Annotated in this window: 83 protein-coding genes, 1 other RNA gene, 2 pseudogenes and 1 other annotated feature (1 of these 87 running past the window's edge); of the genes and pseudogenes, 31 read left to right on the forward strand and 55 right to left on the reverse strand. The window is 42.5% G+C overall.

The genetic code is table 11. The annotated features are described in order from the left end of the window. Positions 1-74: 74 nt before the first annotated feature. The 16 genes from ACT3S4_RS03690 to ACT3S4_RS03765 all read right to left on the reverse strand — a co-directional run bounded on the left by ACT3S4_RS03690 (position 75) and on the right by ACT3S4_RS03765 (position 22,362). On the reverse strand, positions 75-1,379 hold the full coding sequence (locus tag ACT3S4_RS03690; protein WP_444760472.1) for a hypothetical protein: 1,305 nt from the start codon (positions 1,377-1,379) through the stop codon (positions 75-77). A gap of 50 nt (positions 1,380-1,429) precedes the next feature. Further along, the gene (locus tag ACT3S4_RS03695) at positions 1,430-2,491 is read right to left on the reverse strand and encodes a hypothetical protein (protein WP_444760473.1); all 1,062 of its coding nucleotides are present in this window, start codon (positions 2,489-2,491) and stop codon (positions 1,430-1,432) included. A 30-nt stretch (positions 2,492-2,521) separates the two neighbouring features. After that, positions 2,522-3,586, reverse strand: coding sequence for a DUF6708 domain-containing protein (locus ACT3S4_RS03700; RefSeq protein ID WP_444760474.1), 1,065 nt, complete (start codon positions 3,584-3,586; stop codon positions 2,522-2,524). A gap of 10 nt (positions 3,587-3,596) precedes the next feature. After that, complete coding sequence (locus ACT3S4_RS03705) at positions 3,597-7,013, reverse strand: toxin VasX (RefSeq protein WP_444760475.1); 3,417 nt, start codon at positions 7,011-7,013, stop codon at positions 3,597-3,599. Further along, positions 7,010-7,882 (reverse strand): hypothetical protein, encoded by an 873-nt coding sequence (locus ACT3S4_RS03710; RefSeq protein WP_444760476.1) that lies wholly within the window; start codon positions 7,880-7,882, stop codon positions 7,010-7,012. Before ACT3S4_RS03710 ends, ACT3S4_RS03705 begins: the two co-directional genes overlap by 4 nt. 2 nt (positions 7,883-7,884) lie before the next feature. Continuing rightward, positions 7,885-10,587, reverse strand: coding sequence for a contractile injection system protein, VgrG/Pvc8 family (locus ACT3S4_RS03715; RefSeq protein ID WP_444760477.1), 2,703 nt, complete (start codon positions 10,585-10,587; stop codon positions 7,885-7,887). A 106-nt stretch (positions 10,588-10,693) separates the two neighbouring features. Further along, positions 10,694-11,851 carry a type VI secretion system protein TssA gene (tssA, locus tag ACT3S4_RS03720; protein WP_444760478.1) on the reverse strand — a complete coding sequence of 386 codons (1,158 nt, stop codon included), beginning with the start codon at positions 11,849-11,851 and terminating at the stop codon, positions 10,694-10,696. Beyond that, complete coding sequence (gene tssH, locus ACT3S4_RS03725) at positions 11,851-14,814, reverse strand: type VI secretion system ATPase TssH (RefSeq protein WP_444760479.1); 2,964 nt, start codon at positions 14,812-14,814, stop codon at positions 11,851-11,853. The genes tssA and tssH overlap by 1 nt, the downstream gene beginning before the upstream one ends. A 222-nt stretch (positions 14,815-15,036) precedes the next feature. Then, the gene (gene tssG, locus ACT3S4_RS03730) at positions 15,037-16,077 is read right to left on the reverse strand and encodes a type VI secretion system baseplate subunit TssG (protein ID WP_444760480.1); all 1,041 of its coding nucleotides are present in this window, start codon (positions 16,075-16,077) and stop codon (positions 15,037-15,039) included. After that, positions 16,041-17,864, reverse strand: coding sequence for a type VI secretion system baseplate subunit TssF (gene tssF, locus ACT3S4_RS03735; RefSeq protein ID WP_444760481.1), 1,824 nt, complete (start codon positions 17,862-17,864; stop codon positions 16,041-16,043). The genes tssG and tssF overlap by 37 nt, the downstream gene beginning before the upstream one ends. A gap of 77 nt (positions 17,865-17,941) precedes the next feature. Beyond that, positions 17,942-18,433 (reverse strand): type VI secretion system baseplate subunit TssE, encoded by a 492-nt coding sequence (gene tssE / locus ACT3S4_RS03740; RefSeq protein WP_045451932.1) that lies wholly within the window; start codon positions 18,431-18,433, stop codon positions 17,942-17,944. 100 nt (positions 18,434-18,533) lie between these two features. Further along, positions 18,534-19,037, reverse strand: coding sequence for an Hcp family type VI secretion system effector (locus tag ACT3S4_RS03745; RefSeq protein WP_025651832.1), 504 nt, complete (start codon positions 19,035-19,037; stop codon positions 18,534-18,536). A gap of 51 nt (positions 19,038-19,088) precedes the next feature. Continuing rightward, positions 19,089-20,579, reverse strand: a complete 1,491-nt coding sequence (tssC, locus tag ACT3S4_RS03750; protein WP_444760482.1) for a type VI secretion system contractile sheath large subunit — start codon at positions 20,577-20,579, stop codon at positions 19,089-19,091. Positions 20,580-20,582: 3 nt separating this feature from the next. Continuing rightward, positions 20,583-21,095 (reverse strand): type VI secretion system contractile sheath small subunit, encoded by a 513-nt coding sequence (tssB, locus tag ACT3S4_RS03755; RefSeq protein ID WP_045448203.1) that lies wholly within the window; start codon positions 21,093-21,095, stop codon positions 20,583-20,585. Between the two features lie 21 nt (positions 21,096-21,116). Next, positions 21,117-21,854, reverse strand: coding sequence for a hypothetical protein (locus ACT3S4_RS03760; protein ID WP_444760483.1), 738 nt, complete (start codon positions 21,852-21,854; stop codon positions 21,117-21,119). Between the two features lie 61 nt (positions 21,855-21,915). Then, complete coding sequence (locus ACT3S4_RS03765) at positions 21,916-22,362, reverse strand: hypothetical protein (RefSeq protein WP_444760484.1); 447 nt, start codon at positions 22,360-22,362, stop codon at positions 21,916-21,918. A gap of 215 nt (positions 22,363-22,577) precedes the next feature. On the opposite strand from ACT3S4_RS03765, the gene ACT3S4_RS03770 reads away from it, so the two are divergent. Genes ACT3S4_RS03770 through ACT3S4_RS03780 form a run of 3 tightly spaced genes read left to right on the forward strand, consistent with a single transcriptional unit; the run spans position 22,578 to position 29,225 of the window. Beyond that, on the forward strand, positions 22,578-25,598 hold the full coding sequence (locus ACT3S4_RS03770) for a DUF2345 domain-containing protein (RefSeq protein ID WP_444760485.1): 3,021 nt from the start codon (positions 22,578-22,580) through the stop codon (positions 25,596-25,598). Next, complete coding sequence (locus ACT3S4_RS03775) at positions 25,598-27,910, forward strand: LysM peptidoglycan-binding domain-containing protein (protein ID WP_444760486.1); 2,313 nt, start codon at positions 25,598-25,600, stop codon at positions 27,908-27,910. The genes ACT3S4_RS03770 and ACT3S4_RS03775 overlap by 1 nt, the downstream gene beginning before the upstream one ends. Positions 27,911-27,965: 55 nt before the next feature. Next, complete coding sequence (locus tag ACT3S4_RS03780; RefSeq protein WP_444760487.1) at positions 27,966-29,225, forward strand: hypothetical protein; 1,260 nt, start codon at positions 27,966-27,968, stop codon at positions 29,223-29,225. Positions 29,226-29,369: 144 nt separating this feature from the next. On the opposite strand, the gene ACT3S4_RS03785 is transcribed toward ACT3S4_RS03780, so the two are convergent. Together ACT3S4_RS03785 and ACT3S4_RS03790 are read right to left on the reverse strand one after the other, a co-directional pair. Further along, complete coding sequence (locus tag ACT3S4_RS03785) at positions 29,370-29,891, reverse strand: IS630 family transposase (protein WP_444760488.1); 522 nt, start codon at positions 29,889-29,891, stop codon at positions 29,370-29,372. After that, the gene (locus ACT3S4_RS03790) at positions 29,875-30,159 is read right to left on the reverse strand and encodes an IS630 transposase-related protein (protein ID WP_444760489.1); all 285 of its coding nucleotides are present in this window, start codon (positions 30,157-30,159) and stop codon (positions 29,875-29,877) included. Before ACT3S4_RS03790 ends, ACT3S4_RS03785 begins: the two co-directional genes overlap by 17 nt. A 77-nt stretch (positions 30,160-30,236) precedes the next feature. Between ACT3S4_RS03790 and ACT3S4_RS03795 the strand changes: the two genes are divergently transcribed. Then, a protein-coding gene (locus ACT3S4_RS03795; RefSeq protein WP_444760490.1) for an IS3 family transposase occupies positions 30,237-31,459 on the forward strand; the annotation gives its coding sequence in 2 pieces (ribosomal slippage) (positions 30,237-30,513 and positions 30,513-31,459; 1,224 coding nt in all). Then, positions 30,512-30,628, forward strand: a sequence feature (AL1L pseudoknot). Its footprint overlaps the gene before it by 117 nt. On the opposite strand, the pseudogene ACT3S4_RS03800 reads toward ACT3S4_RS03795, so the two are convergent. Beyond that, positions 31,423-32,606: pseudogene (locus ACT3S4_RS03800) on the reverse strand (IS3 family transposase). The gene ACT3S4_RS03795 and the pseudogene ACT3S4_RS03800 overlap by 37 nt on opposite strands. A 372-nt stretch (positions 32,607-32,978) precedes the next feature. On the opposite strand from ACT3S4_RS03800, the gene ACT3S4_RS03805 reads away from it, so the two are divergent. Continuing rightward, complete coding sequence (locus tag ACT3S4_RS03805; RefSeq protein WP_444760491.1) at positions 32,979-33,941, forward strand: hypothetical protein; 963 nt, start codon at positions 32,979-32,981, stop codon at positions 33,939-33,941. Between the two features lie 77 nt (positions 33,942-34,018). Here the strand turns inward: ACT3S4_RS03805 and ssrA are convergent. Together ssrA and ACT3S4_RS03815 are read right to left on the reverse strand one after the other, a co-directional pair. Beyond that, positions 34,019-34,396: a transfer-messenger RNA gene (gene ssrA / locus ACT3S4_RS03810) on the reverse strand. A gap of 85 nt (positions 34,397-34,481) precedes the next feature. Then, a complete protein-coding gene (locus tag ACT3S4_RS03815) occupies positions 34,482-35,153 on the reverse strand; it encodes an alpha/beta hydrolase (protein ID WP_426138142.1) in 672 nt (223 codons plus the stop codon). 363 nt (positions 35,154-35,516) lie between these two features. Between ACT3S4_RS03815 and ACT3S4_RS03820 the strand changes: the two genes are divergently transcribed. The 3 genes from ACT3S4_RS03820 (at position 35,517) to ACT3S4_RS03830 (ending at position 38,497) form a co-directional block, all read left to right on the forward strand. Further along, positions 35,517-36,311 carry a response regulator gene (locus tag ACT3S4_RS03820; RefSeq protein WP_427546812.1) on the forward strand — a complete coding sequence of 265 codons (795 nt, stop codon included), beginning with the start codon at positions 35,517-35,519 and terminating at the stop codon, positions 36,309-36,311. 69 nt (positions 36,312-36,380) lie between these two features. Continuing rightward, on the forward strand, positions 36,381-38,180 hold the full coding sequence (gene creC / locus ACT3S4_RS03825) for a two-component system sensor histidine kinase CreC (RefSeq protein WP_444760492.1): 1,800 nt from the start codon (positions 36,381-36,383) through the stop codon (positions 38,178-38,180). A 116-nt stretch (positions 38,181-38,296) separates the two neighbouring features. Continuing rightward, positions 38,297-38,497, forward strand: coding sequence for a hypothetical protein (locus ACT3S4_RS03830; RefSeq protein ID WP_201538879.1), 201 nt, complete (start codon positions 38,297-38,299; stop codon positions 38,495-38,497). Positions 38,498-38,636: 139 nt separating this feature from the next. Here the strand turns inward: ACT3S4_RS03830 and aroC are convergent, their stop codons facing one another. Both aroC and prmB read right to left on the reverse strand, forming a co-directional pair. Next, positions 38,637-39,740 (reverse strand): chorismate synthase, encoded by a 1,104-nt coding sequence (gene aroC, locus ACT3S4_RS03835; RefSeq protein WP_444760493.1) that lies wholly within the window; start codon positions 39,738-39,740, stop codon positions 38,637-38,639. A gap of 104 nt (positions 39,741-39,844) precedes the next feature. After that, entirely contained in the window at positions 39,845-41,011 is a 1,167-nt protein-coding gene (prmB, locus tag ACT3S4_RS03840; RefSeq protein ID WP_045451878.1) for a 50S ribosomal protein L3 N(5)-glutamine methyltransferase, read from the reverse strand. Positions 41,012-41,301: 290 nt separating this feature from the next. On the opposite strand from prmB, the gene ACT3S4_RS03845 reads away from it, so the two are divergent. Beyond that, positions 41,302-42,741 carry a L,D-transpeptidase family protein gene (locus tag ACT3S4_RS03845; protein ID WP_201604720.1) on the forward strand — a complete coding sequence of 480 codons (1,440 nt, stop codon included), beginning with the start codon at positions 41,302-41,304 and terminating at the stop codon, positions 42,739-42,741. Positions 42,742-42,857: 116 nt separating this feature from the next. On the opposite strand, the gene ACT3S4_RS03850 is transcribed toward ACT3S4_RS03845, so the two are convergent. Further along, a complete protein-coding gene (locus ACT3S4_RS03850) occupies positions 42,858-43,070 on the reverse strand; it encodes a hypothetical protein (RefSeq protein ID WP_087814154.1) in 213 nt (70 codons plus the stop codon). A gap of 290 nt (positions 43,071-43,360) precedes the next feature. On the opposite strand from ACT3S4_RS03850, the gene ACT3S4_RS03855 reads away from it, so the two are divergent. From ACT3S4_RS03855 to ACT3S4_RS03875, 5 genes and pseudogenes are all read left to right on the forward strand, one after another. Beyond that, positions 43,361-45,142, forward strand: a complete 1,782-nt coding sequence (locus ACT3S4_RS03855) for a DUF389 domain-containing protein (protein WP_227685531.1) — start codon at positions 43,361-43,363, stop codon at positions 45,140-45,142. A gap of 162 nt (positions 45,143-45,304) precedes the next feature. Continuing rightward, positions 45,305-47,977 (forward strand): alanine--tRNA ligase, encoded by a 2,673-nt coding sequence (gene alaS, locus ACT3S4_RS03860; RefSeq protein ID WP_444760494.1) that lies wholly within the window; start codon positions 45,305-45,307, stop codon positions 47,975-47,977. 325 nt (positions 47,978-48,302) lie between these two features. After that, positions 48,303-49,589 carry an aspartate kinase gene (locus ACT3S4_RS03865; protein WP_087814157.1) on the forward strand — a complete coding sequence of 429 codons (1,287 nt, stop codon included), beginning with the start codon at positions 48,303-48,305 and terminating at the stop codon, positions 49,587-49,589. A gap of 369 nt (positions 49,590-49,958) precedes the next feature. Beyond that, positions 49,959-50,126: pseudogene (gene csrA, locus ACT3S4_RS03870) on the forward strand (carbon storage regulator CsrA); the annotation flags it as partial. A 123-nt stretch (positions 50,127-50,249) separates the two neighbouring features. Next, positions 50,250-50,624: a HopJ type III effector protein gene (locus ACT3S4_RS03875; protein WP_045445094.1), complete on the forward strand. Its 375-nt coding sequence runs from the start codon at positions 50,250-50,252 to the stop codon at positions 50,622-50,624. A gap of 87 nt (positions 50,625-50,711) precedes the next feature. On the opposite strand, the gene ACT3S4_RS03880 is transcribed toward ACT3S4_RS03875, so the two are convergent. Together ACT3S4_RS03880 and ACT3S4_RS03885 are read right to left on the reverse strand one after the other, a co-directional pair. Further along, complete coding sequence (locus tag ACT3S4_RS03880) at positions 50,712-51,023, reverse strand: YeaC family protein (protein ID WP_201604723.1); 312 nt, start codon at positions 51,021-51,023, stop codon at positions 50,712-50,714. 68 nt (positions 51,024-51,091) lie between these two features. Further along, complete coding sequence (locus tag ACT3S4_RS03885) at positions 51,092-52,096, reverse strand: NAD(+) kinase (protein ID WP_444760495.1); 1,005 nt, start codon at positions 52,094-52,096, stop codon at positions 51,092-51,094. Positions 52,097-52,395: 299 nt separating this feature from the next. Here ACT3S4_RS03885 and ACT3S4_RS03890 point away from each other — a divergent pair, with 299 nt between their 5' ends. Further along, on the forward strand, positions 52,396-53,118 hold the full coding sequence (locus ACT3S4_RS03890) for a Bax inhibitor-1/YccA family protein (protein ID WP_045445091.1): 723 nt from the start codon (positions 52,396-52,398) through the stop codon (positions 53,116-53,118). A gap of 219 nt (positions 53,119-53,337) precedes the next feature. Here the strand turns inward: ACT3S4_RS03890 and ACT3S4_RS03895 are convergent, their stop codons facing one another. Next, positions 53,338-56,118 (reverse strand): heavy metal translocating P-type ATPase, encoded by a 2,781-nt coding sequence (locus ACT3S4_RS03895; RefSeq protein ID WP_444760496.1) that lies wholly within the window; start codon positions 56,116-56,118, stop codon positions 53,338-53,340. Between the two features lie 480 nt (positions 56,119-56,598). Here ACT3S4_RS03895 and mrcB point away from each other — a divergent pair, with 480 nt between their 5' ends. From mrcB to purH, 6 genes are all read left to right on the forward strand, one after another. Continuing rightward, positions 56,599-59,076, forward strand: coding sequence for a penicillin-binding protein 1B (gene mrcB / locus ACT3S4_RS03900; protein ID WP_109590361.1), 2,478 nt, complete (start codon positions 56,599-56,601; stop codon positions 59,074-59,076). Between the two features lie 35 nt (positions 59,077-59,111). Then, the gene (locus ACT3S4_RS03905; protein WP_250162169.1) at positions 59,112-59,915 is read left to right on the forward strand and encodes a tetratricopeptide repeat protein; all 804 of its coding nucleotides are present in this window, start codon (positions 59,112-59,114) and stop codon (positions 59,913-59,915) included. Between the two features lie 122 nt (positions 59,916-60,037). Beyond that, positions 60,038-60,964 carry a 50S ribosomal protein L11 methyltransferase gene (gene prmA / locus ACT3S4_RS03910; RefSeq protein WP_201501574.1) on the forward strand — a complete coding sequence of 309 codons (927 nt, stop codon included), beginning with the start codon at positions 60,038-60,040 and terminating at the stop codon, positions 60,962-60,964. 196 nt (positions 60,965-61,160) lie between these two features. Then, positions 61,161-62,453 carry a DUF3426 domain-containing protein gene (locus ACT3S4_RS03915; protein WP_201559841.1) on the forward strand — a complete coding sequence of 431 codons (1,293 nt, stop codon included), beginning with the start codon at positions 61,161-61,163 and terminating at the stop codon, positions 62,451-62,453. Positions 62,454-62,728: 275 nt separating this feature from the next. Beyond that, the gene (gene fis / locus ACT3S4_RS03920; RefSeq protein WP_087816165.1) at positions 62,729-63,088 is read left to right on the forward strand and encodes a DNA-binding transcriptional regulator Fis; all 360 of its coding nucleotides are present in this window, start codon (positions 62,729-62,731) and stop codon (positions 63,086-63,088) included. Between the two features lie 152 nt (positions 63,089-63,240). After that, positions 63,241-64,821 carry a bifunctional phosphoribosylaminoimidazolecarboxamide formyltransferase/IMP cyclohydrolase gene (purH, locus tag ACT3S4_RS03925; protein WP_201501576.1) on the forward strand — a complete coding sequence of 527 codons (1,581 nt, stop codon included), beginning with the start codon at positions 63,241-63,243 and terminating at the stop codon, positions 64,819-64,821. Between the two features lie 202 nt (positions 64,822-65,023). On the opposite strand, the gene ACT3S4_RS03930 is transcribed toward purH, so the two are convergent. Next, a complete protein-coding gene (locus ACT3S4_RS03930) occupies positions 65,024-66,898 on the reverse strand; it encodes a SurA N-terminal domain-containing protein (protein ID WP_201559842.1) in 1,875 nt (624 codons plus the stop codon). A gap of 383 nt (positions 66,899-67,281) precedes the next feature. Beyond that, positions 67,282-67,554: an HU family DNA-binding protein gene (locus tag ACT3S4_RS03935; RefSeq protein WP_045445077.1), complete on the reverse strand. Its 273-nt coding sequence runs from the start codon at positions 67,552-67,554 to the stop codon at positions 67,282-67,284. 519 nt (positions 67,555-68,073) lie between these two features. On the opposite strand from ACT3S4_RS03935, the gene ACT3S4_RS03940 reads away from it, so the two are divergent. The 8 genes from ACT3S4_RS03940 to fdx all read left to right on the forward strand — a co-directional run bounded on the left by ACT3S4_RS03940 (position 68,074) and on the right by fdx (position 75,428). After that, positions 68,074-68,718 (forward strand): hypothetical protein, encoded by a 645-nt coding sequence (locus ACT3S4_RS03940; protein ID WP_201559843.1) that lies wholly within the window; start codon positions 68,074-68,076, stop codon positions 68,716-68,718. A gap of 514 nt (positions 68,719-69,232) precedes the next feature. Further along, positions 69,233-69,742, forward strand: a complete 510-nt coding sequence (locus ACT3S4_RS03945; RefSeq protein WP_045451863.1) for an Rrf2 family transcriptional regulator — start codon at positions 69,233-69,235, stop codon at positions 69,740-69,742. After that, on the forward strand, positions 69,739-70,965 hold the full coding sequence (locus tag ACT3S4_RS03950; RefSeq protein WP_045451862.1) for an IscS subfamily cysteine desulfurase: 1,227 nt from the start codon (positions 69,739-69,741) through the stop codon (positions 70,963-70,965). The genes ACT3S4_RS03945 and ACT3S4_RS03950 overlap by 4 nt, the downstream gene beginning before the upstream one ends. Before the next feature lie 198 nt (positions 70,966-71,163). After that, positions 71,164-71,574 carry a Fe-S cluster assembly scaffold IscU gene (gene iscU, locus ACT3S4_RS03955; RefSeq protein WP_055124404.1) on the forward strand — a complete coding sequence of 137 codons (411 nt, stop codon included), beginning with the start codon at positions 71,164-71,166 and terminating at the stop codon, positions 71,572-71,574. Between the two features lie 248 nt (positions 71,575-71,822). Further along, positions 71,823-72,143: an iron-sulfur cluster assembly protein IscA gene (iscA, locus tag ACT3S4_RS03960; RefSeq protein ID WP_045445072.1), complete on the forward strand. Its 321-nt coding sequence runs from the start codon at positions 71,823-71,825 to the stop codon at positions 72,141-72,143. A 119-nt stretch (positions 72,144-72,262) separates the two neighbouring features. Further along, entirely contained in the window at positions 72,263-72,844 is a 582-nt protein-coding gene (gene hscB, locus ACT3S4_RS03965) for a Fe-S protein assembly co-chaperone HscB (RefSeq protein WP_201559844.1), read from the forward strand. A 273-nt stretch (positions 72,845-73,117) separates the two neighbouring features. After that, a complete protein-coding gene (hscA, locus tag ACT3S4_RS03970) occupies positions 73,118-74,998 on the forward strand; it encodes a Fe-S protein assembly chaperone HscA (RefSeq protein ID WP_201559845.1) in 1,881 nt (626 codons plus the stop codon). 91 nt (positions 74,999-75,089) lie between these two features. Then, on the forward strand, positions 75,090-75,428 hold the full coding sequence (gene fdx / locus ACT3S4_RS03975) for an ISC system 2Fe-2S type ferredoxin (protein ID WP_045445066.1): 339 nt from the start codon (positions 75,090-75,092) through the stop codon (positions 75,426-75,428). 120 nt (positions 75,429-75,548) lie between these two features. On the opposite strand, the gene ACT3S4_RS03980 is transcribed toward fdx, so the two are convergent. The 5 genes from ACT3S4_RS03980 to ACT3S4_RS04000 form a co-directional block, all read right to left on the reverse strand. After that, positions 75,549-76,964 carry an adenylate/guanylate cyclase domain-containing protein gene (locus tag ACT3S4_RS03980; RefSeq protein ID WP_201501582.1) on the reverse strand — a complete coding sequence of 472 codons (1,416 nt, stop codon included), beginning with the start codon at positions 76,962-76,964 and terminating at the stop codon, positions 75,549-75,551. A gap of 506 nt (positions 76,965-77,470) precedes the next feature. After that, a complete protein-coding gene (locus tag ACT3S4_RS03985) occupies positions 77,471-77,902 on the reverse strand; it encodes an HIT domain-containing protein (RefSeq protein ID WP_045445060.1) in 432 nt (143 codons plus the stop codon). A gap of 249 nt (positions 77,903-78,151) precedes the next feature. Continuing rightward, positions 78,152-81,907: a transcription-repair coupling factor gene (gene mfd / locus ACT3S4_RS03990; protein ID WP_444760497.1), complete on the reverse strand. Its 3,756-nt coding sequence runs from the start codon at positions 81,905-81,907 to the stop codon at positions 78,152-78,154. A 238-nt stretch (positions 81,908-82,145) separates the two neighbouring features. Next, the gene (gene rraA / locus ACT3S4_RS03995; RefSeq protein ID WP_045445213.1) at positions 82,146-82,679 is read right to left on the reverse strand and encodes a ribonuclease E activity regulator RraA; all 534 of its coding nucleotides are present in this window, start codon (positions 82,677-82,679) and stop codon (positions 82,146-82,148) included. A gap of 103 nt (positions 82,680-82,782) precedes the next feature. Then, positions 82,783-83,484 carry an NAD-dependent epimerase/dehydratase family protein gene (locus tag ACT3S4_RS04000; protein ID WP_045451854.1) on the reverse strand — a complete coding sequence of 234 codons (702 nt, stop codon included), beginning with the start codon at positions 83,482-83,484 and terminating at the stop codon, positions 82,783-82,785. Positions 83,485-84,215: 731 nt separating this feature from the next. Between ACT3S4_RS04000 and rpsT the strand changes: the two genes are divergently transcribed. After that, the gene (rpsT, locus tag ACT3S4_RS04005) at positions 84,216-84,482 is read left to right on the forward strand and encodes a 30S ribosomal protein S20 (RefSeq protein WP_010200097.1); all 267 of its coding nucleotides are present in this window, start codon (positions 84,216-84,218) and stop codon (positions 84,480-84,482) included. A gap of 145 nt (positions 84,483-84,627) precedes the next feature. On the opposite strand, the gene ACT3S4_RS04010 is transcribed toward rpsT, so the two are convergent. From ACT3S4_RS04010 to ACT3S4_RS04100, 19 genes are all read right to left on the reverse strand, one after another. Further along, the gene (locus ACT3S4_RS04010) at positions 84,628-85,464 is read right to left on the reverse strand and encodes a histidine phosphatase family protein (protein WP_444760498.1); all 837 of its coding nucleotides are present in this window, start codon (positions 85,462-85,464) and stop codon (positions 84,628-84,630) included. Positions 85,465-85,647: 183 nt separating this feature from the next. After that, positions 85,648-86,445 carry a metallophosphoesterase gene (locus tag ACT3S4_RS04015; RefSeq protein ID WP_444760499.1) on the reverse strand — a complete coding sequence of 266 codons (798 nt, stop codon included), beginning with the start codon at positions 86,443-86,445 and terminating at the stop codon, positions 85,648-85,650. A gap of 155 nt (positions 86,446-86,600) precedes the next feature. Continuing rightward, positions 86,601-87,299 carry an orotidine-5'-phosphate decarboxylase gene (gene pyrF / locus ACT3S4_RS04020; RefSeq protein ID WP_444760500.1) on the reverse strand — a complete coding sequence of 233 codons (699 nt, stop codon included), beginning with the start codon at positions 87,297-87,299 and terminating at the stop codon, positions 86,601-86,603. Positions 87,300-87,373: 74 nt separating this feature from the next. Continuing rightward, positions 87,374-87,787 (reverse strand): lipopolysaccharide assembly protein LapA domain-containing protein, encoded by a 414-nt coding sequence (locus ACT3S4_RS04025; protein ID WP_444760501.1) that lies wholly within the window; start codon positions 87,785-87,787, stop codon positions 87,374-87,376. 172 nt (positions 87,788-87,959) lie between these two features. Next, a complete protein-coding gene (locus ACT3S4_RS04030; RefSeq protein WP_045445047.1) occupies positions 87,960-88,265 on the reverse strand; it encodes an integration host factor subunit beta in 306 nt (101 codons plus the stop codon). Between the two features lie 365 nt (positions 88,266-88,630). Beyond that, positions 88,631-90,322 carry a 30S ribosomal protein S1 gene (gene rpsA / locus ACT3S4_RS04035; protein ID WP_444760502.1) on the reverse strand — a complete coding sequence of 564 codons (1,692 nt, stop codon included), beginning with the start codon at positions 90,320-90,322 and terminating at the stop codon, positions 88,631-88,633. A gap of 316 nt (positions 90,323-90,638) precedes the next feature. After that, positions 90,639-91,421, reverse strand: coding sequence for a (d)CMP kinase (cmk, locus tag ACT3S4_RS04040; protein WP_444760503.1), 783 nt, complete (start codon positions 91,419-91,421; stop codon positions 90,639-90,641). 171 nt (positions 91,422-91,592) lie between these two features. Then, positions 91,593-92,168, reverse strand: a complete 576-nt coding sequence (gene tadA / locus ACT3S4_RS04045) for a tRNA adenosine(34) deaminase TadA (RefSeq protein ID WP_444760504.1) — start codon at positions 92,166-92,168, stop codon at positions 91,593-91,595. Positions 92,169-92,180: 12 nt separating this feature from the next. Then, a complete protein-coding gene (locus ACT3S4_RS04050) occupies positions 92,181-92,918 on the reverse strand; it encodes a uracil-DNA glycosylase (protein ID WP_270894545.1) in 738 nt (245 codons plus the stop codon). A 180-nt stretch (positions 92,919-93,098) separates the two neighbouring features. After that, positions 93,099-95,672, reverse strand: coding sequence for an ATP-dependent Clp protease ATP-binding subunit ClpA (gene clpA / locus ACT3S4_RS04055; protein ID WP_444760505.1), 2,574 nt, complete (start codon positions 95,670-95,672; stop codon positions 93,099-93,101). A gap of 722 nt (positions 95,673-96,394) precedes the next feature. Next, positions 96,395-96,802, reverse strand: a complete 408-nt coding sequence (locus ACT3S4_RS04060) for an ATP-dependent Clp protease adaptor ClpS (RefSeq protein ID WP_087814601.1) — start codon at positions 96,800-96,802, stop codon at positions 96,395-96,397. 102 nt (positions 96,803-96,904) lie between these two features. Further along, a complete protein-coding gene (locus tag ACT3S4_RS04065) occupies positions 96,905-97,771 on the reverse strand; it encodes a hypothetical protein (RefSeq protein WP_444760506.1) in 867 nt (288 codons plus the stop codon). A 101-nt stretch (positions 97,772-97,872) separates the two neighbouring features. Continuing rightward, positions 97,873-98,940 carry an N-acetyl-gamma-glutamyl-phosphate reductase gene (gene argC / locus ACT3S4_RS04070; RefSeq protein ID WP_055124420.1) on the reverse strand — a complete coding sequence of 356 codons (1,068 nt, stop codon included), beginning with the start codon at positions 98,938-98,940 and terminating at the stop codon, positions 97,873-97,875. A 110-nt stretch (positions 98,941-99,050) separates the two neighbouring features. Further along, positions 99,051-100,187, reverse strand: coding sequence for a uroporphyrinogen decarboxylase (gene hemE / locus ACT3S4_RS04075; RefSeq protein WP_444760507.1), 1,137 nt, complete (start codon positions 100,185-100,187; stop codon positions 99,051-99,053). A gap of 293 nt (positions 100,188-100,480) precedes the next feature. Next, positions 100,481-101,653 carry a glutamate 5-kinase gene (gene proB, locus ACT3S4_RS04080; protein ID WP_045445028.1) on the reverse strand — a complete coding sequence of 391 codons (1,173 nt, stop codon included), beginning with the start codon at positions 101,651-101,653 and terminating at the stop codon, positions 100,481-100,483. A 79-nt stretch (positions 101,654-101,732) separates the two neighbouring features. Continuing rightward, the gene (cgtA, locus tag ACT3S4_RS04085) at positions 101,733-102,950 is read right to left on the reverse strand and encodes an Obg family GTPase CgtA (RefSeq protein WP_444760508.1); all 1,218 of its coding nucleotides are present in this window, start codon (positions 102,948-102,950) and stop codon (positions 101,733-101,735) included. Positions 102,951-103,235: 285 nt separating this feature from the next. Next, entirely contained in the window at positions 103,236-104,681 is a 1,446-nt protein-coding gene (locus ACT3S4_RS04090) for a glyceraldehyde-3-phosphate dehydrogenase (RefSeq protein ID WP_201559855.1), read from the reverse strand. A 339-nt stretch (positions 104,682-105,020) separates the two neighbouring features. Continuing rightward, positions 105,021-106,199, reverse strand: a complete 1,179-nt coding sequence (locus tag ACT3S4_RS04095) for a lipocalin family protein (protein WP_250163911.1) — start codon at positions 106,197-106,199, stop codon at positions 105,021-105,023. Positions 106,200-106,639: 440 nt separating this feature from the next. Continuing rightward, positions 106,640-107,743, reverse strand: coding sequence for an NUDIX domain-containing protein (locus ACT3S4_RS04100; RefSeq protein WP_444760509.1), 1,104 nt, complete (start codon positions 107,741-107,743; stop codon positions 106,640-106,642). A 296-nt stretch (positions 107,744-108,039) separates the two neighbouring features. On the opposite strand from ACT3S4_RS04100, the gene hemP reads away from it, so the two are divergent. Continuing rightward, complete coding sequence (gene hemP, locus ACT3S4_RS04105; RefSeq protein ID WP_227672156.1) at positions 108,040-108,198, forward strand: hemin uptake protein HemP; 159 nt, start codon at positions 108,040-108,042, stop codon at positions 108,196-108,198. 259 nt (positions 108,199-108,457) lie between these two features. Here the strand turns inward: hemP and ACT3S4_RS04110 are convergent, their stop codons facing one another. Together ACT3S4_RS04110 and ACT3S4_RS04115 are read right to left on the reverse strand one after the other, a co-directional pair. Further along, positions 108,458-113,452 (reverse strand): translocation/assembly module TamB domain-containing protein, encoded by a 4,995-nt coding sequence (locus tag ACT3S4_RS04110; RefSeq protein WP_250163909.1) that lies wholly within the window; start codon positions 113,450-113,452, stop codon positions 108,458-108,460. Positions 113,453-113,617: 165 nt separating this feature from the next. Then, positions 113,618-115,343 carry the final stretch of an autotransporter assembly complex protein TamA gene (locus tag ACT3S4_RS04115; RefSeq protein WP_444760510.1) on the reverse strand. Its footprint extends 1,859 nt past the window's final position, so the window shows 1,726 of its 3,585 coding nt (coding positions 1,860-3,585); its start codon lies beyond the right edge, outside the window — the gene reads right to left on this strand; the stop codon is at positions 113,618-113,620.

Raw genomic sequence — 115,343 nt, forward strand, 5'->3', positions numbered from 1 at the left:
CCTGCTAGCTTTACTGTTAAACGTCCTTCTCACGTTTAGGGTAATAAGCTATATCAATTGTATATAATCAATAGTTAGCCACATCCTGTTATCCCATTCTGAAAAGGCAAACCTTGTGTCGTAATAAAAAATAGATAGAACGATCCTAACATGATAAAAAAAGCAGCCACTTTCATAGTACTTAACGGCCTATTGGTGACACTAGCCAGCGCAAGCATTAATTTGGAATCCGTGAGCATAAATAAACACAGCGCCTGCATAAAGATAGTCTTTAATAACTGCTCATAGATAATTGCTCCACAGATTTGTTCCACAAACAATAGAATTGATATATCTACGATGACTGTAGTAAAAAAAGTATATTTAACATAGTTATTTAAATACGCATTTCCATTGTGTCGTTGGTAAACTTTGGGTCGCCTGGCTCTTTTCCTTTTTATATAACTCGTGGTAGGTTGAATAGTCATCGGGTTGGTTGCGTTAAAATACCAAATGGTTTCCCACCTTCCTTTAGTCATGTCTGGCATGATGTCTTCTGCTTGAAAATGTTGCAACTCCTGACTGGCAGGTGACCACCAATATCCTGTCTGCGGACAAGGCTGATCTGCTTCACAACGTGAAGATTCCGATACTACACTACTACTGCCACCACCACTATCCGCGATACGCTCAACGAGCATCCAAGTAACAGGAGCTCTACCGACAGCATGTGTCGTATCAGGTTCATAACCGACATTAGCTTCATTCGCTAACATGCCATCTAATAGCACTTGAGCACTGGCATCTGCTCGATTTGGTACATAAATGCCAGCGACAGGGACGACCTCATCTACCTTAACGCTATATTGTTGATTGAGACTATAGATAGGCCATGATTCAGGCGCATTAAGCGCTCCTCTTGATTCAATGCTATAATTTTCTATTAAGTCGTATAAACACCAACCAAAATAACTGGTTATTCCCATGTTAAAAGCGCGTAAGCTTGCCTCTCTTTCCCATTTCTCATAATTCAGCTGTTGCTGCTCTGGCATCCAGTCGATATCGTAATCCATACTGATGGCGCGAAAATCACTTTTTACATTGCCGCCATAGCCTATTGCTGCTAAGTCGCCATTTAACAGCTCTTGATAGCCAATATTAAGACTATCTAAAGTATCACGTAAGTTCGGTAATACGCGCTCGCCCCAAACGATATCAGGTTGTTGGTTTAAGGGGCGCGTACGGTAATCAAAGGGTAAATCGTTGACAAATAGCTCCAATGCATATTCAGCAGCTTCCAACGTATGCGCAAAAGCATCGCGCATCTCTTTAAAGTAAGCTGGTGAACTGTAACGTTCTAATAAATAGATTGCTTGAGGTCTGATGATGTAGTTGTTCATTTTTAGCGGTTCTCGTACTGTTTAATAGAGGTTGGCTAATCAGTTTTTATCTAAGCAATTACCAACATCACATACAATATCGATCCAATAAACCACGTCGCATTCACTGCTATGCCTGAGTACCACTTTAGTTTGACCTTTGTGTTTTTATTATCAAAGGCTGCTTGGCGCTCTGCTGTAACAGGCAGAATATTATACGGATTGTTTTGCCCATCCCACATGAGCCGACGCTGAACTTCCGGATGCAATGCAGGATTAGCGCTCGACTGGTATATATTACCCTCGGCTAAATCTAAGTAGCTAACCGTACAAGCGCGCAACCAACCCATAAAAGTCACCTCGTGGCGTAGTCCTGTTAAGCCTTTGTTTTTCTTCTCTTGAGCAATATCAGCACAAGCAAAGAGTGAGGTACTGATGTCTGTCGGACAGGCATGAGCATATCGTGGGTCAAGCGGTAACTCGTCAGCGGGACGTTCCATATAGGTACGGATAAACGTCCACTGATCATAAGAGTTTAGTTGCATGTCTTCACAGTTAATAGATAAGCTTGGTTCTCCTGTTGATTCATCGATGACATGCAGATTCAGTACTTCATACACCAAACCTTCATTACGCCTTATGGAGGCTGTGATATCTTTATAATTAATCAGATGAAAGATAGGGGCTTGCTTACGGTTATGTTCGTAGTAAGCAATCTGCTGGGTATTTTTTAGTAGTAGAATTTTATGGTATCGAGATTGTTTGACTTTAAGTTGTTTTAGAGTAAAAAATGCACCGAATGATAAGATTGATATCAGTATAATCAGCATTACTATTAATGAGAGACCAACAATATCGAAAGGACTTAAAAAAATGTAATCATATATAACCGCCAACAAGAAAAATATATTCTGCCCACCTAACCATGCACCACAATATGACGCTAAAAGCCATACATTTTGGATAGAGTTAATACTGGGGTGTAATAGCAGATAATCTGGATTCACATCATGGATAAGTGTACTTATTCTATCAATACTGACATTTTTTTCTTTAAAATTAGGAATACCTCCCTCATAAGGGCGACTGATTATTTTACCGACAGGAGGTACGGGAGGAATTGGTAAGATCATAGTTATACAATATGTAGTTAGCAATTTTCGCTAGCTATTATAAGCCACCACTGCCCATGAAAAAAAACTTATGTTAATTATTATCGCCACTATCCATCTGATATTAACCTCCCAATTTCTACCGTCAAAGGCTAATTTGGCTTCATCAGTTATGGGCTGTATCGGATAAGGATTGTCTTGACCGTCCCATGTGAGTAGCTTCTGAACTTCTGGATGTAGGATGGCTCGCTTGGTACATTGGTAATGATTAGCCTGAAATAGATTACCTAAAGCTATTATTGAGCCTATTATAAAGACCATAATCTGACCACCGCCAGAATGATCGCTAGGCAGTATGCCGTTTTTGCGATAGATAATATCAGCGCAAGCAAAAAGTGATTTACTGGTATCCGCAGGGTATGCTTGGCAGAGTTCGCTGTCTATTGGCAGCTCATCCGCTGGACGTTCCATATAGGTACGAATAAATGCCCATTGCACTCGTGGGTTGACTCTATAATCCTCAAGCTTTAAATGATGGGTAATGTCCCCTGTCTCAGGATCAGCGACGTAGAGATTGAGCGGTGTATACGCTTGATTATATTTGTCTAGATGTAAGTCTGGGCGTACGTCTTTATAGTCGACTACTTTAAGCTCGTAAGGCTGTCTAAACTTCATCAGTGGACGATAGTAATAGGTGATTTTCTGTTCTTTTTTTAAAAAATAATACTGGGTGCGAAATGGTTTCTTTGCAATGAATTGATAGAGGATTAGGATTAGGGGTGTGCAAAATATTATAAACATAAGTATGCCTACTAATACAAACCATACTGTGAAACCAGATAAAACAAAATCAAGATTTACGATAAACAATAAAATAAAAATAACAGAGAACATATAAGAAAAGAAATAAACCCAACCAATAGCAAAATAAAACATCCAAAAATATGCTGGTAAGAACGTCAAATAGTCAGGATTGATGTTTTGAATCTCTTTGTTAAGATGTTTAACATCTTCAGTATTCTTTAATAGGCTTTTGTCTATACTGGCGGTATAAGGACGGTCAATAGGATTATGAAGCTCACTAATGTGCTTAGCAAAATCGTCGCGTAATTGCATTGTATTGTTCCTAATTACTTTTTACCGTGTTGCTCAACTCATACATAGGGTATGTGCTCGCATTTAGTCGAAAGTCTATAATTACCTCTAATCGCTCCATTTCGTCAAATGTTAAGTAGTTTGACTCTTGTACTTCTTTTTTTGATGAAATATCGATCAGGCTCTTACTATCAAACCCCCAATAAGATTGGTTTACAGAAATATTACGCTTTCTTATTTGAGGCAGTTTCTGAGTAACAACTAAATAATTACCTTCCTGTTTGGCCTCTCCTGATTCAATTAAATAAGTAATTCTAGATGATTTATTAGCATTATTGTTAAGTGTAATAATATCTCCACTATTATTTACGATATATCCAGTTATACCAAGCCAACTATCCTCCTGCCATTGATTAATACTTATGGTTATAGTACCTGTCAAGATACTTGCATTGCCGCTTATGCTAGTGTCAAATTTGGGAGTTACGGTGAACTCTGTTATAGCTAAGGCATAAGCGTGTAAGTCTTCTTGAATATTTTGCATCGGTTTGTCTTTAAAGGGGTTGTTCGGATAGTTATTGACATCAATCATTTCTTTATTACCAAAAATACCAGCATCTAGCCAATAGTGGATGGGTAGTATGTAACTTTTATCATAAGTAAAAGCGACCCATTGAGCGATTAAGCTTACAGCCCACGCCACAGCCATAATGCCAATCACCCATGGCATGACAAAACCAAGTCCAATAGCTAGACCTGCTATACCTGCTGCGCCCGCTGAAATCATTGCAACGCCAGTCCCTATAGCACTAGCCTGGCTTCTACTCTCTATCTGTCTCTCCAATGAAATAGACAAACTATACACCTCAAACCCAGCCCCAACAGCACCAAGGACACCAACACTGAGGCTGAGTCTTGCTATTGCAGTAGTGCTGGCACCTCGTATCTGCATACCAGCGGCAGCGACATCAAGCGCCGCCCCCGTCAGTGCTAGGGAAGTACTGGCATAGCTGGTCATAAACTCGCGCGCTATGAGATCTCCGCGAGCTGCCATAGCGTTCAAGTTACTTTTCCCCATCCATACACTACGTAACTGAAATAAGCCAATCCCTGCAGATATCAGTGCGGCCTTACCTGCACTGCTACGCTCCAACTGTCGCTGTGCTCCGCTATGGCTATCGAAATATTTATTTAAATCCGCTTGCGCATCGGCAAGCGATTGATTGACTGACGCCGCAGCTTGAGCAGTCGCTTTGTCTGTATATAGCGTCACCGTCATTTGGGCATTCTTATCACCTGCCGCCGCCTTGTTATAAATATCTAATACTTGTTGATCTGCGGCTAGGGAGTGCATAAAGTCTACCGCAAAAGGTACACTACTACCTGAACCCTGCTTGACCGCCCCAATATCGATACTTGCAGGTATGAGTGTCTTATGTGGCTTTGCTTTATCGATTCGATTATTTAAAAATTCCCCTAGCACTTTGGTCGCCTTGTCGGGACTATATTTCAAGATTTTTTGTGCCAAACGAAGCCCTGTAGATTGATTGACTGAAGCCTGTGTCCACAAGTCCATCTTGTACAACCAGCGGTTATTTCCCTTAATATGGCTCATGTTATTACTCATCGTCTGTACGACTTGAGCTTTATAACTTGCCAACTCATTAAGGTATTGAATTTTTTGGGCAGTCTTGGCATCTATAGCTTTTTGTTTGGTTTCATTTTTAAATGTATTGAGCCAGTTTGTTGCTGTACCAATAAAGTCACTCGCGCGCGCGAAGTTTTCATATGCTGGCGCATCTTGCATTTTTTGATTATCTTCAGAATTCAGACCAATTAACGCTTTAGCTAGCCAGTTATCTTCAATGGGCTGCTCACCTGAGATACAAGGTAGGAGTGTTTGATCAAACTCTTGCTTGGCGGTCATACCTGCTGTTTGATATGGTACGTAGTCTGCCCATATGGCATCTGGTATGCCAATGTTACTTTCATCAATACCGATACCTTGAATCGCTTCAGCGATAATTTGAGCATATCCTAAATGACTTTCTTCATCATTTTCGGGAAAGTCTTCACGCATAACAAAAGCAAATTCAGGACGTGTAATAGCGTCTATAAATATTTGACGAGCTATTGCGATAGCTTCTTTATCTTGACGGCTTTTTTTCGCACTCGCTAAAACTGCTTTGAATTTTGTTTCATTAATATAATTATAGATGTTTCGTCCAACTGCTGATTCTTCCTTATGATTACGATTAAGTCCCGCTCTTGAATAACCATGTTGTTCATGAACTGATGATTGATTAGCAGCTTCTATGCTACTTTTAATATTATCAATAATAATGGCATTGACTTGCTCTCGGATTTTACCTTTATCTTTTTGAGCATCATCAAGATTTTTGAGTAGATAATTTCGCTTCTCCGCTGCTGCCATGACCTCCCCTACTGGATCAGGTAGGGCAACCATCATAGGTTTTACTTTTTTAAAAAAATTTAATTCATCTTCATCAGCTTTAGTACCATTTCCATTACCAATAATTTCTTCAGTATCTTCTATTATTTCACTGACACTTCTTTGCATACTTTGATACAGTGATAACGCTGCTCTGGTACTTCCTGATATATCGTCTCTTCCTTTTTTCTCTTTTACATCAATCTTATTAGTAATATCTCCGCCTTGAGCAAGCTGTTTACGTTGAAAAAAACTTTTTATATAGCTAATCTCACTATTACTCATATTGACGGTGTTTTTATTACCAATTAATTCATCAACCATAAACTTTTGCATACGTCTATTACGTAGCGTTTCATCCTCAATATACTTTTTTAGTGTCGCTTTACTCAGTTTTGCATGACTAATCATAAACCATGCAACATCACCTTGATACAAAGTAATGTATTTACTATCTAAGGTGCTATGATTGTCCTTTGTACAGTTAAACGGCTGAGCATCTTGGTCGAAATAATTGTTGTCAGACTCGTCTATATTTTGCACATCTATTTGTCCAGACTGAGTAGCCCTTTCTTCAAAATCTTCTCCTATATATGATTGAATACATTTCAAGGCACCATCTGAACCTGTGTAATACTCATCAAAAGAATACCATTCACTATTTTCTATATAACAATATAGATAGGCATGAGTTGGCAGGCTGGCAACAGCAGTATGGCTGGATGGTATAGAGGTAACCTCATGGAAAAAGTATCGCTCATCCTGTGGCGATACCTTATAATCTATCTTACTCAACACCACAGGTAGTATCGGTATACCAACTTTTCCACATTTATAAGCACATCTTCTAGGAGCTGTTACTGTCAAATCTATAACCATAGGCTCAGTAGGAATTTCATATTCTAGCTCTAATACTACAAGACCAGATTCTTCCTTGTTTTGAGTATCTTTATGATTTTTTGTCAACCTATCCATAAAGCTTAAATCATTACTCATCCTGCTACTCCTTGACTTCTAGGCTGTTCCAAATCCTTAACAATATTCCTAACGGCTTGCTGTTGCGTAATTTGAAGCTGAGCAATCAATAGTGCTTGACTCATCACAGTCTCATAAGATTGAGCGTTAATCACTATTTGATCTTTTAGCTGCCTTACTACCATATTCATCCATTCTGTCTGCTCAAGTAAGTGCCACTGCTGTTGACTAAACCTAAAGGGTAATGACTTAAGTTGCTCTAATGCTGCTTCAGTATCGGATAAATACACTTCATTAGGTGTCGGTAGCGTTAGTACGTTCATTTCATTATTCCAATCAACATAATAAATGTGAAATAAGCCCAACTGATATATTTGCAGCTTTTGCTGTTCGGTCCACAGGTGTATTAATAGCGCTAATACTCTAGGATCCCAATAGCGTAAATAGCGCTTTTTATTTGTTCCTAGCCCGTAGGCTTGACCTATTAAATAGACACTAAGTTTTAGCTTCTGAGTGATGGGCTGATCAAATAGCCATAAGCAGATACTACGCGCATGAGGATAACCAGATATATCATAGGTGTTTTCATATAGTGCCAATGCCAGTAGCTGCTCCAGTAAGCGTTGACCTTTACTACTATCTAGTGGAATGTCGATGAGTGCTAAATCATCTTTAAAGGTATGATGAATACGCTTGATGCGCTCATACGCTAAATCAGTACCGCTGTCGAGTACGTCAAAGACGGCTGTACCATAAATATTTAGATCGATAAGGACTGTCAGCGTTTGATATTGATTGTCAGAGACTGTTAGATATAAAGCCTTAAGTTGCTTTTGATAACTATCGGTCGCTTGAATATTATCGAGAAACTCTACTTTTGGTATTAGCATACCTAAACCGCTCCACCTTTATTGCCAGCACTACCGGTCTTGGCAGCACAGTCAGCAAGCTCATCTTGAGGCATCGTAATCGTTGGACTATTACCACCCCCACTGCCCCAATCCACCTTACTCGCCTTATAGCCCACTTGGCTTGGCGTGATAAACGTCACATTACCCCCTGATATCTCAATGCCACTGCCCGCTGCTTTCAGCATCAGCGTATCAGGCGCGATGATATTAATACTATCTCGACTATAGAGTCGCAGGACTTGCTCACTATCGAGGCGCATCTCATTCTGATGGGCTTGTATGGTCACATCACCATGCGCGGCGGTATGGGTTTGGGCTTTGTTACTGTAATAATGAATATCCCCTGCTACCAGCTGATTCATCTGCGTTTGACTGTGATGATATGTATTGTCTGTCGCATGGCTATGCGTGCTTTGAGTACTGGTCTGCTGGCTGTGTTGTCCACTTAAGATGGCAAGATGACGCTGAGAGTCGATCAGTAGATGAGGTTGTTGCCATTGTCCGGACTCGCTAAGCGTACTATCGTTAGTATCTTTGTTAAACTGATCAAAAGGGGTTTGGCTATCGCCTTTACTATTGCTCTTATTGTTGCTGCTGCCCTCTAGTCCCACTGGCTGATGGGTGTCAGCCAGCTGAACGTAAGCTTGTTGGTGTTGGTCAGCGGTTTGTAGTTTGCTGTGGCTGTTATGGCTCATGTGAGGATTTGATGTGGGGTTTGATGCTTGGCTACTGATATGTAAGCCTGTACCGCCTTGCACATTGGCGGCGGCTTGGGTCTCGATACTGATACCTTGTCCACGGGCTTGTCCTCGGGTGTGGTCGGTATGCTGATACAGATGACCAATGGTTAGGCTGCTTTGATAGCTACTGCTATAGACATTAATCTGCGGACTGTCAGGATGAGCGTCAAACATGAGCTGGTTGTAGCGGTTAATAAGGCTGTCTTTGGTGGCCTCGCCTGTTCGGCTGCTATCGATACTTTGAGTCTTGATACCGTCTATGGAATAAGCATGGCTTTGATTGATAAACCATGCGGGGCTAGTGGCGTCTATGTGGTCCGAATCGCTAGTCAGACTATTATGCTGAGCATCAGAATTGCCTTGTCCGTTATGGGTACTGCCAATGATGATGGGATGGGTGATGTCGCCACCGATGAAGTCGATAAGGACATGTTGTCCATGACGCAAAGGATGGGTTTGTCCCATGTGGTCAGCGACGAGGTGACTAGCAATGGGTATCCAGTGCGCGCTGTCGTCACCTTCGCTTTGCCAGTGATATCTGATATGGGCACGATGATTACGATCATGAGTGATGGCGCTACTATCGGTATCAATAATACTGGCACTCATCAGACCTGTGAGACTCGGATGCGGTTGTCCAAGTTTGTCCAGCTGTTCCCCATAGGGAATATGGTGATGGTGCGGAAATGGCAGGTAGCAGGCATTGATATGATGGACGTTGTCGTCATTGTCGTCATCATTATTATGGTTGGTATTGGACTGTAAGGTAATGGGATCAAAGGGTGCTGCCCCCAACCAATCCGTAGGAATATGATTATTAATATGCTGATGAAGAGACACCAGACTGATCGGATCGGTCAAATAAGGGTTGCCATCGATATAGTGGCTACTTGGCAAACTCAGATGACGGATGTTACCGGTTAGGCTGCCTAGATTGGCACGCTGCTGTGCGTTCTGCTGGTAGCGAGTAGCAAGCTTATCGAGACTGTCATCATCAAAACGGCTATGACTGTGTAAAAAGCGCTGATGCGTGCTGTTTGATGAATCGATCGGTTGCTCGCTACTGCTACTGCCAGTATAGATACTCATCAAGCGACTGTCATAACGATGTAGGTCGCTTTGCTGAGTATGCTGAGCAATACGAGGACGAATGGCAGTAACGCGGTCTTGTCTATCAGCAAGGTTGGCAGGGTTTTGACTGAGGATGCTTTGGATATCATTGACATCAGGACGCAATTCTTCGCCATCACTAGGTAGTAGGACTAGAGTGTGTTTGTCGCTCTCATGACGGTAATAGCCTGTGATGCCATAGAGAGCAAGGTATTGGGTTAGATAAGCCAGATCGGTTTGGTTGTATTGGACGCTATGCTGTATATGATAGTTGCTGTCATCACTGAGGCGCTCGTCAATCTCAACGTTCATATCGTATGGACTGATGATCTGGGTAATGAGTTCACTGAGACTGAGATGATGATGACGGCGATTATGACTGTTCAGGCGTAATTGACCTAAGTTAGGTTCACAGATGATGCGGTAGGCGGCCATACCACTGTTACTACCTAGAGCAACGACTTCGGTAATGATACCGTGGCGGGTTTGGTTTGGTAATAGCGTGTCTCCCGTATGCCAATGTATCGAGAGACTTTGCCCTAGCCATTGCTTTATATCCAGTCCTGCTCGTGGATGCAGTAGAGTAATGCCAATACGGTAGCCGCAATAGAGGGCTAGTTGGCGCTCTTGATAAGACTGCGCTCGTTGGTCGTGATGATAAGGGCTTGGATAAGCGTCAGGCGTTGGCATAAGAGCGGGCTTACTCCAAATGCTGTCGGGCAAAGGCATGCCAAGTAAGCTTTCAATCAAGTCAGCCTGTTGAATCAGACTGGTGGCAATATCAGGATGGGCACTACTCAGTTGCACATGCCGCTTTGTTTGAGTCCATACCATGATAAGCCCTTTTTTATCAGTCCAAAGTTGGAAAATTTAATATTGCAAGATTATAATTTGTGCACAGATTGCCTGTTAACCAAGTATGCATTTGTCGTTGATTCAATTAATAACCATCGTCAGATGAATCACGTTTGGGTTTAATCCCAATTATGTCAGATAGCGTCGCCAGCTGGTCTTCGTTTTTGATGATATGAGTCAACCATTGGTCGAGCGGCATATCTGCCCAATCAATAGCACGGCCTAGCAAAAACGTCACCGGGCTGTGCGGCTCATTGGTCGCAAAATAATCTTGGATTTGACTCAATAATTTAAGTGCTTGCTGACGATTGCTTTGATGATCACGGTTGCTAGGATTAAAACTGGTTGAGCTAATATTTTTTGTGCTAACTGATTGCCCACTACTATCTGATATCGTACTTTCATTGTCAGTGATACCGACCATAGTATCGGCAACGCTTTCTTGAGCAGAAACACTACTAGTGGTATCGGAATATTCTGGTATCAACGGTCGCAAATGTTGGGTCAGGGCAACCAATAAATCCGTGACTGGTGCGAAGACTGGCGCATCCATACCCATCAAATCATTTAACTGATCAGTCAGCGCCTGCCACTGCTCAGTAACTTTTTTAAGATTGCTCATCAGTGCTTGTTGCCAAGTCTCACTACTGGTTTTTATAGCGTGGTTATAATCACTTAGTGTTAATTGGTTAGATGATTCGTTATCGGGATTTTGCTGACGCTGCTTATCATGATCACGCGCGGTTAGATAGTAATTGTAGTTATATTTTTCTGTCTTTGTATCAGAAAGTGATAGCTGCTTAATATCATCAGTGAGCGCCTTGACGAACCATGACAGCAGCCCTGCCCTGATATCCATACTGTCTTCTTCACCATCTAGCGGCGGATACATAGTGAGCCAATACTCGTCATTGAGTGCCTGCAATAGACTCAAACCCTGACTGATACCTGATAAATGATCGGTATGACTTAACGCATCAACATACCAAAGTGCCAGCTTCATATCTTTACTGGTATGGCTGAGCAAATCGGCACATTGGTTTTTGACAAAATCCCAGTCAGCCACTTTTAGCTCAGTGACCCAATTGCCTTGTGCGAGTAATGGGTCATCTTCTTGACGAGCGGCCACGATGGCATCGATACGTGGATCAAATATCAGGTCTTCGCCGACCCCATGACGACTGCCATTAATTGGCGCGATAAGGGTGTCAATATTGATTGCTAAAGAGTTATCAGTGTTCATTATAGTGACTCCTCTTTCATAGGTTTTTTAGTAGGTTTTTTGCTGGCGACTTTTTTCACTGTCGACTTTTTAACATCAGGCTTTTTAATGGCAGACTTTTTAGCTGAAAGGGGTTTGCTTGGTGGTTCCTTAACTTGATCCTCAACTTGATTTTCAGTTTCACCTTCGCTGTATTGCGCCATCTGATTGAGCGCCACAACGGCATCAGTATCCAGACGGTAGGCAAAATTATCGTCCGCATCGACGAATACGGTAATTTTCTTTAACACACTTTGACTGTCATCATGAGCCAGTAGCTGACCTGCCAGCTGCGGCAGCAAGGTATGGCTGATAATCGCATCGGCGTTACGCGCACCAGAATCAACCTCATGACAACGCGATAAAATCAGCTCAATCACCTCGTCATCAATGACACAAGGCACATCATAATTATCACGGATACGACCTGTAATTTTGTCCAATTTCAGGCGAATAATTTCTGCGAGCGCGTCATCTGTTAACGGATAATAAGGAATGACCGTTAGACGACCCAAAAAGGCAGGCTTGAATGATTTGTATAAATGCGGATTAATGACCTGCTTTAGACTGTCACTGTCGGGCAAGCTAAAATCAGTAACGGCCGGATCTGTATTGATACATGCCTGCATAATTGCAGATGAACCAACATTACTGGTCAATAAAATAAGCGTGTTTTTGAAATCAATCAAACGCCCTTCACTGTCTTCCATCACCCCTTTATCAAAGACCTGATAAAACAAATCCAATACGTCTGGATGGGCTTTTTCGACTTCATCAAGTAACAGCACGCTATAAGGACGGCGGCGGATAGCCTCTGTTAACACGCCACCTTCACCATAACCAACATAACCTGGTGGCGAACCTTTTAAAGAAGCCACACTATGGGCTTCTTGATATTCTGATAGATTAATCGTAATAAGATTACGCTCACCACCGTACAACACCTCTGATAGCGCCAACGCGGTTTCTGTCTTGCCCACACCACTTGGCCCGACTAGCAGAAACACGCCTTGCGGACGATTGGGATCATCTAAGCGCGCTTTTGCGGTATGAATACGCTTAACGATAGCGGTCACAGAATGGTCTTGGCCGATGACACGTGCTTGCAAGGTATTAGCCAAACCCAAGATATGGTCTTTTTCATTACCTGCCATGTCGGTAAGTGGAATCCCTGTCCAATCTGAGATAATCTGCTTAATAACCTGTCGATCTAATACCGCATGGATCAAGCGCTGCGTCTCTTGCACCTGTCTTAGCGATTGCTCAATACTCTGATACTCAGCTTGTTTGTCTAAGCGCTCTTTTGCACTAAGCGCATCAGCGCCATCTGCTTTGCCGTTCAATTGTTGATTGAGCGCGTCAAGCTGGTCGTTAAGCTGACGCTGTTCATGCCAGCGACTGGTCATATCAGCAATGCTTTGCTGATTGGCTTGGCGCTGCTCATCAAGCACGGCAATTTTTTGACTGACTTTTTCTTTTTCGTCGACGCTGCCGATACGCTCGAGCTGTTTACTGAGATTGTTGATATGCTGCTCTAATTGCACCCCTTTGGCGTTTAATCTGTCAAGTTGATTGGGTATGGCGGTCTTAGACAAGCTCACCCGTGCTGCCGCCGTGTCTAATACACTGACCGCTTTATCAGGCAGCTGCCTATCGCTGATATAACGTGCGGATAACTCAACCGCTGCTTGTAGCGCATCGTCATCGATTAATATACCAAAATGACTCTGCATCTTGGCACTTAGACCACGAATCATCGCTACTGCTGTCTCGATATCAGGCTCATCGACTTTGACCACTTGAAAGCGACGTGACAATGCTGCGTCTTTTTCAAAGTATTTTTTGTACTCTGACCACGTCGTCGCCGCAATGGTTCTAAGCTCACCACGAGCGAGCGCAGGCTTTAATAAATTAGCCGCATCATTTTGACCCGCTTGCCCACCAGCACCAATCAAAGTATGCGCTTCATCAATGAATAAGATAATTGGCTGTAGCGAGGCTTGTACTTCTTCGATGACTTGCTTGAGACGGTTTTCAAACTCCCCTTTAACGCTTGCTCCTGCCTGTAATAGCCCCATGTCGAGACTACGTATCGTCACGTCTTTTAGCTGATCAGGCACTTGACCGGCGACTATCTTTTGCGCCAATCCTTCTACCACTGCTGTTTTACCTACCCCTGCCTCACCCGTCAAAATAGGGTTATTTTGGCGGCGACGAATCAAAATATCGATCAACTGATGAATTTCAAACTCACGGCCAATGACTGGATCTATTTGCTCAGCGCTGGCTTTGGCAGTCAAATCATAAGTATATTTATCCAACGCAGGGGTTGGCTTAGCTTCAGTTTGCTTAGTGTCTAAAGATTCTTGATTGTTAGTATCATTGTCTGCACTATCACCACCCTTATTAACGCCTTTATTATTGGTAATTTTATTACTGCTTGATCCACTGCCCTCAGTACTACCGAGACATTGACGCTCATAATCATCTTTTAAGGTAAAACGATCAATATATTGTAGTGGCTCAGGTAGGGTGTTGAGTAGCGACTGATAACGCTCATAAGCCAATAGCACGAGCAGTATATGTCCAGAACGAATTTCTAGCGGGCTATTTTTATCATCGCTTTGACTATGCTGGCTGCTAGCAAGCTCCCACGCATCGTCTAACAATGCCATCAGACTTTGACTAAACACTGGCGTTGAACCTGTAGCCTGACCGAAGGTATTTAGCAAATCAGTTATATCGGCTAGTAATGCCTGCTGATTGATCTTATTAAATTTAAGTATTTGAGCCACATCATTGTGCGGCGTGGCAATCAGTTCATGCAACAGATGGACGGTATCGACTTCACGATGCCCATTATTGATACAAAGCCTAGCTGCCTGCTGCAAACACTGTCGGCAACTTGGACTCAAGCGGGTAATTACAGCTTTTAACTGGCTCATAAATCTTTTCCTTTAGCATTCTTATTAGACTTAATACCAAACTCAAAAAGCAAGATTAGCTGTGTCAAACTCGCTTAGCCTACAAGACGTAGTACTTTCACTCGTTTTCCTTGCCACTCTAATTTCTATGAATGGTATAAAATTATTTTTATTAAACGGCGATATAAAACTGATGCATGGCTCTTCATAATAGGTAAAATCTCTCTATTAACCATGAAATACTTATTGAATCGGCAGCGCATAGCGAGTGTCATCATGATGCTGCGTCGCAGGCTGCGATATCAAAAACCCACCCTGACCCAAACCACCAAAATTACTTTCTGATAATGACAACGGGGTGATGTACTGCTTGTCCAACTCAAGTTGCATCTCGACCGCCAAGCAAACACCGCACCATTTACGGATAAAATCAATAATGACTCGATACATATCCCCTGCTGGTAACAGTCTTAAATAACGCTTCGCGTCCAACTGATGAAACACAATTCTAATTTTGCTATCAAACTGTACGACGCGCGCACCGCAAAATGCGGACAACCCAAGGGCAGCATGCTGACCACCAAGTGCTGTCTGTTCACTAGCTGGTAGATCAAACCACTCCGGTACGAATTGCTCGACACTGACGGTGCTATCTAAAAAATGCGACAGTACATGTGACAACTGATCGGCTGTCAGGCGTCCTGGGGCGATCATGCCAGCATAAGCAATCAAGCTATCGATGGCGGTTAGCTTCTTCGGCTGACGCGCCAATGCCCGCAAGCTCAGTAGATAGTTGTCTTTTTTATTATTTATCTCATACTGTAATGGCAAGTTATAAAACCAACTCGCTTGCACGTACAAATCCGTCAATCGATGGTTAAATAAGTCCAAAAAAGCGGGCGCCGCTTTATCTTTTGCATGATTGACTCGCGAGGCTAGATGGTCGGTATACATCGCTGGCAAGGCTGACAACGGGCCAGTCAATCCGATAACTGCAGGGCAAACCTCTATCCGCCTCATTTTTAATGAATTAGCCTTTACTTGACCATCCTTTAATGAGCTGCCACTGTCTTCCATATTGTCCTGAGCAATGAGCGCCATCGACTCAATTTCAGCTTGCGGATACGCCAGTGATAACGAAGCACGGTAACGCACCTCAATGGGCGCGTATCCCATACTGACTTCATGACGAACCAAGCGGAGCGCTTGCAATAGCTCATAAGATTGCGGCGCCGCCATTAAATCCGTTAAATAAGAGGACTGAGACCGCTGCGTGGCTGACATCTGTATATCTCCTCTTTAGTAATGGCATCACTAATGGACACTTCAACAAAGCTATTTAAGCTGGCGTGATAGCCAAACACATGCGCCAATAAATGGGCAAACTGGCGGATGCTCACTCCAGCAAAATTCTTTTGGTTGATTTGAATATTGATCAGCGTGCCACGCACAAACCCAGGCTGTGGCAAGCGCTGAATACGTCGAGCTTCGATACTGGTTTCGACAGACACAATACCTTCGACCAACAGTTTGTTAGAAGCAGACTGGGTAATATCATATAGCGATAAATACTCTTTCATCAGCTCAGCATCTTGGGCGGCAAGCGATAAAAAATTCAGACTAATCAGCGATATCAAGCGCCAACGCTCTTCACCGGTATAGTCAAACCTTGCAGTCCGAGTTGGCTGCTTTAATAAAGACAAACTGCTAAAGCCAGTCATCCCTTCGCTAAACAAATCGCCACGGCTTTGACCGAATACCACTTGAGCCGGCAAATCTCTATTGGTGCACAATAAAGACGCACTCATACTCACCGCGCCGGCTAAATCTTCGCGATTTTTTTCTACAAACATAATCTGATATTCAAAACCCTGCTTGAACTCAGCCATATCCTTATCACGTTTAATGTGATAATAACGACCTTCATCTTGCTGCTCATAGTGATTGAGCGCATAAAATGGATGATATTCACGTTGTATCAAACGATTGTCGCTTTGCTTGGACTCTATGACTTTATTGACCTCATAGATTTCATGTTGAAACAGCGCACGAGTATCAGGCACCAAATCGTAATAGATCGAACGATGGGTAACTTGAATAGGCTTAGCAGCCGCCTTGAATAAATTGACAACGGGCGTACAAAACAGCTTGATACTGCTGGCACTGAGCTGCTGCAAGTTTTTTAGGCGGATGGTATTTTTTTTATCAAATCTAAAGTAACAGCGAATCTCAAAGCCATTGCTATCGATCTTTAAATTTGGACAAACCTTACCAAGATTAAGGCGTAAGAAATTGAATTTTTCAGGGAAATAGAAGTATTCTTTTAATAAGGCAGAAGCAGCATTACTCACTCGATGGCTCGGAAGAATTTGCTGCTCAGGATCGAAGCCTATAATCTCAAACGGACTGCCCGTTATCTTATTGACCTGACTACCATGCAGATGCGTTTGCTTGATATCACAGCCGAGCAAATCCCACAGACTGGTACCCTGACTGGCGTCTTCATCTATATACAAGTCTAACGAATGATTTAATAATGTCTGATAATCAAAGCTTGGATTAAGACCTTTGAGCTTAATACTAATGCAGCCATTCAGTAGTCCATGCTGATTGTCATACACCTCTTGACGAGTTTCAAAGTCGACGCTATCTATCTGTAGCGGCAGCAAGGTCACATCTTGGGTTGACTGAAACTGGCAAGGCGTGCCATTTATTTTTTGGCTGGCGAACGCACTATTTTTAGGGACTAAGACTGCCTCGCTCATCGCATTGCCCTGTACGCCTAGATTGAACTGGGCAATAGATACTGAAGGGAAAGGTTTGAGATAATCGGGATAAACGACTTCTAGTAGCGATTCGGTAAAATCAGCGTATGAGTCGTCTAATTTTTTATTGATGCGCGCACTGATCAGCGAAAAAGCCTGTATCAACCGCTCTATATGCGGATCATCGACGGTATCGTGCCCCATCAACAACCGATTGGCTATTTTGGGATATTTTTTGGCAAATTCTTTTGACTGTTTATTAAACAGGCTAAGCTCATGCTCAAAGTAAGGAAGTAGACTGTCCATGACGCCTCAATATATTGATCGCTGCTAACTGTATAAATTGAGCGGTAGTAGTGGTTATTTCATTAATGGGATAATGATTATTTTATTAAGTAACGCTGAGAGCTTGGCTCAAAGAATGCATCGAAACTGACCAGCTCTTGTGCTGGATAAACCTTTAATAACGCTTCAATAGAAAAACACAGTTGATTGACATCAACAGCGCCAATATCTAACGAGACGCGAACATTTTTTAGTCGGGTATCTTGTTGCTCGACTGTTTGGGCGATTTGGCGACAGATATAATCACAGTCAGTAGGATTGGCACTGCTGAGTCCCACAAAATCCAATATGCCAAAATTCAATATTGATGAGCGCACATGCTGATACTTTTGCAATCTACTAGAAACCACACAGCGCGTATTTAATAAAGCTTCAAGGTCTCGTGCGACCGAAGACTTTAGCTCATCGATATTAAGACGACGAACCACGAGCTCATGCGACAAATGACGAGGCTGATCATCAAATAACTGTTCAAACAAATTTGGGCGAAAGCCAATTTCTTTGTTAGAGGCGTTAGTAGCGTAATTCATTGATATAATCATTCCTATTTAACAAACAAAAAAGAAAGGCCTAGATATAAACCTTTCTTTTTCGGTACGACACAATAGATGACACCTGATACAACCTAAATTAGGCGGTATAAGTAGCAGTGTTGTTGGCTAGTGACCATTTTTTAGTCACAGCGCCTTTAGCAGTACCATCGATATCTTGCTGGGTGTAAGTCCACTCAACAGCAGCATATTTGATACCGACTTTTTCGATTGGTACGCCTTCAGAACGTACCGTTGGCTCGACACTTGCGATCAGCGCATGCTTAAGTTTTACTTCAAGATATTTAACGCGTTTGTCACCGTTAGCACGATAAAAATCAATTTGGATCTCATCAAAAGTATAACCAGCAGAACACGCTTCCCATAGTTTAGGGCTGGTCGAGTCCAAATCTTTCATAAACGTCATGTCAGCATGCTCACAACGCTCAGAAGTATGGCCACCAACGCTACTTGCTGTCGCTGATTTTGGCTGACGGATCAAGTGATCCCAAGTATTTACTTCAAGCCAACCTTTATGCTCGCTATCACGAGACTCGCCATCAATTTTATATTTACCGCGGAACTGAATATAAATATCTTTCATATCACATACCTTTTTTTAAAATTTAAATTTCACGTTAGTTTTAATAAACGATCAGCTGTTGCTAGATTGCGGCAGTTGAGTGACCAGACGCAAAGAAACAGACAATTCGTCAAGTTGAAAGTGTGGTCTCAAAAAGACCACGGACTTGTAGACACCAGGCTTACCCGGCACTTCTACAACTTGTACAGAAGCTTCGCGCAGTGGGTACTGGGCTTTTGCTTCTTGTGAGGCGCCGTCATCTAGCAAGACATAACGAGAAATCCAGTCATTTAAAAACGACTCAACATTACCAGGTGCTAAGAAGCTACCTACCTTATCGCGCATCATTGCTTTTAGGTAATGGGCAATACGTGACACCGCCATAATGTATTGGATCTGCGTCGATAGCGCAGCATTGGCATTAGCATCATCGTTTTGATAAGTTTTGGCTTTTTGCACCGACTGCGCCCCAAAAAAAGCAGCATAATTGGTATTTTTGCAATGGACTAACGGGATAAATCCTAAGTCGCTCAACTCTTTTTCTCGGCGATCGGTGATAGAGATTTCCGTTGGACATTTAAGCGCCAAATCCCCTTCATCCGTCTTAAAGGTATGAACAGGTAACCCCTCAACCAAGCCACCACCCTCAACGCCGCGAATGGCAGCACACCAACGATAGTCAGAGAAAGCAGCCGTCAAGCGTGAAGCAAAGGCATAAGCCGCGTTCACCCATAGATAATCGTCATGATTATTACCAGAGACCTCTTCCGTAAAGTTAAATCCTTCGACTACTGTGCCATCTTTAGGATCGTAAGGCAGACGACCTAAAAAGCTAGGCACGGTTAACGCAACATATCGCGCATCTTCCGACTGTCTGAACGAGCGCCAGCGTATATATTCAGCGGTTTCAAATATCTTTGATAAATCTCGCGGGCGACCAATGTCGGTAAAGGAGTCGAGACCAAACATTTCAGCGGAAGCCGCCGACACAAAAGGTGCATGAGAAGCGGCCGCAACATGAGACAATTGCTCAAGAAGATACATGTCTGAGTTTTGGCGAGTAAATTCAAAGTCACCAACGATAGCGGCATAAGGTTCACCACCGAAGCTACCGAACTCTTCTTCGTATATTTTCTTAAACAGTGTGCTTTGATCAAAATCAATTGACGATTGAAAATCTTTAGTCAGTTCGCGCTTCGTAGTATTCATCATACGAATCTTTAGCATGGATTCCGACGGAGTCTGGCTACATAAATAATGCAAGCCGCGCCAGCTGGACTCTAGCTTTTGAAACTCGGGCGCGTGCATGACGGTGGTCAGCTGCTTGGAGATCAACGCGTCAATTTGGGCAATACGCGCGTCAATCGATGCAGCCAAATTATCTGACAACGTTACGGTGCCTTGCATAACTTCATTGGCAAGCTCCGCAATTTGCGACTTGGCACGATTTTTTTCGTCATCAGACTTGGCAACGTTACTTTTATTGACGATTTCTTCGAGTAAGTCGTAACTGTCATTATTTAACGCATCAGGTGCTAGATTTTGCTGGGCTTGGGCACTCATCGTTTAATCCTCACCATCGGTTTGATTTTGTTCCGCCATTTTTTTGACTTGCTCAGTGTTCTTAAGCACGTCATCTAATAGGTCTTCAAGTTTTTCGTTGGCTGATATTTTGTTGCGTAAATCTGCTAAGCGATCTCGTGCTTGTACCAATTGCTTTAGTGGCTCAATTTGATCAGCAACCGCTTCAGGACGAAAATCGTTGATACTATTGAATGCCAAATCAACCGCGAATTCGCCGCCTTTATCACTCAAGTCATTGCTTACTCGAAAGGTCGCACGCGGTGCTAGACCTGACATCACCTCATCGAAGGTATCTAAATCTACTTCGACAAATTTTTTGTCCTTAAAGCGCGGTTGTTCAAGGGTGGAATCTCCTGAAAACTCTCCCAAAACGCCAACGACAAAAGGAATTTCCTTGGTTTCGATCGCATCGCCTACTTCAACGTCATAAGTCAGATGCACCCGAGGCGCACGTACTTTTGCGAGTTTCTTTTGTACACTGTCTTGCTTTGCCATAATAAGTTACCTCAGCAATGTCTAGTTTGAACGCAATATACTGAATGGATCAGTCGATTTGGCGTTACTTTTTTTGGTAGGTGAAGGTTTAGTAACAGGCTTAACTTTTGGTGGTCGTGGCGGTTTTTTTACGGCTGGTTTTTTCATAGGCTTCGATGCTTTTTTTACAGACACCTGGGGCTGAGGTTTTGATTTAGTGCCTGATTTACCGCTTCTAGGCTTGACGACTGGCGCTGGTGGTTTCGGCAAAGACTCATCGTAATTGAAAACATAGATATCACCATATATTTTACTTAAAGCGTACTGATACTCCTTCAAAAACGCTGCGTCCACTTCATCAGTGAGATAATCTGACTGCAGTTGGCTTTGGGAGACGATAGCGCTGCTATTGAGTAGTATCTTTTTTAGCTTAGCAGTGCTTTGACCCAGATCAATGGCTTCACTGGCTGCGTAAACAACATAAGCATGATAGCCATTGTTAGAATAAATCTGCGCCAAAATCTCCCATGCTAGCGAGTCATTAGGATTACGAGATACTCTTTGATTCAAATCCGCGACCAGTTGATGCAGTTGCGGTGATTTTGCATCAGCATTTTTGAGTGCCGAAAATTGATTTATGATGCTAGAACCGGGGTCTTTCTCTTGTATGACAAGCTCACTATGGGCGGTAGTCATTGCTGAACCCATAATAAACAGACCTGCCAAAAACGCTTTGGATAGCGTAAAACTGACTCTAATATTGCTTCTGATACTGGTCATTGTAAGTCGGTGCTCGCCATTATTAGTGTGAGATAAATACATGTGCCTGCTCAACATTATTTTAATTAGACGCGTTAACTAAAGTGGTGATATTGGTGAGCGTTTCATTCAGTGTCGCCTTATCACCACTATTCATCAAACTATTATCGTGATAAGCATCAATATTACTTTCCATTACTTTAACTGCTGAGAGCATGGCAAGCTGACGTGCGTCAAGTCTTTCATTATCAACGCTTAGAGCTTCATTAGCTGCTCTCAATGCCCGTGCATAGCGTTTTTTTTCATAGTTATTTTTGGCAATAGTCATCCACGCTTCGCTGCTAAGTTGATTGCCGTTTGACAAATAGGCAAGCGAAGGCTCACTCAACTGCTTCACTATTGGTTTGCTGACCGTGGTTTGTACATTTTTCTGAGCAGTGGTGCCACAACCCGCTGTCAATAAAGACGCGCTAAGTAAGACTGATAGCAGACCTGCGGTGGCAAGTTTAGTACGATAAATAGGATTCATAACAACAGTATCATCACTAAAAATATAAAAGGATAGATTTTTAAAAGAAATAAATATAACTAAAGTTCATTAATCATAAAAAATCAATGAGGTTGATTATACATATACTTGACAATATTTCAATAAACTCTATACTTTTCTTAATAAATAATTTAGTAAGCCACCCATTCAAGCCATTCTCTTGGTATAAAATACGCAGTAACGGTACCCTTCTTATGCCTTCTAAGACCAATCGTCTACATAATATTACCGTTCATACTGATAATTCAACGATAAACACCTTTTACCCTGTTGCGTTTTGCGGTGCAAGCGGTATTAATCGATCCGACAATATTGACATACTAGTGTTTGGTTATGATTTTATAGAATCGAACGCTTGTTTATCATTAATCAATGCTCCGATATGCTTAACCACGTTTTCCGCTGATCGTACCGCTAGCTGTCGTACTGGGCTGATACGAAGTATCCGTTATCAGCAATCTGATGGCGCAATGCACTTTTATACTTTAGAAGTTGTTAGCCCCGATTGTCAGTTGGCACAGTCGATACATACCCGCAGTTTTATCAATCAATCGACGCTCGATATTATTACCCTCATCCTTAGTGATTACGATTTAAATTGGCAAATATCTGAGTCTCTTTTGTCATCAGATGATGAATCATCCGCACGTTTATCGGCACCTTTATACATGCGCACCCAGTCGGATGCCAGTGACTATGAATTTGTTACTGGACTGCTTGCTGATATTGGTATATCGACTTCATGGGTATCAGGGAATTCCGTCGATGAGCTTGGCACGTGGTGGTTAGTTGATGGCTTAGACACAGGCGAGCTCATACCGCTGACCTATAGTTATGCCCAATCATCCGTACAATCAGGTCAAGATAGTGTCCATACGCTACAAATGAGGTCGCAGCAACTTGGCAGTGATAGGGTAATAGTACGAGCAGATGGCTTAGCGGCTGATACGATTTATGAAGGTCAAGCGGTAGATGAGTCGCCACTTGCGATAGATGACACGACGGTATTAATTGGTGCGCCGTCTCGCGTGCACAGCGATGATGCCGCTACTTATATAGCAGAGCAATGGATATCTGCGAATCGCTGTCAGCGCGAAACTTATCAAGCGACGGGTGCCCTGCGTGGTCTGAGCGTCAGTAGTCCAGTGAGTATCAATAACCTACCCTCTATTGGTAGCTTATCAACCCATTGTATCGCGGTTACCTTAATCGGTATTGAGCCTGACAATGATAGCGTTTCATACCATCATCAAGTATTTATCAAGCAGTGGTTACAGCGCACTGCTCAGCATATGCACTGTCGTGCAATGAATCACAATCACTTTTCAATACCCGATCATGGCTTTGACATCGCCCGCGATACTGGGGTTTGGGTATCAGCGACGTTACTTGACGCTGCTATTCCTTATTGCCCTTGCCCCAGTTCTTTATCCTTTGCCAGTAGCACTTACACGGGTCTCGCCCAAGCGCGCACTGGTGACACCAGTTTATCAGCCTCGCCCAGCTATGACTCAAGTGTCAGCACTGACAATCTACAGCAAACCATCACCACGCCTGTCTGGTCAGGTATCAGCCCTCATGATGATGGCACTACCCCGCCCCTGCGCGCATTGCAACTGTCATCCGGTAGCACGCATGGTTGGCAGTTTGCGCCAAGGCTTGGGCAGTCGGTTCTCCTTAATCATTGGTACGGTGATATAGACAGTCCTGTGATTAGCAGGTCGCTTTATGACGGTATCGGTATGGGCGATGTCGATGACAAAGACATCACCACTCGTGATGCAGGCTTATCTAATCGACATAACTTACAAGGCGGATCTTCTCCTAGGTGGCATGGTGGTGGTTTGGGTCATTCGCAAATTAATGAAGATGATACTCACAGTGGATGGATCTCTGGTATCGCTCAATATGGGCTGACTTCTGAGTCTGAAGTGACCCTAAGCTTTGATGATACGCCCAACCAGACAGGAATGCAGTGGTCGGTGAATACAGAATCACGTGCCAATGCTGAGACACCAACCATCACTTCTAGCGCCACCTTTGCCCCTGATGAGCACGTGCTTGAGCTTGGCGTACTGCGTCATCGTTATAGCAATCATCAATCATCAACCAGTGGTCAAGGTATTAATCTAGCAACCGACCATGGACTACAGATCAGTGGTGATACCGGTGTACTGCTATCCACCTTTGATATCAGACATAGTCAAAGCGAGCACGAGTCTGCTTGGGTCAATGATGCAGGACAGCGGCAATTAGGCTTAGGAGCTGAGCTCAGTGAGACATTAAAAGAAGCCAAACAAGCACACTTGCAATCCACGGCAGCCATGCAGACCGCCAATCAATCGATAGAAGCGTTTAAAATCAGCGCACAAATCATCGATGAGACGCTAAATACGGAAGTGTTAGGCGCAGCCGATGTCATGTTAGTCAGCAAAGACAGTATCTTAGCGTCAGCAAATAATACGCTGTGGACGGCTAAGACTATCGTCAGGCAATCAGGCGCTACTCAGTCGGATGTGGTGGCAGGGAATTATACGCTGACGGCAAATACGATTGACTCACTCTCAGGCGTCGGTGGTCAAGTCGATCTATCAGGCTTACATATCAGCGCCAATAGAGAGCCACTTGGTATTCAGGCACAGGGCGGTGAGTTGCAATTGCACAGTCAACAAGGTATGACGATTGGTAGTGAGTCGGGACAGGTTAACATAAGTAGTCCTAAGCGCATTAAGCTGCAAACCTCAGCTGGTGCTTCGATTACCATCGATGACAGCGGGATTAAGCTGATATGTCCGGGGACGATTAAAGTGCAGGCGGTGAAGAAAGAGCTGGTGAGTGGGGCAAGAGCTAATTATTCATTACCGATGATGCCTGAGACTGTTCCGTTGTTTAGTAATAAGCTTGATGTTTATGATTTGTTTTATCATGCCAATTTTAGTGAAGTTGACTATGTGGCAACGCTAGATGATGGCCAAATCGTTGAAGGAACGTTAGATGAGCATGGACGTACTGGTCGACTGATATCTATGGAATCTAAAAAGGCAGATGTTTTGGTTGGATACCTAGATAATTGGACATTAGAATATGATATTGAAGATGAAGAAGATTATGAACATAGTAACCAATTAGAAGAAGTTGAATTTGAATATTCTGATGAAGAATGCAATTGTCAAGCGCCAGCAGAAGATATTAATCTTTTAGAGGATGAAGAATAGTGTCAAACAGTCAAAAGCAAATTACGGCAGGATTCATATTGCTTGATTTCAATAGCAAACTTTTAAAAAATATTGAGTATAAAGTTACCATAGTTAAAAACTATAAAGAAAGCCACTTAGTTAAAGGTAAAACTAATAGTAAAGGTGAAACTTACGAATTTGTTAAACCAATAAATACTAATGTCTGTCTGTATGTAAAAATAGGAACAAAAGACTTTCAAAAGATTGCCTGCTTACCGTTGCCTTCAACTGAGAAAAGCAAACTTAAAATAAGAGCGAGAGTTAGTGCTATTCTAATTGACTCACAGCTTAGAAAACATGGTGACAGTGCTGGTAGTATTAAGCGTAAAGATTACCAAGTGGTTGCAGGGGATACCTTAGAAGGTATTGCCAAAAGGCACAATACCAGTGTAGTAGAATTAAAGAATCTCAATCCAAAAATAAATAACATTAATAAGATATATGCGGGAAAATGGATTAAAGTTCCTTTCAATGGCGGAGACAAGGAAAGATCAGTAGATGAGAATACTGAGGCCAATAAAATAACGACTATTACTTACAAAGTAAAATCAGGAGATACATTAAGTAAAATTGCTGAACGAAGTGGTGAGTCTGTTTCTGATCTAGAAAAAATAAATAACATTAGTAATCGCCATGAAATTCGTGAAGGACAAGTTTTAAAAATTAATTCTAAAGCTCAATCAAGTTCAGAAAAAAATGATAAAGACTGGAAAGATAAAATAAATGATGGTTTAGACAGTCTCAAAGATTCTGTAAAAGATACCGTAGACAATATAAAAGATAAACTAGGTGATCTTGATAATGACACTCTTGGCAATAATAACCCACCTGCGTCTAAACCATCAATACCAACTCCGACTCCTACAAAGCCAAAAGTAGATATACCCGATGTAGAACTGAACAAGAATTCGGGTAACAATCAAAAGGGCAATCCTGCCGAACAAATTACTTATGATAGCAAGACGACCGTTTATCATATCTATTATGATGGTCGTATTGAACGTGCTAATGGGCAAGCAGTTGGCTACGCTGCGTTTATTTATTATGATGAAGCAGGAAATAAGCATTACTTAGGAAAGACAAAATACATAAAGAAAGGTAGCAGTTCTGTTCATCTAGTCAATATCGGTGGAGATAAAACAAGTGATGGTGTCGATGATAATAATATATCAGTAGCAGATAAAGAAAAAAGATTATCTAAATATAGGAAAGGGAATGTTGGCTATAATATATTTATGAATTCTGCAGAGTATCAACGCTATTATTTATCTGGGGTTGTGATGGCTGCATTTTTAGGCGCTCTGTGCAAGTTGGGATACGATGATATCTCTTTTAATGGAGCTAGTAAAATTGATGGAAGCCCTGGCCCTAGCAGTAGCCATATTAACGGTGTATGTGTTGATATGAGATACCTCAGAAAAGATAAAAAAGCTTTAGATATGATATTAGGCAATCGTGATTACAACTCTCAATACGATCACGATAGAAATGTAAAACTTGTTAATACCATGCATGATTTTGGGTGGGGCAAAAGAAAAAGAACTAAAGGCTCAATAGTAAAAATGCTTAGTGTATATTTTACTAATACTAAAGCAGGTATAGATAAAAGATATATTTTGCCTCACTGTGGACCTTATGAAGGACATGACAATCACCTTCACCTTCAAGGACTAGTTGCAAATATAAAAGATATCGATGTTATCCATAAAAGACCTGAAAACGAGAATGCTCAACCCACAAATGATTGTACAAAGAAATTCCATAAGATTTCTAAAATTATTCTTCGTCACGAAGGTGGTTATGTTGATGATCCAACTGACAAAGGTGGTAAGACAAATATGGGTATTGCGTGGAAAACATGGTTGACATACGCTAAATCTGATTTAGGTCTTGAACCCACTACAAGTAACTTAAAAAATATAACGTCTGAACAAGCTGAAATTATTTATCGTAAAAGGTATTGGGAGCCTAAAGGGTTCTGTAAAGTTGTAAACGACAAGGTTGGTTTAATGATATATGACTGGACAATTACTTCTGGTGGAGCTGGAAAAGAGGTTCAAAAATTACTTACTAGTGAATTCAAACAAGACATTGGTATTATTGATGGCGCTATCGGATCCAAAACCATACAAGCTGTAAACAATATCGAAAACCAAAAATTATTACTTGAAAGAATAGCGGCCATTCGAAGAGAATATTACCATATGCTTGTAAAAAACAGACCTAAAAATAGTAAGTACATTAAAGGTTGGCTCAATAGAGTTGAAAGTTGTTTAAATGCTAATATTTAAAATTTAATTCATATAACTAGACATAATTTATCGCAAAAGATATAAGGAATTAACTATGACCGTTTTTAAGAAAATACTCGTATTTTCATTTTTGATATTAATTCAATCTAGTTGTAGTTCAGAAACGGTTAATCACCAGCAAGATAACGTCTTACCTACCTCTAATCAATCAAGCAACCATAAATACTTACAGTATCTCGGTAAATGGAGTGTTGATACTTACGACTCTAACAAAGAGCCCATTTCATCTTTATCTATAGATATAAATGAAATATCTACGTCAAATATTGAAGGTAAATATTGTTACATTAGTAAGTATGGCAAGAAAGTTGACTGCCTCAATGACTTTCAAGGTGTTTCTATAAATGATAAGCAATATTTAATAACATTTGATAGCTCATTCAATAACATACAAGGCAAAGCAACTTTAAATTTAGAAAAAGACAAAGTGATTTGGACGCTTAAAGAATTTCCTGCTGACTTAGGTGTTTCTGCTCGCAAACATGCAGTACTACTTAAAGATATCAATCAACAGATATCTACCTCTACATCAAATATAATTCCTGAATTACAAACTACAGAATATACTGTAAATGTAAAAAAGGCTTTTATCTATAAACAACCCGATCTTAACAGTAAAACTTCTTCATACTTCATAGCAGGTGATGAAATTGAGGTACTATCTACTAAGGATAGCTGGATAGAAACTTCTTACCTGAAAGGTTCAAAAACAGGTTGGTTACGTCTTAAAGATCTTGAAGAAAAGAACTATTCCAACTTACCATCTAAGGAAACAACTAGTAGTAAAATAAAGGATACATCAGAAGATATTCAGCTGATTAAACCTGCACAAAAAAAATATGTTTTAAATAAAGATGGTATTGGTAATATTTCTCTAGGACAAAAGTTTAAACCGAATGAATTTATTGAATTTGAGAGTCAGTTAGAAGGTATTGATAACTGTTTCCTCGCAAACTCTAATCTGTATCCAGATCATCAGTACTCACTATCTTTTCAGTTTTTTGATGACATGTTAACTGGTGTCGGTGTCTCTAAAAGTGGTACTACTAATTTTGATAGTTTTACGTCATATACAGGTGTCAAAATTGGAGATACTGTTGAAACTGTTATGAATCTACATAACAAGCAGCCTGACGAAACACTGGATAGTCCGCATACTGACGGCCCTATATTCATCTATTGGACTGATAGCTCTAAAAAAATAGGTATTCGTTACGATATTTCTACTGGAAAAGTTTTAAGCATGAGCCTTAATTTTAACCCTCACATCCGTTATTTTGAAGGCTGTGGTTAATAGTAAATAAAACAGATATATCTACCATATTATTAATTCTTCCTATTGCGCTCATTTTATTACTAACCTCATGTTCTGAAAAAATAACTATTAATCATTCTAAAACGATGTAACCAGAAAGTCAGGTGGAACATAATAGGATGGTCAATCCACAATAAAACTGGAACAGCCCATATCATAAAATAGTTCAGGTAGATTATTCTCCATCCACCCTTGTCGTAGGAACTTAGCTTGTGCCCATTTTTTCTTAATGGGATTTAGATCAGGACTGTAGGGTGGCAGCCATAAAATACGATGGCCGTGCCTGTTCAGTAGTTTTTGAATACGCGTGCTCTTATGAAAGCGGGCATTATCCATAACGATCACGCATTTGGTCTTGAGACTTGGAATTAGCGTGAACTTGCACCAGTCATAAAATATATGGCTGTTGATATTTTGTTCAAAGTAATCAAGCGCAAACAGCATCTTTTTATACAAAGCACCGATGACATTAGTACGCTTTTTTGCTTGCCAATTGTAGCTGTCGATGCAGGGTTTGCCTATCGGTGAGTATCCGTAAGGTCTGATAGTTTCAGCTTCAAAACCGCTTTCATCCATATAAACGATGGGATAGCCTTGAGTCATATAATCATTTAAATGATTGAGATACTTAGCTCTTTTTATCAAGCAGGCTTTTGGATGTTCTAAGGTCTTTTTTTTGACTGATACCTAGCCGTTTTAATGCGGCTTCTATACCTGATTTACTACAGCCTAAACGCCGTGCTCGCTCGTACATATAATCGTCTGGATGCTGCTCAACATCTTTCAATAAGGCTTGATTTGATATTTTAGTCGGTGCTTTATTTCTGGTGGTTTTAGGAACTAAGCTCTGCTGCCAGCTGTGAATCGAGCTTGTGCTAAGCTGATAAAAGTTAGCTGCTTCTCTAATGGTCATGCCATCTTTAATGCTTCGTAACACTTGTGAACCGCCCCGGGATTGTCGGAGACTTAATATTCTGAGAGAATACGACAATGAAAAGACAAACCTACACTCCTGAGATTAAAGAACGCGCCGTTCGTATGCTGATCGAAGCAGCAAACGACTATCCCTCCACATGGTCAGCCATTCAAGCCATTGCCGCTAAGATTGGCTGTACACCTGAAACCCTGCGATCATGGCATAAAAAGCACATAGACCAAACCATTCCCGCCTCAGTGCAAGCGCAAAGCGACAAAGAACGCATCAAAGAGCTTGAACGCGAGAATAAAGAGCTCAAGCAAGCCAATGAGATTATACGTAAGGCTGCTGCTTTTTTCGCCCAGGCGGAGCTCGGCCGCCCACACAAGTAATGGTTCAGTTTATTGATGACTATAGAGGTAGTTATGGGGTCGAGCTGATCTGTAGAGTGCTACCGATAGCCCCGTCAACTTATCACCGTGCTAAAGACCTAGAAAACAGTCCTGAAAAGCGTTCACTGCGCAGACAGCATGACGACTATTATCTCAGCGAGATTAAACGCATCTGGCAGGACAGTAAATGCCGTTATGGTGTGCGTAAAGTATGGCAGCAGATGAAAGCTGATGGGTTAAAGATTGCTCGGTGTACCATAATAGAGCGATTAATGAGACAGCATGGCTTACAAGGTATCTCGCGTGGTAAGGGCAAGATTACCACCAACAGCCGTGACGACCAGCAGCGCGCTGATGACTTGGTCAATCGCAACTTCAAGGCGCATCGTCCTAACCAGCTTTGGGTAGCGGACTTCACCTACATCAAGACAACAAGCGGCTGGGTATATACTGCTTTTGTTATTGATGTGTTTGCTCGCGCTATTGTGGGCTGGAAAGTTTCTAATCGCATGAACACCGATATGGTAATGGCAGCATTGAACCAAGCAATAGCAGACAGAAACAATTCCAAAGACGTGATTCATCATAGTGATCGAGGCGTTCAGTATTTATCCATTCGCTACACTGAGAGGATGACAGACTGTGGCATGATTGCTTCGGTCGGTACTACAGGCGATTCATACGACAATGCCTTGGCTGAAACGGTCAATGGGCTGTACAAGGCTGAGGTGATTCATTATTTAAAGCAGAACTGGACTGGCGTCAACGATGTTGAACTGGCAACCCTTGAGTGGGTAGATTGGTTCAATATAACACGTTTACATAGCACGATTGGTTATGTCTCGCCTTTTGAGTTTGAAAAGTGGTATTATGATAACTTAACCCTGTCAGGTATTGCTGCCTGACTCAAGTAAATCACTCTCCGATATACTCGGGGCGGTTCAGTCGCTGTAAACCTTGTTTTATGCTCTTGATGGTATACAAGCTCATTCTTTAATGTATCCCAGAAGCTTTCTATCGGAACATTGTCAAAGCAATTACCTTTACCACTCATTGAGCCTTTAAAATGATGCTGCTCGATGATCTTGTGATACGCATGGCTACAGTACTGACTGCCTCTATCAGAATGCACAATCAGCCCTTGGCTTGGACGTTTGTTCTTAATGGCCATATTAAGCGCACGGCATACTAAGTCTGCTGTCATGCGCTTATTAATAGCGTAGCCGACAAACTCTTTGGTGTAGAGATCTTTAACACCTGCTAAATACAGCCACCCCTCATTGGTCCAAATATAGGTGATATCACTGACCCAAGACTCATTAGGACGCTTAGCGTCAAACTGCTGATTCAACACGTTTGGATAAACCATTTTATTATGGTTTGAATCCGTAGTTACTTTAAAGCGTTTGTGGCGACGGCATTTGATGCCATGTTCTTCTTTGATACGTCTGACCATGTACAAGCTAATATCATGCCTTGCTCTATGAGCTTTGCATGCAGTCGCTCAACACCATATCGCTCACAGTGAAACTCGTGAGCGGCCCTAACCAGTAGCTCAGACTGGTTACGATGTATCTGTTGGTCGCTGATATCGCGATTTATCCAGTCGTAATAACTTGATGGCTTAACACTTAGCACGCGGCACATAGTGGTGATGCTAAAGAAGTGCGGGTTATCTTTGATAAAGGCGTACCTGACTAACTATAACTGCGGGCATAGCCCTACGTCTTGCATCACTAAAACAGTCTCCCAGACTGTTTCTTAACGTTCCTCATTTGCAAAGTAAGCCGTGGCCTTTTTTAGGATCTCTCGTTCCTCTTCAGCAACTTTGAGCTGTCGTTTAAGACGCTTGTTTTCTTCGATCACCGCTATGAGTTCAGGATCATATCGAGCTGTTCCTGCAAGTTTGGCTTTATTGTGCCAATTAGATAAGGTCTGCATGGCGATACCAAGCTGCTTCGCAGTCGCTGAAATATTCCCATCGTTGTCCGCTATCTTCTTGACGCCTTCTGCTTTGAATTCCGTACTATAGGTTCTAATTTTCTTGGTCATGGTAAACTCCTGTGAATATGCTTAGTTTACCAAGTTTATCTCTACGGTTTCTTCAGCATAGCTCAGTAATTCAACTGCTATAGGCATTGAAGTATCTGGATTATATTATGAGAATAAAGAGAAATGGGAGGAGCTAACTGAAAAGCATGCTAAGTCCGTCGCCTGTTTGCTAGTTGGACTAATGAAGCATTTCAACTTGACTTATGATCAAGTCCATTTTCATGAAGACTTGTGTAGTAAGACAGATTACGAAGGTAGATTTGTTTGGATCTCAATGAAAAAATATTTACCTAACCCTCCGCCACCACCTAAACCAGCGCCTTACCGTAAACCAAAGCTTGTATTTCATTCAAAATTTCCTAAGGAACAATGATGTTTCTCTATATAAAAAAAATATTTATCACAACAGTTATATTATTAATAACTGGCTGCAGCAATCCAGCAAATTCAGAAGCATCTATCAATCGAGAATCCAATAGTGTTCAATATAATATTACCTTAAACTGTGATGATTTCGAACTTAATAATGATCAACTCTTATTATGTGACTACTGGAAGAATTTTAATGAGTTTGACAGTATCATAAACTTAAAAAACCTTAAAGAATATAACGGCACTATTAATAATATTCGTGATTTGTCTCCTATTGATTTTGCATTTACAGCTTCCACTAAAATTACATACAAAGATAAGGTATATGAAGCGAATATCTATCCTAATTCTAGAATTGAATTAATTGATAAAAATCATAATAATTTAAACTTGATATGTCAAAGTGATGCTTGTTCATCCTATTTTCTATGGCCGTTCGTGGATGAATATATAGCTGCTACAGAACCTCATCTTGCTAATGAACCTGATACTCTCATCGAAAAAATATATACCAAAAACTATAAAAGCTATCTTAATAAAATGAGCAAGCAGTCAATTAAAGATAAACTAGCGGTCAAAGTATACTTTATAAACCCAAATATAGATGACTATGTCTATGTTATTCGACATGTAGATAAAGATTCACCACTAAAGAACACTATTCAAGAATACTTGAACGGTTTAACACCAGAAGAGAAAAAACTAGGGTTTGAGTCTAGTAATTTCGGCAATGAAAATTTTACAGTGAAAATTGAGAACCACATCGCTAAGATTCATTTTACTGCTAATGACTTAACTAAAGATTTGAGATCGCCACAGCAAGTGATAGATTTTACAATGGCTATCATTTTAACAGCCGAGCAATTTGATGCTGTTAATGATGCACAGATTTGCGTCAATAATACTTATAATTACGAAATAACTTTTTTTGCTAATGAAGAATCAGTTGATTGTCCCTTTTAACTTTTATTTCAACTATCTACATTTAAAATTAAACCAAAAAAAATCCGACCACATTAAGTGGTCGGATTTTTAATATTTGGTGGAGATGGCGGGAGTTGAACCCGCGTCCGCCAGCATTACGCTCATGAATCTACATGTTTAGTTTCTGTCTTTAGATTTAATCCGCACCGATCCGACAGTCAGGATGGATTGGACGATTCTCTACTTTTGAACCCAAGCGATTGAGACAATCTCTTGTGGCGAGCCTACATGCGGACGCTTCAACTTAGTTGACTAACTGTAGGTGATCAGCAACTAAGTAAACAGGTTTAAACCATGTAAACAGGATTTAAGCTGCTAGAGCGTAATTTTCGTCGTTTGCGACTATAACAATATATGTTTGATTAACGAGAGGACATATACTCTCGACATGCATCATTGAGTTTCATTACCAGCGTCGAAGCCAGAACATCCCCAATAAGGTCATCTATTATATAGGACTTATAGGTCGACTTTCAACATATATAATATCTATATTACATTACGTTACAGCTGAACTCTCTAAGCCAGTACTTTATTTAGCCATTTACCAATATTTTGAATCTGCGGCATGCAAACTTGATGTGCCATCGGATAAGTATGATAAGCAACATTATAGCCTTTAGCGGATAATAACTGCTGCGCCTGCTCGCCCAAAATTACAGGAACAACTGGATCATGCGTACCATGCTCAATCAATACTGGCATGTCTTTATTAGCAGCGCTATAGCTAATATTATCATTAGTCGCTAGATAAGTAGAGAGTGTCATCAAGCCAGCTAAACGCTGCGGGTAGCCAAGTGCCACATGATATGCCACTGCTCCACCTTGCGAAAATCCTGCGATTACAATGTGTTCAGGCTTAACACCACGCTCTATCTCACGGCTGATCAAATCACGGATTTGCTGCGCAGACTCTTCAATCTGAGCGACATCGACTTTACGCTCTAGGCTCATCTCTAAGATGTCGTACCATGCTGGCATTACCATACCACCATTCACCGTCACTGGGCGCTTTGGTGCATGCGGGAAAATAAAACGCACTGCCATATTATCCGCTAAACCGAGCTGTGGTACCACTGGCTCAAAATCATGACCACTCGCGCCTAAACCATGTAGCCAAATAACGGCTCTATCTATCTTTTTTTGCGTTGGATTATGCTCAACGATGACCGCATCTAAATAGTCACTCATATTTTTAAATTCCTTTAAATAAAAATGGTAGGTACATCAAACTTATTTTTAGTAAAACTGACATTCGCACTATATTTCAATATTTTTTATAATAATACTGATTATTTTACAGCCTTTCATCAAAACCGCTAGTCAAAAAAATCTTCGCTAATAATGCCAATTTCCATCAACTTTTCACATCTTTTAAGGCCTGATAGCAAAAGCGAGTGCGACTTTTGTGCTACGATAAATTTATCAACCTAGATAACACTCTAGCTACTACTGTATGATGCCCTACACTCATTTTTCAATGTTCGTATCTCATTAGATATTAATAACCCCTTCATCTTAAATAGTTTTTCTTTATATAGCGATATAACGCTTATGACCCATATTTTACTGGTAGAAGACGATCCTGCTATCGCGATGTCACTGAAAGTCACTTGCAAGCGTGAAGGCTGGCAAATCACTTGGCTCGATAATGCGAGCAGTGTATTACCAATGCTGCGCAATTTACATAAAAGCGCTGAAGCGCAAAATCTATCGGCGATTATTTTAGATGTTGGGTTGCCAGATGGCGATGGTCTCAGTCTCTGTCAACAAATACGCCACACCCCTGATATTAACGGCTTAAAAGACATTCCTATCATCTTCTTGACGGCTCGTAGCGATGAGGTCGATCGTATTTTGGGTTTAGAGATGGGCGGCGATGACTATTGTGCCAAGCCCTTTAGCCCGCGCGAGTTGGTTGCCCGTCTAAAAGCCATTTGGCGACGTGAGCAATTATTGTCTCAGTCCTCCACCTCCCATACAACAGAAGCCAGCGATACAGTCAACCCTGCCTCTCCAAATACTATGTCGGGGCAGGCGTTAACCTTTGAATGTCAGTCTGGCATCTGGCACTACCAACCGCTTAATTATTCGTTAATGTGGCAAGAGCAGAAGCTTGAGCTAAGTAACACCGAACGCAAAATCTTATTGACCCTGTTAAAAGCACCCAATCAAGTCTTTAGTCGTGAGCAACTGCTCGGCGCTGTGAGCGACTATCCCGATCATCGCTTAGCGAGAACTATAGACAGTCATATCAAGTCCATTCGTAAGCAACTAGCGACCGTCGACGCGAGCATTGATGTTATCCATACCCATCGTGGCTTGGGTTACGCCTTGTGTCCCGCCTAGCTGCACTACCCATAGCCATATTTTTATTAAAACCGATATTCTATAACATCAAATAATACACCTAAAAATATGAATCATAAAACCAACGATAGTGCTAACAGCCATTCTAATACTCATATTAATAAGGCTAATAACAGCGCGCATGTCAGTCAAAGTAATTGGTATGCAAAACTGCATCCTATCGGCACCGCGCAGCAAACAACTAAACCGAAACGACTGCTGAATTTAAGTATATTTTTTAGGATTTGGCTCGCATTGGCGTTAGTGCTGATTATCTGCGGTGTGGTCGTATTTACTCAGCTGTTTGGTTATGTCAAACCGACGGCGCAGCAAGTCATCGAAGATACGTTGTTAGATACCAGCAAATTGCTAGCGGCAAGTTTGCAGATGCCATTATCTTCAGGACAGCTATACGATGAGCAGTATCAAACTAAACTCGATGCGGCATTTATCGGTGCGCCCACGATAAGTAAAACAACAGATCCAGAATATAAAAATAAAAGCCCTAGCAGCTTTCGGGTATATGTCACCGATGATAAAGGGATTGTCATATACGACTCACTACCCGAACCTGACAATGATGAAGGACAAGATTACAGCCGCTGGAATGATGTCTATCTAACGTTAAATGGTCAGTATGGCGCGCGAAGTACGACGCGAGATTATAATCAGCGCGACGGTACGGTCATGTATGTGGCACAGCCAATAGAGGATGACACTGGCAACTTGATTGGTATCATTAGCGTAGGCAAACCTGTCGCTAGCGTGTTGCCTTATTTAGACGATACGCGCAATCGCATGCTTATCACAGCGCTGCTCATGAGCGTTGCTGCCCTTATATTATCAGGACTGGTGGCCTGGTGGCTCAAGCAAAGCATCAGTTTAGTGACCCAATATACCAGTGCGCTGGCAGAAGACACCAAAAAACCCTATTTTTACTTAGGCAATGAACTTAATAGCCTAACGGATACCATTGAGTCTATGAAACATCGATTGGAAAATCGCGCCTATGTCACCGACTACGTTCATACCCTGACCCATGAGCTCAAAAGTCCGTTAACCGCCATTCGTGCCAGTAGTGAGTTGCTAGAAGATGATGGGCTTGATAAAGAAGATCAACAGATGCTCATCCAGTCCATTGGTGAACAAAGTATCAAAATGCAGCAATTGATTGATCGGTTGCTATTAATTGCTAAGGTTGAGCAACCGACTTTTAAGCTGAATCGCCAGCTGGCCCCTCTACTACCGTTGTTGCAAACCCTTGCAAAAGACAATAGCGCTAAATTGCAACAGCAGCACCTAGTGCCTATCGACATCTATCTTGATAATAAACGAGTGACTGAAACAGCGACTTTATCACCAAATGCCTTGGCAAATACCAGCGTTTTCGCTGACCAGTTTTGGTTGGTACAAGTGCTGCAAAATGTATTGGACAATGCCATTCATTTTGCCGATAGCACAGTTTCTATTTATCTGCACAGCATCGCGCAACATGGTTCAGCGCAAACTGTGACTATTGACATCTTTAATAATGGTAAATTGCTCCCTGAGTATGCCGTTGATAAAGCGTTTGACCGTTATTTTAGCTTATCGCATCAGAGTCAAGCTGCTGAAAAAACCTCAGAGCATCTATCAGACTTTTCAGTAGAGAATCACTCAACATTCGATACTACGCAGATACAGCCTAGCATGGCTAGCAATACCCTAAAAAAAGGCACTGGCCTTGGCTTAACTCTTGTGAAGCAAGTTATTGAGCATCATGGCGGTCAGGTAACTATTAATAACGTCCATGATGATAACGATAAAATTGGTACTGATAAGAATCAGCGTTCTGGTGTCATGGTTAGCTTAACCCTACCATTGGCTTAAAAATAAACATCTATGCCAGTTCATGGATTTTCCATCATTCCTACACAGGTTTTCTATCTGCTTGTTTTACGATAGCGTTATTCAAATTCGTAACCCCTATTAAGGATAGAAAGGCCATGAAAGATGCTATTGAACAAAACCAAATTATAAAAAACTGTTTAGGCGGTAGTCGCCATTTTTGCCTACAAGCGCTTTCAGGTGAAGGGATTGATAGTATCGCTTTTGGGCATTGGTTAGCCATTCCCAGTCAACAACTGCTATTGGTATTTCGCCACCAGCAATGTGTGGCTATTGACCACTATCAAATAGCGGCTTAAAAATTCATTCAATTTAATGATTAAATCTTATTAACTGAATTGCTGGCTTGTTAATTATTTATAAAAAATCAGTCAAAAAAAACCCTCTATCATGTCTAGTTAGAAATGATAGAGGGTTTATAATTTTACGGTAAACAATCTAAGTAATAGAATCTACTGGCGGCTTAACATCTGCATTTTGGCCGCGATGGCGCAAATAATGATCGAGCAAGACAATAGCCAGCATGGCTTCTGCGATAGGTGTCGCACGTACACCAACGCAAGGGTCATGACGACCTTTGGTCAACATATCAACCGACTCGCCTTGTGTATTGATACTCTTGCCAGCCGTCGTAATACTAGAGGTTGGCTTAAGCGCGATACTGACACGGATGTCTTGCCCTGAAGAGATACCGCCCAAAATACCACCAGCATGATTTGCAGTAAAACCGTCTGGCGTCAGCTCATCACGAGAGCTATGACCGAACTGTCCTGCCACGGCCATGCCATCGCCGACCTCAACGCCTTTAACAGCATTGATGCTCATCATCGCATGGGCAATATCTGCATCCAAACGGTCAAATACTGGCTCGCCAAGTCCGACTGGCACACCGCTAGCGATAATCTCAAGACGGGCACCGCAGCTAGTGCCTTCACGGCGCAAACTGTCTATTAAGGTCTCAAAACGACTGACAGCATCGGCATCGGCGCAAAAAAACGGATTGCTATTCACAAAGTCCCAATCAATTTGGCTTGAGTCTAGGACATTACTGTACTCATTGCCAATTTGGGTGATGTGACCACGGACTTGCACACCTAAGCGCTCTTGTAGATATTTCTTAGCGATAGCACCTGCCGCCACGCGCATCGCAGTCTCGCGCGCTGAGGAGCGACCGCCACCACGATAATCACGAAAGCCATATTTCATGCTATAGGTATAGTCGGCATGACCGGGGCGAAACGTGTCTTTAATCTCGCCATAGTCTTTGGATTTTTGATTGGTATTACGAATCAGCAAACCAATAGACGTGCCTGTCGTCTTACCCTCAAACACACCAGAGATAATCTCAACTTCATCGGACTCGCGGCGCTGGGTAGAGTATTTAGACGTACCCGGTTTGCGGCGATCTAAATCGATTTGCAAATCATCTGCAGATAAGGCCAAACCCGGTGGCACGCCATCGACGATTGCCATGAGACCTGCACCATGCGACTCGCCGCACGTGGTGACTGTAAAAACCTGTCCAATGCTATTGCCTGCCATATTTATCCTTAAATAAATGAAGTCAATTTTTGAGTATCGCGTAAATCTCGATGGTTTTATTACTCAACAGTTCTAGTACTCGATAGCTCTATTACCTGACAGTTCTATTGAATGCTATCTAACAGTTGCACGTAAGCATTGAACAGCTCACGATGCGCCATGAGCTCATCATAGGTAATCGCAAAGACACCGTGACCACCGTGGGCAAATTTCAACCAGTCAAACTGGATTTCAGGATAGGCTTGCTTTAATGCCCACTCACTATCACCCACTTCGCAGACAAGCAAGCCTTCTGGACTTAGATAATCTGGCGCTTCAAACAAAATACGATGCACCAAATCCAGCCCATCTTGACCCGCGGCTAGCGCATGCTCTGGCTCATATAAAAATTCAGGTGGCAGCTCTGCCATAATAGCCGCATCGACATACGGCGGATTGGTGACTATCAGCTCATACTGGTGTTCAGCAGGAATCTTAGCAAACAGATCGGACTCAATCACATTAACCTGATGCCCAAGATCATGATGATCGACGTTTACCATGGCTACTTCAAGCGCACTTTTATCGATATCAACAGCATCAACCAGCGCATCAACGAAACGCGTCGCAAGCGCAATAGCAATACAACCAGAACCAGTGCATAAGTCTAAAATACGCTCAGGCTGTGACAGCTGCTTGACCTCTAAACCATGATCATAAAATGCAGCAGCCTGCTCGTTGACGCTCTTACCAAGTGGCTTGGCAAGCTCATTGACATCAAAATATGGATGGAACTGCTGACGAATCAATTCTGCGATAGGCGATCTTGGAATTAGTACCCGCTCATCGACATAAAAAGGCAAATCACAGAAGTATGATAAATTAATCAAATAGCTTAATGGTTTACGCTCAGCGATACGCTCTTCTAACAAACTCAGTACCAACTGCTTCTCTGAGGTGGTCAAGCGACAATCGAGAATCTGCTCATTGGCTGACCAGTCTAAAGCCAGAGAATGCAAAACAATGGCGGATGCTTCAGCAAACTCATCGGTGGTACCTTGTGCAACGACCACATCATAATTACGAAGCTGGGTGACCGAAAAGCGAATAAAATCACGAATACTGACCAATTGCTCGCGGGCCTCTTCTAATTCTGCAGGCAAATTGGCAAATTGATCGTCTTCACCCAGAATCCCACTCTCCAAATCAAACACCATTTCACTCTCTAGACCATCGTCATTGAAGTATTGATTTTGAAACTCTTCTGCGCTCATTGTTTGGTCTTCTGACATATCGCACCTTGCTGATTACATGTTCACTGACTACATGCGGATGGGTTAAAACGCCTTTTATTAAAAGCCGATCTATTGAATAAAAATTTATCCACCATTATAGACATAAACGCTAAATTGCGCCAATTTTTGCAGTTTTATATTCATAAAAATGGTTCCAAAAATAACGTGAATAATGAGGACTGCAAGTAAGAATAGCGCATCATCTTATGCATACCCTCGCTCAGTTATTGCCCAACTGTAGTGAATACGTCAACGGTTGACGTTTGGCAAGACTTTAATGAAAAAAGATGTGTCAAAAGTTTGCGAAGCATTCAAATTATGCGCATAATAGCCCCATTAGTTATAACCATAAGTATCCCAATATGATGAAAATGAAGCCTCTTATTACCGCTATATCAATTGCTATCGTTACTGCCAGTGCCAGCGCCGTTGCCGCACCTGCTGATAATACGCGCACCCTGCCAGTACGAACCGCTGACTCAATGCCTAGCATTGCCAAAAAAGTTAGCCTTGATGTACAAGAGAATCGCAGTAGCTCAATCGATGGTCGTGCTCCTGTCGTAGCCACGCCTGCCTTAAAGCCTAATGCGCCTGACCGTATGACTCAGCTGATTGACGAAAAGCAGGAAGTCGATGTAGAGACAGCGCAACAAGCAGTCAGTGCTGATAATATGACGGTAGAAGAGCTGGCTCGTAAAGATGTGCAGTCTGATAGCACTGACGATATTAGTGAAGGTCAAGCCGTCGCTGCCCCTACCGCAGCCATATCTGATGCTAGCCCAGCAGATACTTCTATCAAAAGCATCGAAGATGTTAATGGTAAAAAACATACGACGCTGAATTTGTCGAATTATGCCAAACAAGTAAACGGTGCCACATGGACACCGAGTATGAAAGTTAACTCGGCAATGACGATCAAAATGCAGGCACTGCTTGATTGGAACCATGCTTCTCCTGGTGCCATCGATGGTGGTTGGGGCATGAACAGTAAAAAAGCCCTGATCAACTTCCAAACCATGAAAGGTCTGCCAGCCACAGGTAAAATGGATCAAAAAACGTGGGATGCGTTAAATAAAAATATCCCAGCGAATAAACCAGTGCTCGTGACCTACACCATCACTGAAGATGATATTAAGACCAACTTTGCCAGCACACCTGCAGGTTCAGAAGCTAAGTCCAAAATGAAAGGCTTATACTATCAAGACATTAAAGAGATGTTTGGTGAGCGCTTCCATATGGATGTGCGTTATTTAGATAAGCTGAACAAAAATAAGCAATATAAAGCGGGCGAAACCATCACTGTTTTAAATACCCGTGCACCACTTAAGCAGCGCATTAACCGTGTGGTTGCCAATAAAGCCGATAAGACATTATATGCTTATAACGGCGATAAGCTGGTGGCTACTTACCCAACGACAATCGGTAGCGATGCCACACCATCGCCACAAGGTTCGTTTAAAATCATTAACAAGGTAAAAATGCCTTGGTACAAAGCGACCGTTGGTAAAGGCGCAGACAAACAAATACATATGCTACCACCAGGACCAAATAGCCCTGTTGGCGTCGTATGGATGGGCTTGTCTAAACCTTCATATGGTATTCATGGTTCACCAAAGCCTGAAGGCATCAGTCGCCAAGCCTCTGCAGGTTGTGTGCGTTTGACCAACTGGGATGTATTAGAGGTTTATGCCAATATCGAAAATGGCGCGACTGTTGAGCTTAAATAAATTGAGCTTAAATAATAAGTCATAAACGATGAATAAAAAAAAGACCTTGCTATCAAGGTCTTTTTTTATGGCTGATAATCGGACTTATTCATTTAAATTGACAACATTATTCGCTTTTATGCTTTATAGCCTTCTTCATTACCAGTGATGCTACCAACTTTTTTGGTAAAAAACATGCCTGCAGGGATAGACACCAAAACGCCTAATGCTACTGCTATTTGGATATGAGGTATTTCATTAAAACCTGTGACTAAAGCGCCAATCATAAAAACGCCAATGGTAACGGTTGCTGCGATTGAATAGATAACAGAGAATAATGGCCAGTTCATAACTTATTCCTCATTTTTATTGTGGATATAGTACCTTTATACACTAAACCCACAAAGAAAGTAAGTATTTCCTATAAACCTGCGAGCCAGCTATAGTAGGTGACTAAGCATAAAAACCCTGTTAAAGTTAAGGTTTTTATTATCGTTAGTTAATGATGCATAATTTTACTATTTTAAGTATTACTACTTAATGACACTGCGCTCTATTTAGTCGTAAAAAAACCATACGTTGTCCTCTCTTTATCATTACAATAATGTCTTTCTTTTACTTTTTAAGAAAGCTCTCTGCCATGACCTCACCTGAAAACAAACCCTCTAATGATTATTCAGTTATAAAAGATGCCTCAAGCACGGCCATTTATCCAGACAAAAAAGTGGTGCTAACTGACGCAGATGGTAGCTCTGTACTAAATAGCAATGTCGAACATACTGAGTCTTCAAAAATCTCAGAGACTCATGATGACAATGACTGTGGCGAGGATATGGCTTGTGCGCAGCCTCCTGAAACAACGATAGCGATAAAGTCCATTGGTGCTGACGAGGTAGTGGCAACGTTAGAAACCGCCAAGCCCGACAATGAGTCTGAAATAACTAAACGTGAAATCACTGAGCCTGAGACACCACTATCCAATGAATCGTTAAAATTGACAACAGCGCCCAATCATAAAAATCTAGAAAATGTATCAGCAGAACATGCTCAAGCAGAAGAAGATAGCGCTTCCGAGCAAACTTCTCAAAAAGATGCTGATGCTGATGCTGAGGTAACGGTAGAGGCAGATGGTATTGCCCACGCTGATGCACAGGGCACTTATCCTATCTCTGATAGCCCTCAGCAAGAAAGCAAGGCAAATAGTGACAACACAAAACCGTCCTCAATTGATAAACATCCAGACACACCGAAAAATAATGACACTGTCGTAAAAAATACTGTGAAAGATAAAGTCGATAATCAGGAAGAACTAGAAGACGAGATTAAAGAAAAAAAGGAAGCCAAGCTCGAATCTTATAAGCAATTTGTTGCCGAGCAATTTAGCAATCAAAAGGTAGACTATCCAGAAGTACGGGTCAGAATCGAGGCCAACGCTCTGCCTAGCAAAATGTATTTCATTATGAATATACTTTCTGCCATCATCGCCAGTTATGGGCTAGTGACCAATTCAGCTGCCGTCGTCATTGGCGCCATGTTGGTTGCCATGATGTTAGGTCCCATTACTGGCATAGCGTTAGCGATTATTGATCATCGTATGCCATTGCTACGTAAATCACTGATTACGGTTATCGTCGGCGTATCATTGGTGGTATTGGTTGGTTTTATCGTCGGCTGGTTACACAAAGATCAGCCACTGACCGCAGAGATATTATCGCGCACTCAGCCAACCTCGATGGATTTAATGATTGCTCTAGCGGGTGGTACTGCTGGTGCTTATGCGATGGTTTCACCGCACCTATCAGTGGCAGTGGTCGGCGTGGCGGTAGCCACTGCATTGGTGCCACCTCTTGCCGCGAGTGGGATATTATTTGCCAATGGCGAGACGCAGCTTGGACTTGGGGCACTGCTACTGGCGCTAACCAATATTATTGCTATCCAGTTTACCAATGCTTTAGTACTCTGGTTATTAGGCTTTCGCCGTTTGGTCGATGACGATTATAAATCAAGCACCTATTTGACTTTTTTACGCCGTAATGCGGTGACGTTATTATTGTTAGGTGGATTGGGGACGTATTTGACCATCAACCTACAGACCAATGCCAAACAACAGGTTTTTGAGAGTAGCGTCAAAGAAGCCATCAATAGCTACTTTATCGACAAAGGCAACGTGCTGACCAATACTCAGTTTGATACCTCAGAAGAAAATAAAGTCGTACGTGCGGTCATTCGCGGAGAGACGACGCCTACTTCATACGATGTACGGCAAATCGAAACCGTCATTGCTCAAGATATGGCAGAGAATTTCCCTGAGTATCTACCCATTAAGCTACAGCTACGCTACTTGCCAGTACAAGTCATTGAGTCCAATCCATTGAGTCAAGATAAACTGGACGAGACTGATGCGGCGATTTTAACCAATTAGTTTTTTTGACCAACTGGCTTTGATGCGCTACAAATCCATCGAGCATCTGCATGCGCAGAATAACCTAGCCGTTGTAACTCTTGTACCAAGAGCTTGGGCGTTTGTGCTAAAATCGTTTGCAAAATTATTTTACTCAATTCTATTCGCCAGTAAGGAGCCGCTGTGAGCCAGCCATTTCGCTCAGCCGATATTCGTCAAGCTTTTATCGATTTTTTCATAAGCAAGCAGCACACCCCCGTCGCCTCATCGAGTTTGATTCCACACAATGACCCGACATTGCTATTTACCAATGCCGGTATGAATCAGTTTAAAGAAACGTTTTTGGGTATGGAGCCACGTGATTATACCCGTGCGGTGACCTCGCAGAAGTGCGTACGTGCTGGCGGCAAGCATAATGATTTGGATAATGTCGGTTATACGGCGCGCCATCATACGTTCTTTGAAATGCTTGGCAACTTCTCGTTTGGCGATTATTTTAAGCAAGCCGGTATTGGCTATATTTGGGAGTTTTTGACCTCAGATGAATGGCTAGCAATCGATAAAAATCGCTTGTATGTGACCATTTATGAGACCGATGACGAAGCCTTTGATATTTGGCATAAAGACATCGGTATTCCTAGCGAGCGCATTATCCGTATTGGCGATAATAAAGGCGCGCCTTACGCCTCAGACAACTTTTGGACGATGGGTGACACTGGCCCTTGCGGCCCTTGTACCGAAGTCTTTTATGACCATGGTGCTGATATCGAAGGCGGTCTACCGGGCACACCTGAAGAAGATGGCGACCGTTATATCGAGATTTGGAACTGCGTGTTTATGCAGTTTAATCGTCAAAAAGATGGCACTATGCTACCACTACCAGCGCCAAGCGTAGATACTGGCATGGGACTTGAGCGTATCAGCGCCATCATGCAAGGCGTCCATGGCAACTACGAGATAGATTTGTTTGTACACTTGATGGATGCGGCGGCTGAGATTTTAGAGATTGAAAACCAGCAACAATCGTCATTAAAAGTCATCGCTGACCATATTCGCGCCGTTTCATTTTTGATTGCTGATGGCGTTACTCCAAGCAACGAAGGTCGTGGTTATGTACTGCGCCGTATCATTCGTCGTGCGGTGCGTCATGGCAATAAGCTTGGTGCTGACAGTGAGTTTTTCTATAAAATGGTCGAGCCCTTGGTTGCTGAAATGGGTACGGCGTATCCTGAGCTAAAAGATAAGCAAAGCGTCATTGAAAATGCCATTCAAAGAGAAGAAGCACAGTTTGCCAAAACTTTGGCACAAGGCTTACGTCTACTTGCCAGCGAACTGGAAGGTTTAAAAGATGGCGACACGCTATCTGGGGAAGCCGCATTTAAACTGTACGATACTTATGGTTTCCCGATCGATTTGACTGCGGATATCACTCGTGAGCGTGGTATTGTTATTGATGAAGCTGAATTTGATGAGCATATGCAAGCGCAACGTGAGCGTGCTCGTGATGCTGGCAAATTTGACGTTGATTATAGCAGTGTCATTCAAGTAGAAAACCCAACGACCTTTATCGGTTATGAGCAGCTTGCAGAAGAAGGCGTCACGATTGATGCGCTGTATCAAGATGGCAGTCCAGCCGATAGCTTAGCTGAGGGCATGGAAGGCGTCGTGGTACTTGACCGTACACCGTTTTATGCTGAAGGTGGTGGTCAAGTTGGTGAGCTTGGCGAAATTCGCACCGCGACTGGCGTTTTTGAAGTGCAAGACACCAAAAAATCTGGTCAAGCCATCATCCATTACGGTGTCGTGACCATGGGTGACATTAACACCAAACAAACAGCCGATGCGCAAGTCTTGTCCAGCATCCGTGCGGCTAGTGCTAAAAATCACTCTGCCACGCATCTATTGCATGCCGCATTAAGAGAAGTATTGGGCGACGCGGTCACGCAAAAAGGCTCGCTAGTATCAAGCGAAGTATTACGTTTTGATTTCTCGTATGACAAGCCCGTCAGCACTGCTGAAATTACGCGCATCGAACGCTTAGTCAATGAGCAAATTCAAGCCAACACCCCTGCTCGCATCGAGAATATGTCCATCGACGAAGCGATGAAACAAGGTGCAATGGCATTGTTTGGCGAAAAATATGGCAGTGACGTTCGCGTCTTAACCATGGGCACTGACAGTATCGTCGATGGTCAGCGCAAGCCCTTCTCTATTGAGCTTTGTGGTGGTTTGCACGTTAAACGTACCGGTGATATTGGTGTGTTAAAAATTACCAGCGAATCAGGTATCGCTGCTGGCATCCGACGTATTGAAGCTGTCACTGGCATGAATGCAATTAAAAACATTCAGCAAAGTGAGCAGCAGCTGAGTGAGCTTGCCAGTCAGCTCAAAGTAAAACGTCCTGAAGTGGCACAGCGCGTGCGTACCATGGCGGATAAGCAGCGCGAACTTGAGAAACAACTAGAGCGTTTAGAGCAAAAAATCGCCAGCGCCCAAGCAGCCAATTTACTCGATGAAGTACAGACCATCGCAGGCACGCCCGTGCTTATCAGTACCTTAAGCGGTATCGACGGCAAATCTATCCGCACCCTGATGGACGATATTAAATCTAAACTCCCTGATAGCGTGATTGTATTGATTGGTGATAAAGACGAACAGTTAGCCCTAGCCGCAAGCGTGGCAAAATCAGTCACCGCTAAAGTAAAAGCTGGTGATATCATTCGTCATTTGGCAAGTGAGCTGGGCGGTAAAGGTGGTGGTAAGCCAGATTACGCACAAGGCGGCGCGCCAAAGTCTGGCAACAGTACCGCAGTTATCAACGCCCTACCTGCTTGGATTGAAACTCAGCTTAGCTAGTCCTGAAAAAGACATGAATACCGCGCATCATTCTGGTCTACTACGCATAAGATACGCGATTGGTTATAACGGTTATAACCAATCGCCATGTATCTAAGCGCTACGGGCACTTAACGTTGTGACGTAGATATGATATAAAGGTCAACGTTTATATGCATCGTGCGTGCATTACCTAGTCAGCACTACTGAATACATAAACGAAAAGCATGGGCGCAATTCTTATAATACGGCTTTATCTATACAAGCATTGATTGAGCGTCACATCCGCATATTGGCTCTCATTGATGATAATAAAAGGCCATTAATGAATAATAGGTAGATTTTTATGGCGTTAATAGTACAGAAATACGGCGGCACCTCGATGGGCAGTATCGACCGCATCAAAAACGTCGCCAAACGAGTCAAACGCTGGCATGACAACGGTCATCAAATAGTTGTTGTGGTCTCTGCCATGAGCGGCGAAACCAACCGTTTGATTGATCTGGCGCGCCAAATTAGCACTCAGCCTGATCCCCGTGAATACGACCAAATGGTCTCAACCGGTGAGCAAGTTTCTATCTCATTGCTTGCTATGGCGATTAAAGAGCTTGGTGTAGGCGCCCGTTCATTTACTGGTCGTCAAGTCGCGATTAAAACGGATAATGCCCACAATAAAGCCCGTATCGAAAGCATCGATGACAAAAATATCCGCGCGCAACTCGATGCAGGCAATGTCGTCATCGTCGCAGGCTTTCAAGGTATTGACGACGAAGGCAATGCGACCACATTAGGGCGCGGCGGCTCTGATACCACAGGTGTCGCTATTGCTGCTGCCTTGGGTGCTGATGAATGTCAGATTTATACCGATGTTGATGGCGTTTATACCACTGACCCTCGTGTGACCTCAAAAGCCAAGAAACTTGAAAAAATTACCTTTGAAGAAATGCTAGAGATGGCAAGTCTTGGCTCTAAGATTTTACAGATTCGTTCGGTAGAATTCGCCGGTAAATATGGTGTACCACTACGCGTATTATCTAGCTTTGATGAAAACAACGATGGTAGCTTCGACCAAGAATTTCAAGACAATGTCGGCACCCTAATTACGATAGACGAAGGAGACAATATGGAACAGGCAATCATCTCAGGTATCGCTTTTAATCGAGACGAAGCAAAAATAGTCGTGCGCGGTGTACCTGATCATCCTGGTATTGCCTCTGCTATCCTAAGCCCGATTGGTCGTGCCAATATCGAAATTGATATGATAGTGCAAAACCTCTCTACCAACGGCACCACCGACTTTACTTTTACTGTTAACCGTACTGACATGGACAAAACCATGAAAGTACTAGAGAATGAAGTCAAAGATGAGATCGGTGCTAAAGAGATATTGGCTAATGATGAAGTCGTTAAAGTCTCTTTAGTCGGAGTCGGCATGCGCTCTCATGCTGGTGTTGCGAGCCTCATGTTCCAAACCCTTGCTGAAAACAATATCAATATTCAAATGATATCAACCAGCGAAATCAAAGTGTCTGTCCTTATCCAAGAACAGTATTTAGAAAAAGCCGTTAAATCACTACATACCGCATTTGGTCTGGATCGTGAAGATGGCGAAAGTAAAATCGCTGGGCTATAACTTATTTTAAAACGCTTAAAATAATCGATTTAGCATCAACAGTTATGCATTAAATCAGTATCACTTACTTTCAACAATGTATTAAATTAAATAGGGTCTTTTTAGATCCTATTTTTATTTTTTATTATTGCTAGGGTAACTATTTACCCAATAGTTTTGTGAAAACCCGTGACAGTCTCTGTTATGCCCCCTATAATGGGGCTTTCATTTGGGCTAAATGAATCTACCTATCATTACCGCTATTGGCACAATAGTAAGCATTGTGGTTGTCATTGATACATTGTTTTTCTAGTGCTGAGGTAATGTCCTGCAATTGAGAAGTAATCTGATGAGTAATAATTTGTTGATGCGACATAAGGAGTGTGACGCATGTTAATTTTGACACGCCGCGTGGGCGAAACGCTAATGATTGGTGATGAGGTCAGTGTGACCGTCCTAGGTGTCAAAGGCAATCAAGTACGTATCGGTGTAAATGCACCGAAAGATATTGCCGTACACCGCGAAGAGATTTACCAACGTATTCAGCATGAGCGTTCTGTACAGTCGCAAATGCAACATCTTGAGCAAGGCAATTTTGCGCCTTCATTTGATGACGAAGACTATTTCAATCGCTAAGTTACATACTTTCACTTTTTTAATCTGCTCTGAGGTCATTTATTTATGAGTATCCGCCAATCAGATGTATCGGCTCTACTTAATGGTTTGGATAAAAAAGCCATTGGATTCAATGATGTCATCAGTTTTATTGATGATTTTTATCGCTACGCACCTGCCCCGTTTGTGAACGGCATGGTACACAATGCAGCTGGTGAAAATGAAGGTAGTGCGAAAATTTTTGGCTTTGCCAAGCACCATGGTTTGAATCAATTGGACACGCTAAAACTGTTTGGCGAGCATTATGCCAAAGTTCAAGCAACTCCTAACGGTACTGACCATGCCAATATCCGCAACTTTTTACATTGGGGCTGGCAAGGGTTTTTGATGCAAAAAAACCCATTAACGGTTCGCCCTAGTGTTGATACGACGGCGCTTTAAAAAGTTATTAAATAAGAAAAGGCCACGCTGATTAGCGTGGCCTTTTCTTATTTGCTTCATTTTTTATCATAAAACTTAGCCATCAGCCTATTTATCACGAAACTTAACCGGTTGGACTGCGCCTTTCGGATTAGGCATGTTTGGATAATGATGCTCATGCTCGACATCACATTCTGCCCCGACGATAGAACCATCTTCTTTGACTGGCTTATGAATATAGCCTGTGCGCTCAGCAGGTGGTAGATGCTCGTGCTCCCACACCATCACCGCTTGCATACAGGTTTCGCGCTGCTCAGCGGTCAGCTTGCGGCCATCAGGCCACTTACCCAACTCAATCGCCATGCGGAACTTATCCACCACTTCTGGTGTTAAACTTGCTAATATCGTTTGCTTATCCATCCTGCCTACTCTCCACCACTATTTTTTATAACATATTTTATATAACGTTTTTTATATAACAGAGACACTTATTCATCGTCCATAATATCATCATCCACGTCAAGACTGAATTCCTCAGCATGGACGTTCCAGTGCAATTTAGTGCGACAAGCTTCATAAAAATCAAACCCTGGTGGGTGCAATAAAGTAAGCTTATCTGGATGCTTACGAATATAGAGCCGTTGCTCTTGCTCAAGTGGCACGCTTGGCTTACCGTCGGCACTGACCATCGGCTGAGTGCGATTGTCTTCGTGAATGCGAATGCACACTTCGCTATTACCGCTCACCACAATCGGTCTGCTAGACAGGGTATGTGGATGCATAGGCACCAAACAGATAGCATCCATACTCGGATGGATGATGGGACCGCCACCAGAGAGTGCATAGGCCGTTGAACCGGTAGGCGTTGCTGCAATCAAACCATCGCTATGCTGACGGTAGACGTCTTGACCATCGATTTTCATCTGAAAATCAATCATATGTACCGATTTTCCCGCATGCAATACGATATCATTGAGCGCCATATCTTCATGAATGATAGTGCGCCCTTCTCGTATCTCCATCGTCAATAGAAAACGATGATCCAGCTGATAATCACCCATCAGGACTTGGCGCAATTTAAACGCCGCTTCATCAGGTTTTACATCCGCTAAGAAACCAAGCCGACCACGGTTGACGCCGAGCACGGGTACACGGTAGCGTGCCAACGCTTCAGCCGCGTGCAATATCGAGCCATCACCGCCAACAACGATGACCAAATCACAAATCTCGCCGATTAGACTACGCTTAACGATTTTGACCTTTTCAATCTCAGTGAGGTTCAAAGTGGGCAAGTTCGCCGTCTGCACGTCCATAATCAATGTGAGATTCATCTCGTTGACAGTCTGGGCAATTTGCACCAAGCTTTGAGTGACACTGCGTTTACCAGCGCGGCCCATAAGCCCAATACGCCTAAAAGCAGGGTTTTTGATAGCGTGGAACAGCTCTGATTCATGTAAGTGCGGCAATCTTGCGGATTGCGCTGAGTTTTCCATAAAACGACTCGGCATAACGGTAAATTACTCGCCAATGATAGCGATAAACGAGCGTTTAGACTAGCATGTTTATGAATTATCGTTGTTAACTGTCGTAATCAACCCCATATAAAAACCATCGCACGTTACTCTTAAACGTGTTTGTTTAGCTAGGCAATATGCCAAAATACATCAACTAATAATAGCTCTATAAGGTCTTGAGGCCTTGATGGCTGTCACGTAAACACAGTTGACAATAATGGCTGTTTTGCTAAAGTAGCTAGCATCACTATTATTTATATTTTATTAAGGACAACTTTATGGCCAATCCTATTGTCAGTCGCGCAGAACTTGCGATCGGCGGTAAGCCAATGACGGTCAAAGGCGTGATTCAAAAGACCAGTCTATTACTTGGATTATCTGCGATCACTGGTGTGGGCTTTTTCTTTTATGCCCTTATGGCAGGTTTGTCGCAAGGCTTTATCACGATGGCTGCCTTCGGTAGTATGTTTGCTGCTTTTGGTCTCGCGCTTTTTATCACTTTTAAACCACACAAAGCCAAAACCTTTGCGGTGCCTTATGCACTGTTAGAAGGCATATTTTTAGGCGGCATCTCGCTGTTCTTTATGCGGATGTATCCGAGTGTACCAGTGACCGCTATGTGTGCCACTTTTGTGACGGCAGCCGTTATGCTAGGGCTATATCGCTCAGGTCTGGTCAAGGTGACTGAAAAGTTCCGCTCAATTGTGACTTCAGCATTGATTGCAATTATGCTGGTTTATGTGGCGCAATGGGTACTTTCTTTAGCGTTTGGTTCAAGCTTACCTTTCTTGTTTGAAGGTGGCGCTATCGCTATCGGCTTTAGCTTATTTGTGATTATCATCGCCTCTTTTACGCTTTTACTAGACTTCGATAATATCGATCGCGGTGTGGCGATGGGTGTCTCTGAAGACTACGAATGGTTATTTAGTATTGGTATTCTTGCCACGCTCGTATGGATGTACATTGAATTTATGCGTTTGCTTAGCTACCTACAAGACTAATCTAAAAACCAGTTAATCATTATTTAAATCAGATCGTTATTTAAAAAAAAACCGCCTTAGCTATGTATATAGTTAAAGGCGGTTTTTTTATGGGTAAAGTTAAATACTTATAATAGACATACTGTTTGGAAAAATGTGAGCAGCAAGGAATATGAGTTTCATTACTACATTAGTAGGCTAAGTGAGTTTGACGCAGCTAACCGTTTTTTTGAATGGGTATCAAGCGCGTTTTAAGCGCAGCGCATTTAAGACCACAAACAACGAACTTAGTGACATACCAATAGCAGCCAGCCAAGGTGGCACATAGCCTAACGCCGCTGGTATTAGCACACTGCCATTATAAATCAGTGCCCAGCGGAAGTTTTGTTTGATAATACGTTCTGTTTTATCAGAGATACGCTTAGCCGCAGTAATAGCGTCGATTTGACCATTTAATATAATACTGTCACTCGATACTTGTGCCAAATCTGCCGCCCCCGCAATAGAAGTTGAGACATCTGCTGCTGCTAGCACTGGCGCATCATTGATACCGTCTCCCACCATCAACACTACGCCACCTTCCGCCTGTAGCTTTTGAATGTGAGTGACCTTGTCCGTTGGCGACAGACCATTGTAAGCAGAATGCATTCCTAAACTTTCAGCCAATACCAGCGCTTGCGGGCTTGGGTCACCAGTCAACATAACTGTCTCAATACCCAACTCTTTAAGCGTATCGAGCATGGCTTTGGCACTATCACGCACCTTATCATTGAAATAGAAACATGCCAGCGCTTGCCAAGTGACCGAATCATTTTGTTGACAAGATAAAACCACCGCTGAGCTGGCGCGCTGTGATACTAAATCAATGACCATATCATTATCAGCATCGTTTAACGCAAAATCCACATGACCAATTCGATATAATACGCCATCAATCATTGCCTCTACACCGCCTGCTGGATAATGCTGTAAGGCTTGCGTCGATGGCAAATGCAACTGATAGGCAGCGGTAAGCAGCGCATGTGCAATAGGATGACGGCTCCCTACTTCTAGAGCCGCAGCGATTGCTAATAGCGTATCTTTTTGCTCATCTGTAGCCGTTGCAATATCATTGTCTTTAAGCAGCTCAATATTTAATAAATTCGGCTTACCATAAGTGAGCGTGCCTGTTTTATCAAAGGCGACATGAGTGATTTCAGCGAGCGTTTGTAGCGTATGTCCACGCGTCGTCAAAAAGCCATAGCTTGCCAGTCGATTGGTCGCGACCGTCAGCGCAATCGGCGTCGCTAAAGACAGTGCACAAGGGCAAGTCGCGACCAATACCGCGACCGTAGCCCAAATCGCTTGGCTTGGGTCAACGATATACCAACCAATGAACACCAAGACAGACAACACCAAAATACGCGCCACAAACCATCGTGCCAGCTTATCGGCCTGCTGCGCCAGTTTGGGCTTTTCACTCATGGCACGGTTCATCAGCCGATCAATCAAGCCCATTTGGCTGTCTGCTGGCAATGCTGTGACCAGCATCTCAAAAGGTTGACTATCGTTTTGTGCACCGCCGACGATATAGTCACCTTGGCTCTTGATAATCAAGTCGCCCTCACCCGTCAATAGGCTTTGCGACACGGTAGCAGTCTGACTCAGCAAAATACCATCGCTGATGATTTCAGAGCCAGCTTCAACTAAAATGATATCACCCACTTGCAAACTATGGGCGGTGACCATTTGTTTTTCTTTTGCCTCATCTGCTGTTGTTGATATGGCTGATTGTTGAGTACGCGTGCGTTGCCAGTCTTGTGCAATTTTTGATGTGAGTTGATGAACATTAACATCCATGCTTTGCATAAAATTAGGCGTTGGATTGGCTGATATGCTCGCCTCATTTGTATCCAAATTACTGACTTGATTACTCACGTCTTCATTTTCAGCTGTTTTCTCGAGCTCATTTTTCTTTAACTGCTGTAATATAAGCGCGGCGGCTTCTTTATCTTCCGCAATTTTTTGTACCAGTACTGGCTCAACCACGACCAAGTCATTAGCCATGGTGGCGGCTTTTAGGCGTGCATTATGCTCAATGTAACGCCCTGCCAGTAAAAAGAAAATAAACATGCTGACCGAATCGTAATAGGTTTCCCCTTGCCCAGTGATGGTGGCATATAGGCTCGCGAAAAAAGTCACAATCAGCGCGATACTGACGGGCACATCCATATTGACTTGACGGGCACGAATTGCCGACCACGCTGAGGTAAAGAACGGGATACCCGCATAGAAGAAAACGGGCGTACTGACAAATAAAGACACCCAGCGCAAAAAATCACGCTGAAATATTAGCATATCGCTGTATTCACCAAAATAGATGGCAACGGCATACATCATCGCTTGCATCGAGCCCAACGCGGCAATGCCAAGACGTATCAGCATTTGGTTGTTATGACGCGCCAGCATCGCCTCATGCGTATCTTGACGATAAGGCTTGGCTTCATAGCCGATTTCATTAATGGTGGCAAGAATACGGCTAATCGGCAGCTTATCCTCGTTCCATATCACTCGCATCCGCTGATTGGTCAAATTCACCTGACATTTACTGATGCCCTCTAACTCATCGAGACGCGACTCAATGAGCCAAGTACATGCCGCGCAGCGTAGGTTATTGACCGACAGTTCTGCAACCGACAGTCCGTCTTGAGCATAGACAAATTGTGATTTGATCTCGTCATGGTCATACGCCTCAAGGCGAGTCAACTGCGTCGGTAGACTTGCCGTGCGATTAATCTCTGAGCGGTCCAGATAATACTGCTCCAGCCCTGCCTCTACGATGCTTTGAGAGGCTAACTGACAGCCCATACAGCACATCTCACGCGGCTTACCCAATATCTTGGCATGGAACGGCGGCTGCGGTACAGGATCACCGCAGTGGAAACAGTGACCTGCGAGTGGCAGTACTAAACCTTCGATGATAGAGTTATCTTCATAATGCTGGCTGGTGGTCGATGCCATTGATGATGGGACATTGGACATAATCGCGCTTACTTCCTTTAGACAGGTTTGCTCGAACCTTATTCGCTTTAAGTAAACTTACTATCATTAACGAGACTCAACGCCTATGCAGAAGACCTATCTAAAACAGCTATTTTAAATAACTCTCAGCACGGCTCACAAAAAATAAAACAATAACAGTAGCGGTTAATTCATAAAAAACACATCGTTGGTGTGTCTCTAAACTGCTATCGTGCATGGCTATGTGACATGGTGACATGAAGCTAATATGACACTTATATGACACTTATATAACAATGATACTGCCAATCTAAAGCTTTTAATGCTTTGTTAGCAATGACCGTGTTTTAACAGAGATTATACTATAAGCAAGTGCTGTGAAGAGCATAACCACGCACAGCTTAAAATCAATGAATGCCTGCGTTGACGATGATAGATTGAAAAATTTGTCAATTTGCGTCATTATGAGGCAGTTTTTTATACCAAAATGGTGCGACATCAGTGCAAACATCCAATTCCAAGTTACCAAATACCAAGTTAACACAGTCCTCTAAATCTGTTAACCACACGCTCCCTTCACAGCAGCGTGGGTTGGTATTTAGTAGTCTTATCTTAATTGTCATTATTGCTGGCATGGTGCTCTTGGCGCTATATTTAATCAAACTTGATCGCACCATTACTCATAAGTTTGAGGGTAAGCGCTGGGATATTCCTGCTAAAGTGTATTCGCAGCCGCTTGAATTGTATCAAGGCGCGAGTGTCGACAAAGATACGATGAAGACATGGCTGGAGTTGCTGAACTATCAAAGCAACAAAGCTTATGATCGCACGGGAACTTATCATAGATCAGGTAATACCTACTTTATTCATACTCGCGGTTTTACTTATAGCGCCAACGATGTGGATAAAGAGCAAGTCATAAAAATGACCATTGCTGGTAATAAGATTGAGTCCGTACAAAGCACTTTGCCTGCCAAAAGCGGCATCATTCGCTTAGAGCCGGTGAGTATCGGTGGTATTTATCCTGACAGTAATGAAGATCGTTTGGTCGTCTCGTTAGATGAAGTGCCACAACCACTCATTGATGCGTTAATAGCCACGGAAGACCGTGCGTTTTATGAGCACAAAGGCGTCTCTATACGAGGCATTGCACGTGCCGTACTGAACAACTTCTCTGGTGGCTCTAGACAAGGCGGCTCGACCATCACTCAGCAGCTGATTAAAAACTTCTATCTCAATTCAGACCGTACGCTGAAGCGCAAAGCCAACGAAGCGTTAATGGCTGTATTGCTCGAGCTACATTATAGCAAAGATGAAATTCTACAAACGTATCTCAACGAGATTTATTTGGGTCAAAACGGCAACCGCTCTATTAATGGTTTTGGCTTGGCATCACAGTTTTACTTTGATAAACCACTGAATGAGCTGCGCTTGGATCAGCAAGCCCTGTTAGTCGGTATGGCAAAAGGCCCGAGTATCTACAACCCACGTCGCCATCCAAACGATTCAAAAGCGCGCCGTGACGTCGTGCTGGGCAACATGCTGGCCGTTGGCTCACTCAGTCAAGAAGACTATGAAAAAGCGCTAAAGCAGCCACTTGGTGTCGTGGACAAACCTGTCGAAGGCAAAAGTCAATTCCCTGACTTTTTGGATATCGTCAAGCGCGAGCTGAATACCGTGTACTATTCTGATGACCTCAAGAATGAAGGTCTTATCATTATCAGTACTTTAGACCCTATTGCACAATTAGCCGCAGACAAAGCAGTTGATAGAAAATTGGGTGAGCTGCGTCGTAACAGTAGCAAAACTAAAGACTTGCAAGGTGCTCTAGTGAGTGCCAATCCTGAGACTGGTGAGCTGGTCTCTGTAGTGGGTAGTGGCAGTGAATTTACCGGCTTTAACCGTGCGGTCGATGCCAAGCGCCAAGTGGGTTCTTTATTGAAGCCTATTATTTATATGACAGCGCTTGAAAGTGGGCGCTATAATCTTGCAAGCTCAGTCGATGACTCACCGATTACCGTGAATCTAAGCGATGGTACTAAATGGAACCCCAAGAACTATGACAATCGTGACCATGGTTATGTGCCATTTACCACCGCTTTATCAAAGTCTTATAACCAAGCAGCGGTACGCTTAGGTATGGAGTTTGGGGTCGATACCTTTGCCAAGCAGTTACAGCGCATGGGAATTAAAGAAAAAATACCACCCTACCCGTCAGCATTGTTAGGTTCTGTTAATCTTAGCCCAATGGACATGCTTGGTGTCTATCAAGTCTTTGCAACTGGCGGCTTCCGTACGCCTATTCATAGTATTCGCACCGTCATTGATGACCGTGGTCGTATTTTACAACGTACTGGACTCAACACTCAGCGTAGTATTCCGCCTGAAACCAACTTCTTAATTAACTATGCTTTACAAGATGTGGTCAAAAACGGTACTGCCAAACGCGTGCAATCACTTGGTAGCAATCTAAATCTTGCTGGCAAAACAGGTACCACAAATGATTACCGCGATGCTTGGTTTGCAGGCTACAGTGGCAACTATGTCAGTGTGGTTTGGGTTGGCCGTGATGATAACAAGCCAATTGGCTTAAGCGGCGGTACTGGCGCATTGCCAGTTTGGGTTGACTATATGAATCGCTTGAAGCTGACGCCTGTGGCTCTACCAGAGCCTGAAGGTATTGAATGGTTGTGGTTAGAGAACAACTCAGGCAAGCTGTCTAATGAGCGCTGTGCAGATGCACGCTATCTGCCTGTCTTGTCGGCATATTTACCAGAAGAAGCCAGCAGTTGCGCTGTCGGCTTATATCAACAAGATCGTGCTCGTGAACAAAACCAGCAGCGCCGTAGTGAAGGTTTAGAGATTCCAAATGGCGAAGCTGTTGATAGCGACAACCAAGAAAACAGTGATGGCTCAAATGGTAATGATGCAGAAAGTCGTGCCGATACTTGGTATGATCGTGCCGTTGAATGGTTCTAAAGTTATTTGTGAAACTTAAAAAAGGTCTCAACTTAATGTTATCTCTCAAGCAAACTGTATCAGCTAGGTCAGCCGTCATAACGCGGTCTATCAAAATCAAGCCAGCCAATACGATGCTGGCAGTCAGTGCTCTAGCTGGCATGTTGAGTTTGAGCGCTTGCCAGACTGCGCCGACTGCATCTACCGCGATAAAAACGGTACCGACTCAAACGCTGCCATCATCGCATACAGCTAAAGCCTCCATAGCGACTGTGACGCAAACGCCCATTGTCAGAACAGAGGACGACTACCCCATTGAGCCTTATAATTCCTATGAACCAGCCGAAGCAACCAATCCGTTGACTCAAGAGACGCCTGTATTTACACCATCTAGTCCTGTGTTGACCCAACCTGATCCAGTTATTATCATACCTTCGCGTGATGACTACATCATCTCTGAGCCATCAGCACCGTCACACAACGAATTGCTAGAGCAGGCAAGAAAAAACTCGCAGCAACGGACACAGCAAGCTACCACCAACAATAGCAACCTGCCAGCATTTCGCAATTTGATGCAAGCAGGTATCAGTCAACTAAAAGCTGGCAAACTGACCAATGCTGAAAACAGCTTTACCCGTGCTCAGCGCCTAGCACCTAAATCTTCTGCGGTGTATTTCTATTTGGCACAAGTGGCATTGAAAAAGAACCAGCCGCGCAAGGCAGAAGCCATGGCACGCCGTGGTCTGAGTGTTTCTCAAGATACCAGTCGTCGCCGCGCGCTGTGGCAAATTATTTTGCAATCAGGACAAGCCCAAGGCAACGCTCGCGTCATCAGTGAAGCGAAGCAAGCCTTACGCTAATATCAAGACATACCGAAGTGAATAGAGACCAAGTTTATCATTTGGTCTCTATTCACTTTTTATATTATGCATACGCATCATTTATCCAAAATAGACATTTATTTTTAATTAAGGTTATCGTTATGGCATGGCAACAACTGCATTTACAATGTGAAAAAGCAAACGTCGATTTGGCTGAGGCACTGCTCCTAGAAGCAGGTGCATTATCCATCGCCTTAGACGACGCAGGTGACCAACCTCTATTTGAGCCCTTACCTGGTGAATCACCGCTATGGGATGAAGTTATCTTGACAGGGCTATTTGATGCGACCACCGATGCTGGCAGTCGTCAGGCAGTCGAGCAGCTCAGTCATGAAATCGCAGCACAAGTGCAAGCCACTCGTATCTGGCTCACGGCTGTAGATGATAAAGACTGGGAGCGCGAATGGATGAGCAATTACCATCCTATCGAATGTGCCAATAATTTATGGATTGTACCCAACTGGCTGACGCCGCCCAATCCTGAGGCGACTAACATTATTATGGACCCGGGCCTAGCTTTTGGTACAGGCTATCATGCCACTACCCGCTTATGTCTTGACTGGTTAACAGAACAAGATCTAAAAGACAAAGTGGTCATTGATTATGGTTGTGGTTCAGGTATTTTAGGCATCGCTGCTTTGTTATTAGGTGCACGCCACGTATATGCCGTCGATATCGACCCACAAGCAGTGCTGGCAACCAATCAAAATGCCGCACGCAATCACGTTGGGGATCGTCTGCAAGCGTTTTTACCAGAAGACTTCACTGACTACTGCGCACAAAATGATGTGTTACCTGTAGACGTAATCGTTGCAAACATTCTAGCCAAGCCGCTTATTGGCTTAGCGCCTTACTTCGCCACTTTAATCGCACCAAAAGGTCGCATTGTCTTGGCTGGTCTAATAGAGTCACAAACCGAACAGGTAACGGCGGCTTATCAACCTTATTTTGCGCTTGATGCAAAGCATGCTTTTACAGCGCAAGAAGACCAACATTGGCAGCGTTTATCTGGTACATTTACAGGCTAGCAACATTTAATTACATCTGTTACGATAGAGGGCAGTCAAATGTCATGCATTTGACGCCACTCTGTCCTTATTCATGATTTATGGACATTTACAGCTAATATTTAAAGCTGATACAAACGGCAGTATTAGCACTATAGGCAACTATTAGCGAGTGGCTAAGCGGTATTGATAACCATAATTTTTTGGATTCGACCCTATGACCACGCCCATAAAAACTCAGTGCCCTCATTGCCAAGCTTGCTTTAAAATACAGCAAACACAGTTGAATAAAGTAAACGCCACTGTTAGCTGTGATCAATGCCAACAGAGTTTTTTGGTCAATAAACATCTTATCCTCACTGCCGATGCTGTCAGTACTTCCACTATTCAAGAAAACACAACGACTGACACCAATACGCTATCCGATTCAAATGGACATTCTGCACAAACCGCTGACAATCATAATAAAAATCAACATGCAGCAGGCGCTTCTAAGTCACCACTCACTCCTCCACATTTAAAAAATATTTCATCTGATACTTTAATTGGGGACGATTTGATTCATGACGGCTTAATCTATGATGATATGGATAGCGATGAGCCAGAAGAAAGTGTTTTAGAGTATGATTCTCTAGATAGTATGGATGCTTGGCTGACTCAAGCAAGCAATATGAATAATAGCAGTTATACTTCTACAGCAGACAACCAACCAACAAGCAACCTCTCTAAAAAAACAGATAAAAACAACGCGTCATCAGCGAAAGTATCATCTGATGCGACAACAGAAAATTCCTCATCAGCACAAATGGCGCTCAGTTCAGCAGCCGCTAATGATATTCATGCCAATGTGGATGATACTGCGGACAATTCTTGGCTCGAAAAACTCCTAAAAGACCAAAATAAAAGCGAAGAGGTTCGACAAGACGATACCGACTTATCACAACTGTTGCTCGATATGGGTGTACCAATTAAAGATGAAGCATCAACCTCCGAAGAGCGTGTGAGAAAAGCACAAGCAAAGTTTACACCTACGCCGCAGAGACGTTCTATCGCATCCTTACTATGGACGCTAGGATGCTTAGTATTAGCACTGCTACTTTTTGCTCAATACGTCATTTTTAATCTAGAAACTTTGATGAAAAACCCAGTGCATGCAGAGCGCTTACAATCAGTATGTGCAGTGGCTGCCTGTAGTTTACCTAGTGCCGATCTAACAGCATTCACGATTACCAACCTTAATCATAAATCGAGTAAGATTAAGATGGATGGAAAGTCGAGCGATGTCAGTGCCACATTAAACAATCAAAGTGCCAAAGCACAGCTGTATCCGAATGTTAAAGTCAGCGTATACGGCGCAAATGATATGATTGGAGAATTCATCGCCACGCCAGCTGATTATCTATTAAGCAAGCAAAGCCAATTAGCGGCGAACAGTAGTCGAAACATATTATTTACCATCCCTGTTGCTAATAGACAAATTCGAGAAGTGACTATAAGTCCTCTGTATTGAATGGATAATTACCAACAAAATATTGTCTATCTATAAACAACCTTGTCTTTTAAAACTTCAATCGTCAGAAAAACGTAGACAGGTCGCAAGTTCAGTAGTGATGCAAGTGCGACCCAGCCAGTTATATTTTGTGGCAATGTTATAATAGTAAGCATATACCCTAGTCATACTGCTGCCAATATAAGGTTAATCTGTCAGCGCTAAACGATATTAATTTGATATAATACCCTGATATCTTATGGTTTGACTCTTTCCAATCCCAAGGACATTATCTTATGGCACCTCATGCACAGCATAATGCCAATCATTTTGCCACAAGCTCTGAGCATCCTGCCGATTATAGTACAGCTAACCATCATTCAACTCGTCATGTTGACTCCTCATTAGACAGCGATGCGAGCCAGCGTCATGAACCACTGCGCGTACATGTGGAGCGTGTGGTACGACAGTACTTCGCGATGCTAGGCGATGAGATGCCGACCGACTTGTATGAGCTTATTTTAAAACAAGTTGAAGAGCCACTATTATCGGTTGTCCTTGAAAAAACGCGAGGCAATCAAACCAAGTGTGCACAAATCTTAGGTCTGAATCGTGGCACTTTACGCAAAAAACTCAAAACTTATGACTTAATGTAGCATCTGCTATATGCATTTCTCTGTCTTTATTACCAATCATTATGTATGGCAATTTAACGTTATTGACGCTATCCACCATGATATGTCTGCAAAAATTGTCATTGTTACCTTGCCAGACGTTTACGTCAGGCTTTTTTTATGGAAATTTTCTTATGAGTACAACCCCACTTGCTCTATTGTCAGTCTCTGATAAATCTAATATCGTTGAATTTGCGCAAGGCCTTATTAAGTCAGGCTTTGGCTTACTGTCTACTGGCGGTACTTATCGTTTACTCACAGAAAACAATGTTGCTGTGACCGAAGTATCCGATTACACAGGTTTCCCTGAAATGATGGATGGCCGTGTCAAAACGCTACATCCTAAAATTCATGGTGGCATCTTAGGACGCCGTGGTACAGACGATGCCGTCATGAGTGAGCATGCGATTGAGCGTATTGATTTGGTTGTCGTGAATTTATATCCGTTTGCTGAAACTATTGCTCGTGCGGATGTCACCATGAACGATGCTATCGAAAACATCGACATCGGTGGTCCTACGATGGTGCGTTCTGCGGCGAAAAACCACGCTCATGTGGGTATCGTGACTGATCCAGCAGATTATGAGCGCATACTTGCCGCTTTAGGTGATGGCACCGAGCTGACACCTGCTTTGCGCTATGACTTAGCGGTTAAGGCTTTTGAGCATACTGCACAGTACGACGGAATGATTGCCAATTTCTTAGGTAGCCGTGTCAATGAAAGCCAGCAGCCTGAGAATTTCTCACGTACCTTTAATGTGCAGCTCGAAAAAGCACAGGATCTACGCTACGGCGAAAACCCACATCAAAACGCCGCTTTTTATACAGAAAACCATCCGCTAAAAAGCCAACAAGCTTCTATAGCGACTGCTAAGCAACTGCAAGGCAAGGCGCTGTCTTATAACAATATCGCCGATACTGATGCTGCTCTTGAGTGCGTGAAAGCCTTTAGCGCCCCTGCTTGCGTAATCGTTAAGCATGCCAATCCTTGCGGTGTCGCTGTGGATAACGATCAAGTAACCGCGTATAACACTGCCTTCAGTACTGATCCTGAGTCTTCTTTTGGCGGCATCATTGCTTTTAACCGCCCATTGACGTTAGTAGCTGCTAAAGCCATTATCGACAATCAGTTTGTAGAAGTTATTATTGCACCAAGCATCGAAGATGGTGTGCTTGAAGCGACAGCTGCTAAGAAAAATGTCCGTGTATTGGTGTGCGGCGAACTGCCAGCGCCAGATCAACGCGATAGTCAGCTTGACTACAAGCGCGTCAACGGTGGACTGCTAGTACAAGAGCAAGATCTTGGTTTGATTACAGCCAATGACTTAAAGATTGTCACTGATGTACAACCAACAGAAGCGCAAATCGCCGATCTATTATTCAGCTGGAATGTAGCAAAATACGTCAAATCTAATGCCATTGTTTATGCCAAAGGTCAGCGTACTATCGGTGTTGGTGCTGGTCAGATGAGCCGTGTCAACTCAGCGCGTATCGCTGCTATCAAAGCTGAGCACGCTGGATTGGCTACTGAAGGTGCTGTTATGGCATCAGATGCCTTCTTCCCATTCCGTGATGGCATCGATAACGCTGCCCAAGTCGGTATTGCTGCTATTATCCAGCCAGGTGGGTCTATGCGTGATGACGAAACCATTGCTGCGGCAAATGAGCATGGCATCGCGATGGTATTCACTGGTATGCGTCATTTCCGCCATTAAATTGTTCCGTATCACTTTGAATAGTAGCATTGATAGCAGTATTGAATTTTGTATCGCCATTAATGCTAAATCTTTATGATAAAAGTAATACTCATTAAAAAAGCCACTGTAGACAGTGGCTTTTTTATGCTTAAAACTTGAAAAGGTTATTCAGAAAGAATGACTAAGTAAGTATCTCAAGTTTTCCTTAATAGCTTTATTTCTAACGCCCTTGCGCGTTTGCTATATTGGCGTCATTAACTTCAACTTTATATACCAAGCGGAGATAATCCAAGTAATCTTGTAGCTGATCTTGCCCCAAGTTATCACGAATGATTGCAGCTGTTTGTGCTCTTTGCACATCAGATAATGGCGACTGCTCCTCTGTTTTAATACGATCACCGACCAACAAAGTCGCACCCATCTCAGTCTCACTGGCAATGGCAACGACGCCATTATTAGCTGCTTGCTGACTAAAGGCTAATCCGCGTTCTTTCTCTGTCAATAGAGTGGTTTGGCGATTAACTTCACCTAATGATTGAAAACGTACTGGCTGTTTATTGATATCAGCAGGCGTTTTAATACCAGCGGCTAGTTTCTTCGCCTCTTTTAGCGCCAATGCCGTTGCCTTTTCTTGACGTAATATCTGAGTAATTTTTGGCGTAGCAGCAGCTAAGCTAAGCGTTTTCGTAGGACGATAGTTGCTTGGCTGCACCCATACCGTACCGTTACCGACTTCGATACCTGCGGTTACTGCCTGATCTTGAATGGTAAACTCATCAAAAGCCTGCTTAATCACTGCTGGTTGTGATAGCTCCGACTTGTTGTTTTCTTTACGATAATCCTTGATACGTTTTAGCGTTACGTTCTCTTGCTGAGCGATGTCTTCGATACTAAAGCCATCTGCTGCCAAGTCATTAATCGCTGTCACTTTATCTGCATAGATTTCTTGACGCTTATATTCTTTCGCTTTTGCTGTCAGCTCTGCACGCATGCTTTCTAGGCTTGGGATTTTACTACCGTTATCTTCGGTTACAGTAAATATCTGATAGCCAAAGCTGGTCTTAATAGGTGCTGTTACATCACCCACACTTAAGCCCTCTAAAGCTTGCTCAACCGCTGCGGCATCATTACCAAATACAGAGGGATTAAAGGTGCCAATATCGCCACCTGTTGCTCCTGATGGATCATCTGACTCGGCTTTAGCCAATGCCGCAAAAGACTCACCTTTATCCAAGCGGGCTTTGATTTTGGCCGCTCTGGTCTTCGCGTCTTTACCCGTCAATAGGATTTGACTGATTTTACGTTCATCGACGACCGCTAACCCTTGCTTATAAGCTTCATATTGCTGCTGCAAATCCTCTGCCGTAACCTCATTCACTTGAATGGTTTTAGGACTTAATTGCAAATATGCCAAATCTACCATCGCCGCACTTTTTAGCGTATCTTTATTGGCATCATAATAGGCTTGTATATCGCCTTTACTTAACTTGACCTGATCTGCGTAATCTTGCCAATTAAATCGATGCAGCCAGATATTGCGCGACTCAAGTTGTAAGTCAATCAATTGACTGACCGCTTGCATGGGATATACTGCCGTGCCAACAATACTGGCATTGAGCTGGTCGAGGCTTAACTGGTTACGAAACTCAGCAAATAGCTGATCTTTAGTCATGCCTCGCTGGCGCAAGAAGTTTGAAAATTGGTCGTTAGAAAAATTACCTTCTGCGTCCTTAAAAATTTCTTCTTCACGCAACAAACGATTAATCGTGTCATCAGAGACTGTCATACCAAGCTTGCCCGCTTGCTGCTCCAATAGCGTACGATCAATGAGACCTTTGAGCACCTGCTCGTGCAACACATCTTCATTTAATAGACTGGCATCATCAACTTGTTCTAGTATTTCAGTACGACGGTTATTTACGGCAGTCTGATACTCGGACAACCCTACGCTTGCTTCACCCACCTGAGCGACTTGGTTGGGATCGACCCCGCCTCCAAAATAGCTTTCGACACCCAATAGAGCGAGCGGCGATAGGCATAAAATCAATAAAATGCGACCTGGCCAGCTTTTTAAGAAATCGCGCAATTTATCCATAGTTATCTCTGCTTTATAAACCTATATTGATGAAAAACCATTGTAATATTACTATTAATATCAATGCTATCTAAGCAGGCAATGGTAAGAATAAGAAAGTGTGAATTTGATATAGAATAACAAGACTGAGTAAAACGGCCTTATTTAAACAACGCATCTATCGCGCGCCCTATGATACGTGATTTTTGATGCAGACTCAAAATATTCACGTGGTATGATACAAACTATAGCGATAAAAAAAGCACCTAATATTTAGGTGCTTTCTTATGATTCATATTATAACTTCTCAGCCATACTATAAACCATATAGTACTTTACTAAGTAAATGCTGTGTTAATTCGTATATCACGTCGTTATACAGCATCCGTTTTTAATAAAACGGCTTAGTTTAAACGCTCTTTCAAGTTTTTACCCGCTTTAAAGCTTGGTACTTTACTTGCTGGAATGCTAAGCTCTTCACCCGTCTTAGGGTTACGGCCAGTACGTGCTTTACGGTCTTTTACGCTGAAAGTACCAAAACCAACCAATGAGATGCTATCGCCAGCTTCTAGCGCTTCACCAACACTTTCCATAACAGCATTCAATGCATCGCCAGCTTGGGTTTTGTTTAGGCCACTTTTGTCTGCGATGCTATCAATTAATTCTGACTTATTCATAAAATTTCCTTCAAGTTTAAGGGGGATAATAAACGCTCACGCCAAGCATTGTAACGCTCTCATAGCATTTAAGCAATAAAAACTGCCTGACTGGCGTATTAAAAGGTTTCGCTTTGTTATCGTCTTTATATCAAGGCAGCATAAGGAGCGCAAGCGATTTTACATATTTTTGCCTACTGTACTACGTATTTGACACTCAATGTTACGCAAAGCCTCTGCAACGGTCATAACTGCTAGTAACCTTGGCTTTTCCTAACTTCGACTTAGCGAGTCAACCTCTATACTGCCTTATCGTTCAAAGAGATGTCATCTCATACTGAGGCATCGCCAGTCATAAATATCTGTGTCCTTGTTGATTACCAAATTGTAAAGTAATAATTTTCCAACTGACAGAAACTAGCGTTACTTTTTATTATAAAGGCGTTACTATAAGCAAAATATCACTGCACCTTTTGGGTCAATTTTGACTCTTGTTTGTCTTTTGCCTCTAATTTGCCAAATATAAAACGGATTATTTACATGAAGCGTTCTACGTTGTCTCACTCTTTTCTTAATATCATGCTGGTGTTCATCGAGTCGGCGCTGACACTATTGTTACGTTTAGATCCCGAACTACGTAAGGCCGCTTACCCACTTGCCAAGCAAGGTACTGTCGTGGCGCTACGCTTGTATCTACCGCATGTTGAGGTGTTTGCCACTTTTAGCACCAAAGGCGTATTATTAGACGCAGAGTTACCTATTGACCGCAGCGAACCTGACGTCATCATTAATGCTTATAGCATCCAAGTGATCAATGCGATCACCACTCATGACAGCGAAACCACCGAAAAACTACAAATGCGCGGCGAGTCTGTTCAAGTACAGTTGGTCAAGCAGTTTATTATGCAACTCGGTCTTGGCAGCTTAATTCAAGGTCTTATTAAAAAGATAAAAGGTGGCAAAGGTAAGACCAAGCCTACTGAAGCTGAAATGGCTGACAAAAAGGACAGCTATAAATTACGCATCAAAGAGCAACAAACCCAAATAAACACCTTGACTATTAAAAACCGTGAGCTTGAAATCACGGTTAAAGAGTTACAGAGCAAACAGAAAACTCTGATAATCGTCACCGTGGCTGCTCTTGTCATTATGATCGCAGCCATTATCGCGCTATTAATGAATTAATTTCGCCAACAACGACTTACCAATGTCAGCTTAACAATGAAAGGCTGCTTACTACTTTACCAAATGCGTTTGATGCCGATTAAAGCATATTAAGAGCTTAAATGACTAGGGCGTATTGACCATTCAGTACGTCCTAATATAATTGATAGAAGTTAAAAAAATGCCTGACTCAAACCTTAAGACTGTATTTTAGTATTTCAAAAATGCTAGGAATCAATATTTTCAATCTTATAGCCCCTCCTTTTAATACCATTGTTTTTATCAATCATAGTGATAAGCTCGATTAACCATTCAACCACACTTTAATCTTGACTAAATTACTCAGGATTAAGTATAATTGGCTTAATCGTTGCACACATCGGGTTCATCATCTGCTGTTTAATAACGATAAGACACAACTTAGCGGTTATGTGATTCCATCAGTAGCTTTCATATTGCGCTACAAGCTGCCACCACTATCATTTTGCTAAGGTCGTTGTTAAATAAAAATGACTTAAAAGTTTGGAGATAACACATGCGTTTGACTACTCGAGGCAGATATGCCGTTACTGCGTTACTGGATTTGGCATTACAAACCAGCCAACAAGACACTGCAGTCTCCTTATCTGATATCGCCAAGCGGCAATCAATTTCTATCTCTTACCTTGAACAACTGTTTTCCAAACTTCGTAAGCGTGGTCTAGTCACTAGCATCCGAGGTGCAGCAGGCGGCTATCATCTAGCCAAACCCTTGCATGAAATAGACGTCATGAGCATCATATCTGCCGTCGATGAGTCGGTTAATGCGATGCAGTGCGAAGGACGTGGCGACTGTCAAGGTGGTACAATGTGCTTAACCCATGATTTATGGTGTGCACTGTCCAATCATATCGAACAGTACTTGAAAAATATAACATTAGCGCAATTATTAGACATGGAAAATGTGCAGTCAGTGTCAGAGCGTCAGCACAGCTCTACCAAAGAGATTTCCATAAAAGATATCAACACTATTACCCTATCGAACAGCGAGGCAAACCCAGCATGAGCCAACATAACAACCTTATATACTTAGATTATGCCGCCACCACACCAGTTGCAAAATCAGTAGCTGCTAAGATGAGCGAGTATCTGACAGTAGATGGCATCTTTGGTAACCCAGCCTCGCGCTCGCATGGCTATGGCTGGCAAGCAGAAGAAGCGGTAGAAACAGCGCGTCAACAAGTGGCTGAAGTCATTAATGCTGATCCACGCGAAATCGTCTTTACCTCTGGTGCAACAGAATCAGACAACCTAGCGATTAAAGGTGCCGCCCACTTCTATCAATCTCGTGGTAAGCACATCATTACCAGTAAGATCGAACATAAAGCCGTATTAGATACGTGCCGTGAGCTTGAGCAAGAAGGTTTTGAGATTACTTATCTTGAGCCACAGCCAAGCACTGGGCTAATCTTACCAGAGCAAGTGAAAGAAGCATTACGTGACGATACTATCTTAGTATCACTCATGATGGTGAATAATGAGCTTGGTACGATTACTGATGTCGCTGCCATTGGTGAAATTACTCGTGAAGCGGGTGTGGTCTTCCACGTCGATGGCGCACAATCTGTTGGTAAAGTATTAATTGACCTTGAAACCACGAAGATCGATTTGATGAGCTTCTCAGGTCACAAAGCCTACGGTCCTAAAGGTATTGGTGCATTATTTGTTCGCCGTAAGCCACGTATCCGCTTGAAAGCAGAGCAGCATGGCGGTGGTCATGAGCGCGGTATGCGTTCAGGTACATTACCGACGCATCAAATCGTTGGTCTTGGAGCAGCATTTGCTTTAGCCAATGAGCGTTATGAAGAAGACCATGCACATGCAGCCAAGCTACGCCAAAAACTGTGGGACGGTCTACAAGATATCGAAGAGATTTACCTAAATGGTGATCTTGAGCACAGCGTACCTAACATCGTAAACATCAGCTTCAACTTCGTTGAGGGCGAGTCTCTCATGATGTCGCTCAAAGATTTAGCGGTATCATCAGGCTCAGCCTGTACGTCAGCGACGCTTGAGCCATCATATGTATTACGCGCTATCGGTCGCCCAGACGAATTGGCACACAGCTCAATTCGTTTCAGCTTTGGTCGTTATACCACAGAAGCAGACATCGATACTGTCATCAAACAAATGCATGAAGCAGTCGATAAATTACGTGCCTTATCACCACTTTGGGATATGTACCAAGAAGGTGTTGATTTAGATTCAGTCGAATGGGCTGAGCACTAAAATTACCGAAAACAACGACATAGTTATCAAACAGAACCATTAAACGATTGATCAGACACTTATAAATCCAGTTTTTATAAATACCGTTTTTATAAATACCGTTTCTATTAACTAAATGTTTGACCCCAATTATCGATGAGTAGTTAGACATTTAAAGTCAGTAATTGACTACTCATCATCTAACTAGGAGAAAACCCCATGGCCTATAGTGACCAAGTTATTGATCATTACGAAAATCCACGCAACGTCGGCAATCTTGATAAAAATGCCAAAAACGTTGGTACTGGTATGGTTGGTGCCCCAGCTTGTGGCGATGTAATGCGCCTACAGATTCAAGTTGATGATAACGGCATCATTGAAGATGCACGCTTTAAAACTTATGGCTGTGGTTCAGCAATCGCTTCAAGCTCGCTCGTGACTGAGTGGCTAAAAGGCAAAAGCTTGGATCAAGCGGGCGAAATCAAAAACAACGATATCGCGAAAGAGTTGGCCTTACCACCAGTAAAAGTGCATTGCTCTGTACTTGCTGAAGACGCCATTAAAGCCGCTATTAGCGACTATAAAGGTAAGCATAGCGCAGCAGTAGAGACAGAAGAAGCGGCTAGCTAAACCTATTAGCGTAAGTATTGTACTTCTAAGTACACGGTCTTAATGGCCGTACTTTAGTAGTCGATGTATTGAACAGCTACTAACGCTAAAGAGGTGACAATAACGCTAATGTAATTGTCACCTTTTATTTTCTAGTGATTCTTAACTGGTCGTTATTAAGATTTTTTTGGCAAGTGCGCTATTTTCATTGCCAGTTTATACAGATTTTTTTGATTGATATTTATCATTGATAGTCAATGGGAGTTGGCATGATTGAAATGACAGAACGCGCCGCTCAGCATGTTCGAGACTTTTTGGACAATCGCGGCAAAGGCGAAGGTATTCGAGTGGGTATCCGTACCGCGGGTTGCTCAGGCTTAGCTTACGTTTTAGAGTTTGTAGATACCCCTGATGAAAATGACACGCGTTACGAAAGCCGCGGCGTTAACATCTTTATTGATCCTAAAAGTTTGGTCTATTTAGATGGTTTGTTGATGGACTACGAAAAAGAAGGTCTTAACGAAGGCTTTAAGTTCACCAATCCCAATCAAAAAGGCGAATGTGGTTGCGGCGAGTCTTTTACCGTTTAATGGTTCAAAGGTTAAAAAACCCTTGATTTTAGAGTTTCCTAACTCTATATTCAAGCCATAATAAATATGTTCTCAGCTAAAGAAAACTTTCAAAATAAATAACAAGCAAGGCGTATGATATGACAGACATTACTGCAGAAGCCCAGTTTGATAACTTCTTTGCCCTATTTGAGCAGCCTGTACAGTTTGAAGTCAATCAAGAGAGTCTCGATCAGCATCTACGTCTGCTACAAAAACGTTATCATCCTGATAATGTCACCAAGAATCTAGCCAATACTACGCAAGCGCAACAGCAGTCTGAGCAGGCCTCAGCGTTAATCAATCAAGCCTACCAAGCGCTAAGTGCGCCTGATAGTCGTGCTAGCTATCTACTAGACATGGCAGATCAAGCACAGAATCTAGAGCATTCAATTGCAGACTTGGACTTTTTAGAAGATGCGATGCAGATGCGTATGGATTTAGATGACGCTATTGAGGGTAAAGATCGTGCGACATTGCAACAACTACACCCTCAAATCACCGAGCGACTGGCAAAACAGTCTAAGCATTTTAACGATGCTTACCAAAACCAAGATTGGCAAACGGCGATTGATGCGACACAAAAACTAAAATTCTTAGTCAAATTAAATGCTGACGTGACTACTGGTATCGATGAGTTAGCGACTGCTGAGCATTCAGATGATGATGATTTATACGTCTAACTAACTGAGTATAAGCCTGTTAATTTATTTTATATGCCAAATTTATTTATAAATGCTATTAGCTTATGACGCTTATTTGAAAACTATATTATAAGCGATGGTTAAAATAGTCACAGCGATGCCGTATAATCCCTTATTTTAAGCACTTTTAATCGCTAAGTATCTTCGTTTTCACGTGCATACAAAGCAGTTAAACCACAATAGTGCGCTTATCATATTTGTTCCATTTCACTTATTAATTTTATCTCCTTCATTTTATCTTTGAGTTATCTTATGTCTTTATTGCAAATTGCCGAACCAAATCAAAGCGCCCAACCCCATCAGCATCGTTTTGGCCTAGGAATTGATCTTGGTACCACGCGCTCATTGGTCGCGGTAGTACGCTCAGGCAAGGCGCAAGTCTTAGAGGCAAGCGCAGCTACCGATACCTTATTACCTTCTGTGGTCTATTATCCAAGCATAGGTAAGCCGTTAGTTGGCTCTGATGCATTAGCCCACTTAGCGGATGATCCAAAAAATACGATCGTCTCGGCTAAACGTTTTATGGGTCGTAGTCAAGCTGATATCAAATTCTCTCATCCTTATGAGTTAAGCGGCAGTAAAGATGACATGCCAGCATTTGTGACGGCTCAAGGTGAAGTATCGCCTGTTGAAGTATCAGCACGTATTTTAGCAGCGCTTGAGCAACGGGCAGCGAGCGCATTGCCTGCAGACAGTATCGAGGGTGCGGTCATTACTGTCCCTGCTTATTTTGATGAAGCACAGCGTCAAGCGACCAAAGATGCAGCCCAAGCGGCTGGTATCAATGTGTTACGTCTGCTAAATGAGCCTACTGCTGCTGCTGTCGCCTATGGTCTCGACCAGTCAACGCAAAACGGCGATAAAGAAAGTTATTATTTAATTTACGATCTGGGTGGCGGTACTTTTGACGTTTCTATCTTAAAGCTGACTGATGGCGTCTTTGAAGTATTGGCAACTGGCGGTAATAGTGCATTAGGCGGTGATGACATCGATCGTCTAATGACCAACTGGCTTATCAAACAATTAGCTATCGATCCTAAAGACGTGAATCGTCATGATAAATCGATACTCGCCCAACAAGCCAAGGCTTATAAACAAGCCCTGACGGATGCTGAACAAGTCAATATTGACATCACTGTGAATGAGCAATCTTATCAAGGTGTGCTGCGCCGTGAAGATTTGCTGGCTATTGCAGAGCCAGTTAGCCGCCGTACATTGAGCGTATGCGAACAAGTCCTGCGTGATGCCAAGCTTTTGAGTGCTGATCTAGACGAAGTGATTTTGGTCGGTGGCTCTACTCGTATGCCTGCTATACAACAAGTCGTGACAGAGTTTTTTGCTAAGCAACCGCTTTGTCGTCTAAATCCAGATGAAGTCGTGGCTTTAGGTGCTGCCCAAACGGCGCATCAATTGGTCAATGGCGATAGTAATAACAACCTACTATTGTTAGACGTAACGCCGCTATCGCTTGGTCTTGAGACCATGGGCGGCTTAGTTGAAGTACTGATTCCACGTAATACGCCTATCCCTGTCAAAAAACGCCAAGTGTTTACCACCTATCAAGATGGTCAAACAGGCATGGTGATTCATGTGGTACAGGGCGAACGCGAGACAGTAGATAACTGCCGTTCATTGGGTCGTTTTGAGCTATATGGTATCCCGCCAATGAAAGCTGGATTTGCTCGTATTGAGGTCACCTTTAGTATCGATGCGAATGGACAGCTAACCGTCAGCGCCCAGGAAACCACAACCAAGACAGAAAGTAAGATTGAGATTGTGCCTTCTTATGGGTTATCAGATGAGCAAAAAGAACAATTGCTCGTTGCAGGATTCAAGCACGCAGAAGAAGATAAAAATACACGTTCTTTAATCGAAACCAAAGTAGAAGCGGAGCGTGAAGTATTAGCGCTACAATCTGCCCTTAAAGAATTTGCAGCTTTATTGTCTTCTGAGGAGCAGCACTCATTGGCTGAGCAAATACAAGTGTTGCAGACAACGCTCATTACTGATGATTTGGCACTTATCGAGGCACAGCAAGCAAAGCTTAAGCCTCACAGTGATGCCTTTGCTGCCCGTATTATGAATCAAAGCGTTAAAGCCAGCATGGCAGGCACGAATGCCCAAGATTGGTAGCAGATACATTTAAAATGTGGCTTAGTCACCATACTAAGCTCATTTCTTATATTTTTATTCTTTTAATTGATTAGCACTGGAAAGACGATTTATGCCAAAAATTACCGTACTACCGCATCATGAAATTTGCCCTGAAGGCGCTGAAGTCGAGCTAGAAGCTGGCAGCAACTTATGTAAAGCGCTATTGGAAAAAGGCATTAAAATTGAACATGCATGTGAGATGTCAAAAGCCTGCACCACATGCCATGTGGTCGTCCGTAAAGGTTTTAATAGTTTAGATGAAATGGATGATATTGAAGCCGATTTATTGGATCGTGCTTGGGGATTAGAGCCTGACTCACGCCTATCTTGTCAGGTCATGCTCGATGATGAAGACTTAACCATTGAGATTCCTAAATATACGCTCAACCATGCAAAAGAAAACCACTAAACGCTAACCGTGAAATTCATCTGACTGTTATATTGCAAAAGCCAGCTATCATAATAATAGCTGGCTTTTTTGTGCTTGATTTTATAAACATTATTTTTGGATGATTATTTATGACGATTGTCATTGATTGTCATTACGTTTGCTTGCTGCCGCTATGTCAGTTGCCACTTTTTCTTGCTCCTGCTCGACACGCTCAAGCGCAAAATTTAAGCGTGCTCTGATATCTTGATAATCATTATCCTTCATATCTTTAAAATTTAGATGCAAATTGAAACCTGGTAATGTGTGATCAACCCACTTTGATAAATGACCTTTATACGTATCTGGATCCAGCACTTGCCATGCATTTACCTTGCTATCAAAACCCTTTAACTTGAACGCACCCGCATGCTGACAGTCATAATTATGACAGATATAATCGTAGGTACTCTCACTGACCAGTATCTCATCTTTACCAGCGCTTGACTCAAGTCTTGCCGCGAGATTGGCCTCTTTACCAATAAGAGTATAGCTTAGACGATTATTACTACCAAAATTACCAACATGGCAATAACCTGTGCTGATGCCGATACGGATGTACAACCCCTCAAAGCCCATCAAGCGCCATTTCTGCCTCAAAGTTCGCATCTCGCGACGCATGTCTATTGCCATTGCAATACAGTCTAAAGCATCTTGGCGCGCACCGCGACTATTTGGCTCACCAAAAAAACACACCATGCCATCACCAATAAATTTATCAAGTACGGCGCCATGCTTGTTTGCTATCAATGTCATACAATGCATATAAGTATTTAAGATATCAGCCAAATTGTCAGCGCTCAAACTATCTGACAATTCCGTAAAGCCAACGATATCTGAGAACATAATCGTCAGCTTAGCACGCTTATTAGCAACAGTAACTGGGCTATCAGATTTTACGATAGGCTCCCAAACTTGCGGAGGTATGAAGCGCGTCAACTTATTAATGACGGAGACCATCGTGCTTAATCGTCCAACAGCCTGATGAGCACGAGTTTCATAACCAATATACTCTTGGTACACATGCCAAAACTGATACAGTATGACGATCATACTGGCTAATAATATTATTGGTGTGGTCCAGCCTTCATGGCAATCTATATCAGCACTGCTTAGGGTAACACTAACATAATAGAAAACAATGACGGTGATTATAGAGACGGCAATCAGTTTTAAATGATTTTCAGGGCTACTGATAATAATTCTGAGTGCTATAAGCGCGGCTAAGCTAAGCGAAATAACCGTGCAAAACTGTATCGACCCAATAACTACCGATAGTAAAATGATAACAATGTTAGACGTCCAAAAGCTTTTTTGGCGGCGATAGTTATAAATCAAAATCATTAAACTTGGCAGACAAACAATAACGAGCAGTGCCATTGAAGTAGGTCTAAAATTAAAATGTACAGCGAGGAGTATGACCGTAAGCATTAAAACGAAGACTTCTGGATAGTCAAATCGATAAATCCCTTCATTTTTTGAAGAGTGATTTGGTCTCAGCGTGTCTAAAAAAGGCATATGAAGTATTCGCTTACGTAAAACAGGCTATGTAAGAAACTAAAAGGCTTGAGGATAGCACACGCGTACTACCTACCTCTATGCCAAGTTATGTATAAAATTAATCAATGATTACATTATACTTTTTAAATGCAACAAAACCCATGTCACTGATAGCCAAAAGCCTACCACTCATCACTCATCTTGTCTTAATATGCTACTAAATCGGGATTATAAGACATATCGTTTAAACCAAACACAAAAAATCCAGATAATATTTATCTGGATTTCAAATACTTAAAACCTATTAATATATAAAAATTAGGGGCTGTAATAACTGAGCATAACGTTGGCACATAACCGTAAAACAACTAAGACACCAAAATAAAGCCTAACTTTAAACGTTTAGCCATTTTTCCAGTTATTTTGATGGGTCAATCGATACCCAGTTAATCAATACCTCGCCAATAGAGTATCATTATCAATTTGCCAATCAACTTACCGACCTGTTACTAATCAGGTATTTATTACATTTGCCAGTCAAACGGCATTTGATGATGACCACGCAATGCCATCATTAACGTCTGCTGCATCTGCGCCAACACTTCTTTAGTATAAGGAATAGCAGGAACTCCCCATACTGGATTTGGCCATTGCATGTCGTTTTGATAGCGAACGATATGATGAAAATGTAGCTGTGGTACTTGATTACCGAGTGCAGCTACATTCATTTTATCAGCTTGAAAGGTCTTGGCTAGCTGACTCGACAACCAGCTTGACTCACGTAAAAACTGTGTTTGATCGGCTTCAGATAACTCATATAACTCTTTGATACCTGATACGCGCGGCACTAATATTAACCAAGGAAACTGGCAATCATTGATTAAACGACAAGTCGATAATGGGAAATCACCCACTAAAAAACTATCGGCAGCAAGTTTATGATGAAGTTGGAACATAATGACGGTTCTCTTGTTATGACACTCAGATAAAAGGAATATAAATCTAGAAAAGCAGAATTTAATTTACTAAAAAACAATAGGCTAAATATAGGATGTTGCTATTTTATCAGTTATCCGACCGATAAAATAGCGCTATGACTCATTGTCTTGACGTCCTACTTGGGCACTGGCTAGCTGACTTATTGAGCTGATTGAATCTACCGAAAATCATTGCTAAGCTCTCAAAATGCCGAAATACCAAAACAACTACGCTGACTCTGCCACCATATGCTCGCTAAAATAGCGTAATAACTCTTGAATCGCGGTGACGCGCTGTTGCGGCGTTGCCAGTTTATCAGCATCTTGATAACGAATACCAGAAGCACCGTTCATACGATAACGCTGACCATTTGATTGAATCAACTTAATAATCGCCAAGGCATCGACTGGGGTATCAGGCGCAAACTCTAATGTCATGCTATTACTATTGGCATCAATCTTATTAATCTTCAGCGGCTCAGCTTGTATACGCAGTCCGTGGATGGCGAACAACTGCTTAGTTTGCTCTGGTAATGTACCAAAACGGTCAATCATTTCGGTACGAATATCAATCAATGCCTCTTTATCATCGGCATTACTGATACGCTTATAAAATAACAAACGCTGATGGACATCATGTAGATATTCTTCTGGTATCAATGCTGAGCTATGCAGATTAATCTCACTAGTCAGCGACAACGGTGTGCTTAAATCAGGCTCTTTACCCGCTTTAATGGCTTTTGTCGCTCGCTCCAGCATGTCCATATATAAGCTAAAACCAATCGCCTGCATATTACCACTTTGCTGCTTACCAAGTATTTCGCCAGCACCGCGAATTTCTAAGTCTTCGCTAGCCAGCATAAAACCTGCACCTAAGGTATTGGCACGTTCAATCGCATGCAATCGGCGCTTAGCATCGCCTTTTAGACCTTTGATAGAAGGCACAAGTAGATAACAATACGCTTGATGATGACTACGACCGACACGACCACGCAGCTGATGTAATTGTGCCAAGCCAAACTTATCGGCGCGCTCAATGATGATAGTATTGGCATTGGGCACATCAATACCGGTTTCGATAATGGTAGAGCATATCAGGACGTTGAATTTTTTATGATAAAACTGCTGCATCACTTGCTCAAGTTGGCGCTCTTGCATTTGCCCATGAGCCACGCCTACTCGCGCTTCAGGCACCAATTCACGTATGGTTTCTGCCATACGCTCAATGCTCGCCACATCATTATGTAATAAATAAACCTGCCCACCGCGCAATAGCTCACGCAAGATAGCCTCTTTCATTAACGCATCCGTTTTTTGCATGACAAAGGTTTTAATCGCCAAACGTCGTGCTGGAGGTGTCGCGATAATTGACATGTCACGCATACCTGAGAGCGCCATATTGAGCGTTCTAGGGATGGGGGTTGCTGTCATCGACATACTATCCACATCAGTCTGAATCGCCTTGATACGCTCTTTATGGCGCACCCCGAAGCGATGTTCTTCGTCGACAATCATCAAACCTAGATTAGAAAACTTCACATCAGGTTGTAACAGTTTATGGGTACCGATGACGATATCGACTTTACCTGCTGCTAAATCTGTCAACACCGTTTCTTGATGCTTTTTGCCGCCAAAGCGCGATAGCGTCTCGATACGCACTGGCCAATCAGCAAAACGGTCGCGGAAATTGTCTTCATGCTGACCGGCCAGCAAGGTCGTCGGCACTAGCACCGCTACCTGATAACCGGCGCTGACGGCAATGAATGCTGCCCGCATAGCCACTTCTGTTTTACCAAAACCCACATCACCGCAGATGAGCCGATCCATTGGTTGGTTTTGTCGCATGTCTTCCATCACCGCATGAATGGCATTGGCTTGATCCGGCGTTTCTTCAAAGGCAAATTGACTGGCAAAGAGCTCATACTGTGACGCATCTATTTTAAAATGAATACCGACTTTAGCTTCACGACGCGCCTGCATATTAAGCAGTTCAGCCGCTACGTCATGGATTTGCTCAAGCGCTTTTTGCTTGGCTTTATCCCATTTTCCGCTACCGATTTTGTGCAATGGCGCAAGCGCTGGATCACCGCCACTATAACGGTTAATCATTTGCAAATTAGCAACGGGCACATAAATACTGGCATCATCGGCATATTTTAAGTGAATAAACTCTTGCTCGCCATCACCCACATCTAACGTAATCAGCCCATTGTAACGCCCAATACCATGCTCGATATGCACCACTGGGCTACCTTCGGTTATTTCAGTAACACTCTTAACCAAAAACTCTTCAGACACGCCACTTTGACGACGACGGCGTGTTTGCAGGACTTGCCGACCAAATAACTGCGTCTCACTAATCAGCACCAAACGCTCAGGAACATAAACCCCGCGCTCAATGGGCGCAACGGTTAAACCAACCTGCGGCAGCTTATTACCTTTAACGCTGTTGGTTTTGTCCGCTGCTAGAAACGCTGCAAAGCTGTCATAAGCCTTAATGTCAATCTTGCCTTTGAACAGCTCAATAAGAATCTCACGACGACCCGCTGTTTCAGCAACGATCAATACTGGCGTCGCTGTTTGTGCTTGCAGCTCTAAAAATTCTAATAGCTGGGTAAGAGGCTCAGCCTTTTGGTGGTTAACGGTCAATTGTGGCGGCTCTTGCGCACTGAGCGTCACCAAGCCTTGCTGCTTATTTGCCGTCAGCGGCAATTGTGGCTGTAAATCTGATTGGTGTTCAACTTGTAACAATGAACTGTCTGCTAACAACGAATCACCGCTGTCAATCGCAGCGACATCCGTCATGCTAGCCAGCTCATTGCGCGCACTGAGAATCACGCGTGGATAATGATTAAGGTGCCCATTTAAGGTATTCGATAGCAAATATAACCATTCAGGCGCGACAATAGGTTTATCGATATCATGACGACGCTCTTCATAACGGCGCTGAATTTGTGACCAGTAATCTACCTGTTTTTCATTAATCAGTTCATCAGTGATAAACAGCGCATCGCTTGGTAAGTAAGCAAACAAGCTACTCTCTGCTGTCCACGCTTTTAAATCAAAAAATAGCGGCTGATAATATTCAAGTCCGCTACTAGCGATACCTGCCATTACGTCTTTATGTAGCTCAAACTTACGGCTGCTCGCATTAGGGAACATCGTGGCGAAGTTGGTACGAAACGTCTCACGCCCTTCATCAAGCGGGAACTCTTTGGCGGGTAGTATTTGGAATTGTTCGATAGGTTTTGAGATATCTGGCAGCTTATGTAGCAGTGATAGTGACTCTTTGCCCATACTGCTATCGTTGCCACTCATCATGGTTTTGAGGTCATCAACGGTCAATGTCCGCTGGGTTTGCGGATTAAAAAAACGAATGGTCTCAATCTCATCATCAAACAAATCTAAACGTAGTGGAAACGGCTGACCCATGGCAAAGATATCAATGATGCTGCCACGTACCGCGAATTCACCCGGCTCAAATACATTCTCAACGGCGCGGTAGCCTGCCTTTGCCAGCAATCCGCGCTGGGTATTGATATCAAATCGATCACCAACGCTCAAATCAAAATGCTGCCCAATCAACCAGCTTGGCGGTGCTACGCGATGCATTAATGCCTGTACCGAGATTAGCAGTACGCCTGTCGTTGGCATATCCGTTAATAGATTGATACGCTCACTAACAATATCTTGATGCGGTGACAGCTCATCATAGGTCAACGTCTCCCAATCGGGGAACACATAAGCATCGACGCCGCAAAATGCCAATTCCGTCTCTATCTGATTGAGCTGGTTTTGGTCACGCGTCACCACAACTTTTAATCGGTCGGCAACATTCCATAGCGGTGTTTGCACCAGACTTGCTAGCCACAAGCTGCTGACTGCACCATGCACAGGTGCCAGCCAACGCCGCTCGGCATTCTGGATAGGAAACAACTGCTGGTTAATTGGTTCAAAGGCGTCAGTCAAAGCAATGATAGGCATAAAGAGTAGGATCAATGTTAAGAGTCAGAGAGCTATTATACGAATATTTCAGCAATTACCAAAATTTATGCCGTAACGGTTTGTCACTTAGCATTTTTATTAAAAAACCAATAGCCAAATAGCTGATCAAGATTATATTCGTATATAAAGACAGGATGATTAAATGTAAAAACCTCAACGGCTAAGCTGAGGTTTTAGAGTGCTATTTATTAAGCTAGTGTTAAATGACAAGCCATTTTTAAATTAATGGCTTGTCGCTAGCGATAATGCCATTGTTATCGGCATAGACAAACATACCAGAATTTAGTGTTAAATCACCAAAGCTAATTTCAATATCGGTTTGACCTTCATCGCGGCGATTCGATTTACGCGGAATGCAACCAAGCGCCATAACACCGATGTCCATTGCTGCCATATCATCAACGTCACGGACGCAGCCGTATACGATAACCCCCGCCCAGCCATTATCAATCGCTGACTGCGCAATCATGTCGCCTAGCAGCGCACAACGCATCGAACCGCCGCCGTCAACGACCAATACCTTACCGTTACCATCTTTGTCTTTACCATCGCTATTTAGCAATGATTTGACGCGACTATTGTCTTCGAAGCATTTCACCGTCACAATTTCACCGCAGAATTTCTTTTTGCCTCCAAAGCTATGAAAAGACTTACCTTCGATATTAGGCAAACACACCTGCGACTCAGGATTGGCATCCAATAAATCACAGGTCACAAAGTTCTCTTTATCCATTGTTATTGATTCTGGCATGTCTGACATAGTGACGCTCCTTGTTATGTATGATTGGTTATTTATGACTGACTATTTATGACTAGGGCTTAATTTTAATTATTCCCTTAACTTAATACTTAGGCTATTTTTTAACTTTAGTCATCGCTAGCATTTGCTTATTTTCGATGATATCAGTGGTTTGGATAGCTGGTTCATTACGGTATTTATTACGCTGATAAACATCATGCGCACTCATCGCCATGGCACTGGCAACGCGTTTAGCGGAAATGGGATGCAGTGACAATGATTCTGAAACTAAGGGCGATATCAGCTGAAAGGCTTTTTGACCAATACTTTCGAGCGGACGACCTTTATGCTTGCCAAGTAACAAGGACGGACGGAAAATGACTAGCTGCGTAAAACCTAGCGCCATAATAGACTGTTCAGTTTCAGCTTTTACGCGATTGTATAAAAACCGACTATGAATATCAGCATTCATGGATGATAACAAAAAGAAATTTTCAACACCTTTTTCTTGGCACAGTTTGGCAAAATTGACATTATAATCATGATCAACCTTTCGAAAGGCCTCATCGCTACCAGCCTGCTTCTTAGTCGTACCAAGACAGCTAAAAGCGTCCGTCTTTCGATCAACACCAACGCTGGCAAATATTTCAGCCAAATTATCAAAATCATTGACCTGATAAAAACGCATGCTGGTATTGATATAGCGTGGCGGACGCCTTGCAATCACAATTAACGTGTCATAAAGCTCACTAAGCTGTTTGACAAGATGCTGTCCGACCAATCCTGTCGCGCCAATTACAATTGCTTTTCGCTGCATAGCCTATCCATTTATAGTGTGTTGGAAAATAGATGATAATGAAAAATCTGATTTTAAAGCCTATCACCAAAGCTTTTCATCTTAGGGCGTATCCTCATTTTAAAAATGGTGATAAAAATAAGATAAATTGCCACCAAACAAAGAAAATAGCGTAGATGCTATCGGAATAGTAAATAGTATCGGGATATTAACCAGCTATTTGACATTTCTTTTAACATTGTTTGGGAAGATTCAGCCCATTTAGATGTCCATCGATTGAATTGAGGACATGCCCTAGTATCATACCTAAATTAACGCATAACTGAGGGTATTCTATAGAATTTATTGTAAGAGATTTTATCGGCTAAGCGATTTATTCACTCATAAGCGGTTTTTAGTGCAACAATATTGATAAATATTTCAAGAAACAGTTGAGCGGAGACACAAAAAACTGTCGTATATATGATCACACAACTTCTTTAAGCATTAATCATCAAATATATTGTTCTAAGGGCGATAATTTGCTAAGATAACCGGCTTTACACGTTAACGCTGTTTAATTATTCCAAACAGTTTTGGCGCTTGCGATGCTCTATTGCTCATTTAGGTGCCTTTAATAACAGATAGGCACTTTAATATTAGACATCGACATCATGTTTGGCGAGACGGCTGCTCGTTACCGATGATGGTTAAACCCTTTTTTATTGTAATCCACATTCATATTTTTATCTGTCTTTATCAAGGAGATTCGCGTGGCTAATACTGCACAAGCTCGTAAACGCGCCCGTCAAAACACCAAACGTCGTCAGAACTCTGCGTCACAACGCTCTATGGTTCGTACTTACTTAAAACGTGTTGATGCGGCTATCGCAGCTAAAGATTATGACGCGGCTACCGAAGCTTACAAAAAAGCGGTACCAGTTCTTGATCGTATGGCTGACAAAGGTATTATTCATAAGAATAAAGCTGCTCGTCGTAAGAGCCGCCTGAACAAAACCATCAAAGGCCTACAAGCTTAAGATTGTTAACGTTTAGACCACATCTCGCCTTTATAGCGTGATGACTAAAACCTTGTCACTGGTTCTAATACTGGGGCAAGGTTTTTTTATGTCTGATTGAAAAATGAGTAGTAATCTATTAAACAGTATTTAGATTAAATAGTATTTAGATCCATTTCACTTCTGGTGGTAAGAGCAATGTATTAGGATGAAAGCCGGCAGCACGGTAGTCTTCTAATAAAGTATGAATCGGGCGCACATACACTTCACCGCGCCAAATGAAGTGTGCACTGGCTTGTTCAAACGGCTTATCATCAAACCACAAAAACACGCCTTCCATCATCTTTGGCCAATCATTCCAATCAATCTCGACCACATCAAACATCACTGCTAAAAAAGCAGACAACAAAGTATCATGACTAACAGCAAGCATGAGATGCCCTTGCTGCGGCTGATGTTGATAAAACAGTGATAAAATATCGAGACCACCTTGGTAAGCGTTTTTGGTACCTTCAAGATTGCCTTGCAAAAATCGATTGATAAAGTTGAGCACGCCAATTTCTTTAAATACTGGATTTGCTATTTCAGGCTCAGTCACTAGGCTACCAGGCTCTACCAACAATGACTGATGCGTAATATCACGTTGTAGTCCCGCCCCTGCTTGCATCAGCTGCGCCGTGTCAATACAGCGTCCAATCGGACTTGAGATACTGTCTACATCGAGCGAGTACGGTAAATGCCCTGCCAACCAACGCCCCCACGACTTCGCTAGTACTCGACCTTTAGGTGTTAGGGGTAATTGATAACTGGCAAAACCATTGCCATCAGAGCGTTCACGTAAGGAATGTCTGGTAAATAAAATCAGCCGTTTATCTTCAGGCAATAAGCTGACTGAGGAAATCATACTATCAGGCAAGTGCGAAGGCGCCGGAGCACTTGGAGTATGACTCGCAAGCTTTTCAGCAGACAGTTTTGAGGGATTGTTATTGAGATATTTGCTCATGGTAGCAAGCGTAGCAGATTTTTTGATATGAATGAACAAAATATCAGTTCGATTGTAATATTGCTTACGAGTCTAGGCGGTTAGACTTTAAAATAAGCGTTATTTTATATTCGCTATTTTAAAAAGACAGATCAAGGTGAAAAATAACTAAGAAGATATCTGCTTTTAAATGATTAAAATTACTTAGCCGATATCAATGACTTTGTCCCACGCAAATGCTAATGCAGTGCTGCTCACCTCATTTGGATACGCACGTGGATTGACAATGATTCGTGTATTACCAATACGGTAATCAAATGCTTCGTGTGTATGTCCATGTACCCATAGTATTGGCGCCCAATCTTCATGCATCCAGCCAGACAAATCACTGACAAAAGCTGCGTTACTTGGTAGATTCGCATACTTCTCAGACACCGATAATGGACTGATACTATGATGGCTCATCACAACAGTTTTTTTGCCAAGTGTTTTGGCGGTGATCAATGCTTGCTTTAACCATTGACGCTGCTTAGCATGGATTTGCATCGATACTTCAGGTGAAAAAAGCTCGCCTCCAGCATAGATTTGTTTATAGTCACGCATAAAGCGCATAGCAGCAGCTATAGTATCTTCATTGGCTTGATATTGGTAATCTGTCCATAAAGTACAACCTAGGATACGTATGTCACCAATATCAATATGTTGACACTGTAGAAAACGGACGCCTTGCTGCGACTGGGCATTATGATTATCCCAAGTCGCCAGCTTTTTATCAAAATGTAGCACATCTTCATTAAAGTATTCATGATTACCAGCTATCGTAATCACAGGCACTTGCAAACGTGCTGCCTGCTCTTGTAGCCATGGCATACCACTATCGCTGTTGGCAGTATCGCCCGCAACTAATACCACGTCTGCATCAGTTTTGGGAATATGCCCTAGCGGATGTGACTGACGCGCATAACTGTCAATATGTAAGTCACTTAAAATCTGTAATTTCATAAGTTCTAATATCATTAAATAAACGTAAATAGTTTAGCACTTTTTGATATACCCGCAAAAATTAAAAAAAGACAGCGGATTAGGCTGTCTTTTTTATCATGCTGATACTATAAAATGCTAAACACTTTTTAAATATCTAAATATTTTATAAGTATCTAAATACCTTGGAGTATCTTTTGTAATTTAGCCGCAGGATCTGCTGCCTGAGTAATTGAACGACCAATCACCAAATAATCAGAACCATCATCTAACGCCTGTTTTGGCGTGCAAATACGCTTTTGATCATCTGCATTGTCGTCTAGCAAGCGAATACCAGGAGTTACTAACTTAAAGTCTTCACCACATAATACTTTAAGTAATTTTGCTTCCCGGGCCGAGCAAACCACACCATCAAGACCCGCTTGCTTGGTTAATTGTGCCAATCGACTCACTTGCGCATCTAGACCATCAGTAATACCTGTTTGCATCAATGCTTGATTATCCATAGAGGTCAGCACGGTGACGGCTATCAGCAAGGTATCAAAGTTACCGTCTAACAAGCGCTGTTTAGCCAATGACATCGCCTCTAAGCCCGCGCTGGCATGCACATTCACCATCCATACGCCAAGCTCAGCTGCCGCTAGTACCGCTTGAGCGGTAGTATTAGGAATATCATGGAATTTCAAGTCTAGAAATACGTCAAAATTACGCTGATGTAGCGCCTTAACTATCTCAGGACCACAGCGAGTAAATAGCTCTTTACCCACTTTTAAGCGGCATGATGTTGGATCTAACTGATCAGCTAATGCTACCGATGCCTCCATCGTCATGTTATCTAAGGCAACGATGACTGGGGAATTCATTGTATTATTCATGGTTTTACCATATCTATATCAGAATTATCAAAACACTATATATGGACTGCTCATAGATCAGTACAGAATATAATTTAGTCTCGTTTTTGTTTGGTAAGTGTCGCGCCTTCATCTACAGTAAGTACTTCTGCCTCTTGCACTTGCACATTGGTTGCTGTCGAACCATAAACAGCCTCTTCCACCGTTGGTGCAGTTGCTTGGCGATCAATGACAGCGTTGGCTTGTGTCAGTTGCGCTTGCAAATTCACATTCGCTTTTTGCAAACGCGAGATTTCCCACTTATTCTGTAAGACACGGAAGATAAGCAGTGCCAACAAGATGCCGATAACAATACCAAGCATAAGGCATAAAATCAGCAGCAATCCTAGATTCATCGTCGGTGCTTGCGAGAATAATAAATTTACGCCAACTTCGGTATTGTTTGCCAACACCAAACCAAGTGCATAAGCAAAGCTCAAAAACAGCAATACAAATAGTAAAAAGCGCATGAGACGTCTACCTCGATTTGGAATGTCGTTAGTGTTTTAAAAATAGCACTTTAAAACCTTCATCAACCCACACATTTATATGCTTATAAACTCACTAGTGATAAGTTCTAGCAAAAGTGGCTGGCAAGCACTCTTGTTAGTAATTTTACCCAATACATACTTTATAACACACTTAGCTATTTGCTACTGTATCATTGACTGCTTCACGTAATGCTTTACCTGGTTTAAAGTGCGGTATCGCTTTGGCAGGTACAGGTACGCTTTCTCCTGTTTTAGGATTTCGACCCATACGGGCACGACGATGGTGCAGACAAAAACTGCCAAAACCACGAACTTCTACGCGTCCATCATTGGCTAACGTATCGGTCATCAAGTTTAATATTTCACGTACTGCATCATCGACTACAGTATCAGTCATATTGTCACAGTTCGCACTTAAATTACTAATAAATTCGGACTTGTTAATCGCTTGCTGCATTATTACGCTTGCCTTGTTGATTAATGGATAAGATGACTGTGAATTGAACCATCATTTTCGATAGCTGGTTACTTTTAAGACAAGCTATACATCAATATCATAAGGATAAATAGCCATTCACTAAAATAATCTCAGTGTCTTAAATAAGTAATAATTCACATCTCGTTACTCAATGTTGCAAATGATAGCGGATATTACGGTAAATGGAAATAAGAGTTTGCCCGTTTAAGCAAAAACCTCGTTGATTAATAGTGCACTTAAAATTTAAGCAAAAACCTCGTTGATTAATAGTGCACTTAAAATTTAAGCAAAAAAAAAGCGACCATAGTCGCTTCTTTTATAATCTTATATCAATAACGTGCAGCTTACTGCATTTGCTCTTTGATCAAATCACCAATTGTTTTTGGCTGTGCATCAGAACTGGCAGTAGTACTAGTCGTGCTAGTGCTGCTTAGCTCTTTAATCGCTTGACGCTCTTCAGCTTCGTCTTTCGCTTTGATAGACAAGTTGATGTTGCGTGTTTTGCGATCAACACTGATGATTTTAGCTTCAACATCATCACCAACAGTTAGATGCTTAGTTGCATCTTCAACGCGGTCACGTTGGATCTCAGAGGCACGTAGATAAGCTTCTACTTCGTCAGCAAGTTCGATAGTAGCACCTTTAGCGTCTACTTCTTTTACTTTACCATTAACGATAGCACCACGGTCATTGTTAACTAGGTATTCGTTGAATGGATCAGAGCTTAACTGCTTAACGCCTAGGCTGATGCGGTTTGCTTCTGCATCTACTGACAATACCATTGCTTCAACGGTGTCGCCTTTGTTGTAGTTACGGATAGCGTCTTCGCCAGTTTCGTTCCAAGAGATATCAGATAGATGAACAAGACCATCAATACCACCGTCTAGACCGATAAAGATACCGAAGTCAGTGATTGACTTGATCGTACCAGTGATTTTATCACCGCGCTCATGTTTCTTATCAAACTCATCCCATGGGTTAGCAAGAGTTTGTTTGATGCCTAGGCTGATACGGCGACGTTCTTCGTCGATATCAAGAATCATTACTTCAACTTCATCGCCCACTTGAACAACTTTTGATGGGTGGATGTTTTTGTTGGTATGATCCATTTCTGACACGTGTACTAGACCTTCAATACCTTCAGAAATCTCAGCGAAACAACCATAATCAGTTAGGTTGGTTACGCGTGCTTTAACCACACTACCCACTGGGTATGTGCCGCCAACGTTATCCCAAGGATCAGTACCAAGTTGTTTTAGACCTAGGCTAACGCGATTGCGCTCACGGTCAAACTTCAATACTTTAACTTTTAGGTCTTGACCAACTTCAACAACTTCAGATGGATGCTTGATACGGCGCCATGCCATGTCAGTGATGTGCAATAGACCATCGATACCACCTAGATCAACGAATGCGCCGTAATCAGTAAGGTTCTTAACGATACCTTCGATCTCGATGCCCTCTTCAAGCTTGTTCAATAGCTCTTCGCGCTCAGCTGAGTTTTCAGCTTCCATAACTGCACGACGGCTAACAACAACGTTGTTGCGCTTTTGATCAAGTTTGATAACTTTGAATTCTAGCTCTTTGCCTTCAAGATGCGTGGTGTCACGGATAGGACGAACATCTACCAATGAACCTGGTAGGAACGCACGTACTGAACCGATATCTACAGTGAAACCGCCTTTAACTTTGCTTGAGATGATACCTTTTACGATTTCATCATTATCAGCGATTTTTTCAAGGAAGTTCCAAGTTTCAACACGTTTGGCTTTTTCACGTGAAAGCAAGGTTTGACCCATGCCGTTATCAACCGCTTCAACCACGACATCAACGCTATCGCCAACTTCAACTTCAAGTTCGCCTTCTTCGCTTAAAAACTCTTCACGAGCGACGATACCTTCAGACTTCAGACCAGTATCAACAGTGATCCAGTCGTTATCAATGGCCACAACAGTACCAGTGATAACCGAGCCACGCTCGATATCCAGACCTGTTTCTTCGATGCTCGCTTCAAATAGTTCAGCAAATGATTCCATTATGTCTACCTTTGTATAGCCGTATCCTGTCCAGCACAGTACGGATCAAATTTATGATTGCATAAAACGAGAATACTGGTTTTATATCCCATACAATCATATATAAAAACGTTTGTTGTTAGTAAGCACATAACTTATTAAACTCAATAACAACAACTGTCTTATGTTGCAATTTCTTATACTTTTACTTTTAAATTTCTATCATTTAGAAAGAATATTCTCATCACTCTCTAGATATTATTAGCGTCTGCTACTGTGATTTTATACTAAAATCAAGCGTATAGGAAACTTTTTCATACTTACTAACTTGTTTTTATTAACTATTAAAGAAAATACCTTTATCCTGACAATGTCTTTTCACTTGTGCATAAACAGTATCAGCATCTAAGTTAGAGCTATCTAGTAGTAGAGCATCTTCTGCAGGCTTTGATGGTGCAGTCGCTCGATTCTCATCACGATCATCACGAGCTTTAATCGTCGCTAAAATCGCGTCAAAATCTGCCGTCTGACCAGCATTTATTAACTGTGTTACGCGGCGCTCGGCACGCGCTTCAGCACTGGCAGTCAAATACACTTTTACATCCGCATCTGGGAACACAACCGTCCCCATATCGCGACCATCAGCGACCAATCCAGAACGAGTTGCCATATCTTGTTGCAACTTTAGTAATGCTTGACGAACTTTTGGAAATACTGCTATTTGTGATGCATAGCCACCCACGGTTTCATTACGAACCTGCTCACCAACCGCCTCACCATTCACTAAAATATCAACACGTCCTGATGCATTGTTAGGTACAAAAGCAATCTCTAGGCGCTGCGTTAGTGCTAATACAGCCATCTCGTCAATGGCTTGGCTTCCGTCTGCCGCAACTAATCCCGCTTCAAATGCTTTGAGTCCAACGATACGATATAAAGCACCTGAATCCAGCAGTTGATACTTCAATGCTTGGGCCAAACGCCACGTCACCGTACCTTTACCTGCCCCACTTGGTCCATCAATGCAGATAACTGGATAACGCAACACTGGCGCTTGGTTATCATTACTACCAGCACCAAAGTTATCAAGTATAGCGTTATCAGCTGTAGAAACGGTCATAATACTCACTTAATAGTAGACGATACTGATACGACTTAGTACATGCTAGCTGCAGAACAATATTTACTTATTTATCAAACGCTTGACAATTAATTCATCATTTCGTCATCAAATAGGGCGATATTATAGCAAAGAAACCTACCCATCACTAGCAGCAAGACTGATATCTTGTTAATTGCTTATATTGTCTTTCTTTTTTGCCGCTTTTCGTCGTTCACGGAAAAAGGTCTTAAGCATCTGGCTGCTATGCTCACGACATAAGCCATTATGCACTTCGATAGCATGATTATAAAAAGGCTGTATCGGTAAATTTATCTGACTACCAACCATACCCGCTCGTGGCTCGCTTGCTGCATAAACCAATCTATCGACCCGCGCATGAATGAGCGCTCCGATACACATCGTACAAGGCTCTAAGGTAACGTATAACGTTGTCTTTAATGGTAAACGATAGTTTTTTAAGCGCGCACACGCTTCTCTTAATGCGACAATCTCCGCATGAGCGGTCGCATCGTGACGCCCAATCGGTTCATTAAATCCTTGACCAATAATCTGCTGATCGTGTACCAGTATCGCCCCTACCGGTACTTCTCCACGCTCAGCACCTTGCCTAGCAAGTTTAAGAGCTATGTTCATCCAGCTCATATCTTGAAGTGACCAAAATGTGCTGGCTTGCATATCTTCAATAACTAACTGACTATTTGCAGTTGGATGTGGCTTCAAGCTTATATTTTGTCTATGTTTCATTTATTTTGACAACTATTGCGGTAATTGCCAATCGATAGGCGTTTGCCCATACTGTACCAGATAATCATTGGTCTTAGAAAACGGCTTGGAACCAAAGAATCCACCACGATTGGCAGCAAGTGGTGATGGATGTACAGCGGTCAGAATAAGATGCTTATCAGTATTGATATATTTGCCTTTTTTCTGTGCTTTACTGCCCCACAATATAAATACGGTATGTTCTGTTTGTTCATTAACCACATCAATCACCGCATCGGTAAACTGCTCCCAACCTTTATTTTGATGACTATTTGGCTCACTTTCTCGCACGGTCAGAGAGCTATTTAATAGCAAAACTCCTTGCTGCGCCCAGTAAGTCAGGTCGCCATGTTTTGAGGGTGCGATACCAACGTCACTCGCCATCTCTTTTAACAAATTATTAAGTGAGGGTGGCTTTGGAATGGCTTTGGGCACTGAAAACGATAAGCCCATTGCCTGCCCTGGCCCATGATAAGGATCTTGACCTAGTATCACGACTTTAACTTGTGATAAAGGGGTCAGGTTTAACGCATTAAATATTAAAGGTGCTGGCGGATAGATGCTATTTTCTGACTGATAGGCTTCTTTTAAAAACGCACGCAAGTCGTCCATATTGTTAGAAGTTAACTCGTCTGCTAATGCCGTTTTCCAATCTTCTGGCAAGCGCACATTGTCTAAAATTGCTTGTTTTTGCTCTGGCGTTTTTGGCGTTTGTTCATCGAATAATTCCATAGTATGTCCTGTTATATTTGTTATCGATTAGATAAATATCGGGTAATGATGCGTAAACCAATCTCGCACATGAATGGGAGCTCGCGATTTCATACGTTGGTTTTGTTATGAATTATAGCAATAAAAAAACGGCTACCACAGTAACATGGTAACCGTTGTTATTACATTAGTAGCAAAAACTTAGCTGGCGAGTGACTCAGAGTCTGGATGTGGCTCATGAGTTTCAACGACCGTCAAGATAATACGACTATCTGCTGATCCTTTATCTGTAGACTTACAATCCGTCTTACCACTGTACTTATCAAGCTTAACAGAATCACCATCTTGTTCATCATTAGCTTCAGGCTCTAAGGTAAGATGTACTACCCCACCATTGACCAAATCACCAAACAAAATCATACTTGCCAATGACTTTTTGATCTCATCTTGAATCAGACGCTGCATTGGGCGTGCACCCATTAGGCGATCATAGCCTTTGTTAGCCAAGTAATCGCGTACTTCGTCATCAATCTCTAAGGTGACTTGTTTATCATCAAGCTGGACTTGTAGCTCAACCAAGAATTTATCAACCACAGATACCACCACGGAGGTATCTAATGGGTTAAATTGGATGATGGCATCTAAACGGTTACGGAACTCTGGCGTAAAGACACGTTTGAGCGACTCCGTATTATCACGGCTATGGTCCTGCTGAGTAAAGCCCATTGAAGAGCGGCTAATACTATCAGCGCCGACGTTGGTCGTCATAATCACAATGACTTGCTTAAAGATAGCCACACGACCATTGTTATCAGTCAATGTACCATGATCCATGACTTGCAGTAACAAGTTGAAGACATCAGGGTGCGCTTTTTCAATCTCGTCAAGCAATAACACACAATGTGGATGTTGATTGATTTTTTCAGTCAACAGACCGCCCTGGTCATAACCAACATAGCCAGGAGGCGCACCAATCAAACGCGATGCGGTATGGGCTTCCATATATTCTGACATATCAAAACGAACCAGTTCTACGCCTAACAAATTTGCCAATTGACGTGAAACTTCGGTTTTACCCACCCCAGTAGGACCAGCAAACATAAACGAGCCGATAGGCTTATCTGGCGCCTTTAGGCCAGCGCGAGACAGTTTAATCGCATCTGCTAGCGTTTCAATCGCTTCATCTTGACCAAACACCAAGTGCTTAAGATCACGATCTAAGTGCTGAAGAATACTCTTATCATCACTCGATACTGACTTGGGGGGGATACGTGCAAGCTTGGCAACAATCGCCTCAATATCTGCCACATCGATTTTCATCGGTGGTTTTTTCTTAGCCTTGACACTTTTTGACTCACTGAACAATTTGGCACGATCATTGGCTTTTGCAGTTTCCGCTTCATCCTGCATTTCGCTATCACTATACGTGTCACCATCGAGACCCTCAACATCAGCATCAATCTGAGCATCAAAATCTTGCTCTATATCCGCAATGAAGCTTTCTTCTGCATCAATATCATTAGCATCAGGAATTACGCCTAAACGCTTATAGGCGCCTGCTTCGTCAATCACATCAATTGCTTTATCTGGTAAAAAACGCTCGTGAATATGCTTAGCAGATAATTGAACGGCGGTGACCAACGCTTCATCGGTATATTCGACGTTATGGAATTCCTCATAACGTGGTTTAAGACCGCGTAAAATATCAATCGTATCGTCAACACTTGGTTCTTTGACATCAATTTTCTGGAAACGACGTGACAGTGCATGGTCTTTTTCAAACACTTGACGGTATTCGGTAAAGGTAGTTGAGCCGATACAGCGCAGCTCACCATTAGCAAGTGCTGGCTTAATCAAGTTTGATACGTCCATATTGCTACTCATTGACGACCCTGCGCCAATAATCATATGAATCTCATCAATAAACAAGATTGCATTAGGCTTTTTCTTTAGCGCATCAAGCAGTGACTTCATGCGTTTTTCGAAATCACCACGGTATTTAGTACCAGCGATTAATGAGCCGATATCAAGGCTATAAATCACGCAGCCATTCAATGGTTTCGGTGCTTTATCATTAATAATCAACCACGCCAAACCTTCAGCGATAGAGGTCTTACCAACACCAGGCTCACCAACCAATAACGGGTTATTTTTACGGCGACGACATAATACTTGCGCGGCGCGCTCAATTTCAGGGCCACGTCCAATTAATGGATCCGTCTTACCTTCAGCCGCACGCTGGTTTAGGTTGGTCGCAAACTCAACCAAGGGATCTTTACTGGTTTTTTCTGAGGCACTACGGCGTTCACCCGTCATAGAAGCACGTGGCTCAGATGGCTCGTCTTTATCTTGACCATGCGATAAGTATTGGGTCAACTCAAGACGACTAATACCCTGCTTTTTGAGCAAATAAACGGCATAAGTATCGTGCTCTGAAAACATAGATACTAAAATATCTGAGCCTTCAACAAGGCGACCACCACCAATAGATTGCACATGGAAAATAGCACGCTGTAGAATACGATCAAAGCTTTGGGTTGGCTGCGGTGACTGCTCGGTGTCTGCGTCTACCGTTGGCGTATGCTTATTGATATAAGCTTCTAACTCGGTACGCAGCGTTGAAACATTGGCATTACAGGCAGTTAATGTATTGGCAGCGTGAGTATTCTCTAATAACGCCAATAATAGATGCTCAACAGTGAGGTACTCATGCGATTTTTGGCGCGCAAGTGTCATTGCTAAACGCAAAGAAACTTCAAGATGACGACTTAACATAACGACTTCCTACGGTTATACCTATCTTTATAATTGATAGCTTTATGAATGAGTTAGTAAGTAAATCAGGGCGACAGATGGATTGTTCAAGGGCTAAATCTGTATTATCAAAAGACAGCGCTAAATGATATTGACCATGTATTACTCAAGTAGCAGTGCTATCTACTTATCACCAATTAAGCGTTTTAATCCCTCATACTTGCTTTTCTTTATCTCAACACGATACTTAAGAAGAGTCAATCTATTAACACATACTAAAATGTATCAAGGCGTACTGCGCATCAATATTTATAGTAACGAAATAGTATGAAAGCTTCAAAAGCTGAGCAAATAAAGGAGAAATCGGTAATAGAATAATAAATGAGAGAATGAAAGATACAAATGACTTTTTTAAGCCATCAGCTGGTTAAATTATAGAAAAATTCAAGTTAATAAGATGACTAGAAAATGATACGAGTGCAGCAATAATTTCTATAAAATTTAAACAGCTGTTTGATGTGATGACTTAATATAGATAAGGGTATATTAAAGAAAAATCAAGGTTAGGAAGTTTTTATAATAAGGAATTTATGAGTGACTGCTTGGATACAGAGTACCTATCAAGCTCACAATGAGCAGTTTTTAGAGCTTGACAGGGTTTCTAAACGATAAAACCATTGGAAATAATAAGATAGAAACACGAAAAGAAGATAGAACTTTAAATTCATATTTACGCTATTTTCTTATTCGCCTTGATGTGGCTCAATCTGGGTCAATAAGGGATAACCTTCACGATGTGCCAGACTGTTTACTTTTTTGGCTTTGGTCTCAGCGATATCTTTAGGATAGATACCAGCAATGCCTTTGCTACTGTTATGAATCGTTAGCATAACTTCGACTGCCGAATCCATACTATGACGAAATTCAGACTGTAAAATATAAACGACGAACTCCATCGGCGTATAATTATCATTATACATAACGACGGCATACATAGGCGGCTTAGCCACTTCTGGCTCTGCAACCAGTACATCTGCTTGTGGCGAGGTTTCGCCGTCCGTATCACCATCTTGTGCACGATGAGCAGGTATAGTTGGAAAGTGCCAATCAGCAACAGTTGGCAACGCTTGCAATAGGGTTTGTTTTATCATAATTGGCATACAAATTAATGGTTATATTTATAACAGAATAAAGAACGCTAACAGAGGTTGGCAAATGCAATGCTTATTATAGCGCTCTTAAATATGAATAGATTAAGGCTCAATCGGACTTTCGTCGACTTCAGGTAAATCTAAAAGTGATAGCGGCATATTATCAACTCGCTCGCCAAGCTTCCAATCATAGAGCTGCTCCACTTGTTGCCCGCCAGCTTGTAAGCTAAGTTTGACTTGTAACGGTTTAAAGCCTGATGGCATCATGAAACGACCACGAATACGAACGATACCTTCAATAGTATAAACTGGAGGATCTAGCGGCACCTCTACAAAATCATCGTCATTGAGCAACGTCAAAGTTGGCTTTAGGCGTTTGGCTTTGCCATCGCTAGCAAGCATGCCTATATCGAAACCATATTCAAAGGCATTTTCAGGTAATGGCTCAATCTTTGCCGCTATTACCTGTAGAGGCATGCCGCCTTTGTCACGAAGGACATCAGCATATAATTCATTCAGTTGAGAGACTTGTCTATTCTCAACCTTTAATTCTTGCTGGTTTTCACGCAACTCTTTGATGTTAGCCAAGCTAATCGCCAACTCCTGCTTAGCAGTAGCGGCTTGATTGGCCGCTATTTTATGACTAAGACGTAAATCTTCAAGCGCTTCTGTTGCCTCAGTGCTATTGATCATCGCTTGCTTGGTTTCAGTTTGCATAGAATGAAAGCCACGCTGATATCCTAATTTATGACCGAATATCAATCCAACAATGGCAGTCACCAATATGACAACGACAAAGAGAGCCAACACCAATGTGGATGCCCCTTGTTGGGTATCACCTACCTTAGTTACTGAACTAGCATTGGTTTTAAGAGAATACGGACTACGCTCTAAATGATACAAATCAGAGTCTTTGCACAATGAAAGTGCGGGCTGTGAGCAAAAGCGTCGTACAAGCTTGACACGCATTTAGACAATATCTCTTAACAGTAATGGCAATATTATAGCGGAATTTATAATCAATACCTAGCACCATAAATGTGAATGATTTGACCACAGCTAAACATCTGCTACGGAACAATAGGTGCAAAGTTTAGACCCATTGTTTCATCGAATCCGAACATGACATTCATATTTTGTACCGCTTGTCCTGCTGCCCCTTTTACCAAATTGTCTTGTACGACAATCACTGTCAATTCCGCACGTTCATTGTCTTGATGCACAGCAATGCGTAAACGGTTGCTGGCGCGGACACTACGGGTATCTGGATAAATACCTTTTGGCATGACATCAATAAACGCTTCTGATTCATAGCATGTTTCAAATATCTGCTGCCAATCAATAGCAGCACCCGCATCCGTCAGCTCAAGATGAATAGAGCTCAGCATGCCACGTATCATCGGCACAAGATGCGGTAAAAAACGAATGCGATGGGTGAACTGACTGTCTAATAACTGCGCCACGCCTTGCTCAATCTCGGGCAGGTGACGATGTCCTTCAACGCTATAAGCTTTAAAGTTATCAGTAGTTTCAGCATAATTAAGCGCAAGTGAAGCTTGGCGACCAGCGCCAGAAACACCAGACTTTGCATCGATAACGATGCGTGATTCCACCAATCTCTCTGCTTGCTTATTTTGCATATCGATTATTGGTTTCAAACCCAAAATAGCAGTGGTCGGATAACAACCAGGATTACCGACGACTAAAGCAGTGGCAAGTTTATCGCGATTCACTTCAGGTAAACCATAAACAGCTGTCTTTAGGAGCTCAGGACAGGCATGCGACTGCTGATACCAGTGCTCAAAATCAGACAGTGACTGCAAACGAAAATCTGCGGCCAAATCAATGACTTTCACACCGGCTTGCGTTAGCGCCTCTGCTTGCTTCATCGCTACGCCATGTGGAGTGGCAAAAAAGACCACATCACACTTTTGCAGCGTTGCAAGCGTCTCGTCACCCAAGTCGCTAAAGACAATATCTGATATACCGCGTAAGCTTGGAAATATCTCATCAGCGCGTGTACCAGCTTCGCTACGCGAGGTTAGCAAATCAATAGATACTTCAGGATGCGCAGATAACAAGCGAATCAGCTCAATACCCGTATAACCTGTGCCACCAACAATCGCTGCTGAAATCATAAGATATTCCTTTTTATTTTACTTGGTAAATATCAGTATTTGTTAAACAAATCTTAGATAGAAAGCTCGCTTATATACCTGAACTTTGTCATTTTTAGATTCTAGCGGCTTTAGATTTTATAATCGTGCACCGCATCGATAAATACTTTGGCATTGTCAGGATTGACCCACTGCGTAATACCATGACCTAAGTTTGCTATATAACCCGTTTTTTCGCCGCTTGCATAAGCACTATCAAGCATTGCATTTACTTCAGCACGAATCGTCGCAGGTGAACCATACAATGTTGCTGGATCCAAATTGCCTTGAATGGCTTTACTACTCTGTAGTTTTTTATGCTGTTTGGTCAATTGACGCTGACTTTCAGCCAATACTTGGCGTGCACAATCAATGGGCATCGTCCAATCTAATCCTAAAACATCGGCTTGACTATCTGCTTGCACATCCAACCATAACCCACCACCTTTGGTAAATAATACCACTGGTATCTGCGGATGGCGTACTTTTAATTCAGCGACGATACGCTTATTATAAGCATGAGAAAAATCGATAAACTGACGATGGCCAAGCGCCCCGCCCCAACTATCAAAAATCTGTAGAATTTGAGCACCAGCGACCACTTGTGCATCTAGATAATCAATGACAGAAGTAGCTAATTTATCTAATAATTGATGCAAAAAATCAGGGTTGCTATACAAAAAGCCTTTAGTATAACGATAGTCTTTTGAGCTACCGCCTTCGATCATGTAAGTGGCCAATGTCCATGGACTACCAGAGAAACCAAATAACGGCACTTGACCATTTAATGCTTTGCGGATGCTCGTCACCGCACGCATGACATAATCAAGAGAATCATTGGGTTCAAGTACTGGCAATCGATCTAAGTCTGCTTGCGTACGAATAGGATGTTTAAACTTAGGACCTTCGCCCGCCTCAAAGTATAAACCTAGACCCATAGCGTCAGGTATGGTCAAAATATCACTAAATAAGATAGCAGCATCTAAATCATAACGGCGTAGTGGCTGTAAAGTAACTTCAGTAGCGCGGTCCGTATCTTTGCACAGGCTCATAAAGTCGCCCGCTTCTGCACGAGTAGCTTTATATTCTGGTAAATAACGACCAGCTTGACGCATCATCCAGACTGGCGTGGTGTCTATTGATTCAAAGCGTAATGCCCGTAACAATCTGTCGTTCTTTAAAGGCGCAAATTCTTGCTGGATCGAGTTACTATTGTCTGAAGCACTCATGTACAAATCTCCAAAACAACACCGCATTCATGATCATCAATGAATACGGTGCTGGATAAAATAAGTTGAATAAAAGAATATTAAAACGTTTAGATAGCGACAATCTATTCTAAAAAACCACAAATAATGAGATATTAGTTAATAACAATTTATTGGTTAATATCTCTCGTGTTAACAATCATAAGAATAATAATCATTAAAAGTATTTGTATTTTTTAGAGCGTCATTTGCCGTTAGTCTTTAATCAATAATATCGTGCTCATATTTGAAATTGGATGAATACCATGAATGGTCTACATGGTCAGCGCTAAATTATCACGGTGTACCATGACCACACGCTCTTCATTATTACCAAGAATTCTATCAAACTGCTCAGTACGCTCACGAGCCACTCGGCAAGCATCACGAGATGAAAAATTCACTTGTCCAACCGCTAAACGCTCGCCCGTATCTTGATGCACCACCTCAACCACGTCGCCTTCGTCGAAATCACCGCGTACTTCTACCACACCGACTGGTAGTAAGCTCTTGTGATGCTCAACTACTGCTTTTGCTGCGCCTGCATCGACTATTAGAGTGCCTGACATACGTAAATGCGCGGCAAGCCATTGTTTGCGTGCAATGATTTTGTCTTGATCATTGGTGGTCAATAAAGTACCAACCGCTTCGCCTGATACCACACGAGTAATAACATCATCGATAGCACCGCTCACGATAACGGTTGGACAACCACCCATCGCTGCAAGACGACCAGCACGAATTTTGGTCAGCATACCGCCGCGACCAAGCTTGCCACCATCCCCTGCAATATCAAATAAGTAATCCGCCATCGCACGCTCTTGGCGAATCATTTTTGCATTAGGATTGTCGCGCGGATTGTCCGTAAACACCCCATCTTGATCAGTTAAAATGATATATAAATCGGCATTGACCATCGCCGCTGCCATCGCGCCCAAAGTATCGTTATCACCAAATTTAATTTCATCAATGGTAATGGTATCATTTTCATTGATGACTGGTAGCACGCGCCACTCTAGTAATTGTGTCAACGCACCCGTCGTATTCAAGTAACGGCTACGATTAGACAAATCATCATGTGTTAGTAGTAGCTGCGAGCTTTGAATACCATGCTGAATTAATGCTGACCACCACGTTTCAATCAAACCCATTTGACCAATAGAAGCACAGGCCTGTAGTGCTGCTAGTTTCTTCGGGCGCTCCTCAAGGTTCATTCGTACCACACCTTCGGCAACAGCACCTGACGATACTAGCAGTACTTCGACGCCTTGCTTGTGCAATTTAGCGATCTGCTTTGCCCACTCGTATATGGCAGTTCGATCCAGCCCTCGACCGTTATTGGTTAACAACGATGAGCCAATCTTGACAATAACGCGTTGAATATCAAAGTTGCGAGTTTGTTTAATAAACCTTGCTTCTTCGGTCGTGTTTTCTATGTCACCTGCCATATAAACTCCTGTCTCTCATGTGAATTGATTACGGGGATTGATCTAAAAAATTCAAGTATATCAGCTCAAGCCTGTTAGCTTAAGGAACATAAATGACCTCAACACCATCTTCGTCGTCATCGTCAAAATCAGCATCGTTGTCGCTTAAATCTACACCTTCGCGAGCCGCTTTACGAGCCGCACGATAGGCTTCACGCTGCGCCTCAGTGTTTAGACGGACTTCTACTTCTAAGCGCTCAAAACGGGTTCTTTGTGCTTCAGCGAAGATAGGATCTTCTAGTTCACGCTCACGCTCTAGTTCAATCTCATTCATTAAATGATATTTAACTGCATCAGTCCCTTCACCCATTAAGGTTGACGTGCGAAATACATCGCCTGTCCAATCAAGCTCGGCGACAATATGAGTACAAAGCTCATCTAACTCTTCGTCAGGCACCTGATCAATTTTGTTTAATATCAAAATCTGGGGCAAGTTGGATAACTCAGGCGAAAAACGCTCAAGTTCATTCAAAATAACACGAGCGTTGGCTACCGGATCGCTGCCATCAATTGGCTTTACATCAACTACATGTAACAGACGACGAGTACGAGCCACATGTTTTAAGAAACGAATGCCAAGTCCAGCACCTTCTGAAGCACCTTCGATCAAACCTGGAATATCTGCCATCACAAATGAGCGATGACGACCGATATCAACCACACCTAGATTCGGAACGAGGGTGGTAAACGGATAGTCAGCAACTTTTGGTCTAGCAGCAGAGACTTGACGAATAAAGGTAGATTTACCAGCATTAGGCAAACCAATCAAGCCAACATCAGCCACAACTTTTAGCTCAAACTTAAGAACTTTTAACTCACCTTCAAAACCAGACGTCGATTTACGCGGTGCTTGGTTGGTAGAGCTCTTAAAATGGGTATTGCCCAAACCACCATCACCACCTTTGGCAATCAGTAGCGTCTGACCAAGTTCAATCAAGTCACCCAACACTTCGTCAGTTTCGGTATCAACTACCGTGGTACCGATAGGTACTGGTAAAAACAAATCATCAGAGCCCTTGCCTGAACAGTTTCTACTGTGGCCATTCTCTGCTCGCATAGCATCATGACGACGGGTATAACGATAGTCCACTAGGGTGTTGGTGTTATCCTCTGCAATGACGTAAATATCTCCGCCCTTGCCACCATCTCCACCATCAGGTCCACCACGTGGGACATACTTTTCTCGGCGAAAACTGGCGATTCCGTTACCACCGTCACCTGCTTTTACCGTTACGACGGCTTCATCAATAAATCGCATCTTACGTTCCTTTATTTACACTCTAGTTTATAGACTCAATAGCAGTCATATACTGCTTCTTTTGCCTATAGGTATCTTTTAAAAAATAGGAGACTTACGTCTATGTTGCTATATATCATTGCTTTATTTATGACAATAACACCCGATAACCAATTGGACTATCGGGTGCGGTATATATTAACTTAAAAAATCACATCTATTTGTCCATGCTAAAAGTGACTATTAAAATACTTTCTTATAAAGAGTACCTCAATATTAAAAACTCACTACTGCTGTACAAATGTATTAAGCTGGAATCTGTGTATAACTGATGCCTGCCATTTGTGTGGCTAAACGTAATACTTGCGTACTATAGCCAACTTCATTGTCATACCAGATATAAACAATGGCATGATTGTCGGTCAAAATAGTCGCTTGGGCATCGACAATACCTACATGGGTATCACCAACAAAATCCGTCGATACCGCTTCAGTAGAATCTGTATAAGCAATCTGTGTTTGCCACTGACTGCTATTAGAGATTTTACGCATGAATTCATTTAACGCATCAGCATTTTCTGGTGCTGTTTTAAGATTCAAGTTTAAAATCGCTAAGCTGACGTTTGGCGTTGGTACACGGATGGCATTACCCGTTAGTTTACCACTAAGCTCTGGCAGTGCTTTACCAACCGCTTTAGCAGCACCCGTACTGGTAATAACCATATTCAATACAGCACTACGACCACGGCGATCCGCTTTATGATAATTATCAATCAAGTTCTGATCGTTAGTGAATGAGTGAATCGTTTCAACGTGACCGTTTTCGATACCGTATTCATCGTTCAATACTTTTAACGTTGGGGTGATTGCGTTGGTGGTACAGCTCGCCGCACTGACGATTGTATCTTCACCGACTGTATCGTTATTTACACCATAAACAACGTTTTTAATCTCACCGCCAGCTGGGGCTGTTAATAGGACTTTTTTCACACCAGTCGATTGCAAGTGCTTACCAAGACCCGCTTCATCTTTCCAAATGCCCGTATTGTCAATCACTAACGCATCATTAATACCGTAAGCCGTATAATCGATCTCGCTTGGATCTTTGGCGTAGATGACCTGAACAAAGCGGCCATTGATAATCAAGCCGTTGTTTTCATCATCAACCACCACGCCACCAGCAAAGCTACCATGAATCGAATCACGCTCTAGCAATGAGGCGCGCTTGGCCAAATCGCCAGATGCCGCAGGACGTACAACTATGGCTTTTAACTGCATACCTTTAGCACTTGACGCTTGTGATAATAGCAGGCGAGTTAAAATACGACCGATACGACCAAAACCGTATAGCACAACATCAGTCGCAGGATTAACCGTAGTGTCATCACTATTAACGGCTTGAAGTGCTGCTTGTAAATCACTGTCATTAGCGATTAATTGACCAACATCAACCTGTGCAGACTGAAGCTTATCATTAGCCGCTAGCGCTTTAACCATGGCTAAAGTGTCAGCGATATCAATAGATTTAGCCTCTTGGTTACGCAAGGCTACTTTTTGATGCAATGCCAATATTTGACCAACTGACGTCGTATTTAACGTGTCACCGAACAAGGTTACTTGTACGTCTTGCTCATTATAGAGCTTATTCAATAGCCCCATCAGCTCAATCGCTTGTTGCTCTTGATTGTTGTAGTTGCTTAAGTGGTCTTGATGTAATTGGCGTAAGGTATCAGCGTTGCTCACGAGAAACATCCTTATGGTCAGTAATGTGTGATCAGTAAATGATAGAGAATACAGATTAGATAGATTATGTGTGGTCTACGCAATCACTCTAGTATGGCAACCGCACGATATCGGTGTCAGTTATTGATATAGAGTATTGAGATCGCCTAGATTTTAGCCTAAAACGGCCTATTTTGCCAGTGATAACCGATCTGCTAGCGCTTATAAAGCATTTTATTGAGTTATGCAGGTTATTATAAAAATAAAGGCAGCCAATTATGCTGCCTTATTGTTTATTATTGCCAGTATCAAATAGTGGATGATGAAGTAACACTACTATTTAACCCAGTATCTAGTAAGTGATGCTCGTTATGGAACGAGACTAACCGTTTGATTGGTCTGCGAGGTTAACTTAAATTCCTTTAAGTCATAGCCTTGCTGTTGAGCGATTTGACGATATTTGGCATAGGTTTCTTGAGTGACGTTTGGCGAACGCGCCAATAACCATAAATATTTTTTATCAGGTGTTCCTACTAAAGCAGTCTTGTAATCAGCATCACGTGCTAGTACCCAATAATCGGCACGACCAACTGGCAACCAACGAATCCACGATGGTAAAAATGTGACCTTTAACTTACTGCCTGACTCATCAACAGGCTTAGCGATACCCTCAGAAGTAATACCAGAACCGTCTTTCTGTACGCATTTATTAGTGACTATGATACCTGAACCGTCGGTTTTTTCCGTATAATTGGCGGTGACATCACTGGCACAATTGCGCTGAAAATACATGGGCAAACGACCTATCTCATACCATGTTCCTGCATACTTTTTTAGATCAACGCTATCGACTGTGGTCGGTGTACTTGCAGACTTATGAATGATGGCGCTTGGCTTGATTGACAATGTCTCTGTAGTGGTTCTATCAGTAGTGGCGTTAGCAGTCATGTCAGCGTTAGCATTGACTGGTGGCGTCGCCGCATACGCTGAAAATGCAGCTAATGGTATGATAATAGCTAGGGCTATACCCGTATGCTTGATAAGTCCATTCATAAATATACGCTCCGGTATTTCTTTGTATGATGAGTAAGTAGAGGTTGATGATGAATCAGCATTTTGCGTTGAATGATGATTCTGTCCAGATTCTTTTTCGCTCAACTCTTGTGACCATTTATAATCGTTAGTGCAGTGACCACTATCCTTGGTACAGTAATCACTAACGAAATCACTGCTTTCGCTATGTTTTGAATCGCCGTCTTTGTTATTGTTGCTGTTAATCATAGCAGACTCTTTTGCCTGTAGTGGGCTCTTATCGGCGCTTTTATATCCAAAATAGTGATCTTGCGAAGACGTTTTTTTTGCCAAATGGGTAGAATATTGGTCATTTAGATTATCATGGTTGTAGCTAGCATCGTTGCTGGCGTGACCTGTCTGCCGTGTACTATCCTCATTCAGATGATAGTGGCGCGACTGGGTAGTCTGCTTAGATTGAGAACCAGCTTCCTTTGTATCAGACCATGCTGATTGAGGTAACTTATTGGTTTTCATAGAGGTACCATTATTGATAGTGACTGTTAACTATTCTTCTTATATGCCCTATATGTACTCTCATCTTCTGTGCGTCTTCAACTTTTAAAAATATATTGAATGTAAAAGCTGGCGCTGCAAAAACCAAATATTATGAGAGCAGTTAAGAGATATATTGATAATCAATTCGCTTATAAGAATATAGAGTAAATACTCTTTGTTTAGGTGATATATATTAATGGCAGCTCGACTATTAAAACAGTGTTGCAATGTAGGAAAAAGCAACGGTTTGTAAGTAACTATGCGTTTATGCAGTAGAATAAATACCGAATAAACACATAGTTACTGATTGGATAAATATATTAAAAATCAATTATTTGCCCTGATAGATGCCAATTAATGGCAATTCTGGTTCAGAACTGATCAGCATTGGTGCCAACACTCCTTCTATTAGTTTTTTACTATTCAAAGAACTGTCGAATACCAGCAACACTGATACCACCATGCTCTGATACTTGATGAATCAACACAGGTGATAAACCACCCAAACCGATAATCGGCATGTCAGCCAATTGTGCCAATGCTGACCATGATTCCCAACCAAGTGGCACAGTATCAGGATGTGTATGGGTGACTAGTACAGGAGACAAAAAGGCGCCAATGACGGGTGATAATTGCTGTTGTAACCGAGCATGAGCCAGTTTATTGGCAGCATCAATACTGGCGGCATCATGACAACTGACTATTAACGGATAATTTTTAGACAGCACTCTATCTTGTGTATCCTCCGACCATTGCAACAATGCGGTATGAGACAGCTGATTGGCAACGATTGAATTGGCAGTAGTTATATCTTTCATTGCTAGCGGCGCTTCAGTGGTTAGGGTCTGTCCATTGACATCACAAGGGACAATCGCCTTAATATCTGGACGCATGTGCATCAACTGCGCTGCTATACTTGCTGAGCCAGCTGCCTTTATTCGAATATATACCCAAGCATTGGCTGTTAGTTTGTTTTGATGAAAAGTCAGCCATGCGGCCATTGGATCAGGAGTGGCATCAAAATGCGTCAATGGATAGGTAATTGCTATCGTTGTTGGCACACTCAGCCATTCGAGAATTGTCTGGTTAGCAGCGGGTAAATGATACTTTCCTGCTAATAAATCTGCCTTATCTACCCACGTTAGCGCCTGACCTTCTAGCCCATATTGGCGATGCTTATGCTGCTCATACTGCTGCGCAGTCAGCTCAACTTTGTAAATCTGTAAATTGACCTGCTTATCACCATAATCATGATGCAGACGTCCAAGCTTGACCATCGTATTGTCACAAATCTCAATGCCTGTTTCTTCAGCGACTTCCCGAATCAATGCCTGCTCGGCGTTTTCATTGGTTTCTATTTTGCCACCTACAAATTCATAGCGATTGCCTTGATGCTGGGCGGCGTTTCTAAATCCAAGTAAATATTGGGCTTTATGATGAATGACCGCAACTGCCACGTTTACGATAAGTACTTTTTCGCTGTTAAATGAGCTATCAGTGTGGTTATCTGCTTCATTTGGCATCGGCGTCTCCTTTATTACTGTTTTTTTAAAGTGTGATTTGATTGGTTTATATTTTCAAAAAACCAAGTCAATTTATAGCCAACCTATTGATTTATAATAATAATTAGCTAATTTTTATTTATTTAAATCTCATTTACGAAAATTGCTTTAGATAAGTTTACACAATGACTGCATTTTATTTTATCAATTACCTTGCAAAATCTTTCAATGTAAATGATAATTATTATCGTTAAAGATAGTTACTGTATCGCCATTACTATTCAGCCATTTATTATCAAAAGGAATTTACTATGAGCATGGTTATCTCTCGTTACTTGAATTGCCGCGAAAACCGTTTACCAACTTTGCAATCACAACACTTATTTGCACTCACTAAAGAAGTGCGTATTGAGCATGAGGGTGAAGAGTATCGACTACGTTTGACACGTAATAATCGCTTAATCCTGACCAAATAGATTAATATCATTCATCATCAATATTAGGGCGTGTCCTCATTTTAAAAATGGTGATAAAAATGAGATAAATTGCCGTCAAACAAGGAAAATAGCGCCGATAATATCGAGATATTAGTCAGCTATTTGACGCCGTTTGGCAAGATTTGGCCATTTTTAACCCATTTAGATGACTATCAATTGAATTGAGGACACCTCCTAACCTACCTATAAAAAAACGCCTTCATTCAAAGGCGTTTTTTATTGGATAAAACAATGCGATTTAGAACTGCCAGCTGTAAACCACATCCACCGCGTTTTCTGCCGCTGAGGTTGCCTCTACATAAATACGTCGAGTTAACTGATAACGAATAGATAAGCTATTTTGAGCATTAAACACCCCTACTCCGTAGCGTATATACAAGTCAGGCGTCACGTAACCGGTGACGTTGACGTTGGTGTCTTCACTACTGCCTGAGGCATCAACGGTCAAACTCTGAAAACCAAAAATCTGACCAATTTGATTGGTTAGATTGCGCGTGCCACTCAGTCCAAAGCTTAAGCCCGCGGCGGCTAGGTTATTCGTCACTTGCGATTTAAAGCCTTGCTCACTGATTTGGGTGGCGCCCTTGTTATTAATTCGACCTGTCACCAGAGCATTCATCGCCTGCTGTTGGGTCAAACCTGCATTATTAAAGACAATAATATTGGGGCTTTCTGTATTGCCTTTGACACGCACACCTACCGTTTTGCCACTGATCGTTTTAACCGCCTCAATACTGAGGTTAGGTTTCATCACATCACCGTTGAAGCGCACTTGTCCGTAGTTAAGCTCTAGGTTCTGACCAAAAGCGTTGATATTGGTACGACGTGATACTTGCACCACCCCTTTTGCACGCATGACACCCGTGCCAGTTTGAGTGATATTAATCGCACCAGCTAAAGGAATAACGGCACCAAAACCACGGAAGTTGATATCATCACCCAAGTCGACACCGATATCCGCATTGATTGACCAAGGTTTCGATATTGCCAATACCTCGTCAATATTGCCAATGAGACGACGATCAAGAACCACTGCATCTTCAGTTTGAGTAATGATATCTTCGCTGGCTTCTGGCGGACGAATGGTCGCTGACGGTACGCTGACCGCTCCTTTAATATCAACATAACGATCGCCTGGACGCACGATGATATCAATATCAGGATTGATTTCTGCCACTAACAATGGTGGCTGAGTAATTACCAAACGCTCGCCGCTGACGCTAAGCTTCGCTTGGAGTTTTTGTTGCCAATTAACGGTCCCAGTCAAAACCCCTTTACCCGTACCACTGCTAAAGGTTCCATCAATAGTCGCTTGCGTGCCACGAATTTTGGCGTCAGTATTTACATTGGTTAAATTAATGGGCAAATCAAGCATCGCAATACGGCCATTAGCAAGTTTCACATCGCCATAGAATTGCGGCTTATCTAATGTACCGCCCAATCCTCCTGCCATCGTGACATTGCCCTCTAGCACTCGCATACCTGGGAAGAAAGGCTTGAATATCGCAAGGTTAAGCTCATTCAATACCAAAGCGCCCGAAATTGGCTTAGGCGTCTTATAAGGATCAACGACCACTTCAGCATAGCCACGCGCACCGCCACCAGTGTTAATATCGGTACGTAGTTTGATGCCCTCAGGGACGGACAATGCAATTAGTGAGACCCGCTTATAAGGCAGAGTGACGGGTAAACTATCACCATCTTGAATCAAGCCAATTTTGCCGTTGTCGGAATACAGTGTGGTATTAATCGTCGGTGGACGACCACGTTGCCAGCCAACAATCGCCTTACCATTAATTTTGCCATGCCAGTCGATATCTTTAGGTAAAAAGACCGAGAGTAATGACGTATCTAGATTTTGCAAGGCGATATTCACCTCACCTTTATCAGGTGACGCGATTAAGTTTTCACGTAAGCACACCTTGCCCGTTTGATCGGTGGCTTGCCAGCAGTGCGCTGCCAACTGTACTTTTAAATCGTTATTATTGCCATTTTGATTGTTGGGTAAATCAACAATCAACTGCGCTGGCTGTAACTGATTTAAGGTCGCATATTTGGATTGAACACGGCCTTTACCGATGACGCCAGACCAGCTTAATTTATCCCGATTGAAGCCGCCTTTAAGCCTTGCGCCAATCGTGAGCTGCTCATTGGCAACGTCAAGATTGACCACATGCGCCTGCTCAGTACCATTAAATGTTGCTTTAACGCTTTTAAAACTCTGTCCAGCTGCATCTAAGCCTTCAGCGGTGATAATAAGCTGACTTGGGCTGTTTGCTAAATTGACCAGCTTACCGCGCACGCGACCTTGGCGCAAAATAAAGCCCGGCAGTGCAATCCGCTCACCAACCAAATCGATATAAATAGTTGGCAGCGCTTGTCCTACTGGCTGTGATAAGGTCGCACCGCCAGTGACTTTGCCAGCCAATTTATCTGACAACTGATCCAGACTGGTAATATTAATTTTGGTTTGTAATTGCTTAGCATTGCCATTAGCAGTGACATAATTATCACCCCAACGTAGCACTAAATTATCCGCGTTTAAGCTGTCTATCAAGGCATTTACTTGCTTATATTGCGCCTGTGCATCTTGCGTTTGTAGACGCTTGAAATAGCTTGCCAAATCTTTTGGCAGACGCATCTTCGCTGCTAAGCTACCTTTGGCACTAAGCGGTTGACCCTTTAGCATACCTCTTAAATCAATTTTTTTGATATTAATGATTTGCTGCGAGTCACTCCAGCGCCCATCCGTATCGATAGTGCCGGTGATAAGGCTTGGAGTATCTTTGAGGAAATAACCAATATTAAAACGATCCATCACTGCGTCAATATCCCACGCAATGCCTTGACGCACATCAACCGTCCCTTTAGCATCAATACTGCCTGCCGCGCCCACATGACGGAAACGCTTGATACGAATCAGCTGGTCATCGCCACTGGCATCAATGGTTAGCTTGCCCGCTGGCAGTTGCTCAGCATCTAGCACTCCATCGAAATTCACCGCAAAACGTTGCAGTTTGCCTGCGGCATTTTTACTATTCTTAGGCGCAGTTTGCCACTCGCCACTGGTTTTTAGATCACCTGTGATAATCGCTGGATTATTGGGCAAGAAATAACCCAAATTAAATTTATCAAAGCGACCATCTATCGTCCAGCCGATATTTTTACGCAAATCGATGACGCCCTTGGCATTCACTGCGCCCGCTTCACCGTTGTAATTGAGCTTACGAATACTGATAAACTTTGGCGTGCCAGCCGCATCAATAGATAGGCGTCCTTTTGGTACATCTGCAGTATCGACTTGTCCATTGAAGCGCGCATCGAACATAGATAGCTCGCCACCAACGATATCGATTTTGGCATCACCCGCACCCGTTATACCAATAGCACGGCCATCTTGAGTCGCATCAAGTTGCGCCTGCAAGTCGGTCTTGTTTAAGGTGATAATATGACGCTGACCACTAACGCCACCTTTAGTAATAGTCAATAAACGACCACGCGCGCTGACACTACCTGTTAGGCGCTCAATCGGCAAATCACTGCGATACTGTTTGGGTAATAATCCATTGGTACGCGCATCTATCTGCCATGTGAGCGGACGCTTTTTATTTGCCAATTGAATCTGCCCAGTACCTGATAAGTCGCCCACGACTCCTTTATAATTCAGGCGATTGATGTCAATGACATCCCCAGCTTTGCGCACGCTCACGTCATAGTTGCCTTTAGGAGCGGCATTCAATTCATTAATGACCGCATTGGCATCTACTGATAACCGTGAGCCACGAATGATGACATCCGCCTGTCCACGCGGACTATCAATATTACCGATATTGGGCACATCGCGGCGGATTAGGTTTTGCCATTTAGCATCGATATACCAAGGCGCTACCTGTGTCGACTTCGCTGACGTTTTGCCTTGAACGATATTAGCATTCACATGCTCACCATCACGTTGACGCAAATCTGCATCAAGCTCTATGTTACCAGTGCTGTTTTTCTGCTGATAATGTAGTGACAATCGACCATTCAGCTTTTGCGGTGCATATGCTTTGAAATCAACATAGTCATTAGGAATAACGCGGCGAATATCAAAATTGCTACCTGTCGCTCGTACTTTTGCATCAAAACTGTCTTGCCAATCTAAAATACCTTGCAGAATTAAATTTCCAGCTGGCACCTGAGCATCTAAGCGATCAATACGCATCTGACTGTTTGCAATAACGGCGCGACCTTGATAGTGACCAGACGGAATGTCTTTAGCCGTCAGCTCAGTATTGATACGCAGACGTATTTCAGAGATAACCCCTGTCGCGGTAGCAGTACCACTTTTTAAACGAATTTTTTGACTGTCAGCATAAGGGATCAAAATATCATCCCATTGCAATTTTGCCTGAAATGGCGAATCCTGATCTAAACCTTGTACAACAAAATCACCGCTCACATCGCTGTCATTGTAACGACTACGAACCTTACCAACCGTACGTTTTAGCGTCCCTGTTGCTGTGATATTCAATGGGTCAACATAGGCTTTTTCTAGCGCACTGACTTCTGCAATCGCGCTTAAATCTAGCGGATAGTCGCCTTGTAAATCAATTTCACCTTGTAAGGCACTGATTTTGACGATATCAGCATATTGTAAATCGCCGCGACCAACCGTTACCGTGCTACCGACCCATGTCAAATCACGGGCAACAATATCCTGCACAACGATGGGCTCTTTGGTCACTTGTTTATAAGTAATATTTTTTATTTTAGCGTGATCAAAGCGTAAGTTCACTGGTAGCTGTAACGTTTTATAATCGAACGGCTCACCCGTTGGTGGCTTGTTATTGATAATCTCAATGGTTTGTATGTCTGCATCACGCAGATGCACTTCTTTGGCAAATATGGCACGCCAGCCTATCTTGACGTAAGCTTTATCAACCAATACTTCAAGGTCTTCAGTCGCCTTGATATCGATATCAGTGACCCAGATACCATCACGTAAATTACCGCGACCATATTTAAAATCAATGCCCGTCTCAGCACTGACTTTCTCTAATATAAACTTCGTACCCGACTCTGTGCCCATTGCGTAAAAAAACACGGCAAACATGATGGCCAGCACAATTAAAATAAGCACCAGTAATTTGAGCAAAAATGACAGCGGATACCAACGTCTGACGGCACGAGCGTCTCGCTGTGCTGGATCTTCATCTGGGGCGTTATTAGGCGGGGTATTTTTTGTCAGCATGACACTCAACTACGTTAAAGAATGGTCACCGGCAATCGGCACGATAAATAAGAAATACAACGGATATTGCTAATAGCGCGTGTTGAACCTGTCTCTATGTCACTAACTGAGACGACTTAAGAATGTTCAATACGCGCTAAATGATGTCACTACTGGATTGAATGGCTATAAAGGCGAGCCAATAAAGAAGTGCAGTCTAACGGGTATGCTTTCTTCTGTCACGCCAGCAGCCACATCAACTCTTACCACACCGACTGGCGATGCCCAGCGGATACCAACACCGACGCCGACCTTTGTCTCAGTATCGAAGTTTTTGTCGTAAGCATTACCCACATCAGTGAAGAATGCCCCGCGGAATCCTGGTTTAAATTCATAGTTATACTCTGCACTACCAACCGCAAGCACTTGCCCACCAGTCAAATAGCCCTTGTCGAGCGGTGACAAGCTCTCATAGTCATAACCACGAATACTTTGATCGCCACCCGCAAAGAAGCGTAATTTATAAGGCACATCATAAAAATCATCTGCCCAGATGTAGCCTGTATTCAGACTGCCCAGCACTTGATGCTTTTGCTCATCGCCAAAACTATAAATGCCGCTGACACCCGCGCGAATGATTGCCATATTAGTGTCGCTAAGGGCTTTATCAGCCCCTGCTTCAAGCGAGTAATACTGACGCATACCGCGAGTCGGATTGGTCACACTGTCTACATCGGTTTTGTTCATACCATAACCAAATAGCAGCGCTTGCTGCTTAGGCTTAGAGGAAGTAAAGCGAATAGGTAGATCGTCCAACTCTGTCTCATCAACTCCAGTCTCTAGCTCATCTAAACGGTAATTCACAGAGTAGCTGCGATTCCAGCCACTGTCACGGCGAATATTACGCGCCAATGCCGCTTTTAGCGTCGTAGTAGATAAGTCGAAGTTGCCTTCACCTTGGTCGATGACCTCTTCTTCATAGGTAAGACGCGCATCTAATTTATCGTTAAGTGGATGTTTCCAAGGTCGACTGGCATAAACAGCGACGTTTTTAGTAATTCTGGAAACTTCGGTCTCTGCACCAGCTTGATAGCCTTTACGATTGAGCAAATTATAATCTATTTTTGCCGTCGCTCGCACGCCCGTATCTGTGCCGTAACCAAGACCTACTTGGGCATCGCGCGGCTTACTTGAAGAGACAAAAACATACAACGGTACTTTTTTACTTTCTGCCACTTGTTGCGGGGTTTTTCGACCAGCCAGCGTTGGTGGTACAAAGTTTTCATCAGTGATTAAGCTTTCTTCATCAGGGAATATTTTTTGCGCAATATTACTGATGCCGTCGCTTATTTTACCCAAAAGATTGTCCGCCTCTTGGTCTTTTTCATCCAATACACGGTCATTTGGTAAGCGGCTCAAACGCTCTGCTTTTTGTTTGATAGCTTGTAGTTTATCAAGTGTTGCTGCATCAGCTTCAAAATCGATCGCCGCAATGTCGGCGGGATTGACTGTTTCACCGCTATTGGCAGTCGTATTACCCTCACTCTCTGCGTTATTTTCATTACCGTCATCAGCGTTATTGTCTTGATTAACACGGCTACTATTAGAAGCAGCTGAGCTTTCAGCACCATTATTGCCCGCAATGTCTAAGGCGCCATCACTATTAATATCGTCGTCGAGTGTGCCGCTATTATTGGTAGGCGTGTTATCAAAAGCCAAAGTACTGGCTTCACTGCGTTCATCTGGCGGCAATATCGACTCAACGTTGACCGTATTAAAATAACGAGTCGCTGATAAGTCATTGCTAAACTCGGTCACCGCTGGACGATAAAAAGGATCGCCGGACTTAAAGTCGAACAACTGTTGTAATAGTGACAACTCAACAGGTAGCTTGTCAGGATCTTGGGTTAAG

Source organism: Psychrobacter sp. AOP30-A2-5, assembly GCF_052378115.1.
Taxonomy (GTDB): Bacteria; Pseudomonadota; Gammaproteobacteria; order Pseudomonadales; family Moraxellaceae; genus Psychrobacter.

Coding starts and splice junctions, on each gene's coding strand:
- ACT3S4_RS04065 (WP_444760506.1), bottom strand. CDS start 97,771: ATGCGTGTCAAGCTTGTACGACGCTTTTGCTCACAGCCCGCACTTTCA.
- ACT3S4_RS03930 (WP_201559842.1), bottom strand. CDS start 66,898: ATGGATAAATTGCGCGATTTCTTAAAAAGCTGGCCAGGTCGCATTTTA.
- clpA (WP_444760505.1), bottom strand. CDS start 95,672: ATGTTAAGTCGTCATCTTGAAGTTTCTTTGCGTTTAGCAATGACACTT.
- ACT3S4_RS03815 (WP_426138142.1), bottom strand. CDS start 35,153: ATGAGTGACTATTTAGATGCGGTCATCGTTGAGCATAATCCAACGCAA.
- iscA (WP_045445072.1), top strand. CDS start 71,823: ATGATTGAAATGACAGAACGCGCCGCTCAGCATGTTCGAGACTTTTTG.
- tssH (WP_444760479.1), bottom strand. CDS start 14,814: ATGAGCCAGTTAAAAGCTGTAATTACCCGCTTGAGTCCAAGTTGCCGA.
- ACT3S4_RS03845 (WP_201604720.1), top strand. CDS start 41,302: ATGTGTCAAAAGTTTGCGAAGCATTCAAATTATGCGCATAATAGCCCC.
- ACT3S4_RS03980 (WP_201501582.1), bottom strand. CDS start 76,964: ATGCCTTTTTTAGACACGCTGAGACCAAATCACTCTTCAAAAAATGAA.
- hscA (WP_201559845.1), top strand. CDS start 73,118: ATGTCTTTATTGCAAATTGCCGAACCAAATCAAAGCGCCCAACCCCAT.
- ACT3S4_RS04015 (WP_444760499.1), bottom strand. CDS start 86,445: ATGAAATTACAGATTTTAAGTGACTTACATATTGACAGTTATGCGCGT.
- ACT3S4_RS03760 (WP_444760483.1), bottom strand. CDS start 21,854: ATGACCAGTATCAGAAGCAATATTAGAGTCAGTTTTACGCTATCCAAA.
- ACT3S4_RS03705 (WP_444760475.1), bottom strand. CDS start 7,013: ATGAGTAATGATTTAAGCTTTATGGATAGGTTGACAAAAAATCATAAA.
- hemP (WP_227672156.1), top strand. CDS start 108,040: ATGGTTATCTCTCGTTACTTGAATTGCCGCGAAAACCGTTTACCAACT.
- iscU (WP_055124404.1), top strand. CDS start 71,164: ATGGCCTATAGTGACCAAGTTATTGATCATTACGAAAATCCACGCAAC.
- hscB (WP_201559844.1), top strand. CDS start 72,263: ATGACAGACATTACTGCAGAAGCCCAGTTTGATAACTTCTTTGCCCTA.
- tssA (WP_444760478.1), bottom strand. CDS start 11,851: ATGAACACTGATAACTCTTTAGCAATCAATATTGACACCCTTATCGCG.
- rpsA (WP_444760502.1), bottom strand. CDS start 90,322: ATGGAATCATTTGCTGAACTATTTGAAGCGAGCATCGAAGAAACAGGT.
- ACT3S4_RS03745 (WP_025651832.1), bottom strand. CDS start 19,037: ATGAAAGATATTTATATTCAGTTCCGCGGTAAATATAAAATTGATGGC.
- pyrF (WP_444760500.1), bottom strand. CDS start 87,299: ATGAATAATACAATGAATTCCCCAGTCATCGTTGCCTTAGATAACATG.
- tssG (WP_444760480.1), bottom strand. CDS start 16,077: ATGTCAGCCACGCAGCGGTCTCAGTCCTCTTATTTAACGGATTTAATG.
- ACT3S4_RS03865 (WP_087814157.1), top strand. CDS start 48,303: ATGGCGTTAATAGTACAGAAATACGGCGGCACCTCGATGGGCAGTATC.
- ACT3S4_RS03890 (WP_045445091.1), top strand. CDS start 52,396: ATGGCCAATCCTATTGTCAGTCGCGCAGAACTTGCGATCGGCGGTAAG.
- ACT3S4_RS04010 (WP_444760498.1), bottom strand. CDS start 85,464: ATGAGCAAATATCTCAATAACAATCCCTCAAAACTGTCTGCTGAAAAG.
- rraA (WP_045445213.1), bottom strand. CDS start 82,679: ATGCCAGAATCAATAACAATGGATAAAGAGAACTTTGTGACCTGTGAT.
- ACT3S4_RS03690 (WP_444760472.1), bottom strand. CDS start 1,379: ATGAACAACTACATCATCAGACCTCAAGCAATCTATTTATTAGAACGT.
- ACT3S4_RS03695 (WP_444760473.1), bottom strand. CDS start 2,491: ATGATCTTACCAATTCCTCCCGTACCTCCTGTCGGTAAAATAATCAGT.
- ACT3S4_RS03880 (WP_201604723.1), bottom strand. CDS start 51,023: ATGGATAAGCAAACGATATTAGCAAGTTTAACACCAGAAGTGGTGGAT.
- creC (WP_444760492.1), top strand. CDS start 36,381: ATGAATCATAAAACCAACGATAGTGCTAACAGCCATTCTAATACTCAT.
- prmB (WP_045451878.1), bottom strand. CDS start 41,011: ATGTCAGAAGACCAAACAATGAGCGCAGAAGAGTTTCAAAATCAATAC.
- ACT3S4_RS04025 (WP_444760501.1), bottom strand. CDS start 87,787: ATGCGCTTTTTACTATTTGTATTGCTGTTTTTGAGCTTTGCTTATGCA.
- ACT3S4_RS03875 (WP_045445094.1), top strand. CDS start 50,250: ATGAGTATCCGCCAATCAGATGTATCGGCTCTACTTAATGGTTTGGAT.
- ACT3S4_RS03950 (WP_045451862.1), top strand. CDS start 69,739: ATGAGCCAACATAACAACCTTATATACTTAGATTATGCCGCCACCACA.
- fdx (WP_045445066.1), top strand. CDS start 75,090: ATGCCAAAAATTACCGTACTACCGCATCATGAAATTTGCCCTGAAGGC.
- ACT3S4_RS03935 (WP_045445077.1), bottom strand. CDS start 67,554: ATGAATAAGTCAGAATTAATTGATAGCATCGCAGACAAAAGTGGCCTA.
- ACT3S4_RS03945 (WP_045451863.1), top strand. CDS start 69,233: ATGCGTTTGACTACTCGAGGCAGATATGCCGTTACTGCGTTACTGGAT.
- ACT3S4_RS03820 (WP_427546812.1), top strand. CDS start 35,517: ATGACCCATATTTTACTGGTAGAAGACGATCCTGCTATCGCGATGTCA.
- ACT3S4_RS03780 (WP_444760487.1), top strand. CDS start 27,966: ATGACCGTTTTTAAGAAAATACTCGTATTTTCATTTTTGATATTAATT.
- ACT3S4_RS03985 (WP_045445060.1), bottom strand. CDS start 77,902: ATGTTCCAACTTCATCATAAACTTGCTGCCGATAGTTTTTTAGTGGGT.
- tssC (WP_444760482.1), bottom strand. CDS start 20,579: ATGAGTGCCCAAGCCCAGCAAAATCTAGCACCTGATGCGTTAAATAAT.
- prmA (WP_201501574.1), top strand. CDS start 60,038: ATGGCATGGCAACAACTGCATTTACAATGTGAAAAAGCAAACGTCGAT.
- ACT3S4_RS03885 (WP_444760495.1), bottom strand. CDS start 52,096: ATGGAAAACTCAGCGCAATCCGCAAGATTGCCGCACTTACATGAATCA.
- ACT3S4_RS03710 (WP_444760476.1), bottom strand. CDS start 7,882: ATGCTAATACCAAAAGTAGAGTTTCTCGATAATATTCAAGCGACCGAT.
- ACT3S4_RS03915 (WP_201559841.1), top strand. CDS start 61,161: ATGACCACGCCCATAAAAACTCAGTGCCCTCATTGCCAAGCTTGCTTT.
- ACT3S4_RS03855 (WP_227685531.1), top strand. CDS start 43,361: ATGACCTCACCTGAAAACAAACCCTCTAATGATTATTCAGTTATAAAA.
- proB (WP_045445028.1), bottom strand. CDS start 101,653: ATGGCAGGTGACATAGAAAACACGACCGAAGAAGCAAGGTTTATTAAA.
- ACT3S4_RS03765 (WP_444760484.1), bottom strand. CDS start 22,362: ATGAATCCTATTTATCGTACTAAACTTGCCACCGCAGGTCTGCTATCA.
- cmk (WP_444760503.1), bottom strand. CDS start 91,421: ATGACCGTTTCTACAGCTGATAACGCTATACTTGATAACTTTGGTGCT.
- cgtA (WP_444760508.1), bottom strand. CDS start 102,950: ATGCGATTTATTGATGAAGCCGTCGTAACGGTAAAAGCAGGTGACGGT.
- tssF (WP_444760481.1), bottom strand. CDS start 17,864: ATGGACAGTCTACTTCCTTACTTTGAGCATGAGCTTAGCCTGTTTAAT.
- ACT3S4_RS03895 (WP_444760496.1), bottom strand. CDS start 56,118: ATGTCCAATGTCCCATCATCAATGGCATCGACCACCAGCCAGCATTAT.
- fis (WP_087816165.1), top strand. CDS start 62,729: ATGGCACCTCATGCACAGCATAATGCCAATCATTTTGCCACAAGCTCT.
- argC (WP_055124420.1), bottom strand. CDS start 98,940: ATGATTTCAGCAGCGATTGTTGGTGGCACAGGTTATACGGGTATTGAG.
- ACT3S4_RS03700 (WP_444760474.1), bottom strand. CDS start 3,586: ATGCAATTACGCGACGATTTTGCTAAGCACATTAGTGAGCTTCATAAT.
- ACT3S4_RS03790 (WP_444760489.1), bottom strand. CDS start 30,159: ATGACCATTAGAGAAGCAGCTAACTTTTATCAGCTTAGCACAAGCTCG.
- ACT3S4_RS04060 (WP_087814601.1), bottom strand. CDS start 96,802: ATGATAAAACAAACCCTATTGCAAGCGTTGCCAACTGTTGCTGATTGG.
- ACT3S4_RS04030 (WP_045445047.1), bottom strand. CDS start 88,265: ATGCAGCAAGCGATTAACAAGTCCGAATTTATTAGTAATTTAAGTGCG.
- ACT3S4_RS04050 (WP_270894545.1), bottom strand. CDS start 92,918: ATGGAATTATTCGATGAACAAACGCCAAAAACGCCAGAGCAAAAACAA.
- ACT3S4_RS04100 (WP_444760509.1), bottom strand. CDS start 107,743: ATGCCAAATGAAGCAGATAACCACACTGATAGCTCATTTAACAGCGAA.
- ACT3S4_RS03770 (WP_444760485.1), top strand. CDS start 22,578: ATGCCTTCTAAGACCAATCGTCTACATAATATTACCGTTCATACTGAT.
- mfd (WP_444760497.1), bottom strand. CDS start 81,907: ATGCCTATCATTGCTTTGACTGACGCCTTTGAACCAATTAACCAGCAG.
- ACT3S4_RS03850 (WP_087814154.1), bottom strand. CDS start 43,070: ATGAACTGGCCATTATTCTCTGTTATCTATTCAATCGCAGCAACCGTT.
- ACT3S4_RS04110 (WP_250163909.1), bottom strand. CDS start 113,452: ATGCTGACAAAAAATACCCCGCCTAATAACGCCCCAGATGAAGATCCA.
- ACT3S4_RS04090 (WP_201559855.1), bottom strand. CDS start 104,681: ATGTTTCTCGTGAGCAACGCTGATACCTTACGCCAATTACATCAAGAC.
- ACT3S4_RS03830 (WP_201538879.1), top strand. CDS start 38,297: ATGAAAGATGCTATTGAACAAAACCAAATTATAAAAAACTGTTTAGGC.
- ACT3S4_RS03940 (WP_201559843.1), top strand. CDS start 68,074: ATGAAGCGTTCTACGTTGTCTCACTCTTTTCTTAATATCATGCTGGTG.
- ACT3S4_RS03905 (WP_250162169.1), top strand. CDS start 59,112: ATGTTATCTCTCAAGCAAACTGTATCAGCTAGGTCAGCCGTCATAACG.
- ACT3S4_RS03715 (WP_444760477.1), bottom strand. CDS start 10,587: ATGGTATGGACTCAAACAAAGCGGCATGTGCAACTGAGTAGTGCCCAT.
- tssB (WP_045448203.1), bottom strand. CDS start 21,095: ATGGCAAAGCAAGACAGTGTACAAAAGAAACTCGCAAAAGTACGTGCG.
- ACT3S4_RS04095 (WP_250163911.1), bottom strand. CDS start 106,199: ATGAAAACCAATAAGTTACCTCAATCAGCATGGTCTGATACAAAGGAA.
- hemE (WP_444760507.1), bottom strand. CDS start 100,187: ATGAGTGCTTCAGACAATAGTAACTCGATCCAGCAAGAATTTGCGCCT.
- tadA (WP_444760504.1), bottom strand. CDS start 92,168: ATGAAACATAGACAAAATATAAGCTTGAAGCCACATCCAACTGCAAAT.
- ACT3S4_RS04000 (WP_045451854.1), bottom strand. CDS start 83,484: ATGCAGCGAAAAGCAATTGTAATTGGCGCGACAGGATTGGTCGGACAG.
- ACT3S4_RS03805 (WP_444760491.1), top strand. CDS start 32,979: ATGTTTCTCTATATAAAAAAAATATTTATCACAACAGTTATATTATTA.
- aroC (WP_444760493.1), bottom strand. CDS start 39,740: ATGGCAGGCAATAGCATTGGACAGGTTTTTACAGTCACCACGTGCGGC.
- tssE (WP_045451932.1), bottom strand. CDS start 18,433: ATGAATTACGCTACTAACGCCTCTAACAAAGAAATTGGCTTTCGCCCA.
- purH (WP_201501576.1), top strand. CDS start 63,241: ATGAGTACAACCCCACTTGCTCTATTGTCAGTCTCTGATAAATCTAAT.